The sequence below is a fragment of the Shewanella sp. JNE2 genome (genome assembly GCF_023159115.1).
GTDB lineage: Bacteria > Pseudomonadota > Gammaproteobacteria > Enterobacterales > Shewanellaceae > Shewanella > Shewanella putrefaciens.
Genome location: NZ_CP096169.1, coordinates 922,742 through 1,038,084, shown reverse-complemented (window position 1 = coordinate 1,038,084; position 115,343 = coordinate 922,742). Strand labels below are relative to the sequence as shown.

The following is a 115,343-nucleotide window of genomic DNA, read 5'->3' as shown; positions in this document are numbered from 1 at the left end:
CTCAGATAATTAACTCCGATAATTAACCCAGACAAGTAAAACCAACAGTAGACCCCAATATGCATCTTCAGCCTTCTTGCTTTACCTCTTTCACACAAGCCATTGATGCCTATGCCCTACCGCAGCGTTTTACCTTTCCTTTCTATTACGAACCGCATCCACTGTGCGTGATCGCTGCCAACGAATTACAACGCCACCTTGAGACTCAAAACAATTGGCAACATAACTTTGGCCTCACGGGTGAGTTAACCGGTGCCATAGGTAAAATGTTTGGTGTGCTTTTAGTACAAGATCCGCAGGGCGAAGTAGGCTATTTGTCGGCATTTTCGGGTAAGTTAGCCGAGCAAAACCATTGGCCACGCTTCGTCTCACCCGTGTTTGATATGCTGGCTAAGGATAATTTTTTCCACGCCGAAAATCTGCAAATCAACCAAATTAACGAGCAGCTACTTGCACTAGAAAATCACCCCGATATTCCTCGGCTATCGAGCGAACTCAACGCTGAGCAAGCTCAAGCACAAGCCAAGCTTGCCGCCCACAGGCAAGTGATGATCGATGGTCGCCAATCCCGCAAGGCGCAACGCCATCAACTCGCAGTGCAATGGGCTGCCAATCCGACGGATGAGACTTTGTGTGAGAACGCGGTAACAGAGGCTAAGCTTAGCCAAGAAAGCATAAATGAAAAGAATCAGTTAAGAGACATTAAACGCTATTGGGATGAACGTATCCATGCCATCAGCCAAGCGTTAACTCAACTGACAGATAAACGCGACGCGTTAAGACAACAGCGTAAACAGCTCTCGGCGGCGCTGCAGCAAAAGCTGTTTGAGCAGTATCGTTTTTTGAATATTCGCGGCGCAGAAAAAAGCCTTAACGGCATATTTAACGGGACGGTTGAGTTAACCCCGCCCGCAGGCTCGGGTGAATGTGCCGCGCCAAAATTATTACATTACGCCTTTAAACATGGTCTTAAACCATTGGCGATTGCCGAGTTTTGGTGGGGGGCGCCGCCAAAATCGGAAATTCGCCAACACAAACAGTTCTATCCCGCCTGTCTGCGCAAATGCCAGCCTATCTTGGGGCATATGCTCGAAGGGCTTGTTGTCGATGATAATCCTCTGCTTATCAATCCCGCCGAGGGTAAAAACGTGACAATCCTCTACCAAGACGATGCTATGGCGATTGTGAATAAACCCGCCGAGTTTTTATCCGTGCCCGGAAAAGAGATTGAAGACTCAGTGTATTCGCGCATGCGGCAAACGTTTCCCAATGCCACTGGACCACTTATCGTCCACAGGCTCGATATGTCGACCTCGGGATTAATGGTGATCGCATTGACAAAAGACGCCCATAAACAGCTGCAAAAACAGTTTATCCAGCGCACAGTGACTAAGCGTTATGTGGCACTTTTAGCAGGGATCCCTACAACAATGGCAGATCAGCAGGCAGCGGGACAAATCTCTTTACCCCTACGTGGCGATTTAGACGATAGACCGAGACAACTCGTTTGCCATGAGTTTGGCAAAGCGGCCCAAACCTATTGGGAATTAAGCCATATCGATGAAATGGCACGTACAGCCCGCGTGTATCTATTTCCTAAAACAGGCCGAACCCATCAACTCAGAGTGCACTGCGCCCACTCTGAGGGGCTAAATACGCCCATTGTGGGTGACGATCTGTACGGCACGCGTGCTAATCGGCTGCATCTGCATGCCGATTTATTGATGCTTCAACATCCCGTCACCCGTGAACAGATGCGCTTTCAAATTAATCCCGATTTTTGATTTTTACCTTACGAGAAAACCAAGCTTAAGATGTGATATCAGATGATTGAAGTTTAAGATTTAATGTTTAATGCAGGATCTTTGACCACAATGTACAAGCGGCATTTTTCAGGCATAGTAATGCCTCATTCAACATGGAATTCATAGCAGTAGCATGGAATATCTGATTAAAAAAATTAAGCAAAATCAGTGGCTATTATGTGCTTTGTTGTGCGCTTCAGTATTTGTAAGCGCCTGCCAGCCAGCATCGAACTCTAATGAAATCACGGCTAGCCCAAATACTAGTGCCGCAGCAAAAGCCGCTGCAGAAGCAACAACGCTTCGAGCGCCACTCTCGCAGGAAGTCTATATCTGGCAGCGCCAATGGCGCCCCGCCAATCAAACGGCATTAGTGCAAAGCCAAGGTGTATTCCAAGGATTACGTATTTTAGCATTGCAGGCACACCCTAAACCCAATGGCGCAGATATTTGGTTTGAAGTCGCGGTCAACCATGCTTGGCTGCAAGCCGATCCCAGGCCCAAAATCGCTGTGGTGCGTTTAGATGGCCAATTCACCCATTTAAATGATGAAGAAGTGATTAATAAAATCACCCAAGTACTCGCAAATTGGCAGGCAAAAGGTACGCACATCGCGGGCGTTGAAATCGACCACGACAGTGCCAGTAGCAAACTCCCCGCTTATCACTACTTTCTTAAAAAGCTGAAAGCGCAGCTACCCGCAGAACTCAAACTCAGTATTACCGCTTTGCCCGCTTGGCTCAGTAGTGCCGATTTCCCCGCATTATTCAGCAGTATTGATGAACTGGTGCTGCAAATTCACAGCGTAAGCGACCCTCGTTTGGGATTATTTGATGCTGAACAAGGTTGGCAATGGGTACAACAACTGTCAAACATTAGCGCTGTGCCTTACCTTATTGCACTGCCCGCCTATGGTTCTGCGGTCATCAGCACAGCTTCAGGTTATAAAGTTGAGAGTGAAACACCGCTGCGCGATCAACGCCAATCAGCCAATGCAGTACAGGAACTGATGGCCGATCCTCAAGTGTTACAAGCCTTTGTGCAAAAGCTTCAAAACCAAACAGATGAAAAGCTCAAAGGCATTATCTGGTTTCGGCTGCCGCTCGAAGGGGATAAAAGAGTCTGGCCACTTAGCACCTTAATCGCCGTTGCACAGCAAGGTGTACTTACACCTAATATTGAGCTTGAGATCAGAGGGAAAACCATGGCATCCAACTTCATGGAGCCTAACCTTAATGATGGGAACACGCCCAATAAAGACGAAGCGCAGTTATATCAACTGATCCTGATTAACAAAGGAAATATTGCGGGCTCGCTCCCTCGTATTTTGTCTCTAGCGGCGCAAGCTTGCAGCGGGTATGATGCGCAAAATGGCTACAGTGTCAGCAAGATGCAAGGACAACTCGCATGGCAGTTAACAACTGAGCTTGCAGAAACGCCTAAAAATAAAAGTTCGCCAATCGAGAGTGCTGCGCCTTCAATATCAACACAAGCCCACTCACTCTTTAAAATACCTAATACAGAAATTCAACAGTACATGCTCAATCCTGGCGGCCAAAAAGTGATCGGTTGGGCACGTTGTGAGTCATTACATTTACAGGGAATTTATGCGCCATAAGCTAAATACATCATCTAAAGTGGCAAAACAAAACCGCGCTTTTATGCTAAAAAAAACCACACTCCTGTGCTTGAGCCTGTTTTCTCCTATGCTCTTGGCCTGCGGCCCCGATTTTCCTTTGCAATTAACACAGGACAGACAGGGGAATTTAATTTATCTACCGCAAACCTCTTTTAGCCAGCAACTAACATCGCTTGCTAAGCCTTTACCTTGGCAGTATCAAGATGCCGCAGCATCGCAAGAGTATCTCTGGGATGAGGTTAATCATCGCTACCTATCTCAAACTCGCGCCTTTGAACATACCGAGTTAAGCGAGGCCCACTTAGCCCAAGTAAACACGCTACGTAATGCACAAGGTCCTGTAGAAGCGGAGCAAATGGCGACAGAGCTAGATCAAATGCTGCCTCAAGCACTCATCTGGTACACCTTAGGTGCAGTGGCATTTGATGCAAAAGATTATGATCGAGCGAGCCGTTATTTTACCAAAGTGATTGAGTTGCCGGAGCAAGAACGTGCCTCACGAAGCCTATGGGCGCTCTACTCCCTTTCACGGATAGAGCTTATCTTAAGTAAAACCTCGTCCGATCCTGAGCATTTTAATCGTGCTAACGCTTACCTGATGCAATTGCAAACCGAAGTGGCCCAAGGCGCTGCCGATCCGCTTCGTTTAAGTTTATCGAGCCTAGGTGAGCAGGCCTATATTTTACTGCATCAAGGCCAAGCCTTATCCCAAAGTGCAGATACTGATGAACCCCATACGACTCGACAAGTCACCCTTGATCCTGCGGCCTTGGATAAGGCCATTGCGCTTTATGCAACACAATCGGCGCAAGGTGATAGCAGCGGTTATGATTCATTATTGATGCTAAGCCGTACACTGATGACTAAGGAAACGGCAGAACTTAAACCACTCTTACAACAAGCTAGTATTCAGCAATTATTGATTGCCTACTGGCAAAGCAGCACCAATGAATTTGCCTACGATGGGCAATTGTCTGAGATGGGATTAAAGATAGCGAGCATCCTTAAAGTCTTTCCAACGGATGGATTACAACTGACTCAGGGTGATAAATTAGCGGCGATTTATTACCAACTAGGTGACTATGCAAGTGCCGAACGTTTATTGGCGCTTGCCCCCAAAAGTGGTCTCAGTTGGTGGCTCGCGGCAAAATTAATGCTGCAAAAAGGCGATAAAACTGAAGCGGCTAAAGCCTATGCTCAAGCTGTACACCACTTCCCAGCGCAAAACACGCCAATAGCGACGGATACCCAAGAGACTCAGCAGCAAGCCATTCATGCCGATGAAGAGCAAGCCACTTATTGCCGAATTCGTGCAGAACAAGGGGTATTATCGCTAGAGCGCGGTGAATATATCGATGCCTTACAACAACTGCTCACAAGTGGTAACGAATACTGGCAAGACATTGCCTATGTCGCCGAGCGTGTGCTGACCACGGCTGAACTTAAACAATTTATCGATAAACAAGTGCCGTCTATCGCATTCGACTATCCCAAAGATAGCGACTGGTACGACAGTATAGAGCCGATTAATAACCAACTACGTTATTTACTTGGTCGCCGCTTATTACGTGAGGGTGCACTAAAAGAAGCACCTGCTTATTTCCCAAATCCCAATATGAATGCAAGCGCGCAAGCCTATGGTAAGGCTCTTACGACGGCCCAACATGCAAAAGGGATAGAAAGAGCTAAAGCCTACTGGACAGCGGCAGAGTTCGCTCGCCACCAAGGGATGGAAATCTTAGGATTTGAATTAGCACCAGACTACGCTATTTACCAAGGTATGTTTGACTTAACAGGTTGGAATGAGGCCGCAAAACTGGCCGAGCAAGAACAACAACGCGTCAATGCCAGCCAAGCGATTCCCGATAAACGCTTCCATTATCGTTATCAGGCCGCAGAGCTGGCAAACAAAGCTGCAGACTTAGTGCCCCATAACAGCCAAGCCTATGCCGCACTGCTTTGCCAAGCCACCGGTTGGATATTGTATCGGGATAATGAACTGGCCCAGCGCTACTATCAAAAGTACGTCGCCAATGGCCCCTTTGTACCTTGGGCTGAGAACTTTGGTTTACAGTGCCAAGCGCCCGATTTCGACAGTGCCGTAAAACGAGAACAAGCGAATCAAGCCGCTAAATGGAATGCGCTGTACCACAAGCTGAAAAAGCCCGCGGCCTTTAGTTTTGCCATTATCATCGCCCTGCTCGGCACTTACGCTTGGCGCAGAAGAAAGCATCAACAGTAAGAACACAAAGCGCCTTTCTTATATTCCTAAAGAAAGGCGCTAAAGCTGAGCTGATGAATTGCTGGTGTGCAGGGGAATTGCCATTGTTTCCCCAGTGACAATCTTAACGACCATTGAACTGTTTATCTGGCTAAAAGCTTTTGCCCCAAAGTGTGTTTTGCTGTTCAAAAGGGAATCGGCCAAGTAAAGCTTTGCCTATAGAAAAGTTGATGGTTCGACTTAGAAGTTATGTGTCCCATCTTTTTCATAGTTTGAATACTTTAATCAAAATCAAAGTCGTGGGGCTTCACCCCACACCCGACCAAGGAGGACTGCTCGTCCTATCCTCCTTGGATGCTCCAAGACGCCCCCAACGGAGTTGAAAGCCCCTTGTGCTCATTGACAAATTTGCTATCGCTTCCGAAGGATGCGTCCCTGCACCTGCGGAAGCTAGCTCGCCATCCATGGCGAGACTCACGCAATTTGTCTATTCGTCCTGCGGCAACTCCGAGGGGAGGTGTATTCCTTGGAGTTTTGAGTCGTTAGATAGCGATTCATCAGCAAAAAATAAGCGCGAAAAAATGAGAAAGCTAAAACGATATCAAGTGATTACCCATCAAAAAACTGTATAAAAAACCGCTACCGCAAAAAAGCAAATTCCTATAGCATCATTTATACCAATTGACATGGATGTGGCAGCGGCCATATTTGAGATTTAGTCAACAAGCGATTTATGCCCTGCAAACAGCGCAGCGCATAAATACTAAGACGTTAACGCTTTGGGAGTTTTATGTCAGATCGCGAAGATATAGAAAAGACAAAATCTTTAATCTCTACAGGCGCAGAGATAGCTGGAGCTGCCGTTGCTGGTGCAATTGGTTTTTTTGCGGCTGGACCAGTCGGAGCTGCTAGTGCGGGCACGCTTGGAGTTGTCATTGCCAAAGCAGGAGCAAAACTGTTAGGTGATATGGCTGAACGGACTTTATCTGATCGCGAGAGAATGCGTGTTGGGGCCACTGCTGCAATAGCATTTGATAAAATCGAGAAGAATACTCAGGCAGGCAATAAACCTAGAAAGGATGGATTCTTTGAGCCTAAAGATGGCGAGCGCAGTAAAGCAGAAGAAGTCTTAGAAGGAACTTTAAGGCGGGCGCGGGAGGAATATGAAGAGAAGAAAATAACCTTTCTTGGTAACTTTTATGCAAACATGGTGTACTCGCCAGGTGTTAGCGTAGAAGAAGCAAATTATTATTTGCGACTATTTGACTCTCTTACATATCGTCAATTAAGTGTAATGTGCTTAATATTTATGAAACCTCACTACCCTGACTTTCAGAATTTGAGAGTTATAGACTACCGAACTAACAACCAAAATATGCCTGCAAGTACCGTTGCTCTACTTCAAGAGATATTTTCTATTTATAACCTCGGCCTTATTTGTTGCAAAAATCCTGGTGGTGACGGTTATTCGGCGTTGCTAGGATGGCATGATGTAATTCCAGCTGGTATGGAGTTAACTGGGCTTGGGGAGCGTTTTAGGGCGCTGTTTATGGGGGGCGGAAATCTTGTTCTTTCAGATATCACATCGGTTGCTAAGCTATTGCGCTAATCGGGTAGCCGGAGGTATCTAGCCTCCAGCCCCCACACCACCCTGCATGCGGCTCCGCACAGGGCGGTTCATGTAGAACGCCTAACTCACTTTCTGGTTAGGATAATGAACGGTAATCCATCCATCTCTCAGTGAACATAAACCTGTTTTCTTGAGATACTCATTACTCAGCGCTTGCTGTATCCCTGGTGTTTTCGAGCTTCGCCACGGCCCTTTGCTTGTAATACCCAAAGCACTTCGTGGGGTAGGCCCTCCCACAAGCAACGGCCGCTTGGATCCTGACGCCACGTTTGAGTAAGTTTTGTACCTTAGTCCGTGGCTTTCGCCATTGACGCCAGTAGCACATCCATACTCGGCGACGGATCCAGTGGTCTAAATCGACACACCCTTGGTAAACGTTAGCTATGCCAAAGTAGTTGATCCAACCTTGCATATATTGCCGCACTTTAAACAATTGATAGTTCATGCTCACGCCCCAATTGCGGTTCGTCAGTCGCCTTATCTTTTGTTTGAAAATGTGCAGCGTGTTTGCATGCCATTGGATCTTTCCGCGGTTAAAGGTAAACCCTAGGAACTTGCTTTGGCCTACCTTAATCACTTGGCTTTTCTGTTCGTTAACAACCAGTTTTAGCTAAGTGGCAAGATAGCGAGTAATACTCTTGAGGACACGTTCGCCCGCTCGTTGAGATTTTACCAAGATGATAAAATCGTCTGCGTAGCGGGTGAATTTATGCCCTCGACTTTCCAGCTCTTTATCCAGACTATCCAACATAATGTTAGAGAGTAATGGTGAGAGTGGGCCGCCCTGAGGTACGCCTTCGAAGCTTGCTTCAAATTGGTCGTTGATCATCACGCCAGCACGCAGGTATCTACCAATAAGTGCCAGCAGACGCTTATCCTGTACCTTGATCCTTAACTGAGTCATTAAGAGATCATGATTTACTCGATCAAAGAACTTGGATAGATCAACATCGACGGCAAATTTGCGTTTATGTTTGATGATATCCCTGACTTGCAAGACCGCTTGTTTGGCATTCCTGTTCGGTCTAAAGCCGAAGCTATTAGCCGAGAAGGAAGGGTCAAACAACGGTGTGAGAATTTGAGCAATTGATTGCTGTATCACACGATCAATGACGTTAGGGATACCCAGTTTGCGTTTACCGCCATCGGGTTTGTCGATCTCTACGCGTCTGACTGCTAAGGGTTGATATTCACCTAACTCAAGTTGAGATTTATACTGTTGCCAACCGCCTTGCTGCACCCAAAGCGGGAAGGCTTCGATGGTCATGCCATCGATACCAGCCGCGCCATTATTGGCTTTAATCTGACGCCAAGCTCGGTGTAGATTCTCAGGCTGAAGCAGTTGTTGGAATAAATCGCTGTTGAAGGCTGGTTGCATATCAATACGCTGCTGATAGTAATCGTCTGGCGACGTAGTGGGTATCAACAAGTTTGACAAGACTCCTCCTTCTTCTAAATGTTCAGGCCTTCACCATGTACCCACAACGCTAACGCGGGGTATGCTATCCCATCCATTACGATGGGCGTTGGGCTACTATGCCGTCTGCTGACTTCTGCTTAATCACATGCCGAGTTGCCCCGTCATGCGCTATCGGTTTTCATCTGGTTCGCTCTTTTCAGTCGATGACACTGAAAAGCCAAGGCACTTATAAACCAGAGCCTGACTGGTTAATGACCGATCGCGTGTTAAGCAGATCTCCCCAGATGAGAGCATGAACTTTCTTTGCACTGCTGCATCATTTACGGTGGCCATTAGATCACGTGGTTTCGTCGTCTTGTCCCCTTACTGCGTGGGGGAGGCCCTGCCTACTCACCTCTAGCCTACGCCTCATATGATGCTCTTGTTATCAGCTCGCAAATTTGCTAGCAGCTTCCTACAAACCAATCCTCGCGGATAAGCTCTTGCCATTCGCTAGTAGTTAACGTTTAATAACAGGATGTTATTGAACGGTGACCTTCCTACAGAGGACTTTCACCTCATTAGTTCATGCCCATGCTGGGCGTACACAAGGCCTTAAAGCCGGATTCGTAACAGTTGGCTCGGTTCCGCTTCGCTTCACATTTTAGCCAACTATTACTCACCGCTTAAGGCGGCGTTAGCCTTCAATAGGAGAGAGTCGTTGGCAAAGAGAGATCCAAACAAAATGGCCCGTAACAGGATGATTGAGGCTATTAAACTCAAACTGAGGGAAATGTTGCAGGAAGTTCTTGAGGAAACTGGGTTTAATAATGAGCAATCCTTAAATGCAACAATTGGAAGTAAGAACGATGAGTTCTTTGACCTCAAAAATGATGTGATTCACAGCCAGGAGGAATTTGTTTCCCGATGGCTAGATGGTTTGAAGACAAGTGCTTTGGAATATGGCGTTGCTTCACATTTTTCGATCTGGGATCACTTAAAACGGCATAAAAAATTCAGAGAGTATACGGTTCTATTTTTAAAGAGATCCTATCTCAAACATTTTGATGAGCTTTCTAAGAATCGTCCAGTGGTTGAGGAGGCAGAGCTTTGGATTGGTCAAGAAAATGCTAATTACGGGTTGCTTGTTAGCCCACGGTTTAGAGCCGGTGCTTGGGAAAATGACAAAAGCGAAATTAGAGCTTTTTCCAAAGCGTATTGGACCATCGGGCATGTGATGGCTACAGGACTGGTTATTCCGGGCAAAGACAAGATTTTCAAGTTCAGTGATGTCGAGCAATACCTTTTGTTCTTTCAAGATACTCTGGTTCGAAATTCTGGATCAAAGTATGAATATGAGATAGCTGGACACTATTGTGACCATGTACGGATGCAAAAAGATCCAAATCAAGTCCCTCTTCTAATTCCAGAGTTCAGATATGCAGGATTAGAGAAGAAGCACGTATACCGTTTGGATTTTCTTGTTATAAACCCGTATACCTTGGATAAGGTTGGATTCGAGCTCTCGCCTTGGTCTACACATGGGTATCTCTCGAAAGTCAAAGAGTTAACTCAGAAAAAAATTAATGAGATGGCGGCAGACAACTTTGCTAAAGAAATGAAAAAGCATCGTGCCTATTTCAAAGAGCATTCCGTTATGTGTCTGATCTACACGGATGAGGAGCTAAAGGACACGAAGAAGCTTTTTGACGAGGAGATATTGCCGCTCCTCTCGCCTGAAAGGACGCAGGTTCAACTTTCCTTTCAAATAATGGAAGAGTTCTTTGATGGCTAACAATCGCAGGCACAGGGACAAAATTTCCGCTGCGCTCCAACTTTGCCCGTGCTGCGGGCGTTATGTGAAGTCTCACCATGAACATCGAAGATATAGAACTGTATTTTGGGGCGAAGCTACCAAGGTCGTATCGTGAGTTCATATCAACTCACAAAATAGAATCTAAAGGAGACGTACACCTATATCTTCCAGAAGATATCATAGAGCGCAATGAGTGCTACGAAACAAAAAGATACGCGCCTGGATATATAAACATTGGAGACAACGGTGGAGGCGAAGCTTTCATCCTAAAGCTGAGTGAAGAGGATCCTGAGGTATCTATTATTGGCCACGGCAGCATGGATCCTGAATTAAAAGAATTTGTTTATAAGGATTTTAGTTGCTGGCTTGCTTCTGGATTAAAATACGAAATTGAGTAGTCACATAATCGGGTAGCCGGAGGTATCTAGCCTCCAACCTCCAGCCCCCACACCACCTGCATGCGGCTCCGCACAGGGCGGTTCATTTAGAACGCCTAACCTGTTTTCTGGTTCTGATAGTAACGTATATTGCTTTACCTGTTTACACAGTTAATCACTTCATCCTTTAAAAAACCGTTCACATTCGCCACGGCAATATTGAGTAGATTTTGCCGTGCTTCTTTTGTTGCCCACGCATTATGCGGACTGATGCTGATATTAGGCACATGCAACAATGGATTATCTGCGCTGGGTGGCTCAGTCGATAACACATCGACACCTGCAAATAACTTGCCTTGCATCAGTGCATTAGCCAGTGCAGGCTCATCAATTAATCCGCCGCGCGCTGTATTAATCAGCAGTGCTTTAGGTTTCATCAAGGCGAGAGTTTGCTGATTGATAAATTGCTCAGTTTGCGGCGTGAGCGGACAATGGAGCGAAACAATATCAGACTCACTAAGGACGGTATCACGTTCTGCCCACATGACACCTAAAGGTAAATCCTCACGCACCGTTCGGGTATGCACGAGCACTTTCATACCAAACGCAAGGGCAATTTCCCCAACCTGCTGACCTATATCCCCATAACCTATCAAGCCTAAGGTTTTACCCTTTAAGGATTGCAGCGGCATTAAGGTAAAGCAAAAATCCTGACAATTTGCCCACTGACCATCGACCACTGCTTGATGATGAGCCGCTACCGCTTGGGTATGGTGCAATATATGGGCAAAAACCATTTGGGCTACTGCATCAGGCCCATAGGCTGGCACGTTAGTCACCACTATGCCTTGCGCCTTTGCAGCGGCTAAATCCACTACATTTGTGCCCGTTGCCAACACTCCGATATATTTAAGCGCAGGAAGCTGCGCAAGAATATCGACATTGAGCGGGGTTTTATTCGTCAACACCACCTCGGCATCTTTAGCCCTTGCGACTATATCTTGTCTCGCTGTACGAGGAAAACATGTCAACTCACCTAATTCACTTAAGGCATGCCAGCTCAAGTCGCCAGGATTAAGGGGTTCACCATCAAGTACGACTATCTTCATAGCGCTCTCCTATTAAATCTGTTTTTAAAAACTCACTTTTATGCCCAAATTAGCTTGCACTTGCCACATTACATCCGAGGTAATGTGCCAAAGGCATTCATCTTCATTACAAAAAAGTGACGAATCACTGTCGATAAACGTCGCATAGCCACGCACATCGGCAAATAATCCCAAATGTGGTGTGACTTTATATTCAACTCCGCCGCCAATTCCCATCGAAAAACGCGTCTCAGTCGACCAACCATCAGGCATCATGCGGGTAATACCAGCACTGGCGGTAATGTAGGGCTGAACATCGCCACGGGGAAAATATAAAGTCCCCCCTAAATGGATGTAATCTAAATCGAGTGATGTTAGATAGTCAGGGCTAAATAGACCGCCACTTTTTAATTCAGAGGCTTGGCGGCTATATAAGAGATAAATATTACCAGGATCATTCGTGCCAATACCGAGCATGAGGCCGTAATGACTAGACTCTTCAATGCGAACACTCCGCTTATCTCCCGTCTGGTCTTTATTAACGTCAATTTGATTAACATCAAATTGACCACCACCGAGGCTATACCCACCATAGGGAGCAACAAACATGTCAGTATCAGCCTTAGCAGATAAAGCCATAGGTAATAAGCTTGCCAACAGCAACACACTACGAGTGTTTATCATTATGAATTCCTTATCTTTTATAAAACCGAATTCAATCAAGGCTAACGCATACCACGCTCAGTCTTGACTCTGTCATACGCTGCCTGAATATCCTGCGCCTTACGGTTTGCCAACTCCATCATCTCAGGGGGTAAACCTTTGGCTATCAACTTGTCAGGGTGATGTTCATTCATCAATTTACGATAAGCCCGTTTTACCTCTTGATCACTGGCCTCTTGGGTGATGCCAAGCAAATGATAGGCATCGGTGATAGAGGTTTTATTGCCATTTGAGGTTTGATGGAAACGATATTCCGCCTGCCAACGCTTTAATAATTCATCTAATTGCCCACGACCATAACCGAGTTCTTGGGCGAGTGTCATCAAAATCCCATGTTCTGCGGCATCCAATTCACCATCTGATAACGCAGTTTGAATTTGGATTTCCATAAACATCTGGACTAACTCTTTGCGTCCCATGGTCACAGCACGGAAAGCTTGTAGGCTGCTGCGCAGATCAAAATCGGCGGCCTTACCCTCACGAAACGATTGCTGAGCCTCCTTACGCGCTTCCCCCGTAAGACGTAATTGATCCATCAATAGTGTGGCAATACGAATATCGGTTTCAGTCACATGACCAGAAGCCTTAGCCACATGCCCCATCACCGCGAAGGTAGTATTAAAGAAGATACTTTGCCGGTTTTTGGCTTGCCCAAGGATCTGGCTAAAACTTCCCCCAGAACTGGCACGTTTATCATAAAGATGACCAAGCCATAGACCGAGCAGCGCACCGAAGAACCGACCAAACATAAATCCAATCACAAACCCAAAAAACTTACCCCAAAGACGCATCTTATTTCCTGATCTTAATAATATATTTTTGTGTCAGCCTGCACCAAAGGAGCAAAGCCTATTAATTTACTTGCTATCCAGCAAGGTTAACTCGAGGGCTTGTAAACGCGGCACAGTGCCTACATCACACCAAAATCCTTCGAACATAGCACCACTCACTCGGCCTTGGGCCATATGTGATCGCAATAACGGTCCTAAAGCAAAGGCCCCTTCTGGCGTCCCATTAAATAAGCTAGGACGATAAATACCTAGGCCAGAAAAAGTGAACTTTGTGCTCCCTTGTTCACTGACCCTATTCCCACTTAAAACAAAATCACCTTGGGGGTGCTGCTCAGGATTGGGGACTAGCCATAGGTGAGCAAAAATATCGTTCTCAAGCACTGGTAAAGGCGGTAAAGCATCGATAAATACATCACCGTTAATCACTAAAAAGGGCGCATCACTTCCGTCTTCGCACAAAAAAGGTAAAGCGCGTTTAATACCGCCTCCCGTTTCAAGTGCATGTTCTTCCGCGCTATAACGGATATTGGCGCCAAGGGCACTCCCATCCCCCAGCGCTTCAACTAATTTATGTCCGAGCCAAGCATGATTAATCACTATATCGGTAATCCCCAACGCTACCAATTTTTCAATGTGATAAACAATGAGAGGCTTACCTAATACTGGCACTAATGGTTTAGGTACAGTGTCAGTTAATGGTCTTAAGCGCTCGCCCCTTCCTGCCGCTAGGATCATGGCTTTCATTCATTGCTCTCTCTTAGAATAAGCCGCATCGAATGCAGGTAAAACTCGCGCCTGCAGCCATAGTGCAAAGGGCGTTAGTTCAGGATAAATATTTGCAATGTCAACGATGTAGGTAAGTGTTAATGGAATATCTGCCATATAAGCAGGTTTATTATCACGATAATGTAAGCGAGCAAATATTCCCACCGCTTTGATATGGCGTTGCAACCCCATCAAATCAAACCAGCGTTGGTACTGACTCAAAGGTGTACCAACAGGTATAAACCCGTGCGCTAAGGCTTGCTGATAATGCTGCACCATTAACTCTGCCACTAAGGTCTGTGGCCAGCGAATATAACAATCACGCAGGAGTGAAACAGCATCATAGGTCACAGGGCCTATAACGGCATCTTGAAAGTCGATAACAGACAATGCCTCACCTTGGAGCATTAAATTGCGGCTATGGAAATCACGGTGCATCCCCACCTTAGGTTGAGATAAAGCATTGTCCACTAGAATATCAAAGCTTTTATTGAGTAATAGAACCTCATCATCATTGAGTGAAAGCTGTAGATGAGTCCCAAATAACCATTCAGTGAAAATATGTAATTCCCGACGTACAAAAGCCTCGTCATACAGCGGTAAGGGTTGAGTTACCCCCGTATCAGAACAGGTACATTCAACCACCGTCGCAATCTTTGGTAATAAACTAAGTGCACTCTGGTAATAATCACTCACATTATCCAATGTAAGTACCGATAACAGTTGGATATCCCCAAGATCGCTCAATAACATAAACCCTTGAGTTTCATCAGCGACAATCACTTTTGGAACTGTCAATCCCACTGCACTGTAGGCCTGCGATAACGCAATAAAAGGGGCAATAGGCACAAGATTTGGTGGAGAATCGGCGGCAATAAAGCTCGCGTCTGCGGTTGTTACCCGAAAGTAACGTCGAAAACTCGCATCACCAGAAATCAACACAGGTGTGACATCATAGGAAAAATAACGATTCAGCCACTGATTAAGGGAAATAAATCTCGGATCGGATAAAGTCATTTCATGGCTCTTAAAGAAAAATTGCTTTATTATAGCTGGCATATAATTTGGAAACAGCTAAGAAATTGAGAGATTTATTTAGCCGTGTTGCACTTGTACTTTGCAACTTTCCCCATCGATACTTGTCCAGACTAAGAAATCATTATTATTGACCTAAGATGCAGATCCGTTACTTTCTGGCCCTGAGCCTGTTACCGCAATTAGTCCTGGCAGACGAATCTCCTACTACGACCGCATCCCAATGCGTCATTGAACCGCCAGTACCCAGAATTGAATCCCACACTGAGGGAATGAGTGCGGCTGAACTCAATAAAATTCGTATTATTTCTGACAGTTCCAATGCAGAAATGAACAAACAAGCCATTTTTAGTGGCAATGTCGTCTTTAGCCAAGGAGACCGACATATCGCTGCAGATGAAGCGATTCTGAACCAAGAGACTCAGCAATTTGATGCCAATGGCAATCTCGTGTTTCAAGACAGTAACTTCACTGTTACAGCACAGTCCCTACAAGCTCAGATGCGCTCTAATCGCGCCACGTTGGAAGGCGCTAAATACTGGCTACATGGACAACAAGTGAATGGTGATGCTGAAAAATTGCAAATCACCATCAACAATAATCTTATTTTAACCAATACTAATTTCACCACTTGCCCTCCTGACAATGTATCTTGGCTGCTTGAGGCCGAGAAAATCAAAATCAACAGTGAAGAAGAGTGGGGGGAAATTTGGAATGCCAAAGTAAGAATCGCGGGGGTCCCTGTATTCTACATTCCCTACATGACAATCCCTGTTTCTGATAAACGTAAATCGGGTTTTCTCTATCCTAGCTTTAGTACAAGTACGACGAGCGGTTTTGAGGTTTCAGCACCTTATTACTGGAACATTGCGCCAGAATATGATCTCACATTCACGCCTAATTATATGTCTAACAGAGGGATATTCACTAAGACTGAATTCCGCTATCTGGCCGGAGATGCTCAAAATGGCCGCTTAAACTTAGAATATTTAGGCAATGACCAATTACTCAGTAGCCGACCTAATCGTTATTTATACAACTGGCAGCACCAAGGCGCTATTGATAAGCATTGGCGGGTAATGAGTAACTTTACTGAGGTGTCAGATAACAACTATTTTAATGATTTGAAATCAGATGTTAACCGCGCGACCGATAATCAACTATCCCGAATTGGGGAAGTGAGTTACTTTGAAAACAATTGGGATTTAAGTACCCGAGTCCAAGATATTAAAGTCCTTGGTGAAGAAGAAAAGCCTTATCAAGTCATGCCACAGGTTAACTTTAACTTCAGAGCGGCTGATTTTTGGAGCAACCTAGATTTTGGTTTTAATTCTGAATTAACTAATTTTGCCCATCAGGATAATGACGTTAACACCGCGACACGTTTGCATATGGCGCCCAGTATCTCCTTACCTATCCATGGTCCCTCTGGCTCACTGACTAGCCAAGTCAAATTAATGCAAACCAATTATTGGCAAACGAATCTCGATCCAAATAAAAATCTGGATGACAGTATTAATCGAACCATTCCACAGGTACGGATTAATGGTCAGATCAACTTTGAACGTTTTACTGAGTTATTTGAGCAAAATTATCGCCAAACACTTGAACCACAATTTCAATACCTCTATGTAGGATATGAAGATCAACGAAATATCGGCATTTACGATACCGCTCAATTGCAAGACGACTACTATGGTCTATTCCGTGATCGCCGCTTCTCAGGCCTTGATCGCATTGCGGATGCCAATCAGATGACGCTCGGTGTGACCACCCGTCTCTTTGATGACCACAACCAAGAAGTCACTAAATTCAGCCTTGGGCAAATTTTTTATTTAGAAGACAGTAAACTCGGCCACGAAGATAGTATTTTTGAGCAAAATCAATCGACTTCTATACTTGCTGCCGAATTAGATACTCGTCTCACTCAAGACTGGTACTTAGGTGCTGCAATTCAGTACGATACCAATACCAGCGATAATAAAAAAACAGAGGCAACCCTAGACTTTAGGCCCGAAGCCAACAAATTACTGCAGCTTAGTTACCGCTACGTACCCGATTTGCTGAACTCAAATACCAACGATCTCGCCAATATCTCCCAAGCGGGAGTACGCGCAGCTTGGCCCATTAATGACAGTCTCTATTTTGTGGGTAACTGGTACTATGATCTCAATGAAAACCGCAGCGTCGAAACCTACACAGGTTTTCAATATGAGTCTTGCTGCTATGCACTTCGACTCAGCTACCACTATCGAATAAAAACTAATTACGACGACAATATAGGCTCATCTGCTATCGACAGTCGCGAACTGTTTGAAAGTGGTGTGTATTTTAATGTCATCATTAAAGGACTCGGAGGCTCTGGCCCACTCGGTGTCACCGATATGCTCAATGATGGCCTGTTTAACTACAGAAAACCGCTTTACCTGAGGAATTAGCAAAGAATTGTGATAGATTGCTGAACCTCAACAAGGACTGAGAGTCCAACTAGGTTACTAAGAGATAGCGACGGTATTAGTCAAGCTTGGCCTAGCGCCAATTTCAGCAGACAATGTCGCACTCTTTATCGAGTTGTCAGCAGATAAACATTTAGGCAACTCAATGTAATTTCGATATAAATGGTAAAGTTAACCCAAATAAGTTGTCGAACCTGACTTTAGAACGTGCCAAGGATTTTGTGGATGAAACCCAGTAAACATCTGATTTTTGCTTTATTTGCACTTGCGATTAGCCAACCTACATTGGCCGCACCTCAACCACTCGATCGTGTCGCAGTCCAAATTAACGATGGAATTGTGCTCGAAAGTGAAATCGTCAGCATGATTGGCACAGTAAAAGCCAATGCCAAAGCGGCAAATCAATCGTTACCTTCTGATAGTGCACTGCGTACTCAGGTTATTGAACGCTTGATTTTAACCCGTCTACAACTGCAAATGGCCGATCGTATTGGCTTACATATCGGTGACTTACAATTAGATCAAGCGATTGAAAACATCGCTCGTGAACAGAAAATGTCAGTCGCGCAAATGCAACAAAAAATTGAAAGTGAAGGCTTAAGTTTTAGTCAGTACCGTGAACAGCTGCGTGAAGAAATCACCCTAGGTGAGATTCAACGCATTCAAGTACAACGCCGTATTCAAGTATCACCGCAAGAAATATCCAGCTTAGTGAAACTGATCCAAGAACAAGGTATGAAAGATGTGGAATATCAAATTGGCCATATCCTAATTGACGTACCCAACAACCCGACAAGTGAACAACTCGAAGCATCCAGCAAACGAGCCAATATCGTCCTTGAGCGTTTGAAAAATGGGGAAGATTTTCGCCGTACCGCTATCGCATCATCATCAGGGCCTAAAGCCCTCGAAGGCGGTATCTGGGATTATATGAACATCAACGAAATGCCAACGCTTTTCGCCGAAGTCCTTAGCGGAGCGAAAACCGGTGACATTATCGGCCCAATTAAAAGTGGCGCGGGGTTTCATATCATTAAGATCATGGATTCCCGCGGTTTACAAACGAAAGAAATAGAAGAAGTCAGAGCGCGACATATTCTGCTTAAGCCATCGCCAATTTTATCCGATGACCGTGCAAAAGCGATGCTTGAACAATTCCTAAAACAAATTCGTGCTGGAGAAGCTAAATTTGAAGATCTCGCCCGCCAGTATTCAGAGGATCCGGGCTCTGCGGCTAAAGGGGGTGAATTAGGTTGGGCAGATCCCAATATCTATGTGCCAGAATTTGCTCAAACACTTAGCAGTTTAGCCATAGATCAAATCAGTGAACCTTTCCGCACAACCCACGGTTGGCATATCACTCAATTAGAAGAAAGAAGAAAAACCGATGCAACGGATCAGTTCAATAGCAACCGCGCGCACCAGTTGATCTTCCGTCGCAAATTTAATGAAGAACTGCAAAACTGGCTAGACGAAATGCGTTCAGACGCATACATTGAAGTCTTTCAGCCTGAGACCAACCGAGGTTAAGTAAAATTGACCACTAAACGCATTGCCGTTACCCCAGGAGAACCTGCAGGTATCGGCCCCGATTTAGTCGTACAACTCGCTCAACAGGCTTGGCCTGTTGAGTTAGTCGTTTGTGCCGACCCAGAATTACTCGCTAGCCGTGCAAAGCAGCTCGGTCTAACGGTCTCTTTTCGACCGTATCTACCAGATCAGGCTCCCCAACCTCAAGAAGCAGGCACATTAACCATAGCCCCATTCAAATTGGTGAGTGCTGCGGTATGTGGCAAACTTGATGAACAGAATAGTCCTTATGTAGTCGAAACCTTGCGCTATGCGGGCGAAAGAAACATGAGCGGTGAATTCGATGCCGTCGTCACAGGCCCTGTACACAAAGGGATTATCAACCAAGCGGGTATTTCCTTTAGCGGACATACGGAATTTTTTGCCCATCAAGCCAACTGCCCAGATGTCGTGATGATGCTAGCAACACCCGGGTTACAGGTGGCGCTCGTCACCACCCACATCCCACTTGCCTATGTAGCAAAAGCCATTACTCGCCAACGGTTACAACATATTATCAAGATTTTACATGCTGACCTTATCAGTAAATTTGGTATCGTTTCACCGAAAATTTATGTGTGCGGTTTAAACCCACATGCAGGTGAAGATGGACATTTAGGACGGGAAGAAATTGATGTAATCATTCCTGCACTTAACGAGTTGCGTGAAGAATATCAGATGAATATTGTCGGTCCATTACCAGCGGACACACTGTTCCAACCCAAATATTTACAGGACGCAGATGTCGTCTTGGCCATGTACCATGACCAAGGACTTCCCGTTCTCAAGTCACAAGGATTTGGCAAATCGGTAAACATTACGTTAGGTTTACCCTATATCCGTACCTCGGTTGACCATGGTACAGCGCTCGATCTCGCGGGCACAGGCAAGGCCGATATCGGCAGTTTTGTCTGCGCTCTGAATAAAGCCATTGAGTTATCCTCAAAAAACTAAACGATTATATTATTAATGAGCAACAAAGTACATTTAGGCCACACGGCCAGAAAGCGTTTTGGACAAAACTTTTTAACCGACGGCAATGTGATTAATCGTATTGTCGGCGCAATTGCACCTGATAATAACCATGTCATGGTAGAAATTGGTCCTGGTTTAGGCGCCTTAACCGAGCCCGTTGCAATGGCGGTCGATAATCTCACCGTAGTAGAACTGGATCGTGATCTGGTTGAACGCTTACATAAACACCCCGTCCTTAAAGACAAACTGACCATTCACCAGGGTGATGCCCTGCAATTTGATTTTAGTCAGCTCGTTGTTCCGAGTAAAAAGCTCAAAGTATTCGGTAATTTGCCCTATAACATTTCGACGCCATTAATGTTCCATCTGTTCGAGTTTGCCGAACAGATTGAAACGATGCACTTTATGCTACAAAAAGAAGTCGTCCTGCGTCTATCGGCAAGTCCGGGTTGCAAAGCCTATGGCCGTTTAACCGTTATGGCGCAATATTTTTGCCAAGTTGTCCCTGTACTCGAGGTTCCCCCCCATAGCTTTACGCCAGCCCCTAAAGTTGACTCTGCGGTTGTGCGTCTTTTACCCTATGCGGAAAAGCCATTCCCCTGTAAAGATGTTAATGTACTACGCCAACTCTGTACCACCGCCTTTAACATGCGCCGTAAAACGCTGCGTAACAATCTCAAGCATATGCTGAGCGATGCCGAGTTCGAACAGTTAGGGATTGATCAAAGCCAACGTCCTGAACAAATCAGTGTCGAGCAATATGTTGCAATGGCAAATATGATCTGCGATAGAAAGGCTTAGTAGTGTTATGTGTGGGCACACCCTGTGCCCAATATCATTGTAGGAATAAGAATGAGCGCATTGGACACCTCAATTCGAGTAGAAGTTAAAACTGAATATATTGAGCAGCAATCCTCCCCCGAGGATGAAAAATACTTATTTAGCTACACTATCACGATTATCAATTTGGGCGAGCAAGCGGCAAAACTCGAGACTCGTCACTGGATAATTACAGATGCAAATGGCAATACCAGCGAGGTTCAAGGTGCAGGTGTCGTTGGCGAAACGCCCACCATTCCTCCCAATACGGCTTATCAATATACCAGTGGTACCCTACTTGATACTCCTCTTGGCATCATGCACGGTACTTATGGTATGGTCAGCGAGTCAGGGGAACGCTTTGAAGCGATAATAAAACCTTTCCGCTTAGCGACTCCAGGTTTATTACATTGATTTAACTGTAGAAAGGATATTGTGGCTCATTATTTTGTTGGTGATGTTCAAGGCTGTTTTACCGAATTACAAAAGGTACTTGAAAAAGTTGATTTTAATCCATCCCAAGATGAGCTCTGGGCGGTGGGAGATCTTGTTGCCCGAGGCCCCGATTCTTTAGCCACATTAAGATTCTTCAAATCACTTGGTGATTCGGCTAAGACCGTATTGGGTAATCATGATCTGCATTTGATGGCAATTCACGGTAAGCTTAAACGTGATAAACCAAGTGACAATCTGAAAGCCCTTCTAAAAGCTGATGATATTAATGAGTTAATTGATTGGCTCAGGCAACAGCCGCTCATGCGTGAATTACCTGAGCAACAACTGATTATGACCCATGCTGGTGTGCCTCCGCAGTGGTCATTAGAAACACTGAGACAAGAATCAGCACTCGTTAGTCATGCACTCAAGCAAGATGACTATCTAGAGGCTTTAATAAGCCAAATGTACACAGATAGCGCAGAGCGTTGGGAACCAACGGCATTAGGCATAGCTCGATTACGTTTTTGCATTAATGCTCTGACTCGAATGCGTTATCTCTATGTCGATGGCCACCTCAATTTTGATTGTAAACAACCACCACAGGATTGTACTGATCCACAGTTACGCCCATGGTATGAATACACTTCTCCATTACGTCAAAGCCACACTCTAGTCTTCGGCCATTGGGCTGCACTGATGGGAAATGTCAACGATAAAAAATTAAAGGCTTTAGATACAGGCTGTTGCTGGGGCGAACACTTAACCCTATGGCATCTTGAAAAAGACCAAAAAATTACCCAAAAAAGGTTAAAAAAGAGTTAAACTAAAACGGCCTATGGTCGATAAACGATTGTGCACAGCCCTGAATTTAATCCCCTTTTCATTTGGAAAAAATATAATAATAATTGGAGTATCCTATGAAAGTTAATGTAGCCACCAGAGTTATTGGCGGATTTAGCATTGTTACACTTTTACTTTTATTGCTAGGATTTACCTCCTACTTAACGAATACCAGCCTTAAAGATAGTTCAGCGTTGATGCAAGAGTTAAGCTTACCAGCACTCAAAGCAACCAATCGTTTAACAGAAAGTTTAAGTGAGCAACAACGCCAAGTGTTAATCGCTTTTCATACTCAAAAATCAACGAACATCCCCAATATTCATAAAATCTTTGATGGTCATAGTACCCAATTTAAAAGTGAAATTAGCAATCTCACTCAATTAGTTCAAAGGCAAACCAATCTATCATCACTGATAGCTCAACTGAGTAGTAGCTTCTCAACCTTCGAACATGACAGTTTAGCGATGTTTTCTGAGCGAGAGTCAGCTCTGAGTAAACAAGAGTTGCTTATCAACCTAAAGAAAAAACTCGAAAATGCGGCAGATGACGCTTCATCGACGCTACTCGATGTGATTGACCTTGAGAGTAGCCAAAATCCAGATATGCAAAGTATTGCAGCCTCTGCCAGCGCCATAGACACTAGCCTAGGCAATATTATTACCACCATCGCAGATTTAGTCACGAATGAAGAAACAAGTAAGCATGAGCTTATAGCTAAAGAACTCGATTACATTATCAGTGAAACAAAAAATAAACTTGAATATGTTAATCGTCACGCTCAAGGCATAGTCGAAGCCGATACATTACAATCCATAAATAATGATATTGGCAAAGTCTTAGCATTAGTCGAAGGCAAAGATTCAATGGTAGATCTTAAATCTAGCCAGTTAATTCATACTCAAGAGTCAATTAATAAACTCGCGATTATTGAAAAAGATGGAAAGATCATTGATGCCAATATGGAAGACGTTAGCAATAATATCGAACTTATCGCTACCAATATGAGTCAAGCAACGATGGCAGAAATTGATGCTGCCAGCCTGCGTATTATTATCGTTGTGTTAATCGCTATAGTGGCAGCAATTATTATTAGCTTCGCTGTAGTCAATCCATTGAAACGCTCACTTCAGCAAGTTAATCATGCACTTAATGTCTTAGCCTCTGGCAATTTAACCCATAAATTGGACGATTCCGGCCACGATGAATTTGCAGAGCTGGCTAAAAACTGTAATAGACTTGTCGACAGCCTACGTAGTTTGATCATTGGTATTTTGGACCGTTCGAACCAACTTGCAGCAGCAGCGGAGCAAACATCAGCCATCACAGCGCAAACAACTTCGGGCATACAAGAACAAAAAAGTCAGGTTGATCAAGTTGCTACCGCAACTACTGAACTTAGTTCTAGTGCCCAACAAGTATCACAAAGTGCCGATGAAGCACTTGAGCAAATCAAACAGGCAGATCTAGAAACCCAACATATGCGCGCTATTGCGCAAGAGAATAAATTAACTACCTTAGCCTTAGCTGATGAGGTATCTAAAGCGGGATTAGTCATCAATAAAGTGCAATCGGATAGCGCCTCTATTGGCTCCATTCTTGATGTGATCCGTGGCATCGCAGAGCAAACCAACCTATTAGCGTTAAATGCGGCTATTGAAGCGGCAAGGGCTGGTGAACAAGGGCGCGGGTTTGCGGTTGTTGCCGACGAAGTGCGTAACCTAGCCTCTCGAACTCAAGTCTCTACCCGTGAAATTCAACAAATGATAGAAGTGTTACAACAGGGCGCAGAGCAGGCTGTAGCGGCCATGGATATGGGTCGTGCCCAAGCTAATGCTTGTGTTGAAAAAACCGAACAAGCAAATTTGGCATTAGAAACGATAAGTCAGTCTGTTCATAAAGCCTATGACTCTGGCACCCATATCGCGCATGCCGCACAGGAGCAAAATTTAGTCAGCCAACAAGTATCAGAAAAACTAGAACATATTGCTGCAATATCTGAAGAAACCGCTATCGGGGCAGATCAAACGGCTCAATCTAGCCACCAAGTCGCAAAATTAGCTGAGGAGCTTCAAGCTTCGGTGGGTGAGTTTAGAGTGTAAATAAGTCAGCCTTAATAAGGGTCGCACAAGCGACCTTTAATATTGCGACTAACATAAAGCCTCAAAAATACACTAAAACGGTTAATCCGCTACATGTTTAAGTAACAAAAATGCCGAATTGTAGTTCGGCATTTTTGCTTTAACACTCGTCAATCAGAATTCAAATTCAGCTAGTTAAGAGAATTAATCCTCTTCACCACCCGCTGAACCACCAAGACGATCTTTTACTGCAGCAGTGATAGGGCTTGCACTATGCCCATTAGCCTCTGCCCAAGCATGAATAGTCATACCGTCTGATTCTGGCACACTTAACTCAGTCACAGACAAACGCTTAGCGACAAATTCTCCTGCATCGCTTGCATTGGCGCTATAAGCCGTTCGTAACAGACTTTGACCATCACAATTAATACCGCTGTAGATCTGACGTAATTTAACGCGACTCTCTTTCAATTTCTTACGTAAGCGGTTTTTATCATTCGCTTTCACATAATCACAAATACTTGCTACAAGTGGATCTGCATCAGCCGCAGCAGCTTGTGTTGGAACAGAAACATAACTAAAACCGATTAACGCAGCCAAAGCCACAGGCATAAGACGCATCCGATACTCCTTAATACTTTCTTATAGTTTTATTATCAATTTTGTATGGGATGCAGCAATATCTAAAGGATACTAGCCACTATGGCCTTAGTTTTCGGCTAGATTTTGCAACGCCATCTGGGTTAGCTCACATCACCACTAAGTCGCCAAAATGATCAATACTTTAGACATATTGACAATCCATACGCACAGGGTACACAACAGAACAACCTAATTTAACATTTTTTTGTCAAATTGATAAAGCGATATTCCAGTCCATCGGCATTTATACAGGATAGTGATTCGGTTTCTTGCCAATCACGAGCGTCCCATTCAGGAAAATAGGTATCACCTTCAACATCAAGGTTAATTTGGGTTAAATAGAGGATATCGGCCTGAGGTAATAGTTCCCGATAAAGCTGACCACCCCCCATAATCACTAACTCTTCACACTCACCAGCAGCTTGTTTGGCTGCATCAAATGAGGTCACACAGGTCACACCTTCAATCACAAGGTCGGCTTGGCGGGATATCACAATGTTATGACGACCTGGGAGAGGGCGACCGATTGACTCAAAGGTCTTACGTCCCATCACGACTGGCTTGCCTAAAGTCATCGCCTTAAAGTGTTTAAGATCCTCAGGAAGATGCCACGGCATTTTATTATCTTTTCCGATGACTCGATTATTTGCCATCGCGGCTATCATAGCAATGCGCATGCTCACTCCAGTGTTGTAGATATAAAGAATTACCGAATAACGGGGCGGGTTCTAAAATACAATAGACTCGGCAATGCAAGCCCAACCGCTAATGCTCCAAGAATAAAGACGGTTTTTAAACCATTGCTGATCACTTGGCCGGTTAACTCTTGGCTCACCTGAGACTGAGCAGTTAACTGCACTAAAGCAATCACAGTATTAAATGCGTAAGTACCGGGTATCATCGGAATAATAGCGGCCACAGCATACATTAAAGGTGGCGCTAAATGGCGCTTCGCAAACCCTATTGTTATCATCCCCACTAAAGCTGCAGCAGCAAATGTCGCCCATTCGATAGGAAGGCCAAAGTGAAGCATCAAGGTACGCGAGCTATGCCCTATCGCGCCAGCTAAAGCGCAGTAAGGTAAAAAACGCTTGGGCACATTAAACACCATGGCAAAACCAACGGCAGGAATAGCTGAAAAAAATGCATCATGTAAAAGCATGTTCAGTAGTTCTATCATAGAAAGATACCACCAAGCTGCATGGCAATGGTTATGCCAATCACAGACGATACAGTCAACAGTGTTGCATGTCCCCAGCGTGAAATCCCCACGTTCATATGGCCTTTCACCATATCGGAAATCGCATTAATCATAGGGAAACCAGGCACCAACATGAGCACACTCGCCGCCATTGCCGACTGTGGTGTTTCACTGAGTGAAAATACGTAACCTGTTTGCGCAATCATACTAATCACAAATGCAGTCGTAGCAAAATTCACCAATAAATTAAAATGGCGTTTGGCAATCGCTAAACGAACGGACATGCCTACCGCAGAAGCAAAAAAAGTGATCACACACGCGGCTAAATCACCATTAAAGAGATGGCAAAAACTGGCACAGGACAGCCCTATCATTAACACAACTAAAGCAGGTGGATAGGTTTTAGGCTCAATACGGGCTAGACGTTTACGAACTTCATTAGGTCCATAAAGCCCTTTTTCAGCTAATAAGCAGATCCGCTGCAATTCACACACTATGGTCATATTGATGCCATGTTCACGAATTCGACGGGTAGTAGTAATACAGCGGCCATGAACCAAACTGGTCAAGACGAGGGAATTTGAGGAAATAGAAAGCTCTACGCTAGCAAGGCCTAAAGCCTGGCCTAAACGCTGACTGATTTCTTCAACGAGATCAGATTCAGCGCCATAGGCCAGTAGCAGTTGTGCAACACGCACAACCTGCCGAGTAATATCATTTTGAGTATCAGCGTACACGGGACTCTCAAAACTCAGACATTAATATTATCTTTGGTAAATGACTTCTACGTCGTAGTCATCATCATCAAAGTCGTCGTCAAAATCATCATCATAATCTTCATTGACTGAATCAAGATTAGCTTGATGATAATTGTCCCATTTGAATTCCACTTCATCGTCTGGATTAACAACATTGTCTTCTAGTGGCAGACTCGCAATGTAATCCAATAACTTCAGAGCTAATTCTTTAGTGCCTTCGCGATTATAGGCGGAGATAGTATACACATCTCCTTCCCATTCTAGCTCTTTAACAATGCGCTCAACTTTTTCTTGCAACTCTTCTTCAAGTAACAAGTCGGTTTTGTTAAAGACTAGCCAACGAGGCTTACTCGCCAATTTAGGAGAATACTTTTCAAGTTCACCAACAATAGCGCGCGCAGATTCAACTGGATCGGTTCCATCGATAGGTTCAATATCAATGATGTGCAATAAAATACGGCAACGCTCAAGATGCTTTAAGAAGCGAATACCTAAACCCGCACCTTCGGCTGCACCTTCGATCAAACCGGGAATATCGGCAATGACGAAACTCTGGCCAGGACGCGGATTGACCACACCTAAATTGGGGACCAAAGTTGTGAAGGGATAATCAGCAACTTTAGGCGTTGCGCGGGATACAGCACGAATAAAGGTCGATTTACCCGCATTTGGCATACCGAGTAAACCCACATCGGCAAGCAGTAATAGCTCAAGCTTCAGGCTACGAACTTCACCGGGCGTCCCTAGGGTTTTCTGACGTGGTGCACGGTTAGTACTGCTCTTAAAACGGGTGTTACCTAAACCATGGAAACCACCCTTAGCCACCAATAGCTTTTGACCGTGGGTTGTCAGATCACCAAGCACTTCCTCGGTATCATGATCAATCGCGCGTGTTCCAACAGGCACCTTTAAAATCAAATCCTTACCACTATGACCAGTACAGTCACGGCCACGACCATTTTCACCGCGCTCAGCCATGTGAAAACGCTCGAAGCGAAATTCAATCAAAGTGTTGAAGTTTTCGTCGGCCTGCAGATACACACTGCCGCCGTCGCCACCATCACCACCATCAGGACCACCATCAGGTACATATTTTTCGCGTCTAAAACTGACACAACCGCTACCGCCGTCGCCCGCTTCGACCCTAATTACTGCCTCATCGACAAACTTCATACTTACTCCTGGCATCACTGAATGAAGGAATTATACCGTCTAACTTCATCGGTCGCCAAAAAACTCGAGATACTTTGCTCCCAATCTTACCTGCCAACGCCCTCAATTTGGTAAAAATTTACCAAACTCATCATTGATACAGCGTAAATAGAAGCATAAAAAACAGAAAGCCCCACCAAAGGCGGGGCTTTAACAGTGTAAGCTAGATTCGAAAATTAAGCTTCGATGCTAATAAACTTGCGGTTATTAGGACCTTTAACTTCGAATTTAACTTTACCGTCAGTCAATGCAAACAGAGTGTGGTCACGACCAATACCCACGTTTACACCAGCGTGGAATTTAGTACCACGTTGACGAACGATAATGTTACCAGCTAGAACTGATTCACCGCCAAAGCGCTTAACACCTAGACGTTTACTTTCTGAATCGCGGCCGTTACGAGTAGAACCGCCAGCTTTTTTATGTGCCATGAGTTAGACTCCTATTATGCGTTGATAGCAGTAATTTTAACTTCAGTGAACCACTGACGGTGGCCCATTTTCTTGTCATGGTGCTTGCGGCGGCGGAACTTAACGATAGTTACTTTCTCGCCACGACCATGACTCACTACTTCAGCAACGACTTTACCGCCAGCTACTAAAGGAGCACCAACGTGCACTGTTTCACCATCAGCGATCAGTAAAACTTGATCGAACTCAACAGTTGAACCAGTAGCAACTTCTAATTTTTCTAAACGAACTGTGTGGCCTTCAGCTACACGGTGTTGTTTACCACCACTTTGAAAAACAGCGTACATAGCTATTTTACTCCGATATTCCTAACACGCTGGCTCGCACTTTTGGGGAGGCAGGGTGCTACAAAAACTTTATTGACAATGGGCGCGGAGTTTACGCGAAGAATCCATTTCTGACAAGCCCTAATTAGGAAAGAATAAAAAAAGGCCGGAATAACTCGCACATTAGTTGTCCGAGTGCTGTCATATGTCAGAATTTTAGGTAAAATTCATTCTATATAACACGTGAGCCTAAAATAGAGGCCGGGTACGTAATGGCCCCACAACCAGAGTCTATTATGGATTTAAACGCTATTCGTCAACTGGCTGACACTGATATGCAAGCAGTCAATCAGCTGATATATAAACAGCTTGAGTCAGATGTCGCCCTGATCAACCAGCTAGGTTTCTACATTATCAATGGTGGCGGTAAGCGTCTTCGTCCTTTACTGTCAGTGCTTGCTGCACGTACGGTAAGCTACGAAGGTGATGCACACCTCAAGCTCGCGGCTATCATTGAGTTTATCCATACCGCCTCATTACTCCATGATGATGTTGTTGATGAATCGACACTTCGCCGTGGGCGCGAAACCGCGAACGCCCTATTTGGAAACAGTGCAAGTGTGCTTGTGGGTGATTTCCTTTACACGCGCTCATTTCAGATGATGACAGAACTCGATAATATGAGAGTGTTGCGGGTCTTAGCGGATACGACCAACGTACTGGCTGAGGGTGAAGTATTGCAATTAATGAATTGCAATGATCCTGACACCACTGAAGAAAGCTATATGCGTGTCATTTACTGTAAAACAGCTAAGTTATTTGAGGCGGCGACCTTGCTTGCAGCTGTATTAGCGGGAGCAAGCCCTGAGCAGGAAACCGCTCTTGGTAATTATGGGAAATATCTCGGAACCGCTTTTCAATTAACTGATGATTTGCTCGATTACACCGCTGATACTGAAGAGTTAGGAAAGAATATTGGGGATGATCTCGCCGAGGGCAAACCGACGCTACCTTTAATCTACGCCATCGCCCACGGCACCGATGAGGAAAGGCAACTTATTCGCCAAGCCATTGAGCAAGGTGATGGTACGCAGGCAATTGATAAAATTGTGGCCGCATTACATCACTGTGGTGCATTAACCTACACTCAGCAAAAAGCGATTGAAGAATCGGAAAAAGCCATTGCAGCACTGGATGTATTGCCAGATAGCGAATTTAAAGAGGCTTTAGTGTCACTGGCTAAAATATCAGTTGATCGCAATCATTAATTGTTTGCACTCAACTTGGAATAAAAAAGGTCTTACTATGTAAGACCTTTTTTATTGAGTCATTAAACTTGCCACTGTATAGGGATTTCACCCCGCGCTGTCAGCAATTGGTTCACCTTTGAAAAATGCCCACAACCAAAAAATCCACGATAGGCGGATAAAGGGGATGGATGTGGTCCAGACAATACTTGATGCTGCGGCGCAGTAATGACTGCACCTTTCTTTATTGCATGGCTACCCCACAGCACAAAAATAATCGGCCTAGATTGCTCGTTTAACAATTTTAATACTGCGGTAGTAAATATCTCCCAGCCAGCATTGGCATGTGAGTGAGCTTGGCCTTGCTCAACTGTTAATACCGTATTGAGCATTAAGATCCCTTGTTCGGCCCAGTGGCTTAAATCACCATGGTTAGGAATATGGAAACCAGGAATATCATTAACCAGTTCTTTATACATATTAGCCAATGATGGTGGTGGCTTAATACCACGCCTAACGGAGAAGCATAATCCATGCGCCTGATTTGGGCCATGGTAAGGATCTTGTCCAATGAGTACGACTCGAACATTTTCAAGGGGAGTCATCTTGAAAGCGTTAAAAACATCCTCTTTAGGAGGATAAATGACCTTACCCAATTGTCGTTCTTTGTTCACAAATGCGATTAACTCTTGGTAGTAAGTTTGTGCACGCTGGTTATCAATAAAATCCTGCCAAGTTGAAAAAGTCACAATAATTATCCTCAAATTACAATGTGGCTAGCTTAAAAGTCATGGCTAACATTCACAAGCCAAGTGTGAGATTAATGTGCTCACTCGGCCCACAATAAAACCATTTTAAGTTAATTAGGCCGATTTTAAATGTTATAGTGCCTACACATTTTAAACTCACCTCGTCGCTTCATATTGACCATAATGAGATCAAAAGACCCACAAGCAGGTTTTACCTTAATAGAACTCGTGGTCGTAATCCTATTGCTTGGCATTCTCGCTGTCGTGGCGTTACCCAAATTCGTTAACATACAACAGGACGCACAAATAGCCAGCGTAAAAGCGAGTGCCGGAGGTTTTAAAACGGGGCTCAATTTGGCTCGTTCTGTATGGGCAGTAAAAGTAGGTTCAGGTCCAAGCGAAGATTTACCAGTATTTGGTACAGCACAGTCTGAACAAGTTGATTTCAACGCTTTTGGCTGGCCTGCCCAGCACTATATTTACGGCAATGAAGCCTCACCCGTATTGGATAACGTAGAAGACTGCGTTTCTGTATGGCAAGTGCTGTTTCAGAATGCACTACCTAGCGTTTCGCGTTTAAATATTGATGCCGATGACACCGATTATAAAGCCAGTTACATCTCCCCTAGTCAGTGTAAATATTCCTATCGAGCTAATGACAAATTGGCCGTTTACTATGACTCCCGCGATGGAACCGTTACGACCGACTTAGATCCCAATAGTTGATGTTTAACGATTCCTTCTTAAGCTAATTAGGATAGAATCGGCCATTGATTTGTTATTTTCCAGAGTGAGCACCATGACCGAAACGAGCAACACCACCATTTTTGAACTTGCCGATCAATTTATTGCTTTAGCCAATCAGCTAAGCCAGCAAGAAGGCGATGTCGGTAAAGTCGGTACAGCCCTGCGTTTTGCAGCAGCACGTTTTAATGCCTTTGAAGCAGCCATAAAATCTGCTGATTTAGGCGCAGAAAAAGATAGCGCCCTAGAATGGTTTAGTTCTGAATATCGTGAAATGCTGAATGATAATTTAGAAGATCATATCGCTAATCCCCCGGTTATTCAGGAAGAATCAGCGCCAGCAGAAGCGGATGACTCCGTACAAATATTTAAAAGCTAATTAAACCGCTATCCTAAAATCCGAATAATAACGCCATCAACTGATGGCGTTATTATTCATGCGGTTTAAAGCGTATAAATCACTCGAATAGCTAACAGTATTAAGACGATACCGGTTAATTTATCAATCAAACCCGCCTTTTCTCGAAGTTTAGGTAACACCCGCGAATGAGACAACATTAACGCAACTAAGCTATACCAGAGACCGTCCACTATTAAAGGGGTCAAAACAATCAAGGCCTGCCCTGTCATGCTATCTGCCACCATGACAAACTGGCTAAACAGCGCCAAAAAAAACAGTAGGATTTTGGGGTTAAAAAGAGAGATAGCTAATCCATCCCTCGCCGCAGTGAATGTATCAGTTGCTTCTCCGGCTGCAAGTTTTGCTTGCACACCACCATTTGAGCGCAGCGACTGAATACCAATCCAGGCTAGATATAAAGCCCCCATAATTGCAATTCCATTAAATAATAAAGGTGCTTTTTTTAGGGCTACGGCTAGACCCAATAACGTGATCAAGGCATAAAAACCGATCCCGATAGAATGCGCCCATGCACAAACAATCCCTTTACTACGTCCACCCCCTAACGTATGACGTACCACCATGGCTAAACTTAGCCCCGGAGACATAGCTCCCAAACAACAAATTGCCAATAAACCAAACCAAGTACTCAAACTCATGTATATGTCCTAAAAGGGATAAATAAACTCAACGGGTTTTCGCATAGCGACATTCTAACATCGGCAGAGTAAGGCGTTAATGTTAATACTCGGCTTTGGAACATGGAGCTGCAACTAACATGATACAAGTGGGATAAATATCCTAAATTCACGTAGTTTTAAGCTGTTAGCGACTAAGATAAATGCCAACTTGTTTTAGATATTCTCAAGCGGAAGCGTTTATGGGCACAATCACCCTCATCAGTTTTATTCTTCTTAGTTTACTAATCGGTGTCATTCTGCTTTTGTTATGGCAAAAGAGAAAAGGTAAAAACATCCCATTATCAGTGATTTTTACCTTAGGATTTTTTGCATTAGGTTTAGGCAGTATTATCGGATTTGTACACAAAGGAGAAGATTATCAGGCTTACCAAAAACTCCAATGGCATACCTTAGCACCCGCCGAAATTGCTCCTCTGGTCGCACAGGGTTATACGGTTTTTGTCGATATCACTTCAGATTGGTGCACGATTTGCCAAACGAATAAAGCCGATGTGACCCACAGAGAACAAATTGTAAATGCCCTAATGGCAGAAAATATTATTTTAATGCAAGGCAATTGGAGTGAAGCCAACAGCACAATTGAATCATATATGCGCCATGAGGGAGTACCAGGCACGCCTTACAATAAAATCTATGGGCCAAGTTTACCTAAAGGCATTGTGTTACCAGCAAAATTGAGTATCAATGATGTGCTTAATGGCCTTGCAGCGGCCCAAGGTCGTCCAGCATACTCATACTGAATTCTAATCAAAGCATCTTTAAAGGCGTTTTAATTCATACGTATCACATCGATGACTACAACAAAATATCTAACAAACTGCATCTCACGCTAAGAAAGAGCATTGAATGTAAGATACCGAATCATGCTGTAAGCCAAACATCAAAGTCACGATATATCGCCAAGATATAAAGTGTATAATCAAGCTATCTGCTTGCTACCTCGGTAATCTGTGTATGACTAAGACCCCCTCCCCTAAAGAACCATTAGACAAACATTTTCTGCCGGAAAATCAGTTGCTACTCAATGCCGTGGGTGAAGGTATTTATGGTTTTGATTTAAATGGAAATGCCGTTTTTATCAATCCAGCAGCTGAACGGATGACAGGCTGGAAAAATGCAGAGTTACTGGGCAAAAATATCCATAATTGCCACCATCATAGCCATGCGGATGGCAGCCATTATCCCCAAGAAGATTGTCCAATTTACAATACCTTAAAGGATGGTATCACCCGCGAGATCACCCACGATGTGTTTTGGCGTAAAGATGGTAGCAGCTTCCCAGTGCATTACAGCTCTACTCCTGTTTATCGAGACAATCAACTTATTGGCGTAGTCGCGATATTTCGTGACATTAGTATTCAAAAACAAACTGAGCACTCATTACGCCAAGCCTTAATCCAAGTGCAAGCACTATCCGAACGTCTTGCATCAGAAAATCACTACCTGCAAGCCGAATTAGCAGATAAAACAGGTGATGTGGATATTTCTGGTAATAGCAGTGTTATCCGCCACATGATTCAGCAACTACACATGGTTGCCAACACCGACAGTACAGTGTTGATTTGTGGTGAAAATGGCACAGGAAAAGAATTAGTTGCCCGCAACTTACACAAACTCAGTCACCGCAAAGATAAACCTATGATCAGCGTTAACTGTGCCGCCTTCTCAGCCTCTTTACTGGAAAGTGAACTCTTTGGTCACGAAAAAGGAGCATTTACCGGTGCCACCAGCCGCCGAAAAGGTCGATTTGAACTTGCACATCAGGGAACGCTGTTTCTCGATGAAGTCGCAGAACTCAGTTTGGAAGCCCAATCAAAATTACTACGAGTTATTCAAGAGCAATCCTTTGAACGTCTCGGCGGTAGTGAAACCATCCAAGTGGATATTCGCTTAGTCGCAGCCAGCCACCATGATTTACTCAAACGAGTCGAGCTGGGATTATTTCGTATGGATCTCTATTACCGTTTGAATGTATTCCCAATTAAAGTTCCGCCACTCCGATCGAGGCTGGATGATATCCCCGAACTAGTCAGCCATATACTCCATAACTTGAATCGAAAACTGGGTAAAAAAATCCGCGGGGTCAGTCAAAAAGGCCTACAAAAACTGATGGCCTACACTTGGCCCGGCAATGTACGTGAGCTACAAAATATCCTTGAGCGTGAAGCAATTCTTACCCAAGGAGATATTTTACACATCCATGCAATGCCAACCGATAACCTAAATGCGCCACATTTATCACTGCAGCATCAAACCCTAGCTGAAGCTGAGGCATGGCATATAGAACAAACACTTAAACGCTTAAATTGGCGTATATCAGGGCCTTCTGGCGCAGCTAATATCTTAGGGGTACCGCCGAGCACGCTCAGATCGCGGATGAAAAAATTGGGGATCCAACGTCAAATGAATGAAACGAATTAGCGTCCCACAATCTAAATTACACGATATATCGCCAATTCGCGATATATCGTGAGAATGCATAATCAGTTCATTAATTTTAACCATAAATATCAATACATTAAACTCACAACATATTGGCCTAACGCTTGCTAATAGGGGATAAATCTTATTAAAGCCGTTAGGACTCTCTTATGCCAAAGAGCGACATAACCCCAATTACAAACGCAAAACCTGCCTTAGCAGAGCAATTTATCCCCATTAAAAATATTTCAACCGCCCCGAAAGCAAACTCCTCGCTCGAAAATGCCACTGCCTCAAGCAAAATTCATTTTCGTGAACAAAAGGGGTATTTCCAACGCTTAAGAACCATGATGAATAGCCTGTTAATTGTGCTATTTTTCGCCCTGCCGTTTATATCTGTTAATGGCCGCCAAGCAATATTATTGGATGTCAGTCAGCAGCAATTTTTCTTTTTTGGGTTAACGCTCTGGCCGCAGGATTTTACGCTATTAGCATGGATTTTTATCGCAGCGGCTTTTGGTTTGTTTTTTGTCACCGTATTCTGGGGACGCGTTTGGTGTGGCTATCTTTGTCCGCAAACTGCATGGACCTTTATCTATGTATGGATAGAAAACCGTATCGAAGGTAATAGCAACAAACGTAAATTACTCGACAAAGCCCCTTGGACAGCAAATAAAATCGGCAAAAGAACCGTAAAACATAGCCTATGGGGACTCGCAGCCTTACTTACTGGTTGCGGTTTTATTGGCTATTTTATCCCCGCACGCGAACTCTATTTAGATATATTCACAGGTAATGCTAGCTTCTGGGTGACTTGTTGGGTCTGGTTCTTCGCCATTTGTACCTATCTCAATGCGGGTTGGATGCGCGAGCAAATGTGTCTGCATTGCTGCCCTTATTCCCGTTTCCAAGCGGTAATGTTCGATGCCAATACTAAAACAGTAACCTACGATGCACAGCGTGGTGAATCCCGCGGTCCACGTAAACGTAAGCAAGCAACGAATCTAGCTGACCCTACTTTGGGCGACTGTGTTGATTGCCATTTATGTGTCGAAGTGTGCCCAACGGGGATCGATATTCGTAACGGCTTACAATATGAGTGCATCAACTGCGGTGCCTGTGTTGATGCTTGTAACGAAACCATGTTGAAATTCGATTACAAACAAAATCTTATCGGCTATATGAGTGAAAATGATCTCAAAGGAATATCCCATTCCTATTGGCGATCCCCCCGTTTCTTAGGCTACGGTGTAGCGGTCATTATTATGTTCATCGTCATAGGCTTAGATCTAAATAACCGCAGTGAAATTCAGCTTAACGTGATACGCGATCGCCAAAGCCTGTACCGTGAAACCTCGGATAATAAAGTTGAAAATACCTATCAACTGAAGATCCGCAACAAGACACAAGACACTAAGCAATATCAACTTGCCGTTGACAGTGAAATGCCTTTTAGCTTGATTGCGGCTCCCATTATCACCTTGGCCGCGGGCGAACAAATTGACTATCCCGTAACGGTTCTTGCCGATAAAGATAATGTCCCTTCAGGGCGAAAATTGATCCGATTTTCAGTCACAGATATTAAAGAACCAAGGCAGCAAGTAAGCCAAGAAACAGGATTCTTTAGCCCTTAGAGTGATAATTTAACTTCTATATTTAAGACTTAATTGACGCTTGAAACATAACACCACGCGTCAATTTAAGTCTTACATTCATCATCGAAATGCACTGATACTAAGCACACTGGCACTCAGTAAATAAAGAGCAGCCAACCACATAATAAATACATAACACTAACAAAATCTAAATCACTTTCTTATTTACAGTTATTACGCTTTATAAATGATAGAGTAGTTAAGCTATAGTTAAGTCCTATGCTTTACAGTAAAAAGACTTTTGTTACATAAAGATACCCTTATTGACGTTGTGATGTTTTTCACGATAAGCATTGACCTCTAGTGCTCACACCCTCTAATCTAAACATATGTTTGATTTCAAAATAATAACAAATAATAAACATCATCTTTGAGGTAGTTCAGCATGGCATACGATCAAGACTCCCAACTCACACTCAGCTATTCATCATTGGTCGATCTTATTGAGAAAACCAGCTTACGTTATGGTGATAAACCCGCCTATGCTTGCTTGGGTAAAACCAGTAGTTTTAACGAGATAGAGCGAGACTCCCGTTACTTTGCCGCCTATTTGCAAAACAAGACCCAACTCAAACCTGGCGATCGTATTGCAATTCAATTACCCAATATCACGCAATTTGTTATTGCAGCCTATGGTGCTATTAGGGCTGGGCTCATTCTAGTCAACACCAATCCTCTCTATACAGAGCGCGAACTTATCCATCAGTTTAATGATTCAGGAGCCAAAGCCTTAGTTGTACTATCGGATTTGCTGCCAACCTTAGCAAAAGTGGTCGCCACTACCGAGATTGAATTAGTTATCTCAACCCATGCTCTGGATTTAATAGAGCCTCAAATTCAGCCTAAAACGGGCCTGAAAAATATCGCGTTCTACGATATTTTAAAGCAAGGCGCAGAACTGACCTTTACCCGCCTAGCGCCCACACTCGATGATCTCTGTGCATTGCAATATACAGGCGGTACAACGGGATTATCTAAAGGAGCCATGTTGACCCACGGCAATATGCTCGCCAATGCCGCGCAGGTAAAATCCCGCATTGGTAGCGTGATATCTGAAGGTGAGGATATTTTTGTTGCGCCGCTACCGATTTACCATATTTATGCGTTTATGGTGAACTTAGTGCTGTATTTTGAGTGCGGTGGTTGCTCGGTATTAATCCCAAATCCCCGGGATATCAGTGGCTTAATTAAGACTCTCACTAAATATCCTTTTACTGGTTTTGCTGGGCTCAATACCTTATTTGTCGCTCTGTGCCATCAGCCTGAATTTAAAGCACTGGACTTTAGCCATTTAAAAATTACCATCTCAGGTGGTACAGCGCTCACGGCCGCGGCGGCCAATATTTGGCAACAAACCACGGGTAATATGATCAGCGAAGGTTATGGATTATCTGAAACCTCCCCTGTCATTTCACTCAATGCGCCCGGTTATCAAAAGCTCGGCACTATTGGTAAACCTGTGATTGGTACTGAGGTCAAACTATTAGATGAAAATAACATTGAAGTACCTTTAGGGACTGCAGGAGAATTAGCTGCGCGCGGCCCGCAGGTGATGCGAGGATATTGGAATAACCCACAAGAAACCGCCAATGTGATGACACCAGAGGGCTTCTTTAAAACAGGCGATATTGCCATAGCAACGGCGGAAGGTTTCCATCAAATTGTTGATCGCAAAAAAGATATGATCATCGTGTCAGGCTTTAACGTCTACCCTAATGAAGTTGAAAATGTGCTTGCCAGTCATCCCGATATCATTGAGTGCGCGGTTGTTGGTGTACAAGATGAACACTCGGGGGAAGCGGTCAAAGCCTTTATCGTCCTCAAGGACAATAACCTCAATCATGAACAGGCTAAAAGTACAATTTTGCAGTATTGCCGCGAGCAATTAACGGGTTATAAATTACCTAAAATCATTGAGTTTATGACGCAATTACCTAAAAGCACCGTCGGTAAAATTCTGCGCCGCGAACTTAAAAATAAGGCTTAAAGTCAGGACATAAAAACCGCTTTTACAAACAAAACTTAAAAACCAACGCACCATAACATGCCCAGTAAGCTAGATTAACTAGCGACTGGGTTTTATTTCCCTAAGTGGTCTCATTGATTCCGCAGGCATTGGCCTCTTCGGTTAACAATTGCAAACTGGCAAATTCACGATATAGCGCATTAGATTGCATCAAGGCTTGATGGCGGCCGCTGGCGACAATCTCGCCCTTATCAAAGACAAAAATCCTATCCGCATTGATGACCGTCGATAGGCGATGGGCAATAATCAAGGTGGTTTTATTCGCCATCAATACATCCAGCGCTTGCTTTACTTTCTGCTCACTGACGGCATCTAAGGCGCTGGTCGCCTCATCGAGTAACAATATTGGTCTGTCAGCTAGAATCGCCCGCGCAATAGCGATCCGCTGCTTTTGCCCACCTGAAAGTCGCACTCCACGCTCGCCTAAATAGGTTTGATAACCCTCAGTAAATTCACTAATAAACTCATGGGCACGGGCTGCAATACAAGCATCTATCACTTCTTGTTCGGTGGCATCGACTCGTCCATAACGTACGTTTTCAAGCACGCTAGTGGCAAAGATCACAGAGTCCTGCGGCACTAATGCAAACTGTGCACGCAAATCCTGTGGTAAAAGATTCGCAATATCAATCCCTTCGAGCCGAATACTGCCCGCGCTAGGCACATAAAAGCGCTGTAATAACTGGAATAAGGTGCTTTTACCCGCGCCACTCGGCCCCACTAAAGCTACCCGCTCACCGGCGGTAATCGTCATATTAACGTCTTTAAGCACTAAGGTGTCCTGCTCAGGATAAGCAAAACTGAGTCCCTCAATAACTAGCTCACCACTAACATCGGCAGGTAAACTCACTGGATGAGTTGCAACGGGAATATCTACTTGCGTTTCAGCCAGTTCAATTAATCGTTCGGCGGCACCAGATGCCCGTTGAATCTCACCTATCACTTCACTGATCGTTGCCACAGCGCCCGCAACCATCACTGCGTAAAACATAAAGGCCGACAACTCACCTCCTGTCATCCTACCTGCCATCACATCATGGGCGCCAACCCAAGTCACCATAGCAATCGCTGCGATACTTAAAAACATCACGGATGAAATAAGCAGTGCACGATATCGAATTCTACCGCTGGCCGCCGACATCACATCTTCAACGCGGGTATGAAATAAACTGCGATCTTTATCCTCATGTCCATAGGCTTGCACTGTGTGGATTTCATGGAGTGTTTCATCAACATAAGCGCCAAGATCGGCAACCCTGTCTTGGCTTTCCCGCGCTAAGACTCGCACTTTCCGACCAAAAAAGATCACTGGCCCTAGCACTAAAGGCACGGCCAATAGCACCAGCAAGGTCATCTTTACGCTAGTGATACCCATCATCACTAAACCACCAAGGACTGTCACGCCAGAGCGCAGTGCCATCGAAAGGCTTGAACCTACGACAGTTTGAAGCAAGGTAGAATCGGCGGTAAAACGGGAGATCACCTCACCAGTTCGCACCTTAGCGTAAAACGCCGGAGAGAGTTTAAGCAGTTGATTATAAACGGTAAGGCGAATATCGGCGCTAACGCGTTCACCAAGCCAAGTCATTAAATAAAAACGACAAAACACCGCCGTGCCACTGATGGCGGTAATCCCAAGCACTAACAGTATGATTTCATTTAATCGCTGTGCATTATCACGCACAAAGCCCTCGTCTACCATCAAGCGCACTCCTTGGCCGAGTGACAACCAAGCGAGTGAACCTATCATCAAAAAGATAATCGCGGCGACCACTTTAAACTGATATGGCTTAAGGAAACCCGCAATCCAAGGTAATACCGATCGTTGCCGTATCTTTGAGGTTGGATTTTTAGCTATGTCAGTTTTAATGGATTCAGATGATTTAGCAGTAGGCTCATGCACGCGAGGCATCCTTCGGGTAGGGAACTGTCATTCAGGCATAATAGAAATGCTGCCTATTCGAGAAGAATTCAAGGGGGAATCTGTACTATTGCGATATTAACTTAAAAACGCAAATGCCAAATTCGCAGGAATGACGAATTTGGCATTGTTGAATGGACTTAAATTAGGTTGGCAAATAACCAGACAAAAGCCTAAGCGACTTGCATACTTTCTGGCGTTTTGGGAGTGCCATGGTGACCATCGCGCTTCCAATCCACATCTAAGAGTTCTGCACCACTTAAAGTAAATGCCTGACCAAAACCCTTCACATATAACCCTTGATGGGGCGCAAGTTTATATAAATTAAAATCCGTCAAGGCCGCAAGATTATCCGACATTTCGCCAAAACGGGCGGATAACACGGCAACACCTTTGCTAAAAGCAGGGGTATCACGGGGCACGGCCTCGGCAATTGCATCAAAGGTTAAACGCTTACGGGCAAAGACAGATTTTGCGGCAGCTTCATCTTCAACCAACATCACTGACACTTTGGTTGAATGTTTTAGATTATGGCCATGTCTGGCGAGATCACTGACCAAAATATAAAATCCATCATCGGCCAGTGCAAAGGGAGCATAACTAGCATTGGGCTGACCATGAATATCAACGGTTGCTAATTGCAGGGTTTCCTTTTGCTGCTTAAAGGCTTCAATTTCGGGTAATAATTTGTCCCTTAAACGCTGTTCTTGCTCAGTCATTTCAGTTTTCATTGACCTTGCTCCTTCTATTCAAATTTGGTTAATTTTTACGCATTCGAGCTTAAATCTGACAATACAAAACGGGCCGCTAATGCTTTAAATTGTCGCACTTGCTCAGGAAATAGCGCCCTTTGTTTATCACGGCCGAGATACACCTTAAACACAACCTCCCCCTCGCTACCGAAGAAGTTGATCGAATGGCTCTCACTCCCCCTAAACGGACGGCTAATAAGTGCAATACCACGCATGGTATCTAACTTGAGGTGCCCATGTAGCCCATCTCCCTTACTGTAGAGGTTGTAGTAACCGTGGGCATATTTGCCCTGAGGAAAGTCACCTTTAAATTCAAATACACTGCCAGAAAGCATCACAATCGTGGTTAAGTTTCCCCACTCTGGCAGCATTTGTAGCAAAGTATCGAGCTGCGTTAGTGGCACAAAAACCACTTGTTCTGGCGGTAATGCAGCTACCACTTCCATTTCGGCAATGCCTAATTCACTCGCAAGTTGCGCTGGCATTAAATCGGCTTACTGTTCAAATCGCTGTCTAAGCATGCTATGCCGCGCGACCTGTTCTGTATCGGGTTCGATACTTGCCACGATATGGGTATCAAGGGTCATCTTTATCTTGCTCCTCAAACCGGCATTTAGAACATGTAACGCGCCGATAACTTCATATTTCGCCCTGGCTGATACAAGGTTTGCCATGCCTGTTGATACTGTTCATCACCGATATTTTCAACGGCAAAATCCACTCTCACACCCGACATCCCCCCCATAGTAGGCTCCCATGCAACGTAGATATCCCACAGTTTGTAATCATCGTATTTCGCCACACTGTATCCATCAGGCGTATTTGACTGACTGGCGACATAGGTGACTCGGGTGCCCAGTTTCATATCGCCATCCATAATGCCTTGAGATAAGTCGACATTGAATTTATTGGCAGGTATTCTTTCAATATATTCCCCTGTCTTACGATCTTCGCCATGGGTTTGACCATAATTCATGGCTAAACGAGTTTGACCAATGCGATAACGGCCACTAATTTCAAAACCCGTTAAACGAGCATCTTCGACGTTATTCCATGACGTGGTTTGCTCAAATCCCGGAATACCACGCCAAGGGTTAGAAACCTGCTGCACAATAAAGTCGTCAACATCGTTACGGAAGACGTTTAAGGTCACTGCCAGTTCATCATCACCCGCCAAGTCACTAAAACGTAAGTCCGCTTTAATTTCTTTATTACGAGCGGTTTCAGGCTTTAAATTCGGATTGGTCGCAAAGGTGTTACACAGACCTTGGGGTAAAAATCCTGGGATAGGCGGAATACAATAATGCGTCCCGCTGGAATACATTTCCTCCACCGTAGGCGCGCGGAACGCTTGGTCATAGCGGGCACTTAATGTTAACCAAGGTTGAGTCTGCCAGCTCAAACCAAGAGAAGGTGATAATTCATTATCATCCGATGACATGTTGAGGTTATTACTGTCATTTTTAAAGTTGTCATAGCGCAGGGCGGCATCTAAGTTGAGGGTCTTAGTCAACTCAATATCTGCACGGGTAAAAGCTCCCCACACCGTGCTTTCACCATCAATGTTTCCGGGGCGCTGCCCGACTTGTCCGCTATCGTCACGAACGGTTTCGATGGTATCGCGGTAACCATCAACGCCATAGGTCAACTTGGTATTGCCTAAGCGCGAACTGTTATTCAGATTTACGCCTACGGTTCTAAACTCAGTGCTGTCCTTTTGCCCCTTAGTCACGCGGTCTTCGTCGTAGTCCGTACTATTCCAATACACTTGTACTTTAGTGTCCAAATAAGGGTTGTTAGTAGGGTTAAGGCTATAATTTAACGTGATATTTTGATCATCCGTTTGGCGACGAACTAAGGGAACTGAACTGCTGACCACAGTAGAGGGATTACTTGGTACTAATTCGTTGGTTTTATTAACCCTTGCTGATAATTCTAACCGTGATGCCTCGTCAGCTTGCCAACCTAGTTTAGCCAAACCACTGCCACCATCGGATGCACTATTGATCAGGGTTTCATCGTTACCAGTTTTAATATTATTTGAATCGAAATAGGAACCATTGAGTAACCAATCAATCGTGCCTTCTTGTCCATAAACGGCACCACTGGTTTTAACGCGATCGCCATTGGTTTCATATCCCTGCTGAAGATAACCACCAAATTTCTCATTTGGGGCTAAAAAATCTTTTGCGGACTTAGTATTCTGGGCGACTACACCACCTAGGGCACCACTCCCCCACAAACTACTCGCGGATCCACGCAATACCTCAACCGATTTGAGTAGTTCAGGATCCATAAAATATGTTCCCCTATGACCTGAACTGGTATTTTGCCTTGCACCATCGATCGTTTGCAGAATTCTATCGCCACTTAAACCACGGATTTCAACCCCTTGCGATGAAGCTCTTGGGCCATTAGTCAGCGAAATATTGGCCTCATGTTTAAGCGCATTTGCCACAGAAGAAGCTTGCGCAATCGCAAGCTGTTCTTCACCCACAACGGCCACGCTACGGCTAGTTTCGGAGGCTTTTTCACTGATGCGTGTCGCACTCACAAGGACTTCATCAAACTCAGTAGTAATCAGTTTTTTATCGGCACTCTCTTGAATCTCTGCCTTAGTAACGTCTTCGGCTGCTAATGTAAAACTCAGCGTCGAACTACTCAGCGCTACCGCCATCGCGATGACTAATGGCTTTTCTTTCATCTCTTTATCCTCAAGTGATATCTCGTTATGTCCATTCAATTCCCCTGACTCAACACTCAATAAAAAGTGCAAATGGGTATAATTGGCGAGATAGCTGCTTTTTTGAGCACCTATTCAAGCAATTGCTGGCACTCTACCTGAGATAATAAAATAGATCAAATGGTAATCATTATCATTTGCGATCTTATTTATATTGCAGTATCTTAATTAGCGAAAATGCTTAAACGCTGGGATGTATTTCTTTTTAGGAGGTGAGATTACTGTGACACCAAAACGATATTTGGCCTTTGGCGCGTTAACTATCGCTATCCAATCTGGGGTTATTGCCTCACAGCCGTCTATCGTCCCACAGCAATTGAATGCGATATCGATGACATCTGCCTCCACACTAAACCGTGGTGCAAATCATGTGAGCCTAAGTTTAGCGATGCCGGTGAAAAACCTTGCTAACCCTGACGTGGCGAAAACTGACGTGGCAAAAACTAAGGCTACTGAACCTATTATCACGCCACCAAAAAGCACGGAATCAAATACAGAACAAACCATCACCGCAAAAGTTGAAAACCACAGCATAAAATCAACATCAGTTGATACGCCTATGCTCAAACCTTCTTCAGCTAAAACGGCAAGCCAAGCTAAAACCGTTAATCCACCCACAGAGGCTGAACCGAGGTTAGCCGATGCCACCTTATCTCAGCTTTCTGAAATAACAACAGCAAATCATATAGAAAAAAAACAAGCCAAGACTGAAATGGCGGCCGAGTTAACTCAATCAACTCACCAAACCACCAGCATTAAAACCAATATAGTGGAATTAGAAAAACCGCTTTTTACTACGCCACCACCTCGACCCAATTATCCACGCATTGCACGTAAAAAAGGGTTAGAAGGCACAGCAATGGTAGAAGTCATGTTTAACGAATGGGGTGAGCAATTAGCACTTACCCTAGTGAAAAGTTCAGGATTTAGCTTGTTAGACAAGGCCGCACTTGAAGCCGTTGAGACTTGGCAATTTGAAGCGCCACCCCAAAAACTGGCAAGTCATTATAAGGTCAGAGTCCCAATCCGTTTTGCACTCAATTAACCATTTATGGCGACCGTTAAACAAACCGCTCAAATGATAATTATCATGATTATAGAGACTTAATGCCCATGACCGACTTTTCAACTTTACAGACACAGCTTGGCGTACTGACTTGGCCATTGCTGTTATGCGCTTTTCTCGCGTTAATGATCTGTCTTGAACGTAGTGCCTTATTTTTACATCAAACCTTGTTATCTATCCTGCCGCAAAAACAGGCATGGATAAAAAATCTTCGTCGTTCAACCTCAACGGCAACAACAGAAAACATTAATACTTTGCTCGCACAAACAAGTGTGCAAAACGATTTACTTGCCCGCGGTGCCACCTTACTGCTCAAACAAGTTCACCAACCTAAAACACTCAGGGAAGAATTACTGAGTCTGTGGCTCAATAAGCAGCAGCGTGACCTACAGGCAGGGCTAAAGGTACTACAAGTCATTGGCATTATTAGCCCTTTACTTGGATTACTTGGCACAGTTTTAGGATTAATTGATATGTTTGCAGAACTCGGTCAATCCCAAGGCCCTGTCACCCCAGCGCAACTCAGCGCCGGTTTAGGACTTGCGATGAACACCACTGCGGCCGGACTCATTATTGCCGTACCCGCCATTACTGCAGCTCATCTTTTTGGGATTTGGGCACAAGGGCAATGCCTACGCACTAGCCATATATTGAATCAACTTAATCTTTGGTTAGCAGGTATCGAAGATATCTCTATCAATGCCAATGCATATCAAGCGTTTGAGCGAGCTAATAACCCTATTAAGCCGCTCAATACCTACACAGAGCCTCAATGATGATCACCCCTGATAAATCCATCACTCCCAATGGGATATCCACACCCGATCAGCTACCAAGTATCGATTTAACGGCACTCATCGACATTATCTTTATCGTATTGGTGTTTCTGCTACTCACGGCAAATAGTCAACTACTCAGCTTGCCAGTAGACGTGCCTCAGAGCCCAAGTTCTGCCATTAGCGTGGTAGAAAACAAACCTACGATTGCCATCAATATCATGGCAATCGCCCCTTATTGGGCTATTGATGGTGAACCATTTACTGACTTAACGACTTTTAGCACCGCCTTTACCGCGCGTTTTCAGACGATGCCTGAAGCAACCGTGATTATTGCGGCCGACAAAGCCGCGCCCGTAGAACCTTTAATGCAACTACTGGCGCTTCTGCAAGCACAATCCATCAGCCAGACTCAAATCTTGATGGAACAATAATCCCGAGAACGAGCAATAGTGCACGTTAACAAGTAGCAAACCGCGCATAGCAATCGGCGGAGAATAAATGAATAAGGAGTTTATTATGTTGTACCAAACCGCGAGTGTTATCAGCACTATCACGTTAAAATGCATCACTCAATTGAGATATAACAATAGATTAAATCACCTCAATAATCGGCTACAACGTCATACACATAAATCACTATCACGTTTTGTAACCACGGCATTTTTTTCATCGACACTGTTTTTTTCCGCTATAGGTTTACCCCTTAATGCCGTGAGTGCCGAGCAAGATATCAGGTTAGTGAGTGCGGGGGCGGGTGTCACTGAACTGGTACTTGCACTTGATGCTGGTGATAAATTAGTTGCCATCGACTCCACCAGCTATATCCCTGAACAATTGAGCCATGTTGCTAAATTGGGCTACCACAGAATGCTCTCCGCTGAGGGGATTATCGCGCTTTCCCCCACACTGGTTATCGGCTCAGATGTGATGGGGCCTGACACTACGCTTAAGGTACTCAAACAGGCCAATATTAAAGTGGTGCAATTACCCGCAACAACCGATGAATCACAGTTAATGGACAATGTGGATAGATTAGGTCTGTTACTTGATCGCCAAGATAATGCGACTAAATTAAAACAGGATTTACATATACAGCTTCAAAACTTACACGCTAAAAAACAGCAAATTCACCATGCCACTACCCCGCCTAAAATTCTGTTTATGTTATTGCAAGAAGGGCGCGGCGCACGAGTTGGCGGAAAAGGTACCGCGGCAGATATCATTATTGAGTTATCCGGTGCGACGAATATCGCCGACTTTGAGGGTTATAAAACCCTGTCTCAAGAGGGAATTTTATCTTTACAACCCGACATTATCCTATTGTCAAAACGAAGCGATACCCCCGATGAAAAAACCAATGAGCAAATTACCCAAGAGTTGCTGCAAGAAATGCCCCTAATCGCTCATACACCTGCAGGTAAAAACGGACATATTCAAAATCTTGCCGCACAAGCACTGCTCGGAGGGCTCGGATTAAGTGCAATAAATGCAGCAGATACACTTGCTACGACACTCATCAATCATAGTCAACAGTCCCTATCGTTAATAACACCTTCAAAATAGGAATAGTCGCGATGCAGCTTAATCGCTGGCAAGTAACCCATTGGCTTTGGCTTGGTCTAACCATACTGTTAGGCTTAAGCTGCTTACTCTCAGTGAGCACAGGCCCCGTCAGTATCAGTTTAATCGATGCCCTGCGTGCAGTGGTCAATTGGGCGACCCAGCAAAATATCGGCAATATTGCGCCACATGAACAACTTGTCATCAATAATGTGCGTCTGCCACGGACATTACTGGCATTAGCCGTGGGAGCAATACTTGCCCAATGTGGAGCTGTGATGCAGGGGTTATTCCGTAACCCCTTGGCGGATCCCGGCATTATCGGCGTATCATCTGGCGCAGCGCTTGGTGCCGCCATTTGTATCGTGCTATTACCCAACACCCATCCATTAATGATCCCAATAAGTGCCTTTGTTGCAGGCTTAATAACAACGCTTGTTGTCTATCGCCTTGCCAGTAGCCCAACGGGAACCTCAGTCGTGCTCCTATTGCTTTCAGGTGTTGCAATAGCCGCACTGGCTGGAGCGGGGATTGGTGTGCTCACCTACCTTGCAAATGATATGGCATTGAGGGATCTCACCCTCTGGCAAATGGGCTCGATTGCAGGAGCACAATGGATATATGTCAGCCTGTGTGTGGCGACCTTAGTTTTTATCAGTTGGCGATTTTATCAAGATGCGAGGGCGCTAAATGCCTTGCTACTGGGGGAGGCTGAGGCTCGTCATCTTGGGATCGATGTTGATAGGTTCAAACTTAGGTTGATTTTACTCTGCGCACTCGGTGTGGGAGTTAGCGTCGCAGCAACAGGCATTATTGGCTTTATCGGTTTAGTGGTACCTCACTTGGTACGCATGATACTCGGCCCAGATCATAGACAACTCCTCCCACTCAGCGCACTTTTAGGCGCCACCTTACTGGCACTTGCCGATATTGGTGCCAGAGCGTTTTTAACACCAGCAGAATTACCCGTAGGGCTGGTCACAGCATTGCTTGGCGCGCCTTTCTTTATCTTTTTATTACTGCAACAACGCAGTAAGTTAACCTAAACGAGCCCTTTTATGTTGACTAGCCATCTTTCAGAGACGCGATATTCCAGCACAGTAGATGCAAAGCGTACTCAGTTGAATATTTGCCAGCTAAATGTATCCATTGGACAAAAAGCCGTATTACGGGACATAAATGTGCAATTTCAATCAGGCGCAGTTACGGCATTACTCGGCCCTAATGGTGCAGGAAAATCAACCTTGCTTAAAGCACTTTGCCAAGAAATCAGCACGCCTAGGCAATGCATACAACTAGGTCATAGCCAACTGGTGGATTGGCCAAGGAGCGATCTGGCAAAATCCTTAGCGGTACTGCCACAACACGCGAGTTTAACGTTTCCCTTTAGTGTGACTGAAGTCGTTGCTATGGGGTTATACCCCTTAACTCTCAGTAAAAAAGAAGGGGATATTCTTGTTGAACAAAAACTAGCTGAAGTCGGTTTAACTCATCTGGCTAAGCGCAGCTATCCAACCCTTTCGGGCGGTGAAAAACAGCGAGTCCAACTCGCCCGCGTGTTAACTCAGCTCAGTCAATCGCCCTTTCCTCCCATACTGTTATTAGATGAACCGACATCGGCATTAGATCTCGCCCAGCAGCACAGAGTGCTTGAGTTAGCGCAAAACTTAGCTCACCAACAAGCCTACACTGTGATAGTAGTACTGCATGACCTAAACCAAGCGGCTCGCTATAGCGACCAATTAATCGTATTAAAACAAGGAGAAATAGTAAGCCAAGGTACACCAACTGAAGCGCTATCGGTAGATATCATTCGAGAAGTATGGGACTACGAGCCTATATATGTCCCCGCCCCACAGGGGGGACATCCACTGATTTTTTAATGAAATCAGGATAATCAACTTACGTTTTTGCAGTCCAATGTGGGTATAATCGCTACGTTTACACTTTTAGCGATAACGTTTTCGCCACCGCCGCGTTAACTTAGGCAGAATCCAGATGAAACCCACTATCTCGACAGAAACCCAGCAAGAAGCAATGATTGCAGCAAAAGCCACCCAAAAACCGGGACAAACCAAAGAGCAAACAAAACTCATCGCCCAAGGGATTGAAAAAGGCATCGCCGAATATAAAAAGCTTCAAAAAGCCAAAGCTCGTGAACGGGATAAAGCACGTAAACAACAGTTGAGAGCAAAATCTCGCGCAGTGAATAACATGGATGAACAAGAGGACTCAGAGGAATTATTTGTATCTCAACGTCAATTCACCACCGCCACTTGGGTTGCCATAACACTCTTACTATTAAGTTGGGCAGGGTTTGTTTTGTATTTTTTCAGGGCTTAATTACACTCAATTAACCCTAACCACCACAGACTGATTCGGTTTAAGCTATGCCACTCGACGAAATATCAGTTCAATTGGGGTATTTTCGAGTTAGACTTTTAGCTCGAATTAGTAAGTTTCCGATTAAAATCTCTATGGGTTAATGCTTCCATCAGCCGACGCGTTAGCGGTCGGTCGGCTGCATTGATTTGTTAGAGCGTATTTCATTGAAAATGGGCTCTATTTTTGTTCCTATCCAGACCGAAGTTCCCATACCAAACAGCAAATAAAAGAAAGATACAAGCCACGCGATAGACAAAGGCAAGTAATCTCTGCTCAGTAATATTACCAGTGGAACGCTAACTAGGATTGACATCAGCAGTACCATTTTTTTAGACAACTCCATCCACAAATGTGAATTTTCCGGATTGTAAGGGCTAAAGATAATTTCAGTGAGGAAATGGTAGCAGGCACCTCCTCCAAGCAACATAAATGAAAAGACAGTAAATGATTCAAATAACTCTCCATAAGTGGGAGTGTTCGATAACCCTTTAGCCTGCGCCAAACTGAAAAGCCATAAGAATAAACATGACGAAAATGCCCATGCTACTGCACTAATAATTCTTCTATCCATGAGATTAACCCCCATTCAGCTCTAACGCCTAGCTCACAGGAAAAATGCGAGCGCAGCGAGTACTTTTTCCTGTGCAGCTATTTGTTAGCACTTTCAACAATGATCTCACGAAGGAAAACTAGTTTTGGAATTTTATTGTATTCTTTATCATGCCCAAAAATAACAGTGACATTAGCGTTTACCTTGCGCTTATCAAGCAGGTCTTCAGGATCTACTGTCGGATCTAGTTGCAAGCGCACGCGTTTTTTATGGAGATCAGGAACGACAACCGCCCAGCCCCGCTTAGTGCTATCAAGGTCTATGGCTCTAATTTCAAGCTCAATATTTTTATAGTCTTCGATAAATTCTTCATCTTCTGGCTCTTGGATAGAGCGAGGCATCGCTTTAACGGATTCATTGTTGATTCTTAACTCTTCATTCCCATTAAAAGGGCCATGAATTAGGCATGAATTAGGCATGAATTAGGCCACCCAAGTTAAAACAACAACATAATGCACTCTGGGCTTGGCTTCAAGCAACGGAAAGTCACTTAGTCGCAAAAAGACTGACAAGGTATGCTTCAAATGGATGATGATCGACTAAATCGGGCAATTTGATGGAAAAATGGTGATTTTTAGTAAGAGTCGCCCAACCCATTGTCTGGTTGGCCGTTTTAAAAGGTAAAGCCGATGAATAGGCTCGAAGTCAGCCAGCTTTGAGGTGCTGACAGCAAGACGCAAAGTGCCGTCGTCGCTTCTCTAAATGCTCACAGTAATCGGTAAGTTCTTGCAATGTTCCCACAGGGCCATGAAACAACTTGCCAAACTCTGTGGTGAGCTTGAGCCAGTTGTCTTGTTGGATATTCAACCTTGTCAGTAACTTGGCGCTATTGTCACTGATAGCACCACATCTGTCATTTCGAATAATTCGACCTGTATCCTCCACCAATTGAAGATAATCTACTAATGAAAACGCAATGCCATTGGGCTGGTTTTCGCGTTCATTACCAATAAAAGGCAGTAGATTTTTGGGCTGCTCACCTTTCAATGCAGCCCGAATACGCAGTTGAATACTGGTGTGATCTGATTGCTCCAGTGTATCGGCCATTTTAGCTCTGATAGGATTCAAATCAACATACGCCATACAGGCTAAAACTGCGGTCTCATCGAGTAAGGCCTGCGATTTAAAACGGCCTTCCCAGAAACGACCTGTACAGTTATCTTCTTGATTTGCTTGCCTTGCTATCGGCTCATTTAAGCAACGCATGAACCAACTGATGTCACATAAACGGCTTCGATACGTCGCGATGCTATGTTTTAATCTGTTGACCTCATGGGCCTCGACCAACTCACCTTTAGCGAATTTTTGCGTTAATTCATTGCCTTTAAATAACTTATGCCATTGCTCAAGCACCTCCCTATCGCTCCAGCGGTTTGCTGTCTCTACATCAATGCGTAAAACCACATGTAGATGATTGGACATCACCGCAAAGGCAACCACATCTATCGCAAAAATCGCTTCAAGTTTAAACAATAACGACTCAACCCAAGCTCGGCGATGGTCATAGTTTTTACCTGAGTAATCATCATCGCCACATAAAAAAGCACGTCGAACGACACGACTGCAACAATGGTAGAAAGGCGTGTCCTCAACACTGATCTGAGTTCTTCTTGGGCGCGGCATAGCAAATCCTCCCATCAAAACTTTTACTGAGTCTAGTAGAGGATCCTAAATCATGCGATTTACCATGGGTGGCTCGATTTTAGCTTTGGGTGGCTCGATTTTAGCTTTGGGTGGCTCGATTTTAGCTTGTGACCGTTGGTGGCATGGATGCCGCCGTCGAGCCTATAGGGATAGTTTTTTAAAATGAAAGGACAATGGATCACTGGTAAATAGTAACAATTAATCCAGCACAACAAACGACAGGCAAAAAAAAGCCTGCTCAATGAGCAGGCAAAGACATATTTCAAGCGTCCCTTTCGGGGAAGTACATTACCGCGCTAGCGGGAAAAACCTGGCATACCCATGCAAAAACACCGATATGCTACTTGAGTCTAAACACGCCAAAAAAGGCGATACAAAGGTTGATGGATGATGGAAACTTACACTTTAAGGAGGGTTAGGCCTTAAAGCTCATGGCGAATAAACCGCCACGCAAAACATCAGTGTTAAACCAAGTGTTCTGCCAATAAAAATGGTTGTTGCCTGTATAAGACATAGTCAATGCTCCTAAATTAGTTGTGATTAAGTACTCTAGTGAAGCTTGGCTCGGTTCCTTGGAACTAGAGATTCTCAAATCCGTTGAGACGACTTGTCACTCGGTTCCTTGGAGAAAAATATCCATCCTGGATAGACTAGAGAGGAAAGGCGTAGTGCCTAATCCACGAAAGTAATTATATGGTTTTGTAGTTTTATTACAACCTTTATTTGTATTTTTTTTCATTAAGGCTTTTTAATGTAATTAAATTACACAATTATACTGGGGTTAATGGCGATCTGCTTCACATAAAAACAGAAATAATCCTGTAACCACCTAATAAATAAAATATTACAGAATTATTTCTATTTGTTGCGACCCGTTATCGATTGATCACATATTGATACAGCGCCACGAGTGGACTGGCCGTCGGTTTACCATACAGCGGATCCCCTTCGGTCGCACTGCCGGCAATATCTAAGTGAGTATAAGCTAAGGGAATAGGTGCATTTATCCCGTGATCAAATAGCCCCGACGCCTTCAATAAAAACGCCGCAGGGTATTGATGTCCACGGGCTGTCACCGATGACGGCGCATTATTGGAAGATAAGATGTCAGCAGCGCCAGAGACATCGCGGATTTTGGCAAAATCTTCACGGCGTAAGGTCGACACTTCGAAGGGTTCGCCCCACTGACTCGCCTGCTGTTGTAAAGTCATGGCACATTGCTGCAAACTTGCTACTGAGTTTTCTACCGCCGCGGGATAACCGCCATAACAACGCACAACATGGCCTGTGAGTGTTGCAACCGAAAATAGTTCAGGCTGCACCGCCGACACGGCTTTAATCCGTAAATGGCTCAGTAAATCCGCCAGCACTAAACGCCCTTCGGCATCCGTATTACCAATGCGTACCCGTACGCCTGCATGGCTCGTAATAATTTCATCGGTCACAAAGGCTTCACTGCCTATGCTGTTACGCACTAAGCCCAACTCGGCAATCACTCGAATACCTTTAGGTTTAAGCATTGATAGGGTTTTAAATAGCCCCGCCACGGCAGAAGCGCCGCCTTTATCGCGACTCATGCCCGCCATAGCACCACCGACTTTCAGATCGGCACCGCCAGTATCGTAAATCACGCCCTTACCCGCAAACAAGAAAGTGCGAGTCACCTTCCCTTCTGGCTGATATTCTAATTTAACCACGCGAGGTTGATGACGACTAACGGCAAAAGAAGAACGTGCCACAGCGCTGAGCAGCGGATAATCACGCTCTAAAATATCTCTATCTTCCACTACCGAAGTTTTGATCACGCTGCCTTTAAAGGATTGCAGGCAATAATCGGCAAAGGCTTTAGCCGACATACGCTCTGGCTCAGTACCACATAAATCCCGCGCTAATACCCGCCCTGCTTCTAAGGCATTGAGTAAATTGCTGTTATGGGTTGCTGAAGATAATAGCCCTATGGCCTCAAATGCCGGCATTAAGCCCGTCGCCTCACGCAGTTCTAAGGTTTGCCATAATTCTTGACCGCAAGCTAACGCCGCGACTTCAGAGGCAAAACCAAAACGCGCGTCCTTCGATGGCACCACATAGAGCAGCGGACGTTGTGCGCCTGCCTCTTTTGCAATGGCAATCGCCGCTCTTGCAGCATCGGCGTACACTCGCACATCTACATACTCATCGATCACTTGGGTAATAGGCGCGATAATTAAGCGACCTCCCGCCAGCCCTGGGGCAAACAGTAATGTAGGGCTCTTACCGACACGTTTATCCACATGGGCACCGTGCTGAGCCAATAAGCCTATCTCATCAAAACCGATAGAATCCAGATCGGGCGTCACCACCACAACTGCATCCCAGCCTTCACCATCAAAAATGGCACTTTCTGCTTTTACATCAACGAAGTTAACTTGAAACATGACCCATCCTTTTTCATTATTGTGCCTGCATTATTCCCGCTCTATCGCCTAATTACCAATCTAAAAGTGGTACCGACACTCCCAGAAAAAGCCAAACTGGCAACTTTGGCTGCCAGCTCAGCAAAAGCCTGTGACGCTGTGATTATTTGGCTGCACAGAATGTGCTAGAATGGCCGCAAATTTGCCCTATACCCACAAGACCTTATGAGGGACACTCAAGTGACAGCCTTAAGTCAGTTATACCCACAACCATTATGGCAATGGTTTGAACAGATCTGCGCGATTCCCCACCCTTCTAAACACGAGCAAGCCTTAAGCCAGCACATCCAAGCGTGGGCTAAAGATAAGCAACTCGCCGTAGTCGAAGATGCCGTTGGCAACTTAATCATCCGTAAACCTGCGACGCCCGGTATGGAAAATCGTAAGACGGTGGTGATTCAAGCCCATATCGATATGGTGCCACAGAAGAATGCCGATAAAGTGCATGACTTTACTAAAGATCCTATCGAAGCCTATGTGGATGGCGACTGGGTTAAAGCCAAAGGCACCACCTTAGGTGCCGACAACGGTATTGGTATGGCATCGGCTTTAGCCATTTTAGGCTCAGATGATATCAAACACGGCCCATTAGAAGTGCTGCTGACGATAGATGAAGAAGCCGGTATGACAGGCGCCTTCGGTTTACAGGCGGGTATGTTAGATGCGGAGATCCTCATCAATACCGATTCAGAGCAAGAAGGTGAAATCTATATGGGCTGCGCCGGTGGCGTCGATGCTCAAATCACCCTGCCTATGGTGTGGCAAGCGTCTGAGCAAAGTTACTCGGCCTTTAGCCTACACTTATCAGGCTTAAAAGGGGGTCACTCTGGGGTGAACATTCACTTAGGTCGTGGCAATGCCAACAAACTATTGGCCCGTTTTCTGTTTGAAAATGCCGATGAGTTAGCGTTAGAACTCACCCAATTTAGCGGCGGTTCACTGCGTAATGCGATTCCACGGGAAGCCAACATCAGCTTTATGTTGCCCGCCGAAAATGTCGATACACTAAATGAAAAAGTCATCGCCTTCGAAACCTTAGTACGTACAGAACTCGCTATTGCCGATCCCGATATACGTTTAATGTTGACTGAAATCCCAACGCCAAAACGTGTAATGAGTGAAAACAGCCAAAATACCCTGATCGATTTGCTGCATGTGTGCCCAAATGGTGTGATCCGCATGAGTGATGAAGTTGAAGGTGTGGTTGAAACTTCACTCAACGTAGGTGTTATCAGTACAGACGATGAACAAGTCACTATCCTGTGCCTTATCCGCTCACTGATCGATTCTGGTCGCACTCAGGTCGAAGGTATGTTAACTGCGTTAACTAACTTAGCCGGAGCCGATATCGATTTAAGCGGTGCTTACCCAGGTTGGAAACCAGATAACAGTTCACCTGTAATGGCGATAGTGCGTGAAACCTATCAAGATATTTACCAAAAAGAGCCTGTGATTATGGTGATCCATGCGGGTCTCGAGTGTGGCCTATTCAAGAAACCGTATCCAGAGATGGATATGGTCTCGATTGGCCCCACCATTCGCTATCCACATGGCCCAGACGAAATGGTAAACATCACCACTGTCGGCCAATATTGGACATTGCTACTGGCAGTGTTAGAGCGAATCCCAGTTAAAATTTAAGTTGATACTCATACTAAAGCCGCGCTTTATAGGATAAAGCGCGGCTTTTTATTTTCGTTTTTCCAATTGAGATATATTGCTGGAACAAGTTTACCGCTCAACTAAATAGCGACTACAAACAAGTAGTAACTCACCTAAACCGACCTCAAAGCAAATTAACAACGCTTAACCACTAAGCCCCTTGTTGCACGTAGATTAACCAGCATAGGTAACATCAACGCGAGGATCACTATCGCCATACCCACCAATTGAATTTCCGTTACCGCCTGCCCCATGGCTAAAGCCGTTAATGCAGCAAAGACAGGCACGAGATTGAAAAAGACCGATGCCTTAGCAGGGCCAAGCGCCTTAACGCCATTAATCCAAAATAAATAACCCAGCACAGTCGCAAATAGACCAATGTAGAGCACGCTGGAAAAGGCTATCATCGACAGTCCCATCAACTCCTGCCAAGGATGAAATTCACCACGACCAAGCCCAACCACGGACATAGATACACTTGCCGCAATCATACTCAGCAAGGTAAATGGCAGCACTGGTAACCAATGCCCAACCCGTTGCGAACAGATAGTATAACCACTCCAAGCGAACATCCCCGCAGCAACCATCAAGTCACCTTGGTTAACACTAAAATTGAGCAATTGCTGCAAACTGCCGTTAGTGATAACCAGTAGCACGCCAGCCAAACCACCCACTAAGCTAAACACTTGTTGCCTGCTGAGCCATTCACGTTGCAATAGTGCGTTGACGATTGAAGTCACCAGCGGGCTGAGTGCCATAATCAAGGCGCCATTGGCCGCAGAGGTGTGTTGTAGACCATTAAATAAGGCGAGGTTTAAACCACCAACACCAATCACGCCCACCAACGCGATGACTGTGTATTGCCCCAAGCTCAATTTGGGCCAAGCTTGACGCGTAAAAGCGATATATAACGCCAGCGTGACCGCGGCTATGGTAAACCGCCAGAAAACGAGGGATTCTCCCGACATCTCCTCCAGCACTCGCTTAGCAATGGGAAACACACTGCCCCAGCTAAAAACACAAATCAGTAGACAAACGAATGTCAGGTAAGGGGTATGGGATTTCATATCTGCCTCTTGGGAGGGAATTGGGATTGAGCTTAGTTTATAAGTTTCATATATTATTAAAACTAGCAAGATTTAGAGGTTAAATTCCAAATATGAAACTTAATTATTCCCTAGACGATATGCGTTTATTTTGGGTTGTGGCACAGCAGGGCAGTTTTAAGCTCGCGGCTGAGCATTTAGGTATTCCACCGTCTACCTTAAGTCGTCGAATCAATCTATTAGAACAGTCTTTAGGGTTGCGCTTACTGCACCGAGACGCCCATAGGGTAAATCTTACCGCCACAGGTCAGCGTTATCTCGAACGTTGCGGCCCACTGTTTATCGAGTTAAACCAAGTATCGGGTGAGCTGCATGCCGATAAACATCAAGCGGTTGGAAAACTGCGGATCTCAGCACCCATCAACACCACCTACCTTTGGCTGGGGGAATCACTCAACGCCTTTCAATTACGCTATCCTAATATCGATATCGATTTAAGCCTGTCGAATATGAATATCGATGTCAGTGAAAACGCGATTGATATCGCCTTTCGGGTTGGCGAGCCTAAAGATCCTGATTGGATTGCAAGGCCACTCACCACCATTAGCTTTGTCCTTTGCGCCAGTAGTACGGCAACGCAATGGCATTCTCTGCAATCTATAGAGGAGCTCGAACAACATCCCGTTATTATCGCAAAACCAGCTAAAACATGGCGCTTACAGCATAATATCACTAGGCAAGATTTCGAATTTGAGCCAAGGAGTAATATCAAACTAGCCGTCGATGATATGGCTATCGCCAGTCAAGCTGTGATGGCAGGGCTCGGTATTGGACTATTACCCATTAGCATGGCGAGTGAACGAATACAAAGCGGCAAGCTTATTCAAATACTGCCCGAGTGGAAAGGTGCTCCGCGTACCGCTTACTTGATGTATCGCGATCGCGATAATCTTCCTCTACGGGTTAGGCTCTTGATTGATTTTATGCTGGAAAACCCACCCTCAGCTTATTAAGCGATTCGAGTTGGTGATGAAATTGATCGACTCAATAAGTGCCTAGAGCGCTAAATCAAGCTGAGTCTGGGTGTTTAATGTTGATGCGACATAACGTGTTGAATCGGCTAATCCTACAGAAATACCCACAAGCCGGATCCCCCGAGCATCCTGCCTAGCTAATGCCTGAGTAAGAAGATCATAAAACAGGTTCACAGAAACCTCCTCAGTGCGATGCTCTATCGTGGTTTGTTTAAAATCGCTAAATTTAAGTTTAACGACTTGCTTATGGATCTTTCGCTCCTTAGCGCTGCGGCTTAAACGCAACGCCAACTCTTGGATTAATCCCGGCATCACCTGCTGGCACTGTTCTAAGGTATAAATATCCTTGGCGAGAGTGGTCTCAACGCCAACGGACTTACGCTCACGATCGATGGAAATTCCCTGTCCGTCAATGCCATGGGCGCGCTCAATTAGCACTGCACCCAATTTACCAAAACGGGAGAGCAACTCTTGTTTTGAATAAACCTGCACATCACCACAAGTGTTTAACCCAAGGGATGTTAACTTTTCAGCGGTGACTTTACCCACTCCGGGAATTTTACGTAGCGATAAGGTCTTAACAAACTCAGGAAGCATCTCTGGTGTGATCACATATTGCCCGTTAGGCTTATTCAGATCCGAGGCAACCTTTGCCAAAAACTTCACTGGTGCTATCCCCGCCGAAGCCGTTAAACCCGTTTCGGCTAAGATATCACGGCGAATAGCCTCAGCAATTAAGGTTGCAGAACCCTTATATTGTTGGCACTCACTCACATCTAAATAGGCTTCATCTAAGGAAAGCGGTTCAATCAATGGCGTGTAGCGGGAGAAGATTTCACGAATGTGTAGCGATACTTCTTTGTAAACCTGCATCCGACCGGGAACCAAAATAAGATTGGGACACAGCTTAAAGGCATAGGAAGTCGCCATCGCCGAACGTACCCCAAATTTACGCGCCTCGTAACTACAAGTGCTGATCACACCGCGACGTTCACGACTGCCACCCACGGCTAAAGGCTTGCCACGGTACTCGGGAAAGTCACGCATTTCTACTGCTGCAAAATAGCAGTCCATATCGATGTGAATAATTTTTCGCACGTTGAATTCCTCCAACGTCAAAATACTGTATATAAAACCAGTAATCAAGTGCTCTATACACACTTATTCTCTTACCCACAGATAAAACAAAAGGAGCCGAAGCTCCTTTTATTGATGACGCGTCTACCTGAGATCAGATTTTGAATTGCCCAATATTTAAGGTGAGTTTACGGGTTACATGTTCAAAGCCCTGTAGACTTTGCGATAGATCTTGGCTGGATAACAAAGATTGATCCGATAAACCACGGACATTCTCAACGTTTTGCGCCACTTCCTCAGCCACTACCGCCTGTTGACCAATTGCCACGGTAATTTCTACGGTTTGTTGCTGAATAGACACAATGGCATTTGCGATATCATTTAATGCTTGCTCCACTTGAGTCGTCAGATCCTGACCTGCTTTTGCCTGCTCAACGCCAGACTCCATCACTTGTTCTGCCTGTAATGCACTTTGTTGTAATGTCTGAATAATGCCCTGAATATTAGCGGTAGAATCTTGGGTTCGCGATGCCAACGTACGCACTTCATCTGCCACCACAGCAAAGCCACGGCCTTGTTCACCCGCACGGGCCGCTTCGATAGCCGCATTGAGCGCCAGTAGATTAGTTTGCTCGGCAATATGACGAATAACACTCAATACCTCACCGATTTGTTCTGAGCTATTACGTAAGTGTTTAATCACTTTTGCAGCCTCAATAACTTGCAGAGATAGTACTTTCATCCCTTCTGTCGCACGTGAAACAATCTGAGTACCATCGTGGGCTTGAGTTTGTGCTTTCTGTGCAAAATCATTTGCTCTTTGGGCACTCACCGCCATCTCTTGGCTCGTCTGTGCCATTTGTGTCGCTGCGGTTGCCACAGAATCGATTTGCTGTTTCTGAGATGACACTGAAGATACGGCTAATTCACACACTTGCCGAGCATCTTCCACCCCTGTACCGACTTCCTGCGTTAGCGTGCGGGTATGCAATAACATATGCTGAACTTTTTCAGCAAAGCGGTTAAAGGCATCACCGAGTTTACCTAGTTCATCTTCTCGATCCATTAGAATACGTTGAGAAAGATCGCTATCACCTTCAGCAATATCCTCCATCGCATCCAATAGCTTAGATAACTGACGTCTAAAGGGCAGCAACATTAACCAAACCGTTATTCCGACTAACAGCATAATGCCGATAGCAACTAAACACGCATTCCAAAAGGCCGCTGTCACAGGCGCTTCTATTACCTCATGGGGTAACATAAAGGCTAAGTGCCATTTTTGCTTAGGATAATCCCCTCCGACAGATACAAAAGTGACTCTCTGTGGCACGCCATTAAACGTCACTTCAGCAAAGCCTTGCGCTTCCAGTTGCATCTGTTGTCTTAGTAAGGCGAATCCAGACGTATTTTCAAACTGACTGTCGACTTGACTAGCTAAAGAACCCGGTGGAAAACGCTCAGAAAATCCAGGGAAATAAACCAGCTTGCCGTCATCGGTCATCAGGAAAGCCTGACCAAAATTGCGATATTTGATCGGTGCTAACAGGGATTTACCAATGGTATCGATCAAAATATCCATACCACCGATACCAATCAATTCACCATTTGCCCCATAGACAGGAGTTTTAACCGTAGCAGAGATAGAGCCATCGTTAGCATCCACGGCAGGATCGCCCACAAAGAGTCCACGTTGGTCGATAGCCTCCTGCCACCAAGGTCGTTTATTAGTGTAGTAATTGGGGTCGCCATCGAAACGACCATTGAAATCAAAATATTCAAACGTATTAGCCGAACCAAAAAATACGGATTTTATATCGGGATCGCGCTCAGAAAAGGATTTGAAATAACGAATAATATTTTGATATTGGCTATCAGCGGCAAGATTGCTGCCACGGGCATGATACTGGCTAAACCAACTCACTAAACCCGGTTCAGCAAATATGGAGTGGATGACCTGACCCTTAGCAATAAAATATCCACTGATTTCATTGGCTTTTAATGCAACAAGTGCCGAAATATCCTCATCGACTTGCTTACGAGTATTATTACTTTCTTTCGTTACCAACAAAACGGCAACTAAGGTAAGGAGTACTGCTAAGGCGCTGACAATCGTCACAACCAACTGCAAACTTAGAGAACGTTTTATATATCCCATCTATATCCCCGTCAGACTGACAACATTTAACAATATAAGGCGTAAAAACAGTTTTACACGTTAACAATTTTTACGGGGCAACAACAGATGAAATTCATATAAAAAACGTAAACAACTATTTGTAAAGAAAGGACATTACACATATAACAGAATTAGCTGAATTTAATAAAGATGGCAGAGGATGAATTTGTGAGGGCGGATTTTTATAGTTAGATAGACTGTATAAAAGATTAAGTATATGTACAAAAGTAGAAATAAGATCAGCGAGGCAAACCCGCTGATCTTCATGTAGACGTTACATCTTAGTTTGCAGATAGTTTTGCAGTCCAACACGGTCAATAAGTCCAAGTTGTTTTTCGAGCCAATACATATGATCAGACTCAGTATCGTCAAGCAACACTTCAAGTATTTCTCGAGTCTGGTAATCTTGCTTCTGCTCACATAGGGCAATCACTTTGCGCAAATCGTCCGCGACCTTGTATTCGTAGGCGAGATCATTACGTAGCATTTCTTCTACATCTTTACCTATATTCAATGCCTCACGGGCAGCAACATTAGGCGTACCTTCGAGGAATAAAATACGCTGCACGAGTTTTGCTGCATGGGCTTTCTCATCATCTGACTCATGGGCGATACGCTCATAGAGTTCATTCAAGCCCCAATCTTCGTACATATGGGCATGGACAAAATACTGATCCATTGCCGAGAGTTCTCCCGTTAGGAGTCGATTTAACGCATCGATGATATCTTTATCGCCTTTCATATTTCGCTCCTATGATTCACTGATTTGTGATTGCAGATAATTTTGGATACCCGTTAACGAGATCAACTCCTGCTGTGACTCGAGCCAATCTAAATGCTCTTCTTCGTCTTCAAGAATATCTTCTAATAAATCTCGGCTCACATAGTCTTGCTCAGCTTCACACAGGGTAATGGCATCACGTAGCAGCGTTAACTGCTCTTGCACCATCGCATAATCACAATCGAGCATTTCTTGGCTGTGCTCACCGATGCGCAATTTTTCAAGTTGCTGCAGATTGGGCAATCCTTCCAGAAACAACACGCGTTCAATAAGCTTATCGGCGTGCTTCATATCCTGAATAGATTTTTTATATTCGACGTGGTTTAGCTTCTCAAAACCCCAATGCTTAAACATTCTGGCATGGAGAAAATATTGGTTGATGGCCGTCAACTCACAGGTAAGCACCCGATTCAGTTGTCCCACCACTTTTGGATGACCTTTCATAAGTTACGATCCTTGGTAAACGTGAAAAGATTGATCTAAATCAAGCTTCTAGCCTAGTACAGTTTAGCTGCAAACTCAAATTATCTTTATATTTCATCTATTTAATTATAAAAACCATTCTCATTTCCGCTTAGATTAACGTCCTATCCCACTCAAATACCAAGGATAAATCTCAAATGAGTAATAAAATATAAGCAAAAAAAATAGCCTCCGATGTAGGGAGGCTATTGTCGATTCGAGATGTTCTAAATAATCCGGTCTTTCGTTAACTTCTCACGGCGAGCTTCTTCGGCCGCCATTCGACGTTTACGTTTGTCACAGGGATCATCACAATCACAGGCTTTCTCAATCCCTAATACACCTAAACCGCCACAACTTCCCTCAACGGCTTTGCGCTTGATAAGATAACCTATCGACATCAGCAAAAAGAACAGTAATAAAATCACAAATGCCGCGATAAAAGTGCTCATGTTAACTCCAACTACTTAAGGAAAGGCTTGAAGGCGTCACTGTAGTAGACTTTAAACCCTTCGCCTTGCTTTTCTATTAGCATTATCGCCAAGTGTTCTTTCTTGGCAAGCTCCAATGATGCTTCTGTACCCAAAACAATCATTGCCGTCGCAAAACCGTCCGCGGTCATACAATCTTTATGCAAAACGGTCACAGAGGCTAGCTTATGATTGACAGGTAAACCAGTGCGGGGATCAATAATATGGGTAAAACGTTGGCCATCTTCCTCGTAGTAATTACGATAATCACCAGAGGTCGCCATTGCCATTGTGCCTGGCTCAATCACCTGTTGTACTGCCACACCATCATCGGTTGGCTGCTCTATAGCCACGCGCCAAGAGCTACCATCTCCCTTGGTTCCTTTAATACTCAGCTCGCCGCCAATTTCCACTAGATAACCGCTAGCATGATATTTATCTAAAATAGAAGCCACTTTATCAACACCAAAGCCTTTAGCTATCGATGAAAGATCAACATATAAATGGGCATTGTGCTTTCTTAAACGGTTACCTTCAACAGAGAGTTCACTAATTCCCGTTTTCGCTTTCGCTGCATCAATATCAGCTTGAGTGGGGACTTTAGTGGGGCGCTTGTCTGGCCCAAATCCCCACAGATTAACCAAAGGACCTAAGGTAATATCAAGTGCCTTATCCGTCACTTGATATAAACGTATTCCCTCTTGCACCACTTTAATGGTATCTGGTGAGACTTCAACGCTTTGCTCTAATGGCAATTGGTTGAAACGGGATAATTCTGAATGAGGTCGATACGTCGACATCTGGTCATTGACTAGCTCAAGGGCTAAATCAATTTCCGCTTGAAGTAACTGCGCCGTTGGCATCTGCTCATTCGGGACGACTTTAATATGATAAGTCGTGCCCATAGTGCTACCAGCTAACGAAATGACTTCATTTTGCTTTGAACAGGCTGAAACAAAAAAGGCCAGCCCTACGAGGACTAGCCAGTTCACTGAATACTTTAATGCTGAGGTATTGATCTTTAAGGTCTGAAACATAGTGACCTACTACTCTTATTTGTGCCCTTAAATGCAAAAGTTGCAGATGAAAGATTAACCTCAACATCTGCAACTTTTCTCATCCTAGGCTAATGAACATTAGCCGCCGAAGTCATCCAACAGGATATTTTCGTCTTCGACACCAAGATTTTTCAACATACCAATGACGGCAGCGTTCATCATTGGAGGTCCACACATGTAGAACTCACAATCTTCAGGCGCTTCGTGGTCTTTCAGATAGTTTTCATACAGTACGTTATGGATGAAACCAGTATAACCATCCCAGTTATCCTCAGGTTGAGGATCGGACAGCGCCACATGCCATACGAAGTTATCATTCTCAGCCGCGAGACCATCGAAATCTTCAACATAGAACATTTCACGCTTAGAACGCGCACCGTACCAGAAGCTCATCTTACGCTTAGATTTAAGACGCTTAAGTTGGTCGAAAATGTGCGAACGCATTGGTGCCATACCCGCGCCACCACCGATAAACACCATTTCTGCATCGGTATCTTTCGCGAAGAACTCACCAAATGGACCAGAAATCGTCACTTTATCACCCGCTTTTAAGCTCCATATGTAAGATGACATCTTACCGCAAGGCAGTGTCAAGTTACGTGGTGGAGGCGTAGCAATACGCACGTTCAGCATGATAATACCGAACTCTTCTGGGTAGTTAGCCATTGAGTATGCACGAATCGTTTCTTCATCAACCTTAGATTCAAGATTGAAGAAACCAAAGTGCTCCCAGTCACCACGGTATTGTGCAGGTACGTCGAAATCTGCATATTTAATGTGATGAGCTGGCGCTTCGATTTGGATATAGCCACCCGCACGGAATGGTACAGACTCGCCATCAGGAATTTGTAGCTTCAGTTCTTTAATGAAAGTGGCTTTATTATCATTAGAGATAACAGTACATTCCCATTTTTTGATACCGAAGATTTCTTCGTCAAGCTCGATTTCCATATCGTTTTTGACGTTAACCTGACAAGAAAGACGACAACCTTTACGGGCATCACCTTTGCTGATGTGGTCAAGTTCAGTCGGCAGAATATCACCGCCGCCAGACTTAATCACTACGCGGCATTGGCCGCAAGAACCACCACCACCACATGCACTCGATACGAAAATACCGTTATTGGCAAGAGCGCCTAATAACTTGCCGCCCGCACCGGTTTTTATTGCTTTTTCAGGATCGTCATTAATACCGATCGTGATGTCACCGCTCGCCACTAACTTAGATTTAGCGAATAAAATCACTAATACCAAGATCAGGACGATAGCAGTAAACATACTCACACCGAGGTAAACCTCAAGTGGAGTAGATTTAAAAATACCAAGAATATCCATTAACTTATCCTTAGAAGGTCCAATTCAAGAAGCCGTTGAGTGTCTCTTACAGGGACACACCTGAAAACGACATGAAACCTAAGGCCATTAAACCAGCGGTAATAAAGGTAATCCCTAAACCACGCAGGCCATTAGGCACATCGGCATACTTCAGCTTCTCACGGATACCGGCCATCAATACGATAGCTAATGCCCAACCTATTCCAGAGCCGAAACCAAATACCACACTTTCGCCCAGTTTGTAGTCACGCTCAACCATGAATGATACCGCACCGAAAATCGCACAGTTCACAGTGATCAAAGGTAAGAAAATACCTAACGCGTTGTACAAAGGTGGAAAATATTTATCCAGTGCCATTTCTAGTATTTGAACTAAAGCAGCAATCACACCGATAAAGGTAATGAATTTCAAGAAGCTTAAGTCAGCTTCAGGTGCGCCAGCCCAAGCAAGTGCACCAGGAGCTAACAACCCTTGATAGATAACTTGGTTCGCAGGAACAGAGATAGTTAACACTACAACTACCGCAATCCCTAGGCCCATGGCAGTAGTCACTTTCTTAGAAACGGCCAAGAAAGTACACATACCAAGGAAGAAGGCCAGTGCCATGTTTTCAATGAAAACAGAGCGAATTAACAGGCTAATATAATGTTCCATCGCACTTACCCTTTTGCTTCAACTTGCTCTGGCTTATAGGTACGAATAATCCAAATTAGAATACCAATTAGGAAGAACGCACTCGGAGGCAGTAATAACATACCGTTAGGTTGATACCAGCCACCCTCAGAGATCTTGTGCAGGATTTGGACACCGAATAGCGAACCGTTACCAAACAGTTCACGTACGAAGCCAACGGCTAATAGAATCACACCGTAACCTAAACCGTTGCCGATACCATCCATAAAGCTCATCATTGGCGGTGTTTTCATCGCATAGGCTTCAGCGCGGCCCATTACGATACAGTTGGTAATAATTAAACCAACAAATACCGACAATTGCTTAGAGATCTGGTAAGCATAAGCTTGCAGCAATTGGTCAACCACGATAACCAAAGAGGCAATAATGGTCATCTGTACGATAATACGCACACTGCTTGGAATGTGATTACGAATTAACGAGATAAACAGGTTCGAAAACGCAGTTACCGCAGTTAATGCCAACGCCATTACCAGTGCAGTCTCGAGTTTACTCGTTACTGCTAGCGCACTACATACACCAAGAATTTGGAGTGCAATTGGGTTGTTGTTGACTATAGGTCCAGTCAGAACCTGTTTCAGTTCTTTAGCGTCAGACATTAGCTGAGACCTCCATTGCGTGCTTTTTCAATGAAACTCGCAAAACCTTCTTTACCCAACCAGAATGTCAGTGAATGTTGCACACCGTTACTGGTTAATGTCGCGCCAGACAATGCGTCTACACCAAACTCAGTGCTGGCCACTGCGGGATTTTTGGTTATGCTGATAGCGAGTTTACCTTGCTCATCAAATAACTTCTTACCCTGCCACTTAGCTTTCCACTGTGCATTTTGCACTTCGCCACCTAAGCCCGGTGTTTCACCGTGCTCGTAGTAGACTAAGCTTTGCACTGTATTTAAGTCTGCATCCATCGCAAGGAAGGCATACATAGTCGACCATAGGCCATAACCATGAACGGGCAGGATCACGCTCGTTAATTTACCTTGATCATCACGCACCAGATAAACCACAGCATTCTCAGCAACACGTTTGATAGAAGCAATATCGTGCTCAGGTACAAATGAAGTTTTCACATCACGAGACGCTTTGCGTTGATCAAATTTATCAGCGTCAACACCATCAACCCAATCACCGGTTTTCAAGTTAACGAGTTTAGCTTCGATATGTTTGCTATAAGTTTCCAAAATTTGCGCTTTGGTCACTTTGCCCGCTTTAGTATCGATAAGACCAGCGGCTTCCAGAATGTACTTTTGCTTATCAAGCAGTTTATTTTCTGCTTGAGTCGGGCGCAGTAACACTGCTGCAGTAGACACAAATATCGCACAAATTAGACATAAGCCAACGACGATAAATAACGTTCTGCCGAACGAATCTTTATTACTAGCCACGGGCAATCCTCCGCTTGATATTTGCCTGAACCACAAAGTGGTCGAACAATGGCGCGAACAAGTTAGCAAACAAAATTGCCAACATCATGCCTTCTGGGAATGCAGGGTTAATCACGCGGATAAACACAGCCATTGCACCAATCAAGATACCGTATGCCCATTTAGCTTGGTTAGTAAATGACGCTGACACTGGGTCTGTCGCCATAAACATCATGCCAAATGCAAAGCCACCTAACACTAAGTGCCAGTACCAAGGCATTGCAAACATTTGATTAGTATCGCTACCAATCAGGTTCAGCAAGGTTGAAATGGCAATCATACCGACCATCACACCGCCAACGATGCGCCATGAAGCAATACGGGTATAGATGATGACCAAACCACCTAATAGAATCGCTAATGTAGACACTTCACCGACAGAACCTGGGATGAAACCGAAGAAGGCATCCCACCAGTTTTGGTTGAAGGCATAATCTAAACTGCCCGCAGCTGCTTGGCTCAGCGCTGTCGCACCTGAATAACCATCTGCCACAACCCATGTAGTGTCACCTGACATGTTCAGCGGATAAGCAAAGAACAGAAAAGCACGACCAGCAAGGGCAGGGTTTAAGAAGTTACGCCCCGTGCCACCGAACACTTCCTTAGCCACGACCACACCAAAGGTGATACCTAGTGCCACCATCCATAATGGAATCGTCGCTGGTAGCGTTAAGGCGAACAGGATAGAGGTTACGAAGAAACCTTCGTTAACTTCATGGCCACGGATAGCGGCAAACAACACTTCCCAAATACCACCGATGGCGAATGTCACCGCATAGATAGGCAGGAAGAAACAGGCGCCATACCACATTAATGCTGGCCAGCCAGAATTTGCCGTCAGTTCAGTACCGAACATGCCAAACAAACTCACTTGCCATACATCTGGGGTCGCAAAACCAGCGATTAACGCTAATTGTGCTTGTAAACCTACGTTGTACATACCCACAAACATCGCGGGGAATGCACAGGCCCAAACAGTAATCATCATACGTTTTAGGTCGAGGTTATCGCGAACATGGGTTTTACCTTTGTTCACTTTACCTGGCGTATAAAAAATCGTGTATGCCGCTTCGAATAGGGCATAAAACTTTTCGTATTTACCGCCTTTTTCAAAGTCGGGTTCAATACGTTCGAAAAAATCTTTCAAGCTCATTAGCCTTCCCTCTCGATCGTATCTAGACAGTCACGCAGATATGAACCGTAGTCATATTTGCCTGGACATACGAACGTACACAGTGCGAGATCTTCTTCATCCAACTCTAACGCGCCTAACGTAGCAGCGCCGTCAAAATCACCTGAAACTAAGTCACGCAGCAACATAGTAGGAAGAATATCCAATGGCATCACACGCTCGTAGTTACCAATTGGCACCATAGCGCGATCTGAACCGCCCGTGCTCGTTGTCATACTGAACAAACGAGAAGGTGTCAGATGCCCAAGGAATGCACGAGTAATAGAGAATTTGTTTGAGCCTGGTAATACCCAACCTAAAAACTCTTTCTCAGTACCTTCTTCTAGCAAACTCACTTGAACATGGTAGCGGCCTAAGTATCCTTGAGGACCCACAGCAGTACGACCGTTCAGTACAGAGCCTGAAATCAGACGCACATTACCCGCTAAGGTTTCACCTGCAGTTAATTCCGCCATGCTCGCACCCAAAACTGTACGTACCAATCTTGGTTTAGCCGCTTTAGGACCCGCTATAGCAACCACACGTTCAGTATTGAGTTCACCCGTCGTAAATAGCTGACCAATTGCTATTACATCTTGGTAACCAATATGCCAAACGGTACGTTTTGCAGATGCAGGTAATAAGAAATGGATATGAGTACCCACTAAACCCGCAGGGTGAACGCCAGCAAATTCTTCAACTTGGGCGTTTGCGGCAGGAATATCGGCGCCTGGTGCTTTACAAAGGTAAACTTTACCTTCGGTGAGTCGTGCTAAGATCTTAAGACCATTAGCAAAATCTTCTTTATGCTCACGGATCACTACAACAGGATCAGCGGCAAGAGGTTGAGTATCAATTGCGGTTACAAAAATACCAGCGGCAGATGAATCTACAGCAGGAACTTTGCTGAAAGGACGTGTACGCAAAGCAGTCCATAAACCTGATTCAATCAGATTATCACGGACCAGTTGCGAGTCGAGCGTATCGAGATCTGTGGCGTCATACTTAGCAAAGGAAACGCTGTCGTTTCCTTCCACTTGAATAACAACAGACTGCAACACACGCTGGGCGCCCCGGTTAATGTCTAATATAGTACCACTGGCTAAAGCCGTATATTTAACGCCTAAATTCTTCTTATCTTCAAAAAGAACCTGGCCTTTTTGTACTTTATCGCCCACTTTAATCTTCATTGTAGGACGTAAGCCAATATACTCTTCACCCAAAGTAGCTACATGTTTAATGGCTGGGCCATTATGGATAACTTGCTCTGGTCCGCCTGCTATAGGCAGTTCCAATCCTTTCTTAATTGTAATCATATCCACAAGCACTACGTTTTGAAGGAAAGACAATGCGCCGCGTTCCTGCTAAATACTGAGGTTTTAAACAAAACCCACTGCATTGAGCTAGCGCAGATTTATCACGGAAATGCGATCGCAATCACGCTGGTCGCGCGCATTTTACCCCAATTGACTTGGCATCGCCACGAAAATTATAGGTGTTTTCAAACCTAAAATACGGATTTAAAAGAATCATGCGCTACGGCGTTCACCTTCCGGCCGAGTGAATGGCCAGAAAGAGACAATATTCCGGTCGGGAGGTACTATAACATTAATTTTTAAAGAGTTAATTTAGCGAAAGGTCGATGTTAGTCAAAAACACCCACTAAGGAGTGTTATCGTGATCACGCTGCATTATCCCAGACAAGATATCCTGTAGCTTAGAAACGCCATTGATACCCCAAATAGCTGATACGTCCATTTTCAACTCGAATTCCGCTATTTGATGCTGTTGTTACCAAAGACTCATCCAACAGATTTTCGACTCTAAAATAAAATCGATGATGGCGATCAAATTGATAACTTGCAGCTAAATCTACCCTTAGCTGCCCAGCAATGGGGGTTAATTCAGCACCAAACTGACTCAACTCCCTTTCCGATTGGTAAAACGCATTGACATTAACTTCATACGCTTCGTATTTCATTCCTGCGCTAAATTGCAGTTGCTGTTCGGGTAGCCACGCCATTTTATCACCCGCGAACACACAACCTTGGATCTCGGTACAAGTATTGGTTTGGTATTCTGAATTGATATATTGGTAATTCAGTGAGAGGGGAAACGTCAGATGTTCAACATTCCACAAATAGCCCAGACTCACTTCAATGCCATAGGTCTGCACATCAGGAATATTCTCTTGGGTGAATAAACGCGCATCAGCACATAAAGAATAAGCGTTGCAATCCACATGCAGATTATCAAACTCCTGCATGTAGGCTTTAAGATTGGCATTAAACCCCTCAAGGGCATATTGCATACTCACTTGGTAATGGAGTGAGACCTGTGCTTCCTGTTCAAGATTTCCCGCACTCGCGGCCGTCCAAGCCCGTCGAATATCCGTGCTAAAACGCCAATTCCCCGCATCGTAGAAAACCCCCAACTGCGGCATCCAATCACTGTCAGAAAAATCAACAGCATCGAGTCCGGTATAGGCTGAATGCACCTCACGATTAACATCAACATGCTCATAGGTAACGCCCAGCTTAAACTGTAATCCTTCCCATTTAAGTAATGAATCAACTGATGAAGTCAATGCCGTTGCATCATCTGTATAGGCCAATATCGAAGATGATGCAGCCTTGACAATACTTCTATCTGGCAGCCACATTGATTGCTGCTCTGCAAATCGCATTTCAGCTTTATCCGTATGATAACGAGCGCTGTAAATAATTTGATGTTCACCATACTGATTTACAGATTGGGTCTGCGCGCCAAAAGCGCTGTAATCATTATTCTGCTCAAGGGCGGCAAGTTCAGCACCACTATTCCAAGGCTGGCGATCAAATGCGGCGATCTCGGCAAGACTTTGCCTATCTATCACGAGCCCATTGAATTGGTTCACTTGGCTTAACTGTTGGGCATAGGAGTGATAATAAAAGTCCGTGATAAATTGGCTATTACCGAGGTTAACCTGATGGGAAAGTTGATATTTATGGTATCGACCTATGGCTTGGTCTTCCGCGCTAGCGGAATACTGCATCATGGGATTTTTCAACCAGTCGGCGCCAGTCACCCCCAAGAGTGAGCGATAACTATCAACATCGAGAAACTGATAGGTAAACTCGGTCATCTGAGGGTTTCTAGCCCCTAATAGACTCGATGCATTAATCTTAAAAAGAATGTCAGTGCTTGTTCTATCCGTGTCGCGGCCAGTGAAAAAATCACCCTCACCTTTATTCTTTTCATAGTTAACCGCCAATATCGTGCCATATTCTTTCTGCTTAACCCCCCAATTCATTTCAGCACTCATATCGGAGTCAGTCGAACCTTCAACTGTGATTTTGCTCTCTTGTGCTTGCTCTAGCATCGCAAGGCTCTGATAGCTGATCACCCCAAATGCCCCCTGCCCACCAACAGTCATCTCCGATAATGGCGTAACTGTCACACTTTGCTGTTGCAGTAGATTAGGCAATAACTGTAATTGTGGTGCTGAATAAGGTGCCGGTGAGAAGTAAACGCGGTCCTGCAACACGGCCACACCTTGGCTAACTGAACGCATACTGATATTTGCAGGATTGCCACTGTGATCGGCTGGTAATATTGTCAAGGTTTTCAAGCGACTCAGCGCTATCACATCATCGCTACTGTGGTAAATATCATTCACTTCATAAAGATTGATGGTTTGAGAGTCGAGAGGATTCGCAAAAAGATGACTTGAATAGTGAACAGAAACCGCAACGGCACAAAACGATAGGATAAAGTAACGACTAGACATGCCAAGCTCCCAAAATAATGTTGGTTAGCGCACCATTTGTTATTAAGTTGTAAAATAACTGAATTTATTTGAAAAAAAAAGCGACTACGGTCGCTTTCTTCATATCACTAGGACATTGTGAGTCGTTAAGCCCGTTAAGGATGGCTTTCCCCTACGAATGATGGCTTATAGCTTACCTAATATCTCATCACTTAATTTTAAATCATCATTACGATTCACACTCACACCTGCTGCGATGATATTACGGGCGATCTCTTGCGCCTGCTCTAATGAATGCATCTCATAGGTTCCGCACTGGTACTCATTGAGCTCTGGAATTTCGGATTGCTCAACGACTTTTAATACATCTTCCATCGCCGCTAACCATGCCACAGCAACTTGATGCTCGGTTGGCTCTCCAATTAAGCTCATATAAAAGCCTGTACGGCATCCCATTGGAGAAATATCAATAATTTCAACATTGCTGCTGTTTAAGTGATCACGCATAAAGCCTGCAAATAAATGTTCCAGCGTATGAATGCCACGCTCGCTCAGGATTTCTTTATTCGGCGTACAAAAACGTAGGTCAAATACGGTAATGGCATCACCCTTTGGTGTACTCATATGTTTCGCAACACGTACCGCAGGAGCATTCATTCGAGTATGGTCAACGGTAAAGCTATCAAGTAATGGCATGGGGATCTCCAAATTCTCAGGGCGACATCAACGCCACTGCAACAGTCTATTTATAGACGGCAAGCATAACACTAAATAAATTAGGCCGATAATAAGTTAATTAAAGATAAAATCACAAATCAAATACTAATGCTGACGATGCTGACTATAGGCATCTTCCGATATTTTGTGATATTGGCGCACACCTCTCTCATAGGTTCGGTATGCATCATGGACAATCTTCATCAAAGGATCTTGATTTGCTTGGTCCTCAATAACTTGACTTGAAATTCTCTCAAGCTCGGACAACACCGCAGGGGGAAATTCTTTCAATACCACCCCTTTATCTTTGACCAATGTATCAAGTGCTAACACATTGCGGGAAGTATATTCATCGAGCATATCTTGATTAATGGCTCGGGCAGCAACCTTGACTATAGCCTTAAGATCGGCGGGCAAACTCTCAAATGCCGCTTTATTAATCAAAAATTCCATATTTGAACCAGGTTCATGCCAGCCGGGGTAATAGTAAAACTTAGCCACTTTATGCAAGCCAAAAGCAAGATCATTGACGGGTCCAACCCATTCTGCCGCATCGATTGAACCTGTTTGCAACGCTGTATAGATCTCACGCCCCGCCATATTAACAGGTACAGCGCCAACACGTTTTAAGACTTCCCCACCCAATCCCGGCATACGGACCCTCAATCCTTTAAAATCGGCAATGGTATTAATGGGCTTATTAAACCAACCGCCCATTTGCATCCCCGTATTGCCCCCAGCCAGCGGAATAACCCCAAAGGGTCGATAGACCTCTTCCCACAGTGCCATACCGCCACCATAGTGAAGCCAACCATTCATTTCTTGTGCAGTCATACCAAAGGGAATCGATGAAAAAAACTGCGCCGCAGGAGATTTACCTTTCCAGTAGAAGGAAGTCGCGTGGGCCATTTGAATTTTGCCCTGACTCACGCCATCAAAAACAGCAAAAGCGGGCATAAGCTCACCCGCACCATAGACAGTGATTTTTAAACGGCCATTGGACATCTCATCAACTAAACGTGCAAATCGTTCGGGAGCCATACCTAAGCCTGGAAAGTTTTTAGGCCAAGAGGTCGCGAGTTTCCATTCAATAATCTGCACATCGGCTCTAAGTGCAATGTCTGGTGTTGCCTTTTCTGTATTGCTGGATGGTGGCTTACAACCACCTAATCCTAAAAGTAATACCGCTAAAAGCAGGCTACCAAACTTATGCATCGAGTTTCTCCCACACTGCGCATCGAGTCTTATCAAATACTCACATTTACGCGATCGCAAAGTGCTTAACGCCTTTAAAAATAAAACATATTGTTAACACAGAAAATTCGACAGGGAAACTAAAGAATGCCCTTCATTTGACCTAAAACAAAAAGCCACTCCCATGGAGTGGCTCAAGATGCGCAGCAGGTTAATAGCTTAACCACGACAATTAGGCGTCTTTGGCACTTCGACGTTAGCATCCCATTCGCTCTGGGTGAACGTATGTATAGATAAAGCATGCACTCCCGTTGCCAATTCATGGGCTAAGCAGCTATTGACTAAACGATGGCGAGCCAATAAGCGTAACCCATCAAACAGTTCACTGACCAACACCACTTTAAAGTGGGTTTCGGAATTGGGTGGCACATGGTGGCGATAGCTTTCGTTAAGGACTTCTAAGTGGGTCGGTGAGAAGTTTTCTGTTAACTTATGGGTGATAATATTAGCCACTGTGACTGGCTCTTGGGTATTGGACATATTCGAGTCTCAGAATGGGAAAATCCAGTGGGCGCAGAGTACTGCTTCAAGTGCAAAAGATCAAATTCACTCATCAAGATTGCTTACTTTATTTTATTACCATTGCCACATTTCGATTACAGATCTTAGCCATGATAATTTACAACTAATTGCCTAAAGGTGTAGTTCCAACGTGGCTCTTTTACTTTCAACCGTTTAGGGAGGCTATGCAGCCAATCACTTTGCATGGGCCAATGCATGATCAGTAGATCGCCACTGTTCAAACTGATGCTGTACTTGGTTTGGCTGTGCTTATGCTTAAGCACAAAATCCCGCGTGGCGCCTAAGGTAATAGAAGCAATATGACTCCCCTGAGCAATTTCAGGTTCATCATCACTGTGGGCGCCCATACAATCTTTACCATCGGCGTAGCGATTCACTAATACCCCGTTGCTCTCCAAGCCATAATCCCGCGCTAGCTTATCCCTCAACTTGTGAGCATATTTAGGCCAAGGTAGGGCGCGGATAAACAGTCCTGAATATAAATAGTCGCAGCCCAGATCGCCAAACCACACTTGCTGGCGAGGGATCGCGTGAAACTGACCGAAGACTTGGATTTCGGGGCGGCTAAAGGGATAGGTCTGCGCTTCTTTCATTAGCGCCGCTTGCTGCTCAGTATTAAGATAACCCCGCACTAAGGTGATGGGCGGTTTAATTTGAGCCTCACCCTCTGTATCAAACCCTAACTTACCTTGCTGCATTGATGACCTCCATGCGAGCCGTCGCACTCAACCATGAAATCTGCGATAATCTGCGCCTTAAATTTATTGGCGCAGTGTGGCACATGACAACACAATTTTCAGTAGCGGGTGTTGAACTCGAACTCTTACGGTATCCAGCTCAGCAGGAATCCAATCTTCAAGCTTGGGATGCCGCCGATGAACACTTACTCAAAAGCCTTATTGAGTCAGAGCAAGCCGCCGTGCCAACCGCCATAATCAACGACAGTTTCGGCGCCTTAAGCTGCGGTTTATCTAAATTGCATCCAAGTTGGCCGCTATTTGTTGAAACCGATGCCAGAACCAGCTTTTTAGGCACCGAACAAAACCATGGCCGCAATCAGTTGCCTATGGATAATCTGCAGAGGTTTACCAGCCGCGATACCTTGCCGGAAAACTTAGCCTTAGTATTGATGAAGTTGCCTAAGAACTTAAGCTACTTTGCCCACCAGCTAACGCGCTTGTCGCAAGTGTTACCTACAGGCACTCGTGTATTAGTGGCCGCCAAAGCCAAATCGATCAATAGCGCCTTACTCGACATCTTTGCTAAGCATTTAGGCCCCGCAAGCGCCAGTTTAGCGTGGAAAAACACGCGAGTGATCACCTGTGTCAGCGATGGCAAACCAAGACCATTAGCCAAAGAAGTGACTTGGGCCGTACCCGAATATAAACTTGAGATCAGCAATTTAAGTAATGTGTTTGCCGCCAACAAACTCGATATTGGTGCACGCATCATGCTAGAGAATCTGCCCAAAGGGGATTTTAAGTCGATTGTTGATCTCGGCTGTGGCAATGGCGTGCTGGGGTTACGCACCGCCCAGTTATTCCCAGAGGCTGACATTCACTTTATCGACGATTCTGAAATGGCAGTCGCATCAGCCAAGGCAAACTGGGCACGCAACCAATTGCCCACAGACAAAGGCCACTTCTATTGGGACGATTGCATGACACATCTACCCGATGATGTGCAGCCAGATCTAGTACTGTGTAACCCACCCTTTCATCAAGGTGAAGCCATTACCGATCATATCGCCTGGCAGATGTTTTTAGATGCCCGCCGCCGCTTAAAAGAAGGGGGGATCTTACATATCGTCGGCAACCGTCATCTGGCTTACCATGTAAAATTACAGCGCTTATTTAAGAACTGCACCACAGTCGCCTCCAACGGTAAATTTGTGATCCTGCAAGCGCAAAAGAAATAATCCTACCGCTATTCGCGCTTTAATGAGAGCCAGCAATGTCTGGCTCTTTTTTATACAGGGCTCTTTTTATGCTGAGCAATGACATGTTGGAAAAGTCGCAGTCGGAGATTTCCTAAAAATCAACAACAACTAGCCGAAAAATACACATACAAGTACAATTCTTGCCGACAAAGGTTTATGAGTTAAGCACTTAAACACTTAGGAATGAGATATGCCGTTAAAGGATGACGTTGCCCAATTAAAAGCTGAGCTGGCACAGCTACAATCGCTGCATTTATCGCAGCAATCTTCGCTCAGTCGTCAATTAGCAGAATTCTCCACTAAGCTCGAGACCTTAAGTCAGCAAATTGCGACTGAAGACGCCACTGAAACCACTCTGAATATGGCAGCGAGTGCTTCATCGATTGCATCTGTGCTCGCCGCCGATAACGCGCCTACATTAACCTATGCGGCACAAACACCAACCCTTGAACCTGCTTCCGTAGCGCCAGCCCCAGCAGAACCCAACCCATGGCAGCAAAACGCTTTGCAAGGAGACCCTTGGCAAAGAAAAACAAAAAATACCCCAGCAGAACAAACCGCTAAAACCGAACACCAAGCGCAAGATCAACAACTGAGTGATGAAGTCAAATTGCAGGCAAGTGTGCAAGCAGCGAGTCAATTTGATGAGTTGTTATCCCAAGGACTCGCGGCCGTCATGGCACCCTTTGCGGCAGTCAACGAGCAAGTCAAATCTTTCTACCATCATTATCAGGCTAAGGGATTAGGACCTGTCTTTTTGATGACTGTCGCAGGGATCATCACCCTGACCTTAGGCTTTGGTTATTTACTGCAATATTCAATCAACCATTGGTTTTCAGAACTTGGCAAAGCACTACTCGGGTTTGCCAGCGCGAACGCTATCATAGTGGGCGGGATTTTTATTCGCCAAAAACGCGCGGGCATGGCGGATTTTGGCTCAGGTATTGTCGGACTCGGACTCATACTTAATTATCTCTGCGCGTACTTTATTGGGCCGTATTTTGAGTTAATACCCAATAGCGCGAGTTTTATTTTACTGTTATTGATCACTTTGGCAGGTTATGGCCTGTCGATGCGCTTAGATGCCAAAGTGATCGCCGTGATCGCCTTAGTCGGTGGTTCGACCGCACCTATGATGCTGTTATCCCAAAGCTATGCGCCGCTTTTGTATCTGCCTTATTTACTGCTTATTGGTGCCGGCGCCCTTGCCCAGAGTCGCAAACTTAAGTGGCCGCTATTACTGGAAATCACCGCCCTGTTGCACATAGGCTGCATCGAAGCCTTTAGCTATTTCATTGAATTGCCACTCAGGGATTTTGGCGGCATCAGTCTGCTGGCGCTTATCAGTATTAATGCAACCTTTTATCTCTACGGCATCACCAGCCTACTATTTACCAAGCCGTTTACCCATCATAATGAAAAACATAATGCACTGAGCCATCGCATACTCGCCCTACCGATAGTATTGCTCGCCTTTGTGTTATTAGAGTTAACGCAATTTACTGAGTTCGCAGGGGAAATTTTTGCAATCAACGCTCTGATTTGCGCAGCCCTCTATTGGAAACTAACTTGGAAGCGCACAGGCAACCTAGAAAAAGCCCGCAACGGCTTATTGTTAGTCTTTGCAGGCAGTTTTGCGGGATTTGCCGCACTGTATTTACTCAGCCACGATTTCCTTGGATTAGTATTACTGCTGGAAGCCTTATTACTCTTGTGGATTGGCACCAAAGAAGAACTGATATCCGTTCGCGCCGAAGCCTATGTATTGCTACTGATGGGATTAGGGCTCAATGCGTCTAGTGTACTGACGGGCATTAGCCTTTTAGAATCAAGCTTTATCGATGGGGCGCCAATTTCTCCCTTGTCAGCTTTTGGCTTTCCACTGTTAGCACTGGCCTTAAGTTGCGCCGCCTTAGTCTTTGTTATTCGGCTTTTAACACTCCACCATGCATTGCTTTCGCCCCTAGAAAGTCAGCTAAACAGAGTGTTAAAAGAGCTATTAAGCGGTTTTTATGTGGCGACAATTATCCTCGCGGCTTACCTTTTAAGCAGCGATTACTACCTCGCCATCTTGCCACTCGTCAGCCTATTACTGCTGTATTTGAGCGCAAAGGACAGACTCGTTATCAGCGAGTTTGCTGCTTGGCTCTTACTATTGCCGCTGCTGTTTAAGGTTGTTGAAGGCATAATGCTCACAGGCAGTTTTAGCTTTAGTGCCCAACCGCTCATGGCAAAACTGGCACGGATTGAGTTATTTATCGCCCTACTCTTGGCCCATTATTGGTATCGTCGCCACTATAAAGATGCCTTATTTGCCAAAGCCGCTTATACGATGCAAATCTTCTGCTATTTGCTGCTACCGCTTATTCTGCTGCCCAAAGTCATCCGCAACCATTGGGAATATACCGCTATTGCACTCTGGCTGAGCACCTTTATGAGCCTAGGTTTAGCCTACTTTGTTAAACATAAGAGTTTGAACATAGAAGCCAAAATCCTCACTTGGTTAGCGGTTCTGATGACAGCCTCGCTATGCCTTATTCACGCTTGGCAAGGACTCGCGGCGCTGGCCGTTGGCGCCCTCTTTATGGGCTTCACACTGCTCCGCTACCGCCAGTTACCCGAGCATTGGCGCCCCTTGCTGCAACTACAATGGCAATTAAGCCCTTATTACTTTGCACTGGTATTGGCCGTGATCGTTTATGGCTTTAATCATTCAGAGCTAGTAGGAATAGCGATGACGGCGTTAGCCTTAAGTGGTTATTTTGCCTTGCTAATCCAAAGAGGTTTAAGCCTGAGAAATGTAAGCCAAGCCTCACATAGCATGAAGTTAACCCTCGCCGCTGAAATCCAAGCCGCAATAAAGGAAAGCTACCATCTCGCCTATGGCCTCACTTTAGGCTTAGCCCTGTTGCCCATCATGTTGCATTTTGAGCTAACACTCGGGCTTAATCGTGATAATGCCTCGTTTGTGTTAATCGAGTTTTTATCACTGGCACTCCTAGCAAGGCTTATCTTGCAGCACGGCGCAGCAATACGCTTGCATAGACGCATCTTACCTTTACAAGGACTTAAGTGGAGTTGGCATCTGTTACTCGCCTTGAGTTACTTTATGTGGAGTTATAGCTTCGATAACATTATTGCCGCACCGCTCAGCGCGATTTTATTGGTTATCCATGGCAGTGTGTTGATGTTTATCAGCTTAAAACCACAAAATGCCGATATGATCCGCCTCGCCGCAGGGCTATTTACCTTATCGACACTTAAGGTGCTATTACTGGATATGGCTTCATTCGAGCTAGTGCAAAAGGTGATTGCCTTTATGCTGATCGGAGTCATTTTGCTGACTGTATCTTACTTCTATCAAAAGGCGAGAAATCGACTGCAGCAAGATTAACATCGTTTTAAAGCACTAAAAAAGCCGCCATCAAATTGAATCGATGGCGGCTTTTTACTGTTAACGATTTAATAAAGCGATGAGGTATCGGCTATTTAATATGGGCTATTCGATACGAGCTATTTGCTCGCCAGTGCCTTATCGAGCGCCTGCGACACATCGGCAATAATATCGTCTATATGCTCAATCCCAACCGAGATACGGATAAGATCCTCAGACACGCCCGCCCGTGCCAGTTCATCGGCATCGAGCTGTCTGTGCGTAGTGCTCGCAGGGTGGCAGGCCAAGGATTTCGCATCCCCAATGTTCACTAAACGCAGGATCATCTGCAGTGCATCGATAAAACGTCCGCCAGCAAGCTTACCTTCTTCTGCTGTGGCAGCTTTAATCCCAAAGCTGATGATCCCAGAAGCTTTTCCGCCAGTGATCTTGTGGCAATTATCCTGATAAGGGCTGCTCGGCAAGGCGCCATAGTTCACCCAACTGACCGCCGGATGCAACACCAGATATTCAGCTAATGCCAAGGCATTCGAGCAATGGCGCTCCATTCGAAGGCTTAAGGTTTCAAGGCCTTGCAACAGTAAAAATGCACTGTGCGGTGACAGTGCGGCGCCGGTATTACGCAGCGGTACCACACGGCAACGACCAATAAATGCAGCAGGACCAAAGGCTTCTGTGTAGACCACGCCGTGATAAGAAGGATCGGCTTGGTTGAGTAAGGCAAATCTTTCCTTATTTGCCACCCAATCGAACTTGCCTGAATCAATAATCACTCCACCGATTGTCGTGCCATGGCCACCAATGTATTTAGTTAAAGAATGAATAACGATATCGGCGCCATGCTCAAAGGGGCGACATAACACTGGAGTCGCGACCGTATTATCGACAATTAAAGGCACGCCATGCTTATGGGCAATCTCGGCTAAACGTTGTAAATCGACAATATTACCCGCCGGATTACCAATCGATTCGCAGAATAAGGCCTTAGTTTTGTCATCGATCAGCTCATCGAGGCCTTCAAAATCATCGAAGGCCGCCATGCGCACCTCAACGCCTTGGCGCGGCAGCGTATGGGCAAACAGATTATAGGTGCCACCATAGAGCTGACTGGTACTGACGATGTTATCGCCAACTTGAGTCAGGGCTTGAATCGCATAGGTAATCGCCGCCATACCCGATGCCACGGCCAGCGCACCTATGCCGCCTTCAATGGCCGCCAGACGTTGCTCTAGCACGCTAGTGGTAGGATTCATTATCCGTGTATAAATATTACCAGCGACTTTTAAGTCAAATAAATCAGCACCATGCTGGGTATCATCGAAGGTATAAGAGGTCGTTTGATAGATAGGTACTGCGGCCGCCTTCGTGGTCGCTTCTGACTCATAACCATGGTGTAATGCCAGTGACTCTAATTTCATTTTCCCTTCCTTATCCGTAGCAGCCCAGTATTCAATCGACATAGAGAATTGCACAAGATTTGTGCATGCTCAACAAGCTAACAGATAGACATCTAGAAGTCTAAAACTTTTTAGCCACAGCCTTTAACTTCGGCTCGAAGAGTTGCGGATAAGTTCGGCCAGTACCACGACCGCTGAGACTATCTCTGGCGAGCACTCGTATGAGGCATTCAAACGCATAAAATGGCGGAATTCGACCTGATTACTAAAGAGATTTCCGGGTGCAATACTGATCCCACGTTCAATCGCCTGATAATAAATTTGTGTGGCGTCCATATGTGATGGCAGCGCTAACCAGAGAAAATAGCCGCCCTGCGCAAAGTTGACCCCCACAGATTCGGGCAGATGCGCGCACAATAATTGATACATGGCCAATTTACGGCTGGCTAACTTTTTACGTAACTGTTTCAAATGGCGTTCATATTGCGCCGACTGAATAAAATCGGCGATGGCGAGCTGCATCGGCGCACTGGTCGATAACGTCGACATGACTTGTAAGCGTTGTAACTGCGGTGCATGGCATCCCGCCGCCACCCAGCCGACACGATAACCAGCAATCAAAGACTTAGAAAATGAGCCGCAGTGCAACACCCGTCCTTCGGTATCGAAGGCTTTTACTGGCCTTGGCGCGCTGGAGTCGACATAGAGTTCTTGATAAACATCATCCTCAATCAGACTAACCTTATGCTCGTTTAGTAGCTGATAAAGCGCCTGTTTTTTAGCATCCGATAAGCTGCAACCTAAGGGATTTTGATGTTGGCTCATCAACCAGCAGGCTTTCACTGGATAGGTTTTTAACACTTCCGCCAGCGCCTCGAGATCAATCCCCTGTTGTGGATCGGTCGCGACCGCAATGGCCCTGAGTTTAAGCCGTTCAATGGCTTGCATCGCACCATAAAAGGTCGGTGATTCAATGACAACCCAATCACCCGCTTGAGTCAGGGTCGCTAAACTCAAGTTGAGCGCCTCCATGGCACCCGAGGTAATGATGATTTCGTCGGGCGAAATGCTCATGCCTAATTTGGCATAACGTTGGGAGATCGCCTTACGCAATCCCGCATTGCCTGGTGGTAAATTATCGGCGGCAAAAGAAGGTGACATGTGCCGAGTGACCTTAACCAAAGATCGCGCCAGTGCTTGTTGCGGGAATAAACTAGGATCAGGAAATCCTGAGCCAAAGGGCACTATGTCCGCCTGCTTCGAAGCCTGCAGAACATTGAATACAAACTCATTAATATCCACGCTATCGGAAAGATAAATCGGCTTTTGTCGCTCGGGATAACGAAAAGCTTCTCCCTGGCGCGCGATTAATTCCGGCTTTGGCGCCACTAAATAGCCAGACTTAGCCTGCGCCGAGATCACGCCTTGGCTTTCCAATAACTGATAGGCATTGAGCACTGTCATCAGACTCAAGCCCGAATCGGCCACAGTTTGGCGCAGCGATGGCAATTTGTCCCCCGCCTGCCAGACACCTTGGGCTATTCGTGTCTTTAATTCCTGCGCTAACTGTTCGTACTTCGCCATCTGTTATAGCCCAATCAATATATTCTGTGTCTGTTATAGCCAGCTTATCCCATGGTCTAATAGCACACAAGCTTTCACCGTTGAGCCAATTTAGGGCTCAGTGTACGCGACTAGATCAATGCCTTTGTAACGAGAAATGCCTATCGCTCGAGGAAATTATGTTTGATTTTGATGCCACTGTACTCGCTAGGATCCAATTTGCTTTTACCATCTCTTTTCACATTATTTTCCCTGCCATCACTATCGGCCTCGCCACCTATCTGGCGGTATTAGAAGGCTTATGGCTGAAAACTGCGAATGAGGTTTACCAACAACTCTATCAATTTTGGTCGAAGATTTTTGCCATAAACTTTGGCATGGGCGTGGTCTCAGGCATAGTGATGGCCTATCAATTTGGTACCCATTGGAGCGCGTTTTCCGCCTTCGCGGGCAGCGTAACTGGGCCGCTACTCACCTATGAAGTGCTCACCGCTTTCTTCCTCGAAGCGGGGTTTCTGGGGGTCATGCTATTTGGTCAGCAGAAGGTAGGCAAAAACCTGCACTTCTTCGCCACTTGTATGGTCGCCACGGGCACGATTATCTCAACTTTCTGGATCTTAGCTTCAAACAGCTGGATGCAGACGCCCCAAGGTTTTGAAATCGTGAACAATCGCGTTATTCCTGTGGATTGGTTTCAGATAGTGTTTAACCCTTCATTTCCCTATCGTTTAGCCCATATGACAGTGGCGGCCTTTATTTCATCGGCTTTCTTTGTGGGCGCATCGGCGGCTTGGCATTTACTCAAAGGTAACGACACGCCCGCGATCCGCAAGATGTTGTCTATGGCGATGTGGATGGCGTTAATCGTCGCGCCGCTGCAAGCTGTAATTGGTGATTTTCACGGCTTAAATACCCTTGAATATCAACCTGTAAAAGTCGCGGCGATGGAAGGCCATTGGCGTAATGAGGGTGACAAACCCACTCCGCTTATTTTGTTTGCGATTCCCGATATGGACGCAGAGAAAAACCACTTCAGCCTCGAAATCCCAGGGCTCGCGAGCCTGATCTTAAAGCATGATTTAAGCAAACAAGTGCCAGCCTTGACTGAGTATCCCGCCGAGGACAGACCCAATGTGTTGTTAGTGTTCTGGAGTTTTAGGCTCATGGTCGGCTTAGGTCTATTGATGATTGTTGCCGGACTTTGGAGTGCTTATCTCAGGCGCAAAGGCAGCCTCTACAGCAACAAACACTTTCTGCGATTTGTACTCGTGCTCGGCCCCGACGGATTGCTCGCCACACTAGCGGGTTGGTTTACCACCGAGCTTGGCCGTCAACCTTGGGTGATCCAAGGATTGATGCGCACTCAGGATGCCGTGTCTTCCCACAGCGTTACCCACCTGAGTATCAGCCTAGGGATTTTCATCGTCAGTTACTGTGGCATCTTCGGCGTTGGTTATCGCTATATGATGCGACTCATCCGCAAAGGGCCAGATATCGCGGCAACAAGCCATTAATTTTAAAGTAAATGAATCTAGTTTGACTTATTCAATCTTAAACATATTTAAGGGCTCACCATGGAATTCGATCTACCCTTGATTTGGTTCGGGATCATCATTTTTGCCACCTTAATGTATATCGTGATGGATGGCTTCGATCTCGGCATCGGCATACTGTTTCCCTTTATTCACGATGAGGACGACAGGGATATTATGGTCAATACCGTCGCCCCCGTTTGGGATGGAAACGAAACTTGGTTAGTGCTCGGCGGCGCTAGTCTGCTCGGTGCCTTTCCCCTCGCCTATGCCATAGTGCTCGAAGCGCTAACCATACCGCTGCTTATCATGCTGCTGGCATTGATTTTTCGCGGCGTGGCATTTGAGTTTAGATTTAAGTCGGGCGCAGAAGCTAAACCATTCTGGGATAAAGCGTTTATGTTCGGTTCTATCACGGCCACCTTTTCACAGGGCGTAGTACTGGGGGCGTTTATCTCTGGCATTTCGGTGAGTAACCAACAATTTAGCGGCGGTAGTTTCGATTGGTTAACGCCCTTCTCACTTTTCTGCGGTTTTGGCCTTATGCTGGCCTATGCTCTGCTCGGCGCAACTTGGTTGGTGAAAAAATGCCAAGGCGAGCTTAAAACAACCATGCAGCAACTCGGCAGAGTCCTGACTTTATGCCTGCTGATGACCATAGGTTTAGTCAGTTTATGGACGCCTTTTGTGCAACCCAATATTGCCCTGCGCTGGTTTAGTTTACCGAATTTATTCTACTTCGCCCCAGTGCCAATACTGGTATTAGCCTGCAGTTGGGCCTTGATAAAATCCCTAAATCGTGATGATAACTATCAGCCATTCCTACTCACTCTAGGGCTGATTTTCTTAGGCTTCAGTGGCTTAGGGATCAGCATCTGGCCGCACATTATTCCACCCAACATCAGCCTTTGGCAGGCGGCAGCCCCCGACAGCAGCCTAAGCTTTATGCTCGTCGGCGCCCTGATGATCATCCCGCTGATTTTGGTTTATACCTTTTGGAGCTATTACGTGTTCCGCGGCAAAGTAACCAAGGATGCAGGCTATCACTAGCCATGACTTAGATGAGAGTTCCCAAAACGCGACCCAAGCTAATTTGGCTTAGGTCGCTGATTCACTTTAGATGACTTTACATATGCAGGAGATCAACATGACAACCCAAACGAAATCCCTCGCCTATCGACTCGGCTGGTTAGTGCTGATTTGGTGTACGAGCATAAGCTGTCTGTTCCTCGTTTCTATGTGTATTAAGATTTTATTGACAGGAGCAGGACTGACAACTTGAATGTTACAAATCAAGATATACACACTTTTGTATTAACTCACTTCAGTGAAAGATGCTTGCCCCATAATGTAGATAATAATATAAAAAATAGTAAACCAAATAAGTTAGCAAGTAGGCTTGATTTATTTTTTCACTTGTCCTATGGTAGAGGTAATTATTTATTAGGCATTAATCAACTCCGTGTGGTGATGCTTTTTATATATAAACATTATTGATTTACCATTTCGATTAACTAATGACTGGAGATGTAAAACCTATGTTTAGCAATGCATTTTCATCACAATTTTTTTCGACACTCGTCCCTCATAACGACTTTACTACATTAGTGCGCCCAGCCCCTAAATGCCCAGTCTAAGCCGAGCGCAACTAGCGCTCGGCAGAATATTAAAATAAATATGAAAACATAGAGTAATCTTTTTTGGACTATTCTATCTATATTTTGTCTTAGTCACTTAGAGGCGGTCATGGCTTATTCTTTTTTTGGCGACATTTTTCAGTCTTTTGTGCTAAAAACCAAGTCATACTATTTACAAAATAGCTTTAATTCCTCACTACGCCCAACGGCATTAGCAGGGATTATCGCTAAGCTCGAATACTTAAAGAATGATACTTCAAGTAATAAAATTACTGTAGGACGCCAGATTTGCTTGATTAATTTACAGGATCAACAGGAATACCAAGTAGAACTGGTCTACCCGCAAAAACACAAACCGAGTGCGGGTCGCTTCTCAGTCATATCAGACTTGGGATCTAGCCTACTTGGACGAACGAAAGGTGAACTGGCACAGGTTAATATTCTAGGTAAACCTGTACTTTTTATGATTAAGGATGTCAGTTGCATCGTAAAAAAAACAAGTCAATCTGTGCAGTAATTACGTATTGATAGCATTTTATTTTTAGCATCCAGTATGTTCAATTCAGTGGCAACATACTATTCATTCACTTTTAGCTCCGCTAATAGTGGTATAGCTTAATATGAAAATAAAAGGAGATATTATTTTGAAGTTCTCAACTGGCCGCGACATTTACTCAAGGTAATTAATTTTTTATTTAACCGTTTTTACCCATACTTTACTCTCAAAAGTCATGGCAGCGCTTTAGTGTAAAGAGGTAAAAATTGCTAAAGAGTATATTTTAAGCATCTTGTGTTAAATAGATCATTTACCTTGCTAAATGGAACATATCAATTTAAGCCTGAAATAAAAATTGAGCCCAACTATTGAAACCGAATTGCGGCGCGGATTTAAATAGTTACTTCACTTTGGAGTCAAAAACCATGAGTAAAGAAAAAGCAAAAAAACCGCCAATGAAAACCTTAAAAGAGAAGCGTCAAGATAAACGGAACCGCCAAAAAGCATCCGACTAATTTATCTCACAATGTAAAAACCCTTAAATCCTCTCTTTAAATAGGCCAAAAAGAGGGTACCAATTAAATTGGTATCCTCTTTTATTTCACATTACAGGTACAACCTTAAATCTTCTTTTTTATGCTAACCCACGCGGCGGCGATACTGTTCAGGTGAGCACTGGGCATATTTTTTAAACATAACAATATAAGGTGAAGTTTGGTTGTAGCCAAGCGTTAACGCCACCTCTTTGATCGCAAGTCCCTGACGCAAGAGTTGTAATGAATAGATAAACTTATGCCTTTGTCTTAGCTCGGTAAAACTCATGCCCAGAATCTCATGGCAGCGGCGAGCTAAGGTGCGCTCAGTGGTATGTAACTCACTCGCCCAAGTTTTGAAAGTCTTTGGATTTGCGGGATCGGCTTCAAGCGCCTGCAAGAGTGGCAGTAATAACTTATCGGTGGCCGTAGGAATAAATTGCGGTAACACTTGCGCTAAGGTCAGTTGATCGAGCAAGACCTCAACTAAGCGCTGATCGGTTAGCGTTTCTACTACTTTGATTTGCCGCTCACGAAAGTCATTGACTATCGATTGAGCTATCGGTGTTAAAGCTAAAAGACAAGGCTCAAGTGGAAGGTTTTGTGACCTTTTCGCCGTGATATTCATCGAACAATAGTGGATACTGCGGCGAGTGTAACTCTCATGCTCAATCTCCGCGGGTACCCAAATCGCATATTGCGAAGGAGACAAAAATCGTTGCCCTGCGGCATATAACTCCATAATACCTCCGCTAATTAACTGTAGTTGCCCCCATGAATGTTGATGTTTAGGTGTGACTGTATTTGGCACAAATGCTTCATAGTTAAAGAAAATATCAGCAAGCGGCTCTTGCTCAAGTTGTTGCGGATGAAAAACCGTTTGCATCTTATTTTTACCTCAAGCGATAACCACAAACCAATATGAGACAATAACGCACTGCAATGGTAAATCTGTCCGTATTGGAACTGACCTTGTCTTATAAGCGATATTTATATCACAACAGACCGTAGATAATAGCAATCACTTTGATTTTGTCGACCCTGACATCGATACACTAAGGTAAGACCATGTTGTATTTATTTCCTCTGCTAGCAGTATTCATTTGGGCTGGTAACTCTATCGTTAACAAACTTTCGTTTGGGACAATAGATCCAGAGGCAATCGCTTTTTACCGCTGGTTTTTTGCGATGCTATTATTAACACCCTTTATGGCGACGTCTGTATGGCAAAAACGCCAACAAATAACGCCCTTATTACCCAAGCTTGCTGCCTTGGCACTACTTGGTATGGTACTCAATCAGAGTTTGGCCTATTTTGCTGCGGCCACCACAACTGCAACCAATATGGCGTTAATTACCTCACTCGTACCTATGATTAGCCTGTTTTTAGCCGTGCCACTCCTAAAGCAAAAGCTCTCGCCAATGGCATTTAGTGGAATGTTAGTCTCACTGTTTGGATTAATTTTTATGCTCAGCCACGGCAATATCGTCGAGATTGCCATCGGAATAACCGAAGGGGATTTATTGCTGCTTTTTAGTGCCTTTGTTTATGCACTCTATGGTGTGTTACTTAAACGCTGGCAACTCCCATTATCAACTTGGGAATCGGTTTATATTCAAGGAATTATCGCGGTAATAATGCTAACACCGCTACTCTTTTGTAGTCCGAATATGGCAATTACCAGCCAATCGGCACCACTGATACTTTACGCTGCTGTCGCAGCATCGCTTCTAGCACCTTGGGCTTGGATCAATGGCATAAGTAAACTCGGTGCAGACCGTACTAGCGTATTTTTTAACTTAATGCCCATTTTGGCAGCCATACTTGCAGCTATCATCCTCAATGAAACTTTAGCTGTGTATCACTATATTGGCGGCTCTATGGTCATTTTTGGCGTCATGCTAGTGCAGATAAAACCTAAGCCTAAAGTCACCCCTACCCTAGCTTGTCCTGAATAATCCAAAGTAATGCGTCAACGCCTTGCTAACAGTGACCAAGGCGGTTTCGCTTATTTCAATGTGTACAAAATCCCATCGCAATCTGCTGCATGCAAAGGCAATTCTATAAATAACGGCTAAGCTATTTATTAAGTTATTAATGGAGATCGTCCTATGTTTAACAGTATTCGCGTTAAATTTTCCCTTATGTTTATCATTATGGCCGTGGTGCTCATTGTTATAGCCGTCACAGGAGCAATGCAAAATAGATCAACACTCAAGCAGATGCAGGAGTTTAGCCAATTGTTTAATCCTGCCATTTCAGCCATTTTGAATGCGGATCGCGATCTTTACCAAGCTCAACTCAGTCAAGAGGTTCTACTTCAAGAGGAATTAAGTGCTGAAAAACGTAAAAGTGAAATAGACAATTGGCAGGAAAATGTCGACCAAGCAAGGGATAGAATGGGTGAATTCAAACAAATTCTCAAAAACCACCCACAAGTACTGCAATCAACCAACGGCTTTGAAGCCCAATTCTCACTCTGGCATCAAGCCTCATCAGAGGTCATTAATGCTGTTAAAAATAATGATTTTGAAAAGGCCAAACAGCTCCATACCACGAAAGCCAATAAAGAATTTAAATCATTAAGGAGTATTTATAATGCTGCAGGTGAGGCGGCAGATGATCGAGTCAAAGAACTCGATTTACTGGCCTCAGAGCAAGCGACAACGCAAACTAAAGTCTCCATTACCATTGCCTCTTTGGTCGCCATGATTGCCCTTGTACTCGCTTATTTCGGTCCGAAGATCATAGTGAACGCTATCCAAGATATTACCGATAGGATCAACGATATTGTTGATGGCGATGGTAACCTCACCCAAAGGATCCCCATCAAACGTCAGGATGAAATCGGTGAACTTGCCACTGCGTTTAACCAGTTTGTTGCTCAGCTACAAGAAATGGTTATCGCCATTATCAGCCAAACCAAAGATGTAAGCCAAACAGTTGAAAGCCTAGCGACTAAATCAACAACAACGATAAACATCAGCCATGAACAAGAGCAATTTGTTGATACCATTGTCACCGCCGTCAATGAAATGAGCGCCGCCGTAAGAGAAGTCGCCAGTAATGCACTGCATACTGCCACCGAGATCACTAAGGTCAATGATCAGACAATTGAAGGAAAAAATATCCTAGCGCAATCGGTTAATCATATTCAGCAACTTTCTGAATCCGTTAAAAATGCAGTCGCGGTTATTGAAAAACTGTCAGTCAATTCTGCCAATATCGCTTCCGTACTTGATGTTATCCGCTCTATTGCAGAACAAACCAACCTACTTGCGCTTAATGCTGCCATTGAAGCTGCTCGCGCTGGCGAACAGGGGCGTGGCTTTGCTGTCGTCGCCGATGAAGTACGGACGCTGGCGAGTCGCACTGAAACATCTACCCAAGATATTCAGCGCATGATTGAAGAGTTACAACGTGGGGTTAATGATGCGGTTAAAAGCATTGAATCGGGCGCGACGCTTACAACATCAACGGTGACGCTTGCCAGTCAAACGCAAGATGCCTTGGATGAAATCCTTAACTCCACCTCCAAAGTCAGTGAGATGTCCACTCAAACAGCCACCGCGACGGAAGAGCAAACTCATGTGACTGAAGAAATTAACCACAACTTAACTGAATTATCTGATAAAACAAGATACTGTAACTTGGTGATCCAAGAAACTCAGCAAATTGTGGTTAACACTAAAGCCATTTGCAGCAATCTACAAAAAGAAGTCGCTCGATTTAAAGTGGCTTAAATCCGCTAAAGTGTCCTTGGGGATTTTCCCCTTGGACACATATGTAAAAGCACAAAACCCATACTCCACTGTATTTACTTATGGCATTCCAGTATCTTCAAACAGTAAAGCAATCCTCAAGTTAACGTCCCAAAAGCCAATTCAATGACTTTAGACAACCGACTAATAACCAATAATTCACAACGGAAGTAAAAACATCTAGACGTCTAAATTGACAGGCTCGCAGGGATCAAATATGCTTCGCTCCAAGTTGCTAGGATATGATGCCGACGCGACACTAAATTTAAGCGAGTTTGACTGCCAAGGATCCCGCGGGTAAAACTCTGAAAAAAAGAGAGACAACATTGAGCCATTCAGCACAAACATCTTCAACAAATAGCCCTGCATCTTTTATTGCTTTGCTGCCACTATTTGTTTTTCTAGGTCTTTTTATTGGCGCAGGCGTCTATTTTCAACGTCAGGGCGTTGATTTTGCCTTCTATCAATTACCCAGTGTTATCGCCATTTTACCCGCCATCATTCTGGCGTTGATTTTATCAAAACAGAAATTAAATCAATCAATTGATACTTTTATTTCGGGCATTGGCCACAGCAATATCATTGCCATGTGTTTGATTTATCTTTTAGCAGGTGGCTTTGCCGCCGTGGCCAAAGCCACTGGCGGTGTCGATGCCACAGTCGCTTTGGGTTTATCCTTTATTCCATCAAACCTGTTATTACCCGGTTTCTTTGTGATTGCAGCCTTTATTGCCACCGCAATGGGCACCTCTATGGGAACCATTGCGGCCGTCGCCCCGATTGCATTGGGCGTTGCTGACCAAGCACAAATTGACTATGCCATCATGGCGGGTGCAGTCATGTCTGGTGCTTTATTTGGTGATAATTTATCGATTATTTCTGATACGACGATTGCCGCGACTCGCACCCAAGGCTGTGATATGAAAGATAAATTCCGCGAGAATTTAATTTTTGCAATCCCCGCATCCTTACTGACCTTAATCGCCTTTATCTTTGCAGGCCAAGGCCAAGCAGAGTTAGCAACACAAGATATCGATTTGATTAAAGTGCTTCCTTATCTGACCATTTTGATTTTAGCTGTCGCAGGATTAAATGTGTTTGTCGTCTTAACCCTTGGCATTTTACTCGCGGGAGTAACAGGCTTATTAACGATGGATTATGGCTTAATCCAGTTTGGTAAGGATATTTACGCAGGTTTTAGTAATATGCAGGAGATCTTTATCCTGTCTATGCTTGTGGGTGGTTTAGCGGCACTGATGCAACAACAAGGCGGCCTTGCCTTTGTGAGTAAACAAATTGAAAAGCTGATCACTCGTTTCTCTAAAGCACAGGGTGAAGCCTCATGCCGTGCTGCGGAACTGGGGATGGCAGGTATAGTCGCAGTGACTAACTCTTGTGTGGCTAACAACACGGTTTCTATCGTAGTGACGGGTGATATTGCCAAGGATTTGGCCGAAAAACATGGTGTCAGTCCAAAACGTGCAGCCAGTGTACTCGATATTTTTGCTTGTATTATCCAAGGGTTAATCCCCTATGGCGCTCAGGCGTTACTTATCGCATCGACATTTAGTATCACGCCGCTAGCAGCCGTTTCACACGCTTGGTACTGCATGATTTTAGCTGTAGTTGCCGTCGTTATTGTGATTTTCCGCAAACGACACTAAATGACACTAAGAGTACTGCAGCATTCCATCGAGTAGATGAAAACTGAACCAAGGAACGCTAAGCGTTCCTTGGTTATTTTGGGGGCTATTTTATGTCAAACAGCACTTGCCTTCATTAAACAATTCAGGCAAGTTACCGCACTCCGTCCAGTCATAGCAGTATATTGTTAGTATCCATGAATCCTCTACATCACCAAGAGCCGAGTTATTACGATTTACATCGCCTGATCACTTGGTTAATTGTAGGCGCAGCCTTTCTCAGTGCCTCTGGAGTTTTAGTTGCGATTTATGCTGAATATCAACATGTTGGAATGAGAGTATTCCAAATGCGAGCCGATTTTCTAGGTGACTATATCAACTCCACACTCGCCTATGTGTTTAATTTAAGTTTATTGGCAGCAGGAATATCTATGCTGATTTCAATGATAGGACTCTACCTGCTCAAACTCGACACTTTTAGCCAATATGTCGCACTAACAGGTGCTTGGGTGGGAACATCCGTAGTGCTAATGGGCATATTTCCCATTAATTTTTTGAGCATACACAGACTGGTTTCAACGAGTTATTTACTCAGCACCCTCACACTACATGCCCTAGTGATCATCGCAGGTTTGGCGCCTCGATTTATATGCCCAAAGCCGCTGTTTTATTTAAGTATTATCAGTTTTTGTAGTGCGATGAGTTTAAGCCTGCAATTAGATTGGTCGATATTGGATTTTCCCCCCTGCGAGCCTCAAACACATTTTTGCGCAGTATCGGCCAATATGTGGATCCAAACTAACCTCAATATTATTTGGTGCTTAAGCCTTGCCTTTGCCATGCGGCGTCTCTCGAAAATACTGTATCATCGCGCTCAACTACGCCAATTACTCTAAGATTATCCATGCGCTTAGCAAAATACCTTGCCCAATGCGGCATTGGCTCTCGCCGTGAAGCCTGCCGTTTGATTAATGCTGGGCGTATTACACTTAATGGCAAGATAGCCAAACATACCGACCTAGTTCAACGCGATGCTCAAGGTCTATGCCTTGATAGCATTTGCTTAGATGCAGAGCCCATAGTTGAAACAGAAGCACTCGCTTATTGGATATTCAATAAAGCTGTCGGCACCGATTGCCGTTTGCTTGAGCAAGATAAAACGAGCTTATTGCATCTGCTTCCCAAAGCGCCAAGACTCTACCCCGTCGGCAGGCTAGATAAAGATTCCCGCGGCCTGTTGCTGTTAACTAACGATGGTGATCTGACCCATAAACTGATGCACCCCAGCTTTGCCCACAGTAAAACCTACCATGTGCGCCTCGATAAGCCATTCACTGATGATTTTGTAGAACAAATGGCAAGTGGAGTGCGTTATAAAGATCTGCAAACCCTGCCCTGCCAAGTACGCCGCCTCAGTTTGGACAGCTTTGAAATCGTGCTGACTCAAGGATTAAATCGACAAATTCGGCATATGTCCAAGGCACTCGGGTATCGCGTTATCGATCTTGAGCGCGTCACTATAATGGCGCTGAATTTACGCGAATTAGCATCTGGTGAGTTACCAGAAGGGCAAATGCGGCCACTGACAAAATCGGAAATTGCAGAGCTAAAAGCAGTGCTGGCGACAAAATAAATAGATATAAGCCCAGATATTAGTCTTAGCGAGAGCCATATTTCCCCTTTAAACAATATCAAGATACAAGCTCCAGCAGGTATTGCGCAAAAGCGTTTGACTTGTAACCGGAGTGAAAACAACCTTACCTAGCTTAAGAAGCAAGGTTATGAGAGTGAACAGCGTTCACGAAAGCTTTACTAAACATTGATAAACAATATATTAGAGACATATTTGCAAACTTTAAAAGCCACCTCCCTTACTAGCGTCGCGCTCAAAACCATCTATTACTTATAACCAGCTTAATAACCAAATCAAAATTATATTAGAGTGCGCAGAGTTATACCGTTAATTAGTAAGAAATCCTTCTTTTGTGTTATAGCCATCTGCAATACATCACCTTATAAAGGGAAATAATTTTTTCCGAAAGCCTTATCTTTATATGTTGATGAAATTACAGATAGAAAATGTTTGCTCATTCAGCAAACACGGGTGACGTTAACGGATACAAAGACGATGCCGAAAACGAGTCGTCAATAACAAAGAAATAATCAAACTAAGGCTATAGCTTTATTTGATTTTTTCCGTTTCTGGCTAGCTAAATTCATGCTCAAAGGACTTTGCAAAAATGCGATTCAGAATAATGTTATCTCACGTAAAACTTTTACTTTGTATATCACTGATCAGCGCTACACCTACTTCTATAGCGGAAGTAAAAGTGCTAACGGTGCAAAGCATCCTTGCTAATGCACCAAAACCCCATGAGGTTGAATTTGCCCGTCAAGGTGTGGCTGAAACAAGCATAGAGAATGCTTGGGAGCGGCCATGTCCATATAACAGTTCTCGTTTGCTCTTTGACGATTCGGGCGATATTGACTTAGACGAAATTCATCTCCGTTGTCGCCGCTGGCAAGACTGTAAGACGATGGGAGCTTCAGCAAGTCAGTTTACTGAAGGTTTTTTCAAGCACCATAAAACGGGGGAGAAAATTCCTCAGCAGTGGAAAGACGATGGCGAAGACTTGGCCAAGAATGATGCAGAATTTGGTGGCGGTTCGGGACATTCGTATAACCATGCCTTGAAATTTGCTGAAAAAAACTGGCGATTGTTTGAAGGGCGCAGTGCTAGCGAAGCTGACAAACTCGTTAAAAAGCAATTCTGGCAATGGTGCGCGGTCGAACCTTTGTCTATTTGGAAAAGTAAACTAGATGATTAGGATTAGTATGTATTTCAAATTCTTATCAACAGTGACTTAGGTGTAAAAATGCGATTTAGAATAAGGTTATTTCAAGCAAAAATTTTACTTTGTGTCTCGCTGCTCAGCGCCGTCTCTATTTCCATTGCAGAGGAAAAATCCGGCTATGACTTGTTATTGGAGATGTTTCCTAAGCCTTATGAGATTGAACTGGCGCGCAAAGGTATAGCCGAAACCAATATCGATAAGGCTTGGGAACGAGCTTGCCCCTATCGAGAGCTAACAGGAACGACTGAGGCGGAGGACGAGTATTTCTTTCGCTGCAAACGTTGGGACGACTGTGTGTCGGCAGGCAGTTCGGCCAGCATCTACAGCGAGGCGTTCTTCCAGAATCATCAACGACAACCTAACGATCAGGTGCCCTGGGAGTATTACAGGGATGGCAGCATGTTTCTTCTTGAGCCATCCGATTTCGAGACTGTCTCTGGTCACTTGAGACAGTATGCCCTGAAATCTGCAGAGGAAAATTGGCGCTTGTTTGAGGGGAGGGATGCTGCCGAGGCAAGTGACTTGGTTGAGAAGAAATTCTGGCAATGGTGCTCTATCCAGCCGTTGTCGATTTGGGAAAATGAGTAACTGCTCGGATAAAGATTAATTTGTATTTCAACCTTGTGCCGACAGTGATATTACGCCGCAGATATGAAAATGATCGCAATAGCCAAGCAACCGAGAAAGCAAATTACGTAATCTTTTCAGTCCACAGGTGCCGCTAATGCTAAAAAGGTGAGCTAATACCATGGCGCACCTATCAATACTGCTATCTCAACAGCTATCAGTAGTCATTGTACAAAAAAATAGCGATAACCTCAGTGAGTTTATCGCTATTTTTGTGTTGTTATTGCAGTATTTTTAAAGCGCTACATCACGCTTAAATGCTGATAATCCAGCCATTATAGGCCGCACCATTGCTGGTGCGGTAATGGATTACTTAACGATTTCCATCTCGGCTAATAGATTGTCGGCATGATCTAAATACTTCATTACCCACAGCATATAACGGCTATCAACTTGGATTGAGCGGTTGATATTATCGTCATAGGCCCAGTCACCGATAATGCTTTCATAGACGCCATCGAACAGCAGGCCTACTAATTCGGCGCGGCCGTTTAAGGTAGGTGAGCCTGAGTTACCGCCAGTAGTATCGAGCGTCGATAAAAAGTTCACTGGTACAGAGTCAATTGATTTCACATAGAAATCACCGTATTGCTTCTGTTTGATCAGATCTAACTGCTTTTTAGGGGCATCGAAGGGATCAATACCAGTGTCTTTTTGCACTATTCCCTCTAAACGCGTGAATGGCAGTGCGACCAAACCATCTTTTGGTGCATAACCTTTCACATGTCCCACAGTGACACGTAGGCTTGAGTTCGCATCGGCATAAACAGGCTTACCTTGCTCAAGGTTGTAGGCAATAATGGCATCCATATATTGCGGACGCACTTTCATCAGCTCACCGGCTAATTCTTTTTCTTTCTTCTCTTCGCTCATGTCTGTGTCATACAGAGCGACAGCAAATTGAATAAAAGGATCTTTAGACGCTTTAAAATCAGCAACCGATTTATCCATCCATGCTAAACGTACATCTTTGTTGCCTAGCTCGGTTTTGGCGTACATTTTATCGAGTGTTTTAGCTAACTTAGCTTCGCTGAATTTGCTGTCGATACCAAAGGCTTTATCCAATGCGGGTAAGCGCTTGTTCTCGGGAAGGGCGGCATAGCGTTTAAGCATATCGAGCAACACGGCTTTATCGACGCTTGGCGCATAGCGGCGATCGATTCGCTCCATACTCGCTTTAAAGCGCGTCATATCACGCTCTTGGAAACCAGGCTCACGTTCCATATCGGGCAGTTGCTTCTCATTGGCTAAACGGTATAAATCACGCGCCGTAGGCACCATAGTCGTATTGCCAATATAACTTAAGATCATGTCACGCTCTTGATGCTCATTACCTTTAGCAATTAGCGTATCTAACTCTGCTAAAGTTTTGCCGTATTTAGCTTCACGACTGCTGTCTTTAGCTATCCACGCTGCAAGTTCAGCCTCGCGAGCTTGACGGTCGGCCAGCATGGTCGATTTACCGTAAAACTCAATCATAGACGTGAAATTTTTCGCGTAATTAGCAAGGCCTGCAATTTGGCTTTCGTACTTGATACGCTCGTCACTGCCCTCTGGGGCGGTATCTTTAATGATCTCAATAAAACGCTCGCGCAGGATCTTACCTTGAGGATAAGCCCACTCGAATTGATTTTGCACTTCGTTGGCGGTGCGATATCTATTGGTACGGCCGGGGTAACCTGCGACCATCACAAAGTCACCATCACTCACGCCTTTAGCCGATACTTTTAGGAAGCTTTTGGGTTCATAGGGCACGTTATCCGCGCTAAATTCCGCCGGTTTTCCCGCTTTAGAGACATAAGCACGATAGAAAGAAAAATCGCCAGTGTGACGTGGCCACATCCAGTTGTCCAAATTCCCGCCGTACTTACCCACGCTCGCGGCGGGGTTATAAACTAAGCGAACATCACGGATTTCTAGTTGTTTTACTAGGTAATATTCGAGGCCACCGTGGAAGCTATAAACTTGACAACGGTAGCCATCTTCTTTTTCACATTCAGCGACTAACGCTTTTTCTTGTACCTCAATGCCTTGGTAAAACTCACTGCCCACTTTTGACTCAAGCCCTGCTTTTACCGTGTCGGTTACATTAGTCACTTCTTCGGTCACATAGATGCGTGAACCTGGCGTGGCAGGTAATTCATCAGCGAAGGTTTTAGCTAAAAAGCCATCTTGCAGTAGGTTTTTTTCTGGGGTTGAGTTGTATTGAATCGCACCATAGGCACAGTGATGGTTAGTGACAACCAAGCCTTTTGGCGATACGAATGATGCCGTACAACCGCCAAGGCTTATCACTGCATTCATAGGGAATTCTGTCAGCTTTGAAATCGATTTCGCATCAATTTCTAAACCCTTGGCTTTTAGCTCATCGGCCATTGCAGGTAACTGATGTGGCTGCCACATACCTTCGTCTGCCTGAACGCCAAAGCTGGCTGCAACTACGGTGGCGAGTAACCATTTTTTCATTGTGTTAAGTCCATTTGGTTCAAATTGAGTCGCTTAAAAACGCTAACATCACGATTAAGCAAAAGCCTAAGACGCTTACAGAGCATTTTTAAGATGGATTCAAGCCGTCTACACGCGCTTGTTTGGATAAAACAAAACGAGCTTTTGCTAAGATAAACCACTTAACATTGTGCTCGTGCTGGCATGGCTTTTTCTTTACAAAATGCCTTAGTTCCAAGGGTGAATAAGGAACGAAGATTGTTATCACACAGCTAAAGATAAAAAGTCAGGCACAGAACCTGACTTTATCACATTGCGGGTAGACTCTAACAGTAACTGACAAACTCGCTTACAAAGCAGATACATTCAACTTTTGGCTTACTGCACTTATCCAATAAATCATTGTTAGTCGCAGACTTTAAAGTGAATGATGCAACAATTTATCCGTTAACATACTTCGGTTGTGAAGGTCGCTGGTATTGGTTGTATGATTTCCAATAGCATTAAACTCATGGAACAAGGCAGTTGTTAAAGCCAAATCAAACCTACTATCTATGCCTTACAACCAATGCAAAGTATAAGTATTATGACCCTAGTTATTAATGGATATGAATTATGGTTGCCCTTCAAGTATTCAGCTTAGATAGCTATTCACGTCCAACATAAACTTCGCAGTCGATAAAAACTCTATTGAACAACCTATTACTTCTTTTATCTAAAAAAATTGTTGGCTGTTGATAACTCTTAAGGATAGTAAGCGTACTATTATCTTTTAGTTTAAACTTCATATTTTTAGGAAAATGTTCTTCAATTAAGGTCGATATCATTTCATTGAAAATAATACCATTCTCAGGCACTGTCTTTATCCAAGCCACATACTGATATAACTTCAATTCCAGTCCTGCCGTTATAAAAGTTCCTGGCGACTTCACAAGAAAATACTCAACCCATGCTTTATCTTTTGGCATTTTACTTATAGCACCAGTCTCTCCAGCAGATAAATAAATTGGGGCACAATCAAATTCAGAGTTAAATCCCATCAAATTAAGATTCTTATTTAACTCATCTGATTCAACCTCACCAATTTTTAAAATATGGTTATCTAAAACCCTTCTAACTTCAAAATCTATAGACATAGTCATTAAATCCTACATTTATTAAAAATATTAAAAAAACCACAAACCTCTACTTAAGCAATGTAACAAAGTACAATAATTAAATGGAAACACCTCACTGTGATGCATAGAATAATTATGAGTTATCACTTTTATCATCATACTGTTCATAACCATTTAAGAACCTTCATTTTTAAAAATATATGGTTCTGCCTTCAAGTTCCACGACTTTGAGTCAAGACCGCATTTATATAATTTAATTTTTAGATCCGTAGCCCACTGCACGGCCTTCATCTTATTTTCTTGGTTCACACGAAGCCCTAAATAAGCTGAAACAATAGATTCTGGCCGAATATTTAGACAATCCAAGGGTCTTTCTTGATCCTTACTTCCTATATTTGTGCGATTAAATACATCTGACCCCACATTATATTCACCAAAAACGTGATCTCCATCAGGGTATCCGCAAATACTTTTTACAACTCTAACTTCCTCTTCATATGCCCAATCTAAAGATTTATGTAGAAAAGCTAATTTGTAAAACTCATAACAATCATGAGAGAATTTTATAGCCGTTAAATAATTACGTAAATCATTTGAATAAGACAGGCTTATCTCTTCAATAGGCTTATTAGACGTGTAAATTACATCACCATACTGAGCAGGTATAAGACATGTATCTGTATTACATAAACCCGCTTTCTCTGCATCTATCTCAAGCACAACACCTTGATGTGAGTCACCGTAATGAGCCCACATTAAAGAGTTTAAGGGTTGCCGAGTAAAAGAAAGCACTGCATATTTTGAGTGTAGCCTTGAACGCAAACGTTCGTCTGCATTAATATAACCACCTTCGAATGGGTCATTAAGAAAACGCAGTCCACTAAAACCTATTGAGGATTGGCTTATAATTTTCTCAGCAGAATCAAAAGGGACATATTTATATACTATCAAAGCTAAACCCTCATAAAAAATCTTAAATATGCTTTCAATTCATCAAATTCAATAAGTTATGTAACTCGATCATTTTAGATATATCTTTCTTATCTATTTCGCTCAAAATCTTATCTGAATTACGTTTTCCATAAAATCTGATTGCCGAGCTAGTTGAATTTGACACTTTCAACGCCAAATCCCAAGACTCTGAATTCATAGGGGAAATAGTCTGCTCAAAAACATTACGACCAAAATTATCACGGTTAAATATTGCAACTACTGTATCAGTCTTAAAGCTGTCAATTGCCATTTTATAACTTTCAGCAAAAATCCAGTTATCACCAAAATATCGTATTTCGTAGTAAAAAGAGACGTTATTACTGACTCCATTAACAACTGCTCTAATTTTATATGGTGAAGATAGATTCTCCCCTCTAGCTGAGATTATATAATTACCTTCAAAAGTATCTTTAGTTATTACCATTTCTGAAAGCAAAGGTAAAAGATCGGCGTTATCATTTAATTTTTTTAGGAGTTCTTTTAGCATGTTCAGTTGATTTTCGCTAAGTTCCTTCCCATTACTTAATATATATTTCGGTGCAGTGTCATGTTTTTTATAACCAACAATTTTCACATCGGAATCTTCTAATATAGACTCCGCCGTATAAGAAACATCCCCAACATCACCATATCGAGCAATCTCAAAACTTTTATCAAAACGATCATTTGTTGTTACATAATAATATGACTCACCATTTTCTAAGGTAACTGGCCAAAAGGAGTAGCCTTGTTTTTTTAAAATTGGTTTCGTAGTTATAAAATACCCTTTCATATCATGATACTTATCATAACTAAGCACATTTTTATAACACATGGCTGTTGATGTATCTGGGCAGAAGTTCGCGTAACCGAATTTTCTAAGTCCTTCTTTTTTAGTTATAAATACGAATTGCTCTTGATTAGCAGGAGAATATTGATTACCAGAACTTAATGGTGTCGGCGTCGAATTGCAACCGATTAAAATAAAAAGCACAATAACTGACATTTTTTTAAACATATAAAATTCCTTTTATTAATTATCTTAAAAACTTATATTGGTAAAATTTATATTATCCACAAACAGGTATTTCCAGTAGTGAATAAATTCAATGACGACCTCCACCCAATATCACTACTATCAGTGGCAAGATAAGATCGACAAGAAATTCACCCTAGCAAGTTTGTAGATCTTTAACCTTAAAATTTACTCGTCACCAGAGAAAAGCGCACTACCACTAAAGTAAATTCCACTTTGATCAGTGTTATTTCCATTTCCAAATGGGTAGCGAATACCTACCCCTAAATAATCTGAATTGATTGATAAATGAAAAAAATCGTAACCTAACTGAAAACTCTTAGATGTTGATACATAGCCAGCGTACAACCCATTTTGATGCTTAATCCCTAAATTAGCACCTAAAGATGTTTCTCCATCATGTTCACTACTACCCAAAGAAACACCTAAATATGGAATTATACTGGTCTTATCAAACTGATATTGATATCCAGAATTTATATCCCATGCTCCCATACTTATTGCAGATGATTTTTCACCATTATGGCAATGATATGGCTCACTTCCAGCATGACATCCATTGCTATCCGTCCCCCCTGAGTGAGCAAAAGCAGTCATAGGGACAGTGCAAAGTAAGCATGTAAGTAAGATTTTCATGTAATTCCTTTTTAGGTTAAGCTTTGTATAGAACTTATACGTTTCCAATCTTACTTTATTTAGCAAGCAAATAACATTAACACCCTCTATTTAATAACAAATAAATTATATTATTAGTTCGAGTATGGAATGATACCTCGCCACAATCCATAAGCTAAAATGTAAAAACAGTCATAGCGACCAAATAATCTCGCTATCCCTAAATCGTTATATCGTGCTGATCTCCATTTAGTTAAAGATAACTGTAATGGTTTAACCTGCTTCACTTTCTTCGCAGTTTTATGCTTTGCTGTTGATTTTCTTTCTAACAGACGCTTTGCCTTACTTCTACAGCAAAAAATGGAGCCTCATCAGTTTGAGATATTAAAGACTTTAGGGACTCTTGCTGATGCCCCCAACCATGACGGCTTAACTTGCATAGATGTGCTATAAATCATGTAATCTTACATCTTCAATCCCAATTTCTTTCCGCGACCTCTGTCACAGCGACTCTAACAATGAAATCGAAGCACCTTGTTTCATAGGAAAGAGTTCTGTATTAGCCATACATTGATAGCGACTTAATAATACCGAATACCTAAGGTATACAAACGAATAAAAAATGCGGGGGGATTTTTATACTTAATTTTTAGTAGCTTACAAGAGGGGCTGATGATTTGAGGAGGATTAAATTTCAGTACATGAAGTGGAACAAAAACACCGTAAAACTAACACATCCTCTTATCGACATCGCCGCCGTATTTACCCACACTTCCGGCTGGGTTATAAACTAAGCGCACGTCACGAATTTCGAGTTGTTTGACAAGATAATATTCGAGGCCACCGTGAAAGCTATAAACCTGACAGCGATAGCCATCTTCCTTTTCACATTCAGCGACTAAGGCTTTTTCTTGTTGCTCAACACCTTGATAAAACTCATTACCTACTTTGGACTCAAGCCCTGCCTTAATACGCTCGGTCACATTGGTGACATCTTCAGTCACATAAATGCGAGAACCGGGGGTTGCAGGTAATTCATCGGCAAATGTCTTAGCTAAAAAGCCATCTTGGAGCAGGTTTTTGTCAGGGGTAGAATTATATTGAATCGCACCATAGGCACAGTGATGATTCGTGACTACCAAGCCCTTTGGCGATACGAATGATGCAGTGCAACCGCCAAGGCTTATCACGGCATTCATCGGGAATTCGGTCAGTTTAGAAATTGATTTGGCATCAATTTCTAATCCCTTTGCTTTTAGCTCATCGGCCATCGCGGGTAACTGGTGGGGCTGCCACATACCTTCGTCCGCTTGAGCGCCAAAACTAGCGGCAACGGCAACTGTAAGTAACCATTTTTTCATTGTGTTAAGTCCGTTTTATGTGAATAAAGCCGCGCGCAAGCTAGGCTATTTTGTTGTCATTAATCGTCTATTGAAGGGCGAAAGACCCTCAACCTGATTGCCTTAAAACCTGTAAAAGCAAAAAGTCAGGCACAGGGCCTGACTTTATCACATGATACACAGCTTCCAACAGACTTTGACAAACTCGCTTACAAAGCAAATACATCTGAGTAATAGTACAGGCTCAACTTGCTTTTAAAACGGCTCAGATAATCACGCTCAATTAGAGCGCCACAAATAGCTGTGCACCAATAATAACTGCCCCTAAAAGGCCTGCTAACGCCAATGCCATCGAGCCACCAGCAACTTGATAACCTAATGCCTGAGGTTGACGCTGACGAAGGGCCATAGCGATCGGCAAAAAGACAATCATCACAACTAAAGGGACGGCCGCAAACCCCAGTACCGCCACAAAACCTTCGGGCACATATAGCGCGCACAATAAGGGTGGCACGAAGGTTAATAACCAAGTTTGAATACGGCCAAAAACCGTATTTTTGGCACGGGTCAGCTCGGCGACAAAGTCATACAAACTTAAGGTTACGCCAAGGAAAGAAGTAATTAAGGCTAAATCAGCAAATAATGAAATACATTTACTTATCCAAGGCGTGTGTGCAATTTCTTGCAAAGCGGTGACAAGGGCCGGTAACGATCCGTTAAAACCGCTAATCTCTGCGCCTCCCACTGTACCTAAGGTCACCAACAACCAAAACACATAGCAAGCCAATGGAATTGTCGAACCGATTAACAACACCTTGCGCAGTGAAACCACATCCCCATCTAAGTAGCGCACTAAGGTTGCAATACACACATGGAAGCCAAAAGAGGTGAATACCACAGGAATGGCCGCCATCCAACTGCTGGTCATAGACTCCGCAATCGCCCCCGTTGCCATACTAGCAAGACTCACTTCGGGTAATAAAAACAGCACCACAACCACGAGCAATAAAATCATCAAAGAAAATAGTAAGCGTGAAATCTTATCAACCCAAGCCACACCTAGCGCCGCAAATCCACCGAGAACCAATGTAAACAACAGTACTGCAACTTGGTTATCCAGCACTATACCGAACATATTTTGCGCTTTTAATACTAACAGGGACGAGCCCCCCGTCAGATAAGCTGCTGTTAGTGCGAACAATAAACTTAAAAATGATGCACCTTGGATAATCTGGCCCTTTTTACCGAGTAGCTTACCCGTAATGGCGTGCACATTGTCACCCACACCAGAGCGCAAATTGATTTCGAGCATTAACAACGAGGTATAAGCGGAAATGCCCCAAATAACCACCAGTAATAAAATTGCCGGAATAATCCCTAAAGCTGCAGTAGCTAAAGGCAAAGCTAACATGCCTGCGCCAATTGCCGTACCAGCAACAATGGCAATTGAACCGAGTATTTTTAAATTCACACAATCATCCTATTCAAGTTTTACTTATTATTTTTATCAATATTGTTGCATCGATTTGAAGGATAAAGCCCTGCGTCACTATGTCGTCATTAGATTAAAAGCGTCATAAAACTTAAAGCATCCAATCAGATCTTGATTAAACAGATCAATTGGCCCCAATAGCTTTTGAATATTTCAACTCAGTCGCCATTGAGGCTAACTAAATCGTTTGAAGAAAAGTGACGTGACTTTCAATGGTGTGACCCTAATAAAGTACCGATTAAATACATCGATAAAGAGATAACTTGGGACATTAACAGAGCCAAACCCAGTGGGCAAGCCAGTTATCAATAAAGCTGAATGGAATTTTGTATCGCAACAACTTAATCGCGATTGAGCAAACAAAAAATACAAAGTTATCAAATCCTCTTCATTATTCATGCTCATAGCGCCATAAATCACACTAAAGAGGAACTCAGGCGCCATTTACATCCCGCCCTTGAAACTCTGCTTCACTTCGCTATAATGCACGCCTCGCTTCGGGGGAGTAGCTAACTGGATTTCGAGCCATCGTTATCTAGGGTGAATATCAACATACTTGGCAACAGGCCATGGTATTCACAGCAAGTCATTGATTTGCCAAGCAAGACCTGAGCACAATAACCGCACCTAGGGGTGGACGGTCTATTGTGCTTATGTCTAAACCACCCCTAAAGGATCACACTTGGAAGCACTACTTGCCTCAACCTTTACGGTTGCTATCGCCGAAATTGGTGATAAAACTCAATTGCTTGCACTATTACTCGCCGCAAGATTTCAAAATAAAACCGCGATAATTTTAGGTATTTTGCTATCAACCTTGTTTAACCATTTTGCCGCAGCTTGGGTTGGTCAATGGGCCATCACTTGGGTAAACCCCGATCTTGCTCGCTATTTAGTTGCCGCCTCCTTCTTTGGCATTGCACTCTGGGTATTAATTCCTGACAAAGTGGACGCGGAGGAAAGTCGTTTTTATAAAATGGGGCCATTTTTAGCCACATTTATCTTATTTTTCATTGCAGAGATGGGAGATAAAACTCAGATAGCCACAGTGGTATTAGCCGCAAAATACGATGCCCTCGCCATGGTGGTTGCTGGTACAACTTTAGGCATGTTGATCGCCAATGTTCCTGTTGTGATTGCAGGGCACTTTAGCGCAGAAAAATTACCTATGCACTGGATCCATCGTGGCTGTGCTGTATTATTCGCTCTATTAGGCGTAGCAACACTGCTGTTTTAATGCTCGAACCATTCTATGGGATAACCCATCTGGTTTATCCCATAGAATGTCTCCCCCCACGACGCCACCTTGATTAACGCAAAGATATTTTTCTGACGGGTATCTAATTTATTCCCCTGAGATATTTTTGTGTATAATGCCATCAATTCATAAATTAATAATCTTACATTTCAACAACATAAGTTGCAGATGGAGTTCTAATGGCTATAAGGATATGCAGGGTAATTTGTACCACTATCACGATCACGCTTGGGTTAACGGCTTGCGATAATTCGCTTTCAAGCAAGTCAGCTAGCATCCCCACTCAAAGTGAATATCAGATTATTTCCACCGTCAGCCTCGATGATGGCTTTGAAACCCGCAAAGTGATGCAGGCGCGATTGCTGCTGGATTACCAATTACAAGATGAAGCAGGTAAAGCGGCCAGCTTAACGACGCCATTAACCCATAACGCCCGCTTTTTTCTCCAACCTAACCTGTTGCAAATAAGCGACTATGGCTTGCCTATTCCGGTGAGTAATATCGACCCTAAAAGCAAGTCCAATGAAATCGTGCAATTGGTTAAAGACGGCTTTAATGTGGAGTTCAGCAAGGGTGAAGTCCGTCAACTGACGCCCATCGCGAAGGCGGATCAAAAAGAGGTTATCGAGCTATTTGAGCACTGGACTAATCTTAAGTCACTGTTTGAACAGGCTCCAACTTTGCCCGTGGCGCTAGAGCCTAAGGTCGGCTATAGCATTAGCGCCCCCATGGACGCGCGCTTAACTTGGACGGTTGAGAGAGTGACCGAAGATAAGTTATTTGCGGTAGTACAAGGTGAAAAAGACAACTTTAAGGCCTATGGCAAGTTCGAGCTTAACCGCAAAACCGGTTGGTTAGAAAGCATGGCGTTTTTTCAACAGGAAGTGCAGCAAGGCAGTACTCTCACCCGCCGCATCGCCATGGCGCCCAAGGATAGCCCTTATATCATGAGCATGCTTTGGCATGCCGACGCTAGGTACGATGCCGAGCGTGATATAGATGATCTGCAAAAAGAGCTCTACCCGATTAGCGATGTTCCGCGGGAATATAAAGCCCATGATAAGGACTTTATAAAATCCTTATTAGCTGATCAGCAAGGTATTCTTGATAATATTGGCCCATGGGGCGCTGACACGCCAGAAGTGCTGCAATTGCGCTTTGTGCATAATATGAGCCCGCGATATGTGGTTGCTAATGTGAATTATGAAGACTTAGCCGCCTTTGATGCCAGCGGAAATCCGATAGATATTCACTTCTGGCAGCACAGCAAAGGTATGGCGATGAATTTCAACCGCTCGATTGAGTCTTCGGTGGATCTTATCGCCACAGGCTGGGACAACACCGCCAATAAACTTAAACAGATAGACCATATCACCGCCAAGCTGACCCTTATCCCTGAAAGCAATAAGATAGTCGAAAAATCGTGGGATGAACTGGTCGCCACTCCCTATACCTTTGGCGATGCGAGCCTCACGATTCAGGTGCTCAACGCCGAGGCAAAGCTATTTAAAGTCGTAACAAAGCAGAGTAAGACTAAAAACATTAATCTTCCTTTTCAGCAATTTAAAGGAAAGATGGCCGAAGCTCGTCGCGATGGTGATTATCCTAAATGGTTAACGGTGACAGATAAGGAACTGCTGGGGGAATTAATCGGTGTCGATGATCCTCATCACCTTAGCACCCGCGCCCTGCTACTTAAGCTAGATGAAATCCCTAAAACCGTTGTAATACTGGAGAGCCAACCACAGCCGGAGTTAAGCCAAACCAAGAACATCCGCTTTGTGACCTTTACCGACTACAACCAAAATCTGGCCAATCCCTTAAGCGAGTTTGGCGATTCGAGCCTCAATAACTTCCTCTATCAAAATCTTGAGCCATCAAACGCCGAAATCAGTGCGATCCAAGGGATAAAACCTGAGACTGAAAATGGCCATAATCTGTATATTCCTATGTCAGCCGCATTAGCGAGTGCCTGTAAACCTGAAATAGAACAAGGTTTTAAAGAGGGGAAACACGAAGTCACTTGGCTGTTTGAGCATAATGCCCCAAACGGACCAGCCTATACCCTGATGACGCCCGACCGCGAGCGGCAGTTTTTCTACGATAAACACATCCAAGGAAAAATCCATTGCCAAGGTGATATCAGTTGGCAACCCTTAGAGCAGGCAGCTAACCCACGTCCTTGGTTAATCGATTTACAAGCTTGGCTAACAAAAACCGGTTATGGTGACGAGCCGAGTAAAGATCTTAAGAACTACTTTAAAGTCGAGGATGCCCAAGGCAAATCCCTAACGATTCGACTGCCCGAAACCACCGAACTGCGGATTAAAGAGGTGCTGGTCGATGGCCGCTATTTGAGTGTTGCCGGCCCTGCCGCGAAGGTGAGTTATATGACGCTCTCTGAAAACTCCGTCGATATCCCCTATGAATTCACCTTTAAACCTTTGCCTTAAGGAGCGGTTATGCGTCTATTTACAGTAAAACGGCTCCTTGGAGCACTGGTACTTGTCAGTATCACTATCAGTACCAATGCCAATGCAGAAAACGTGCTACTCGATGAACATTGGAAGATCATCAAAAATAAAAAGTTAGCTCGCTATTATTTAAAGCAATCGACTGAAGTGATTGACGGAAATTATAAGGCCGAGATTTATTACAAAGACAACGATATGCTTTTCTGCGCCAGTTCCCTCGCCGATAACAATATCGGTAAAACACTCACCAGTGAACAATTCCGCGGTGCTTATCAATGTTACTTTGAGGATGGTAAGCCGTACGAGCAAGGCTTTCGCAATGGGCAAGGCCAACTTCATGGCTTGCTCAAAAAATATATAGCAACGGGCCAATTGTATGTTGAATCCCACTATGAAAATGGTGTGAAACAAGGCCCAGAAACAGGTTATTGGGAAGGTGGAAAGATCCGTTACAAAACCACCTATCAAGATGGTAAAGAGGTCGGCATAAGCGAGCTCTTTGATAGCGAGGGAAAGCTTAGGGGCAAGGTCTGTAATAGCGGCACTTGTGTTACTCAGTACTATGATAATGGCAACTTGCACCTCGAAACCCCAATGGTGGACGGGCTCACACATGGCAACGAAACAAACTGGGCGTTTGGTAAAATCATCTCGACCCAAGCTTATGTCAAAGGTAAGAAACACGGGGATTACTTCGAATATTTCGCTGATGGCAAGGTAAAGCGCCACTACCGCTACCACAATGACTATAAAGTCGGTGAACAGCTGGATTACTATGAAAATGGCCAGATAGCACAAAAGGAAATCATAGAAGCACCATGGAATGTGACCTTATCGATTAAATACGATGAAAAGGGTGACATGCTCAGTTCAACCGAAGAAAAACACCAAAACAACAGCTGGGTTTACCGTAAGCATCAACGCTTTAGTGACGGTCAACTTACCTCTAACATCGAAGAAGACAAGCTTAAAAAATGGGTTCTCAACGAAATATTTGAGCAAGGTGAGTTAATTAGCCGCAGCGAGCATATCGATAACCAATTGACCGGTTTATATCTGCAAACCCTAAACCGTAGTCAAACTGTAAAAGTGATTACCCGGGAATATTTTAAAGAGGGTAAGCGCGAAGGCCCCTACGAAATGCTGAAAATTAAGCATGAAACAGGGGAACAATGGCTGGCCGAGCAAGGCCAATATGCCAACGACAAGCCCTCAGGCAAATGGAAAAAACAACAAGAGGATGCCACCCTCACCTTTAGTTATGATACCCAAGGGGAACTCCATGGCGAGTTCCGCAATCAGACAAGTTCAGGGCAATTGCTTGAATTAATAAACTTTAACCATGGCAAACCCGAAGGATTAGTCCAACGCTATGCCACTGACGGCCAATTGTATGAAAAGGGCGAATACCGCAATGGGCAGCAGGATGGCGACTGGGTGTATACCCATGGAGAGTTCGGTTTCAACCCAAGGCCAAATCCTGAGAGACGTTATTGGTACGGTCGCTTCGACCAAGGTAAACAAGTCGGCCATTGGGAACTGCGTAATACCGAAGACTATTTGCTTGAAATTGCTAATTATGACGAGCAGAGCAGGTTTCATGGTAAACAATACGAGTTCAGGGATAATGGCTGGATACAAGTGATTAATAGCTACCATCATGGCAAGTTTTTAAATCAGGAAATACCGCCCCCGGTGATTACCTCGGACCATGTCTTCCCCATCTTTTAGTCTACGGTTTTTGAGTGTGCGACTTTTAGCTTAAGCCGCAGAGTTAATCCATTAATAAAAACCAAACCGCTGTGCACTGTATTGAGTGCACAGCACAGTAGGCAGCTCTACTACCATATCAATATTTTAAACATTGCTAAAATGACGAATACAGAAAGCAATCCCAGCCAGCCGATACAACGAGTCACCACTTCTGGTGACTTGGTATTGAAATGCGGAAAGAGGATAGCGCCAACGGATAACATAGGCACCAAACCGTATAATTTACCTATATGGGATGATGTAACACTCGGGAAAGGTGGGACAAACTCATATATAAGTATATAAACCCCATAGAGCAGTATCGCCATATAGGCTTGTCGATCTCGGTGTTGTTCAAATCCAAAATACAAAATCACAATCACAATCACACAAAAAATAACTATATTAATCAAATCACTACCTTCATAAATCGGTTTTTAGTTAAGGCTAGAAGATGAATCACTTCAGCATAATCATATTTATACCACCCTTAACGATAACCGTCGTAGGCAGACTTAGTTAAAATAAAAAACCTTAGCATCAACACCTCAACTGTAAAATCTAAAAGAAGTTTAATGCAAAGTGTGCCATAACCAGTGTCTATACTAACGGCCTTTTTTTCGTTTAGGACACATTGCCTATGAAGACATTTATGAAAGACGAGTTAGCCCTACTACTGGGAATACTGACCTTAGTATTCTTTAAAAACGGTGGCGATAGCTTACTCGCCGATGGCACCGCCCTCTCGACCTATATCCCCGTTTCGCTCGCCCTATTGGGTATTGTAACTTGGGCTATTTTCTCTGTGGTACGCCACTCAGATGCGCTAGCGATTAAACTTGGCGATCCCTATGGCACCTTAATCTTAACTTTATCGGTCATTTCACTCGAAGTGGTGATGATCTCCTCCGTGATGCTGACCGGAGAACCCAATCCTGTCATGGCGCGCGACACTATGTTCGCCGTCGTCATGTTAATCATCAATGGTTTAGTGGGCTTTACATTATTACTGGGCGGCTGGCGTTACCATACCCAGCATTTCAATTTAGATGGCGTAAAATCCTATCTCGTGGCGATTATTCCCCTCGCCCTACTCTGTTTAGTGCTGCCCAATTTTACCGAAGGTGGCACTATCGGTGGCATGTCTAAAGCCATGTCTTGGATGCTGATCATTATTTCGATTCTGCTCTATGGCGTCTTTTTAGTGGTACAGACAAAGAGCCATAGCCATTTCTTTGTCGATGCCGATCATGAAGACCATGAGGAACACCACGGCATACTGCGCAGTAATGCTTACCATACGATTCTATTAATTGGCTATTTGTTGGTGGTCATCTTGCTGGCAAAAACCTTAGCTATGCCCATCAATTACAGCGTAGCAACCCTAGGCGCTCCACAGGCATTAGGGGGCTTTATTGTCGCCTGCTTGATTTTATCACCCGAAGCGGTAGGAGGCTTTAAGGCCGCGTTAAACAATCAATTACAGCGGGCGATGAATCTGTATTTTGGCTCAGTGCTCGCGACGATTGCACTCACAGTCCCCGCGGTATTAATTATTGGCAGCGTGATAGATCAAGAAGTCCATTTAGGCCTGTCACCCGCCGACATGGTGCTGTTAATCACCAGTTTAATGGTCTGTAAGGTCAGCTTTAGTAGCGGTCGTACCAATGCACTGCACGGCGCGACTCATATAGTGCTGTTTATCGTGTATTTGTTCTTAATGTTTGAACATGCCTAAACATTAACAGAAAACATCCTTCAACGGCCGAGAAGTATTTATTTTCTTCTCGGCTTTTGTTTTTTAGTGGGCTGAGGTTTTCGAATATACGGCAGTAAAAGAAACCCAAGCAGTAAACCACTAACTAATCCGCCAATATGAGCCGCATTGTCAACGCCACCCAAAAAACCAGAAACTACACTTGCAGTGACAAATATCGCTACATTGATACTTAAGATAAAATGAATTTCTTTAGCAAAAACCCGCTTCCAAACCCAAATCACTAATATCCCGAAAAGTCCCATAATGGCGCCCGATGCTCCCACACTTATAGTGGCATCATACCAACAGAGACTCGCAACACTCGCCAGAATCCCCGAGACTAAATACACCAACAACAATCGCCATTTACCCAGCAAAGGCTCAATAAAGGTACCGACGAAAAACAATCCGTAAAGATTCAGCACTAAGTGCGCTAAGCCGCCGTGGATAAAGCTACTCGTGACTAAGCGCCACCACTCACCCGCAAGTGCGTTAGGCCGAAAATTAGCCCCCCACTCAAGCAACAAATGGCTCTGAAAATGAATAACATGCGAGCTTGACCATGCCATAAAGATAAACACGAATGCATTGAGAGACATCAGTACTGGCGTGACCATAAAACCGGCTTTAGGGCGGATGAACTCAAGCCATGACTGTAATTCAGAGGTGGTATTCCGATGATCCAATTGTTTTGCTAATGCCCCTGAGTTCAACGCCACTTCATCCAGTTTGACCCGTCGCAACATCACATACCACACCAATGCTCCAACCAACAGCCAGCCGATAATCCACGCTAGTTTATGAACATTTCGCGCCTCAAAGGGAGTGAATGCTGGCATAAAAATAGTCCGATATTCAGCTTGGTAGCTGGGGCTGTTTTGTGCGGCAGAGAGCAAATCCGAATAAAGTGAAGAGGGGCCGAGACGATCTAGATAATTAAACGCATGGGGATCAAACTCGTCAAACTCGGTTTGTATACGTGTTAAGAACGCTTGAAATTGCGCTTCTTTTTCATCAGGTTCGAGTCGATTACTGATCTCTTCTTGGTATATTTTGCCATACCATGCCAGAGCGGGAGCGCGGTGGCTATCTGCCTCGCTCGCAAAAATGGGGATGGCGATATACAGCTTGATCGTTAGTCTGTTATTACTCCTACCTGTTACTTCAAAGCTACGCTGTAAACCGATTTGCGTTTTATCGATATAAGACCGTTTTAATTGATAAAACTGCGTCGGAGGGTGCAGCATGATTTCCTGTATCGAATCAAGCTGAGTTAACTTGCCCGTTACCGTCTTTAGGTATGCCTGAGCAATGATGGTAGGAACTGCAATATAAATTGAAGCAATTAGAAGATATATAAAGCGTGAATGACTGCCCGTAAAGTTAAGCAGTTTAAGCCTAGGCCGAAGGAAAAAAAACAACAATCCACCGGGAAGCAACAGAGGTAACCAAAAATACCCAAGGTCTTCATCTACATTAAATAATTGCAGTAAAAACCAATGGATAAGGCTATAGCCTAAAATAAATAATCCACTGAGATATAAAACAGGAAAATAAAGTAGTTGGCGTTTTTTAAACTCTAGATCCACACGCAATCATCCTTGAACACATCTTAAGTAAAGTAGTCACAAATCAGGAAAATAAACTAGGAAAATGCATTACCATTGACATGCATAATGGTAAACGTCCACACCACAAACGCTAATGGAATATGCACTAACGCATAGAAAAACTGATCGAGCCTTCCCATCCCTTTCGCCAACCAAATTAAGTACATATGTAATGCAATAATCAGAGGAAACAGCGCAAATAATGGGTATAACGCTACTGGGCTAGCATCCGCCAACACGCTATGACTGAGCAGCGCCCAACCCACCATAATGGCTGTCGTTATCGGTGGAGTGGCAATGCGGTATTGCTCTGGATAGGGAAACATCCTGCGGCCTCTACTTTTACTTTGTGCATGGATAGATTTAGGATCGGACAGGATAGCATACTACCACTTTTGAGCGATTATCTGTGCTTTAAAGCTCATACGATCCGAATGAGATTCACTCAATTGTCCTTCAAAGTAATGCAAAGGTTGCCAGTTGGCAAATGCTGATTTGAGTTCATGTTCAATCAATAAAAAATCCGGGTTACGTGGCCGCCCTATTTCAGCTTGGCGCCATGTAAAAGTTTCATAAACAACAAACCCTTTGG

99 protein-coding genes and 2 pseudogenes (1 of these 101 cut by a window edge) are annotated in these 115,343 nt (G+C 44.3%); 46 read left to right on the top strand and 55 right to left on the bottom strand.

Annotated features, from left to right (window positions below; genetic code table 11):
• Window positions 1-59: 59 nt before the first annotated feature.
• The 4 genes from MZ182_RS04710 (at window position 60) to MZ182_RS04695 (ending at window position 7,271) form a co-directional block, all read left to right on the top strand.
• Window positions 60-1,784, top strand: a complete 1,725-nt coding sequence (locus MZ182_RS04710) for an RluA family pseudouridine synthase (RefSeq protein WP_248067358.1) — start codon at window positions 60-62, stop codon at window positions 1,782-1,784.
• A 154-nt stretch (window positions 1,785-1,938) separates the two neighbouring features.
• Window positions 1,939-3,420 (top strand): DUF3142 domain-containing protein, encoded by a 1,482-nt coding sequence (locus MZ182_RS04705; RefSeq protein WP_248067361.1) that lies wholly within the window; start codon window positions 1,939-1,941, stop codon window positions 3,418-3,420.
• Window positions 3,410-5,683 carry a tetratricopeptide repeat protein gene (locus MZ182_RS04700; protein WP_248067364.1) on the top strand — a complete coding sequence of 758 codons (2,274 nt, stop codon included), beginning with the start codon at window positions 3,410-3,412 and terminating at the stop codon, window positions 5,681-5,683. The genes MZ182_RS04705 and MZ182_RS04700 overlap by 11 nt, the downstream gene beginning before the upstream one ends.
• Before the next feature lie 769 nt (window positions 5,684-6,452).
• Window positions 6,453-7,271 carry a hypothetical protein gene (locus MZ182_RS04695; RefSeq protein ID WP_248067367.1) on the top strand — a complete coding sequence of 273 codons (819 nt, stop codon included), beginning with the start codon at window positions 6,453-6,455 and terminating at the stop codon, window positions 7,269-7,271.
• Window positions 7,272-7,352: 81 nt separating this feature from the next.
• On the opposite strand, the pseudogene ltrA reads toward MZ182_RS04695, so the two are convergent.
• Window positions 7,353-8,730 (bottom strand): annotated as a pseudogene (ltrA, locus tag MZ182_RS04690) (group II intron reverse transcriptase/maturase).
• 682 nt (window positions 8,731-9,412) lie between these two features.
• Here ltrA and MZ182_RS04685 point away from each other — a divergent pair.
• Window positions 9,413-10,486, top strand: coding sequence for a hypothetical protein (locus tag MZ182_RS04685; RefSeq protein WP_248067370.1), 1,074 nt, complete (start codon window positions 9,413-9,415; stop codon window positions 10,484-10,486).
• 77 nt (window positions 10,487-10,563) lie between these two features.
• Window positions 10,564-10,905 (top strand): SMI1/KNR4 family protein, encoded by a 342-nt coding sequence (locus MZ182_RS04680; protein WP_248067373.1) that lies wholly within the window; start codon window positions 10,564-10,566, stop codon window positions 10,903-10,905.
• A gap of 134 nt (window positions 10,906-11,039) precedes the next feature.
• On the opposite strand, the gene MZ182_RS04675 is transcribed toward MZ182_RS04680, so the two are convergent.
• The 5 genes from MZ182_RS04675 to MZ182_RS04655 form a co-directional block, all read right to left on the bottom strand.
• Window positions 11,040-11,993: a D-2-hydroxyacid dehydrogenase gene (locus MZ182_RS04675; RefSeq protein ID WP_248067376.1), complete on the bottom strand. Its 954-nt coding sequence runs from the start codon at window positions 11,991-11,993 to the stop codon at window positions 11,040-11,042.
• A 24-nt stretch (window positions 11,994-12,017) separates the two neighbouring features.
• A complete protein-coding gene (locus MZ182_RS04670) occupies window positions 12,018-12,656 on the bottom strand; it encodes an outer membrane beta-barrel protein (RefSeq protein ID WP_248067380.1) in 639 nt (212 codons plus the stop codon).
• 41 nt (window positions 12,657-12,697) lie between these two features.
• Entirely contained in the window at window positions 12,698-13,486 is a 789-nt protein-coding gene (djlA, locus tag MZ182_RS04665) for a co-chaperone DjlA (RefSeq protein ID WP_011790437.1), read from the bottom strand.
• 66 nt (window positions 13,487-13,552) lie between these two features.
• Window positions 13,553-14,230, bottom strand: a complete 678-nt coding sequence (murU, locus tag MZ182_RS04660) for an N-acetylmuramate alpha-1-phosphate uridylyltransferase MurU (RefSeq protein WP_248067383.1) — start codon at window positions 14,228-14,230, stop codon at window positions 13,553-13,555.
• Window positions 14,231-15,310, bottom strand: a complete 1,080-nt coding sequence (locus tag MZ182_RS04655; RefSeq protein ID WP_248067385.1) for an aminoglycoside phosphotransferase family protein — start codon at window positions 15,308-15,310, stop codon at window positions 14,231-14,233. It abuts the gene before it with no gap.
• A gap of 116 nt (window positions 15,311-15,426) precedes the next feature.
• On the opposite strand from MZ182_RS04655, the gene lptD reads away from it, so the two are divergent.
• From lptD to MZ182_RS04620, 7 genes are all read left to right on the top strand, one after another.
• Complete coding sequence (lptD, locus tag MZ182_RS04650) at window positions 15,427-17,724, top strand: LPS assembly protein LptD (protein WP_248067390.1); 2,298 nt, start codon at window positions 15,427-15,429, stop codon at window positions 17,722-17,724.
• A gap of 243 nt (window positions 17,725-17,967) precedes the next feature.
• On the top strand, window positions 17,968-19,272 hold the full coding sequence (gene surA / locus MZ182_RS04645) for a peptidylprolyl isomerase SurA (RefSeq protein ID WP_011790441.1): 1,305 nt from the start codon (window positions 17,968-17,970) through the stop codon (window positions 19,270-19,272).
• Window positions 19,273-19,278: 6 nt separating this feature from the next.
• Window positions 19,279-20,265 (top strand): 4-hydroxythreonine-4-phosphate dehydrogenase PdxA, encoded by a 987-nt coding sequence (gene pdxA / locus MZ182_RS04640; RefSeq protein WP_011790442.1) that lies wholly within the window; start codon window positions 19,279-19,281, stop codon window positions 20,263-20,265.
• A gap of 15 nt (window positions 20,266-20,280) precedes the next feature.
• Window positions 20,281-21,087 carry a 16S rRNA (adenine(1518)-N(6)/adenine(1519)-N(6))-dimethyltransferase RsmA gene (gene rsmA, locus MZ182_RS04635; protein ID WP_248067392.1) on the top strand — a complete coding sequence of 269 codons (807 nt, stop codon included), beginning with the start codon at window positions 20,281-20,283 and terminating at the stop codon, window positions 21,085-21,087.
• Between the two features lie 51 nt (window positions 21,088-21,138).
• On the top strand, window positions 21,139-21,519 hold the full coding sequence (apaG, locus tag MZ182_RS04630; protein ID WP_011790444.1) for a Co2+/Mg2+ efflux protein ApaG: 381 nt from the start codon (window positions 21,139-21,141) through the stop codon (window positions 21,517-21,519).
• Window positions 21,520-21,540: 21 nt separating this feature from the next.
• On the top strand, window positions 21,541-22,365 hold the full coding sequence (locus MZ182_RS04625) for a symmetrical bis(5'-nucleosyl)-tetraphosphatase (protein ID WP_011918815.1): 825 nt from the start codon (window positions 21,541-21,543) through the stop codon (window positions 22,363-22,365).
• A gap of 95 nt (window positions 22,366-22,460) precedes the next feature.
• Window positions 22,461-24,482 (top strand): methyl-accepting chemotaxis protein, encoded by a 2,022-nt coding sequence (locus tag MZ182_RS04620; protein WP_248067395.1) that lies wholly within the window; start codon window positions 22,461-22,463, stop codon window positions 24,480-24,482.
• A gap of 183 nt (window positions 24,483-24,665) precedes the next feature.
• Here MZ182_RS04620 and MZ182_RS04615 read toward each other — a convergent pair whose 3' ends face one another.
• The 7 genes from MZ182_RS04615 to rplU all read right to left on the bottom strand — a co-directional run bounded on the left by MZ182_RS04615 (window position 24,666) and on the right by rplU (window position 29,031).
• Entirely contained in the window at window positions 24,666-25,082 is a 417-nt protein-coding gene (locus MZ182_RS04615) for a DUF3718 domain-containing protein (protein WP_011790447.1), read from the bottom strand.
• 215 nt (window positions 25,083-25,297) lie between these two features.
• Window positions 25,298-25,780: a type 3 dihydrofolate reductase gene (gene folA / locus MZ182_RS04610; protein WP_248067398.1), complete on the bottom strand. Its 483-nt coding sequence runs from the start codon at window positions 25,778-25,780 to the stop codon at window positions 25,298-25,300.
• Between the two features lie 29 nt (window positions 25,781-25,809).
• Window positions 25,810-26,283 (bottom strand): threonine/serine exporter family protein, encoded by a 474-nt coding sequence (locus tag MZ182_RS04605; RefSeq protein ID WP_011790449.1) that lies wholly within the window; start codon window positions 26,281-26,283, stop codon window positions 25,810-25,812.
• Entirely contained in the window at window positions 26,280-27,041 is a 762-nt protein-coding gene (locus MZ182_RS04600; protein WP_011790450.1) for a threonine/serine exporter family protein, read from the bottom strand. The genes MZ182_RS04605 and MZ182_RS04600 overlap by 4 nt, the downstream gene beginning before the upstream one ends.
• A gap of 27 nt (window positions 27,042-27,068) precedes the next feature.
• Window positions 27,069-28,235 (bottom strand): Obg family GTPase CgtA, encoded by a 1,167-nt coding sequence (gene cgtA / locus MZ182_RS04595; RefSeq protein WP_115015975.1) that lies wholly within the window; start codon window positions 28,233-28,235, stop codon window positions 27,069-27,071.
• 215 nt (window positions 28,236-28,450) lie between these two features.
• Window positions 28,451-28,705, bottom strand: coding sequence for a 50S ribosomal protein L27 (gene rpmA / locus MZ182_RS04590; RefSeq protein ID WP_007650346.1), 255 nt, complete (start codon window positions 28,703-28,705; stop codon window positions 28,451-28,453).
• A gap of 14 nt (window positions 28,706-28,719) precedes the next feature.
• The gene (rplU, locus tag MZ182_RS04585; protein WP_011790452.1) at window positions 28,720-29,031 is read right to left on the bottom strand and encodes a 50S ribosomal protein L21; all 312 of its coding nucleotides are present in this window, start codon (window positions 29,029-29,031) and stop codon (window positions 28,720-28,722) included.
• A 275-nt stretch (window positions 29,032-29,306) separates the two neighbouring features.
• On the opposite strand from rplU, the gene ispB reads away from it, so the two are divergent.
• Window positions 29,307-30,278: an octaprenyl diphosphate synthase gene (gene ispB / locus MZ182_RS04580; RefSeq protein ID WP_248067401.1), complete on the top strand. Its 972-nt coding sequence runs from the start codon at window positions 29,307-29,309 to the stop codon at window positions 30,276-30,278.
• Between the two features lie 62 nt (window positions 30,279-30,340).
• Here the strand turns inward: ispB and ung are convergent, their stop codons facing one another.
• A complete protein-coding gene (gene ung, locus MZ182_RS04575) occupies window positions 30,341-31,006 on the bottom strand; it encodes a uracil-DNA glycosylase (RefSeq protein WP_248067404.1) in 666 nt (221 codons plus the stop codon).
• Between the two features lie 183 nt (window positions 31,007-31,189).
• On the opposite strand from ung, the gene MZ182_RS04570 reads away from it, so the two are divergent.
• Together MZ182_RS04570 and MZ182_RS04565 are read left to right on the top strand one after the other, a co-directional pair.
• Window positions 31,190-31,732 carry a Tfp pilus assembly protein FimT/FimU gene (locus MZ182_RS04570; RefSeq protein WP_248067406.1) on the top strand — a complete coding sequence of 181 codons (543 nt, stop codon included), beginning with the start codon at window positions 31,190-31,192 and terminating at the stop codon, window positions 31,730-31,732.
• Window positions 31,733-31,805: 73 nt separating this feature from the next.
• Window positions 31,806-32,129, top strand: a complete 324-nt coding sequence (locus tag MZ182_RS04565) for a DUF3144 domain-containing protein (RefSeq protein WP_011790456.1) — start codon at window positions 31,806-31,808, stop codon at window positions 32,127-32,129.
• Between the two features lie 65 nt (window positions 32,130-32,194).
• On the opposite strand, the gene MZ182_RS04560 is transcribed toward MZ182_RS04565, so the two are convergent.
• Window positions 32,195-32,809: a LysE family translocator gene (locus MZ182_RS04560; protein ID WP_011790457.1), complete on the bottom strand. Its 615-nt coding sequence runs from the start codon at window positions 32,807-32,809 to the stop codon at window positions 32,195-32,197.
• Between the two features lie 221 nt (window positions 32,810-33,030).
• Between MZ182_RS04560 and MZ182_RS04555 the strand changes: the two genes are divergently transcribed.
• The 4 genes from MZ182_RS04555 to MZ182_RS04540 all read left to right on the top strand — a co-directional run bounded on the left by MZ182_RS04555 (window position 33,031) and on the right by MZ182_RS04540 (window position 38,914).
• A complete protein-coding gene (locus MZ182_RS04555) occupies window positions 33,031-33,591 on the top strand; it encodes a thioredoxin family protein (protein WP_025008563.1) in 561 nt (186 codons plus the stop codon).
• A 214-nt stretch (window positions 33,592-33,805) separates the two neighbouring features.
• Entirely contained in the window at window positions 33,806-35,272 is a 1,467-nt protein-coding gene (locus MZ182_RS04550; RefSeq protein ID WP_011790459.1) for a sigma-54 interaction domain-containing protein, read from the top strand.
• A gap of 170 nt (window positions 35,273-35,442) precedes the next feature.
• Window positions 35,443-36,906 (top strand): cytochrome c oxidase accessory protein CcoG, encoded by a 1,464-nt coding sequence (ccoG, locus tag MZ182_RS04545; protein ID WP_248067409.1) that lies wholly within the window; start codon window positions 35,443-35,445, stop codon window positions 36,904-36,906.
• Between the two features lie 406 nt (window positions 36,907-37,312).
• On the top strand, window positions 37,313-38,914 hold the full coding sequence (locus tag MZ182_RS04540) for an AMP-binding protein (protein ID WP_248067411.1): 1,602 nt from the start codon (window positions 37,313-37,315) through the stop codon (window positions 38,912-38,914).
• Between the two features lie 100 nt (window positions 38,915-39,014).
• Here MZ182_RS04540 and MZ182_RS04535 read toward each other — a convergent pair whose 3' ends face one another.
• The 4 genes from MZ182_RS04535 to MZ182_RS04520 all read right to left on the bottom strand — a co-directional run bounded on the left by MZ182_RS04535 (window position 39,015) and on the right by MZ182_RS04520 (window position 44,330).
• On the bottom strand, window positions 39,015-40,856 hold the full coding sequence (locus MZ182_RS04535) for an ABC transporter transmembrane domain-containing protein (RefSeq protein ID WP_248114740.1): 1,842 nt from the start codon (window positions 40,854-40,856) through the stop codon (window positions 39,015-39,017).
• Between the two features lie 191 nt (window positions 40,857-41,047).
• Window positions 41,048-41,605, bottom strand: a complete 558-nt coding sequence (gene hutZ / locus MZ182_RS04530; RefSeq protein ID WP_011790463.1) for a heme utilization protein HutZ — start codon at window positions 41,603-41,605, stop codon at window positions 41,048-41,050.
• Window positions 41,606-41,640: 35 nt separating this feature from the next.
• Complete coding sequence (hutX, locus tag MZ182_RS04525; RefSeq protein ID WP_317246814.1) at window positions 41,641-42,111, bottom strand: heme utilization cystosolic carrier protein HutX; 471 nt, start codon at window positions 42,109-42,111, stop codon at window positions 41,641-41,643.
• Window positions 42,112-42,239: 128 nt separating this feature from the next.
• Entirely contained in the window at window positions 42,240-44,330 is a 2,091-nt protein-coding gene (locus MZ182_RS04520) for a TonB-dependent hemoglobin/transferrin/lactoferrin family receptor (protein WP_248067413.1), read from the bottom strand.
• Between the two features lie 232 nt (window positions 44,331-44,562).
• Between MZ182_RS04520 and MZ182_RS04515 the strand changes: the two genes are divergently transcribed.
• The 7 genes from MZ182_RS04515 (at window position 44,563) to MZ182_RS04485 (ending at window position 50,117) form a co-directional block, all read left to right on the top strand.
• Window positions 44,563-45,414, top strand: coding sequence for an energy transducer TonB (locus MZ182_RS04515; RefSeq protein ID WP_011790466.1), 852 nt, complete (start codon window positions 44,563-44,565; stop codon window positions 45,412-45,414).
• A gap of 62 nt (window positions 45,415-45,476) precedes the next feature.
• Entirely contained in the window at window positions 45,477-46,211 is a 735-nt protein-coding gene (locus tag MZ182_RS04510; protein WP_248067416.1) for a MotA/TolQ/ExbB proton channel family protein, read from the top strand.
• Complete coding sequence (locus tag MZ182_RS04505) at window positions 46,211-46,645, top strand: ExbD/TolR family protein (RefSeq protein WP_041412310.1); 435 nt, start codon at window positions 46,211-46,213, stop codon at window positions 46,643-46,645. The genes MZ182_RS04510 and MZ182_RS04505 overlap by 1 nt, the downstream gene beginning before the upstream one ends.
• An 85-nt stretch (window positions 46,646-46,730) precedes the next feature.
• Complete coding sequence (locus tag MZ182_RS04500) at window positions 46,731-47,777, top strand: hemin ABC transporter substrate-binding protein (protein ID WP_248067418.1); 1,047 nt, start codon at window positions 46,731-46,733, stop codon at window positions 47,775-47,777.
• A gap of 11 nt (window positions 47,778-47,788) precedes the next feature.
• The gene (locus MZ182_RS04495) at window positions 47,789-48,820 is read left to right on the top strand and encodes a FecCD family ABC transporter permease (protein ID WP_248067420.1); all 1,032 of its coding nucleotides are present in this window, start codon (window positions 47,789-47,791) and stop codon (window positions 48,818-48,820) included.
• A 12-nt stretch (window positions 48,821-48,832) separates the two neighbouring features.
• A complete protein-coding gene (locus tag MZ182_RS04490; RefSeq protein WP_248067423.1) occupies window positions 48,833-49,657 on the top strand; it encodes a heme ABC transporter ATP-binding protein in 825 nt (274 codons plus the stop codon).
• Between the two features lie 115 nt (window positions 49,658-49,772).
• Window positions 49,773-50,117 (top strand): DUF2956 domain-containing protein, encoded by a 345-nt coding sequence (locus MZ182_RS04485; protein WP_011918800.1) that lies wholly within the window; start codon window positions 49,773-49,775, stop codon window positions 50,115-50,117.
• A 163-nt stretch (window positions 50,118-50,280) separates the two neighbouring features.
• Here the strand turns inward: MZ182_RS04485 and MZ182_RS04480 are convergent, their stop codons facing one another.
• From MZ182_RS04480 to MZ182_RS04465, 4 genes are all read right to left on the bottom strand, one after another.
• Window positions 50,281-50,730, bottom strand: coding sequence for a hypothetical protein (locus MZ182_RS04480; RefSeq protein ID WP_248067426.1), 450 nt, complete (start codon window positions 50,728-50,730; stop codon window positions 50,281-50,283).
• 77 nt (window positions 50,731-50,807) lie between these two features.
• On the bottom strand, window positions 50,808-51,188 hold the full coding sequence (locus tag MZ182_RS04475; protein ID WP_248067428.1) for a hypothetical protein: 381 nt from the start codon (window positions 51,186-51,188) through the stop codon (window positions 50,808-50,810).
• A gap of 226 nt (window positions 51,189-51,414) precedes the next feature.
• Window positions 51,415-52,392 (bottom strand): hypothetical protein, encoded by a 978-nt coding sequence (locus MZ182_RS04470; protein ID WP_011790483.1) that lies wholly within the window; start codon window positions 52,390-52,392, stop codon window positions 51,415-51,417.
• Between the two features lie 896 nt (window positions 52,393-53,288).
• Window positions 53,289-54,827 (bottom strand): leucyl aminopeptidase family protein, encoded by a 1,539-nt coding sequence (locus MZ182_RS04465; RefSeq protein WP_248067430.1) that lies wholly within the window; start codon window positions 54,825-54,827, stop codon window positions 53,289-53,291.
• A 219-nt stretch (window positions 54,828-55,046) separates the two neighbouring features.
• Between MZ182_RS04465 and MZ182_RS04460 the strand changes: the two genes are divergently transcribed.
• Window positions 55,047-56,507 (top strand): aminoacyl-histidine dipeptidase, encoded by a 1,461-nt coding sequence (locus MZ182_RS04460; RefSeq protein ID WP_248067432.1) that lies wholly within the window; start codon window positions 55,047-55,049, stop codon window positions 56,505-56,507.
• Between the two features lie 155 nt (window positions 56,508-56,662).
• Here the strand turns inward: MZ182_RS04460 and MZ182_RS04455 are convergent, their stop codons facing one another.
• Complete coding sequence (locus MZ182_RS04455) at window positions 56,663-57,595, bottom strand: DMT family transporter (RefSeq protein WP_011790487.1); 933 nt, start codon at window positions 57,593-57,595, stop codon at window positions 56,663-56,665.
• A 92-nt stretch (window positions 57,596-57,687) separates the two neighbouring features.
• Between MZ182_RS04455 and MZ182_RS04450 the strand changes: the two genes are divergently transcribed.
• The gene (locus MZ182_RS04450) at window positions 57,688-58,587 is read left to right on the top strand and encodes a LysR family transcriptional regulator (RefSeq protein ID WP_248067434.1); all 900 of its coding nucleotides are present in this window, start codon (window positions 57,688-57,690) and stop codon (window positions 58,585-58,587) included.
• 42 nt (window positions 58,588-58,629) lie between these two features.
• On the opposite strand, the gene dinB is transcribed toward MZ182_RS04450, so the two are convergent.
• The 17 genes from dinB to MZ182_RS04365 all read right to left on the bottom strand — a co-directional run bounded on the left by dinB (window position 58,630) and on the right by MZ182_RS04365 (window position 76,200).
• A complete protein-coding gene (dinB, locus tag MZ182_RS04445) occupies window positions 58,630-59,706 on the bottom strand; it encodes a DNA polymerase IV (protein WP_248067436.1) in 1,077 nt (358 codons plus the stop codon).
• 133 nt (window positions 59,707-59,839) lie between these two features.
• Complete coding sequence (locus MZ182_RS04440) at window positions 59,840-61,843, bottom strand: methyl-accepting chemotaxis protein (protein ID WP_248067438.1); 2,004 nt, start codon at window positions 61,841-61,843, stop codon at window positions 59,840-59,842.
• Between the two features lie 295 nt (window positions 61,844-62,138).
• Window positions 62,139-62,606, bottom strand: a complete 468-nt coding sequence (gene bfr, locus MZ182_RS04435) for a bacterioferritin (RefSeq protein ID WP_011790491.1) — start codon at window positions 62,604-62,606, stop codon at window positions 62,139-62,141.
• Window positions 62,607-62,615: 9 nt separating this feature from the next.
• A complete protein-coding gene (gene bfr / locus MZ182_RS04430; protein ID WP_011790492.1) occupies window positions 62,616-63,089 on the bottom strand; it encodes a bacterioferritin in 474 nt (157 codons plus the stop codon).
• 245 nt (window positions 63,090-63,334) lie between these two features.
• The gene (gene nqrM / locus MZ182_RS04425; protein ID WP_007645837.1) at window positions 63,335-63,559 is read right to left on the bottom strand and encodes a (Na+)-NQR maturation NqrM; all 225 of its coding nucleotides are present in this window, start codon (window positions 63,557-63,559) and stop codon (window positions 63,335-63,337) included.
• 11 nt (window positions 63,560-63,570) lie between these two features.
• Window positions 63,571-64,614: an FAD:protein FMN transferase gene (locus tag MZ182_RS04420; RefSeq protein ID WP_115016024.1), complete on the bottom strand. Its 1,044-nt coding sequence runs from the start codon at window positions 64,612-64,614 to the stop codon at window positions 63,571-63,573.
• A gap of 99 nt (window positions 64,615-64,713) precedes the next feature.
• Window positions 64,714-65,970: an NADH:ubiquinone reductase (Na(+)-transporting) subunit F gene (gene nqrF, locus MZ182_RS04415; protein ID WP_011790494.1), complete on the bottom strand. Its 1,257-nt coding sequence runs from the start codon at window positions 65,968-65,970 to the stop codon at window positions 64,714-64,716.
• Window positions 65,971-66,016: 46 nt separating this feature from the next.
• Window positions 66,017-66,625, bottom strand: coding sequence for an NADH:ubiquinone reductase (Na(+)-transporting) subunit E (gene nqrE, locus MZ182_RS04410; RefSeq protein WP_011790495.1), 609 nt, complete (start codon window positions 66,623-66,625; stop codon window positions 66,017-66,019).
• Window positions 66,626-66,630: 5 nt separating this feature from the next.
• A complete protein-coding gene (locus MZ182_RS04405) occupies window positions 66,631-67,263 on the bottom strand; it encodes an NADH:ubiquinone reductase (Na(+)-transporting) subunit D (protein ID WP_011790496.1) in 633 nt (210 codons plus the stop codon).
• A complete protein-coding gene (locus tag MZ182_RS04400; protein ID WP_011790497.1) occupies window positions 67,263-68,051 on the bottom strand; it encodes a Na(+)-translocating NADH-quinone reductase subunit C in 789 nt (262 codons plus the stop codon). Before MZ182_RS04400 ends, MZ182_RS04405 begins: the two co-directional genes overlap by 1 nt.
• Window positions 68,044-69,243 carry an NADH:ubiquinone reductase (Na(+)-transporting) subunit B gene (locus MZ182_RS04395; protein WP_011790498.1) on the bottom strand — a complete coding sequence of 400 codons (1,200 nt, stop codon included), beginning with the start codon at window positions 69,241-69,243 and terminating at the stop codon, window positions 68,044-68,046. The genes MZ182_RS04400 and MZ182_RS04395 overlap by 8 nt, the downstream gene beginning before the upstream one ends.
• A complete protein-coding gene (locus MZ182_RS04390; RefSeq protein WP_248067440.1) occupies window positions 69,243-70,577 on the bottom strand; it encodes a Na(+)-translocating NADH-quinone reductase subunit A in 1,335 nt (444 codons plus the stop codon). The genes MZ182_RS04395 and MZ182_RS04390 overlap by 1 nt, the downstream gene beginning before the upstream one ends.
• 401 nt (window positions 70,578-70,978) lie before the next feature.
• Window positions 70,979-73,030 carry a TonB-dependent receptor gene (locus MZ182_RS04385; protein ID WP_248067443.1) on the bottom strand — a complete coding sequence of 684 codons (2,052 nt, stop codon included), beginning with the start codon at window positions 73,028-73,030 and terminating at the stop codon, window positions 70,979-70,981.
• A gap of 165 nt (window positions 73,031-73,195) precedes the next feature.
• The gene (luxS, locus tag MZ182_RS04380; RefSeq protein ID WP_011790501.1) at window positions 73,196-73,705 is read right to left on the bottom strand and encodes an S-ribosylhomocysteine lyase; all 510 of its coding nucleotides are present in this window, start codon (window positions 73,703-73,705) and stop codon (window positions 73,196-73,198) included.
• Between the two features lie 126 nt (window positions 73,706-73,831).
• Window positions 73,832-74,941, bottom strand: coding sequence for a TRAP transporter substrate-binding protein (locus MZ182_RS04375; protein ID WP_248067445.1), 1,110 nt, complete (start codon window positions 74,939-74,941; stop codon window positions 73,832-73,834).
• Window positions 74,942-75,139: 198 nt separating this feature from the next.
• Window positions 75,140-75,460, bottom strand: a complete 321-nt coding sequence (locus MZ182_RS04370; RefSeq protein ID WP_011790503.1) for a BolA family protein — start codon at window positions 75,458-75,460, stop codon at window positions 75,140-75,142.
• 125 nt (window positions 75,461-75,585) lie between these two features.
• Window positions 75,586-76,200, bottom strand: coding sequence for an alpha-ketoglutarate-dependent dioxygenase AlkB family protein (locus MZ182_RS04365; RefSeq protein ID WP_248067447.1), 615 nt, complete (start codon window positions 76,198-76,200; stop codon window positions 75,586-75,588).
• A gap of 83 nt (window positions 76,201-76,283) precedes the next feature.
• Here MZ182_RS04365 and MZ182_RS04360 point away from each other — a divergent pair, with 83 nt between their 5' ends.
• Entirely contained in the window at window positions 76,284-77,420 is a 1,137-nt protein-coding gene (locus tag MZ182_RS04360) for a methyltransferase (protein ID WP_248067483.1), read from the top strand.
• A gap of 211 nt (window positions 77,421-77,631) precedes the next feature.
• Window positions 77,632-80,835, top strand: a complete 3,204-nt coding sequence (locus MZ182_RS04355; RefSeq protein WP_248067450.1) for a DUF2339 domain-containing protein — start codon at window positions 77,632-77,634, stop codon at window positions 80,833-80,835.
• Window positions 80,836-80,954: 119 nt separating this feature from the next.
• On the opposite strand, the gene MZ182_RS04350 is transcribed toward MZ182_RS04355, so the two are convergent.
• Together MZ182_RS04350 and MZ182_RS04345 are read right to left on the bottom strand one after the other, a co-directional pair.
• Entirely contained in the window at window positions 80,955-82,253 is a 1,299-nt protein-coding gene (locus MZ182_RS04350; RefSeq protein ID WP_011790507.1) for an O-acetylhomoserine aminocarboxypropyltransferase/cysteine synthase family protein, read from the bottom strand.
• Window positions 82,254-82,376: 123 nt separating this feature from the next.
• Window positions 82,377-83,816, bottom strand: a complete 1,440-nt coding sequence (locus MZ182_RS04345) for a PLP-dependent aminotransferase family protein (protein ID WP_248067452.1) — start codon at window positions 83,814-83,816, stop codon at window positions 82,377-82,379.
• A 158-nt stretch (window positions 83,817-83,974) separates the two neighbouring features.
• Between MZ182_RS04345 and MZ182_RS04340 the strand changes: the two genes are divergently transcribed.
• The 4 genes from MZ182_RS04340 to MZ182_RS04325 all read left to right on the top strand — a co-directional run bounded on the left by MZ182_RS04340 (window position 83,975) and on the right by MZ182_RS04325 (window position 87,481).
• Window positions 83,975-85,309 (top strand): cytochrome ubiquinol oxidase subunit I, encoded by a 1,335-nt coding sequence (locus MZ182_RS04340; RefSeq protein ID WP_248067455.1) that lies wholly within the window; start codon window positions 83,975-83,977, stop codon window positions 85,307-85,309.
• A gap of 60 nt (window positions 85,310-85,369) precedes the next feature.
• The gene (gene cydB, locus MZ182_RS04335) at window positions 85,370-86,377 is read left to right on the top strand and encodes a cytochrome d ubiquinol oxidase subunit II (protein WP_248067457.1); all 1,008 of its coding nucleotides are present in this window, start codon (window positions 85,370-85,372) and stop codon (window positions 86,375-86,377) included.
• Between the two features lie 97 nt (window positions 86,378-86,474).
• Window positions 86,475-86,609, top strand: a complete 135-nt coding sequence (locus MZ182_RS04330) for a DUF2474 domain-containing protein (protein WP_248067460.1) — start codon at window positions 86,475-86,477, stop codon at window positions 86,607-86,609.
• Window positions 86,610-87,073: 464 nt separating this feature from the next.
• Window positions 87,074-87,481, top strand: coding sequence for a GreA/GreB family elongation factor (locus tag MZ182_RS04325; protein WP_011790511.1), 408 nt, complete (start codon window positions 87,074-87,076; stop codon window positions 87,479-87,481).
• A gap of 618 nt (window positions 87,482-88,099) precedes the next feature.
• Here the strand turns inward: MZ182_RS04325 and MZ182_RS04320 are convergent.
• Window positions 88,100-88,879: an AraC family transcriptional regulator gene (locus tag MZ182_RS04320; protein WP_248067464.1), complete on the bottom strand. Its 780-nt coding sequence runs from the start codon at window positions 88,877-88,879 to the stop codon at window positions 88,100-88,102.
• Between the two features lie 182 nt (window positions 88,880-89,061).
• Here MZ182_RS04320 and MZ182_RS04315 point away from each other — a divergent pair, with 182 nt between their 5' ends.
• The 7 genes from MZ182_RS04315 to MZ182_RS04285 all read left to right on the top strand — a co-directional run bounded on the left by MZ182_RS04315 (window position 89,062) and on the right by MZ182_RS04285 (window position 96,841).
• Complete coding sequence (locus MZ182_RS04315) at window positions 89,062-89,952, top strand: DMT family transporter (RefSeq protein WP_248067467.1); 891 nt, start codon at window positions 89,062-89,064, stop codon at window positions 89,950-89,952.
• Window positions 89,953-90,105: 153 nt separating this feature from the next.
• Window positions 90,106-91,737 carry a methyl-accepting chemotaxis protein gene (locus MZ182_RS04310; RefSeq protein WP_248067470.1) on the top strand — a complete coding sequence of 544 codons (1,632 nt, stop codon included), beginning with the start codon at window positions 90,106-90,108 and terminating at the stop codon, window positions 91,735-91,737.
• A gap of 344 nt (window positions 91,738-92,081) precedes the next feature.
• Window positions 92,082-93,419, top strand: a complete 1,338-nt coding sequence (locus tag MZ182_RS04305) for a Na+/H+ antiporter NhaC family protein (protein WP_011918776.1) — start codon at window positions 92,082-92,084, stop codon at window positions 93,417-93,419.
• 176 nt (window positions 93,420-93,595) lie between these two features.
• The gene (locus tag MZ182_RS04300) at window positions 93,596-94,294 is read left to right on the top strand and encodes a hypothetical protein (RefSeq protein ID WP_248067472.1); all 699 of its coding nucleotides are present in this window, start codon (window positions 93,596-93,598) and stop codon (window positions 94,292-94,294) included.
• 8 nt (window positions 94,295-94,302) lie between these two features.
• Window positions 94,303-95,031: a 23S rRNA pseudouridine(2604) synthase RluF gene (locus MZ182_RS04295; RefSeq protein ID WP_248067475.1), complete on the top strand. Its 729-nt coding sequence runs from the start codon at window positions 94,303-94,305 to the stop codon at window positions 95,029-95,031.
• 697 nt (window positions 95,032-95,728) lie between these two features.
• Window positions 95,729-96,226 (top strand): hypothetical protein, encoded by a 498-nt coding sequence (locus tag MZ182_RS04290; RefSeq protein ID WP_248114739.1) that lies wholly within the window; start codon window positions 95,729-95,731, stop codon window positions 96,224-96,226.
• A 48-nt stretch (window positions 96,227-96,274) separates the two neighbouring features.
• A complete protein-coding gene (locus MZ182_RS04285; protein WP_248114738.1) occupies window positions 96,275-96,841 on the top strand; it encodes a hypothetical protein in 567 nt (188 codons plus the stop codon).
• 348 nt (window positions 96,842-97,189) lie between these two features.
• Here the strand turns inward: MZ182_RS04285 and MZ182_RS04280 are convergent, their stop codons facing one another.
• From MZ182_RS04280 to MZ182_RS04250, 7 genes and pseudogenes are all read right to left on the bottom strand, one after another.
• Complete coding sequence (locus tag MZ182_RS04280) at window positions 97,190-99,346, bottom strand: S46 family peptidase (protein WP_248066378.1); 2,157 nt, start codon at window positions 99,344-99,346, stop codon at window positions 97,190-97,192.
• A 626-nt stretch (window positions 99,347-99,972) separates the two neighbouring features.
• The gene (locus tag MZ182_RS04275; protein WP_248066374.1) at window positions 99,973-100,461 is read right to left on the bottom strand and encodes a hypothetical protein; all 489 of its coding nucleotides are present in this window, start codon (window positions 100,459-100,461) and stop codon (window positions 99,973-99,975) included.
• 156 nt (window positions 100,462-100,617) lie between these two features.
• Window positions 100,618-101,394: a DUF2971 domain-containing protein gene (locus tag MZ182_RS04270; protein ID WP_248066371.1), complete on the bottom strand. Its 777-nt coding sequence runs from the start codon at window positions 101,392-101,394 to the stop codon at window positions 100,618-100,620.
• Between the two features lie 34 nt (window positions 101,395-101,428).
• Entirely contained in the window at window positions 101,429-102,433 is a 1,005-nt protein-coding gene (locus MZ182_RS04265) for a hypothetical protein (RefSeq protein ID WP_248066368.1), read from the bottom strand.
• Window positions 102,434-102,619: 186 nt separating this feature from the next.
• The gene (locus tag MZ182_RS04260; protein ID WP_248066365.1) at window positions 102,620-103,087 is read right to left on the bottom strand and encodes a YHYH domain-containing protein; all 468 of its coding nucleotides are present in this window, start codon (window positions 103,085-103,087) and stop codon (window positions 102,620-102,622) included.
• A gap of 713 nt (window positions 103,088-103,800) precedes the next feature.
• Window positions 103,801-104,427 (bottom strand): annotated as a pseudogene (locus tag MZ182_RS04255) (S46 family peptidase); the annotation flags it as partial.
• A gap of 262 nt (window positions 104,428-104,689) precedes the next feature.
• On the bottom strand, window positions 104,690-105,877 hold the full coding sequence (locus tag MZ182_RS04250) for an aromatic amino acid transport family protein (protein ID WP_011918770.1): 1,188 nt from the start codon (window positions 105,875-105,877) through the stop codon (window positions 104,690-104,692).
• Between the two features lie 703 nt (window positions 105,878-106,580).
• Between MZ182_RS04250 and MZ182_RS04245 the strand changes: the two genes are divergently transcribed.
• The 3 genes from MZ182_RS04245 to MZ182_RS04235 all read left to right on the top strand — a co-directional run bounded on the left by MZ182_RS04245 (window position 106,581) and on the right by MZ182_RS04235 (window position 111,361).
• On the top strand, window positions 106,581-107,135 hold the full coding sequence (locus MZ182_RS04245; RefSeq protein ID WP_011790521.1) for a TMEM165/GDT1 family protein: 555 nt from the start codon (window positions 106,581-106,583) through the stop codon (window positions 107,133-107,135).
• A 200-nt stretch (window positions 107,136-107,335) separates the two neighbouring features.
• Window positions 107,336-109,609: a hypothetical protein gene (locus MZ182_RS04240; RefSeq protein WP_248066363.1), complete on the top strand. Its 2,274-nt coding sequence runs from the start codon at window positions 107,336-107,338 to the stop codon at window positions 109,607-109,609.
• A 9-nt stretch (window positions 109,610-109,618) separates the two neighbouring features.
• Entirely contained in the window at window positions 109,619-111,361 is a 1,743-nt protein-coding gene (locus MZ182_RS04235) for a toxin-antitoxin system YwqK family antitoxin (RefSeq protein ID WP_248066360.1), read from the top strand.
• 110 nt (window positions 111,362-111,471) lie between these two features.
• Here MZ182_RS04235 and MZ182_RS04230 read toward each other — a convergent pair whose 3' ends face one another.
• Window positions 111,472-111,795 carry a hypothetical protein gene (locus tag MZ182_RS04230; RefSeq protein WP_248066358.1) on the bottom strand — a complete coding sequence of 108 codons (324 nt, stop codon included), beginning with the start codon at window positions 111,793-111,795 and terminating at the stop codon, window positions 111,472-111,474.
• Window positions 111,796-112,022: 227 nt separating this feature from the next.
• Between MZ182_RS04230 and MZ182_RS04225 the strand changes: the two genes are divergently transcribed.
• On the top strand, window positions 112,023-113,120 hold the full coding sequence (locus MZ182_RS04225; protein ID WP_248066356.1) for a calcium:proton antiporter: 1,098 nt from the start codon (window positions 112,023-112,025) through the stop codon (window positions 113,118-113,120).
• A gap of 38 nt (window positions 113,121-113,158) precedes the next feature.
• Here the strand turns inward: MZ182_RS04225 and MZ182_RS04220 are convergent, their stop codons facing one another.
• The 3 genes in view from MZ182_RS04220 to MZ182_RS04210 are tightly spaced (at most 60 nt apart) and all read right to left on the bottom strand, a layout consistent with a single transcriptional unit that may run on beyond the window.
• Complete coding sequence (locus tag MZ182_RS04220) at window positions 113,159-114,730, bottom strand: rhomboid family intramembrane serine protease (protein ID WP_248066354.1); 1,572 nt, start codon at window positions 114,728-114,730, stop codon at window positions 113,159-113,161.
• 56 nt (window positions 114,731-114,786) lie between these two features.
• Entirely contained in the window at window positions 114,787-115,077 is a 291-nt protein-coding gene (locus MZ182_RS04215; RefSeq protein WP_011790526.1) for a hypothetical protein, read from the bottom strand.
• Between the two features lie 60 nt (window positions 115,078-115,137).
• Window positions 115,138-115,343, bottom strand: partial view of a class I SAM-dependent methyltransferase gene (locus MZ182_RS04210; protein WP_025008443.1) — the 3' end only. 325 nt of this gene lie beyond the right edge of the window; only the last 206 of its 531 coding nucleotides appear in the window; the start codon falls outside the window, past its right edge; its stop codon occupies window positions 115,138-115,140.

Bases quoted from the DNA above. Each gene is read 5' to 3' on its own strand.
- MZ182_RS04340 (WP_248067455.1), top strand. From the start codon at position 83,975: ATGTTTGATTTTGATGCCACTGTACTCGCTAGGATCCAATTTGCTTTT.
- MZ182_RS04375 (WP_248067445.1), bottom strand. From the start codon at position 74,941: ATGCATAAGTTTGGTAGCCTGCTTTTAGCGGTATTACTTTTAGGATTA.
- MZ182_RS04365 (WP_248067447.1), bottom strand. From the start codon at position 76,200: ATGCAGCAAGGTAAGTTAGGGTTTGATACAGAGGGTGAGGCTCAAATT.
- MZ182_RS04235 (WP_248066360.1), top strand. From the start codon at position 109,619: ATGCGTCTATTTACAGTAAAACGGCTCCTTGGAGCACTGGTACTTGTC.
- MZ182_RS04680 (WP_248067373.1), top strand. From the start codon at position 10,564: ATGAACATCGAAGATATAGAACTGTATTTTGGGGCGAAGCTACCAAGG.
- MZ182_RS04705 (WP_248067361.1), top strand. From the start codon at position 1,939: ATGGAATATCTGATTAAAAAAATTAAGCAAAATCAGTGGCTATTATGT.
- ispB (WP_248067401.1), top strand. From the start codon at position 29,307: ATGGATTTAAACGCTATTCGTCAACTGGCTGACACTGATATGCAAGCA.
- MZ182_RS04480 (WP_248067426.1), bottom strand. From the start codon at position 50,730: ATGGATAGAAGAATTATTAGTGCAGTAGCATGGGCATTTTCGTCATGT.
- MZ182_RS04325 (WP_011790511.1), top strand. From the start codon at position 87,074: ATGGCTTATTCTTTTTTTGGCGACATTTTTCAGTCTTTTGTGCTAAAA.
- MZ182_RS04275 (WP_248066374.1), bottom strand. From the start codon at position 100,461: ATGTCTATAGATTTTGAAGTTAGAAGGGTTTTAGATAACCATATTTTA.
- folA (WP_248067398.1), bottom strand. From the start codon at position 25,780: ATGCGCATTGCTATGATAGCCGCGATGGCAAATAATCGAGTCATCGGA.
- MZ182_RS04315 (WP_248067467.1), top strand. From the start codon at position 89,062: ATGTTGTATTTATTTCCTCTGCTAGCAGTATTCATTTGGGCTGGTAAC.
- MZ182_RS04295 (WP_248067475.1), top strand. From the start codon at position 94,303: ATGCGCTTAGCAAAATACCTTGCCCAATGCGGCATTGGCTCTCGCCGT.
- MZ182_RS04320 (WP_248067464.1), bottom strand. From the start codon at position 88,879: ATGCAAACGGTTTTTCATCCGCAACAACTTGAGCAAGAGCCGCTTGCT.
- MZ182_RS04450 (WP_248067434.1), top strand. From the start codon at position 57,688: ATGAAACTTAATTATTCCCTAGACGATATGCGTTTATTTTGGGTTGTG.
- MZ182_RS04505 (WP_041412310.1), top strand. From the start codon at position 46,211: ATGATCACCCCTGATAAATCCATCACTCCCAATGGGATATCCACACCC.
- MZ182_RS04440 (WP_248067438.1), bottom strand. From the start codon at position 61,843: ATGGGATATATAAAACGTTCTCTAAGTTTGCAGTTGGTTGTGACGATT.
- bfr (WP_011790492.1), bottom strand. From the start codon at position 63,089: ATGAAAGGTCATCCAAAAGTGGTGGGACAACTGAATCGGGTGCTTACC.
- MZ182_RS04520 (WP_248067413.1), bottom strand. From the start codon at position 44,330: ATGAAAGAAAAGCCATTAGTCATCGCGATGGCGGTAGCGCTGAGTAGT.
- MZ182_RS04385 (WP_248067443.1), bottom strand. From the start codon at position 73,030: ATGTCTAGTCGTTACTTTATCCTATCGTTTTGTGCCGTTGCGGTTTCT.
- MZ182_RS04215 (WP_011790526.1), bottom strand. From the start codon at position 115,077: ATGTTTCCCTATCCAGAGCAATACCGCATTGCCACTCCACCGATAACG.
- MZ182_RS04485 (WP_011918800.1), top strand. From the start codon at position 49,773: ATGAAACCCACTATCTCGACAGAAACCCAGCAAGAAGCAATGATTGCA.
- MZ182_RS04560 (WP_011790457.1), bottom strand. From the start codon at position 32,809: ATGAGTTTGAGTACTTGGTTTGGTTTATTGGCAATTTGTTGTTTGGGA.
- MZ182_RS04490 (WP_248067423.1), top strand. From the start codon at position 48,833: ATGTTGACTAGCCATCTTTCAGAGACGCGATATTCCAGCACAGTAGAT.
- MZ182_RS04225 (WP_248066356.1), top strand. From the start codon at position 112,023: ATGAAGACATTTATGAAAGACGAGTTAGCCCTACTACTGGGAATACTG.
- MZ182_RS04550 (WP_011790459.1), top strand. From the start codon at position 33,806: ATGACTAAGACCCCCTCCCCTAAAGAACCATTAGACAAACATTTTCTG.
- MZ182_RS04265 (WP_248066368.1), bottom strand. From the start codon at position 102,433: ATGTTTAAAAAAATGTCAGTTATTGTGCTTTTTATTTTAATCGGTTGC.
- cydB (WP_248067457.1), top strand. From the start codon at position 85,370: ATGGAATTCGATCTACCCTTGATTTGGTTCGGGATCATCATTTTTGCC.
- rpmA (WP_007650346.1), bottom strand. From the start codon at position 28,705: ATGGCACATAAAAAAGCTGGCGGTTCTACTCGTAACGGCCGCGATTCA.
- MZ182_RS04300 (WP_248067472.1), top strand. From the start codon at position 93,596: ATGAATCCTCTACATCACCAAGAGCCGAGTTATTACGATTTACATCGC.
- MZ182_RS04540 (WP_248067411.1), top strand. From the start codon at position 37,313: ATGGCATACGATCAAGACTCCCAACTCACACTCAGCTATTCATCATTG.
- MZ182_RS04500 (WP_248067418.1), top strand. From the start codon at position 46,731: ATGTTGTACCAAACCGCGAGTGTTATCAGCACTATCACGTTAAAATGC.
- ccoG (WP_248067409.1), top strand. From the start codon at position 35,443: ATGCCAAAGAGCGACATAACCCCAATTACAAACGCAAAACCTGCCTTA.
- rsmA (WP_248067392.1), top strand. From the start codon at position 20,281: ATGAGCAACAAAGTACATTTAGGCCACACGGCCAGAAAGCGTTTTGGA.
- MZ182_RS04495 (WP_248067420.1), top strand. From the start codon at position 47,789: ATGCAGCTTAATCGCTGGCAAGTAACCCATTGGCTTTGGCTTGGTCTA.
- MZ182_RS04280 (WP_248066378.1), bottom strand. From the start codon at position 99,346: ATGAAAAAATGGTTACTCGCCACCGTAGTTGCAGCCAGCTTTGGCGTT.
- MZ182_RS04475 (WP_248067428.1), bottom strand. From the start codon at position 51,188: ATGCCTAATTCATGCCTAATTCATGGCCCTTTTAATGGGAATGAAGAG.
- MZ182_RS04465 (WP_248067430.1), bottom strand. From the start codon at position 54,827: ATGTTTCAAGTTAACTTCGTTGATGTAAAAGCAGAAAGTGCCATTTTT.
- surA (WP_011790441.1), top strand. From the start codon at position 17,968: ATGAAACCCAGTAAACATCTGATTTTTGCTTTATTTGCACTTGCGATT.
- MZ182_RS04260 (WP_248066365.1), bottom strand. From the start codon at position 103,087: ATGAAAATCTTACTTACATGCTTACTTTGCACTGTCCCTATGACTGCT.
- MZ182_RS04455 (WP_011790487.1), bottom strand. From the start codon at position 57,595: ATGAAATCCCATACCCCTTACCTGACATTCGTTTGTCTACTGATTTGT.
- MZ182_RS04350 (WP_011790507.1), bottom strand. From the start codon at position 82,253: ATGAAATTAGAGTCACTGGCATTACACCATGGTTATGAGTCAGAAGCG.
- hutZ (WP_011790463.1), bottom strand. From the start codon at position 41,605: ATGAAAACTGAAATGACTGAGCAAGAACAGCGTTTAAGGGACAAATTA.
- MZ182_RS04620 (WP_248067395.1), top strand. From the start codon at position 22,461: ATGAAAGTTAATGTAGCCACCAGAGTTATTGGCGGATTTAGCATTGTT.
- MZ182_RS04470 (WP_011790483.1), bottom strand. From the start codon at position 52,392: ATGCCGCGCCCAAGAAGAACTCAGATCAGTGTTGAGGACACGCCTTTC.
- MZ182_RS04565 (WP_011790456.1), top strand. From the start codon at position 31,806: ATGACCGAAACGAGCAACACCACCATTTTTGAACTTGCCGATCAATTT.
- MZ182_RS04670 (WP_248067380.1), bottom strand. From the start codon at position 12,656: ATGATAAACACTCGTAGTGTGTTGCTGTTGGCAAGCTTATTACCTATG.
- MZ182_RS04710 (WP_248067358.1), top strand. From the start codon at position 60: ATGCATCTTCAGCCTTCTTGCTTTACCTCTTTCACACAAGCCATTGAT.
- MZ182_RS04515 (WP_011790466.1), top strand. From the start codon at position 44,563: ATGTATTTCTTTTTAGGAGGTGAGATTACTGTGACACCAAAACGATAT.
- MZ182_RS04355 (WP_248067450.1), top strand. From the start codon at position 77,632: ATGCCGTTAAAGGATGACGTTGCCCAATTAAAAGCTGAGCTGGCACAG.
- MZ182_RS04655 (WP_248067385.1), bottom strand. From the start codon at position 15,310: ATGCCAGCTATAATAAAGCAATTTTTCTTTAAGAGCCATGAAATGACT.
- luxS (WP_011790501.1), bottom strand. From the start codon at position 73,705: ATGCCATTACTTGATAGCTTTACCGTTGACCATACTCGAATGAATGCT.
- MZ182_RS04675 (WP_248067376.1), bottom strand. From the start codon at position 11,993: ATGAAGATAGTCGTACTTGATGGTGAACCCCTTAATCCTGGCGACTTG.
- MZ182_RS04360 (WP_248067483.1), top strand. From the start codon at position 76,284: ATGACAACACAATTTTCAGTAGCGGGTGTTGAACTCGAACTCTTACGG.
- MZ182_RS04240 (WP_248066363.1), top strand. From the start codon at position 107,336: ATGGCTATAAGGATATGCAGGGTAATTTGTACCACTATCACGATCACG.
- MZ182_RS04615 (WP_011790447.1), bottom strand. From the start codon at position 25,082: ATGCGTCTTATGCCTGTGGCTTTGGCTGCGTTAATCGGTTTTAGTTAT.
- MZ182_RS04510 (WP_248067416.1), top strand. From the start codon at position 45,477: ATGCCCATGACCGACTTTTCAACTTTACAGACACAGCTTGGCGTACTG.
- hutX (WP_317246814.1), bottom strand. From the start codon at position 42,111: ATGCCAGCGCAACTTGCGAGTGAATTAGGCATTGCCGAAATGGAAGTG.
- MZ182_RS04695 (WP_248067367.1), top strand. From the start codon at position 6,453: ATGTCAGATCGCGAAGATATAGAAAAGACAAAATCTTTAATCTCTACA.
- MZ182_RS04370 (WP_011790503.1), bottom strand. From the start codon at position 75,460: ATGTCCAATACCCAAGAGCCAGTCACAGTGGCTAATATTATCACCCAT.
- MZ182_RS04570 (WP_248067406.1), top strand. From the start codon at position 31,190: ATGAGATCAAAAGACCCACAAGCAGGTTTTACCTTAATAGAACTCGTG.
- cgtA (WP_115015975.1), bottom strand. From the start codon at position 28,235: ATGAAGTTTGTCGATGAGGCAGTAATTAGGGTCGAAGCGGGCGACGGC.
- MZ182_RS04310 (WP_248067470.1), top strand. From the start codon at position 90,106: ATGTTTAACAGTATTCGCGTTAAATTTTCCCTTATGTTTATCATTATG.
- murU (WP_248067383.1), bottom strand. From the start codon at position 14,230: ATGAAAGCCATGATCCTAGCGGCAGGAAGGGGCGAGCGCTTAAGACCA.
- MZ182_RS04390 (WP_248067440.1), bottom strand. From the start codon at position 70,577: ATGATTACAATTAAGAAAGGATTGGAACTGCCTATAGCAGGCGGACCA.
- nqrM (WP_007645837.1), bottom strand. From the start codon at position 63,559: ATGAGCACTTTTATCGCGGCATTTGTGATTTTATTACTGTTCTTTTTG.
- bfr (WP_011790491.1), bottom strand. From the start codon at position 62,606: ATGAAAGGCGATAAAGATATCATCGATGCGTTAAATCGACTCCTAACG.
- nqrE (WP_011790495.1), bottom strand. From the start codon at position 66,625: ATGGAACATTATATTAGCCTGTTAATTCGCTCTGTTTTCATTGAAAAC.
- MZ182_RS04330 (WP_248067460.1), top strand. From the start codon at position 86,475: ATGACAACCCAAACGAAATCCCTCGCCTATCGACTCGGCTGGTTAGTG.
- rplU (WP_011790452.1), bottom strand. From the start codon at position 29,031: ATGTACGCTGTTTTTCAAAGTGGTGGTAAACAACACCGTGTAGCTGAA.
- MZ182_RS04405 (WP_011790496.1), bottom strand. From the start codon at position 67,263: ATGTCTGACGCTAAAGAACTGAAACAGGTTCTGACTGGACCTATAGTC.
- MZ182_RS04420 (WP_115016024.1), bottom strand. From the start codon at position 64,614: ATGTTTCAGACCTTAAAGATCAATACCTCAGCATTAAAGTATTCAGTG.
- MZ182_RS04395 (WP_011790498.1), bottom strand. From the start codon at position 69,243: ATGAGCTTGAAAGATTTTTTCGAACGTATTGAACCCGACTTTGAAAAA.
- apaG (WP_011790444.1), top strand. From the start codon at position 21,139: ATGAGCGCATTGGACACCTCAATTCGAGTAGAAGTTAAAACTGAATAT.
- lptD (WP_248067390.1), top strand. From the start codon at position 15,427: ATGCAGATCCGTTACTTTCTGGCCCTGAGCCTGTTACCGCAATTAGTC.
- MZ182_RS04605 (WP_011790449.1), bottom strand. From the start codon at position 26,283: ATGATAGAACTACTGAACATGCTTTTACATGATGCATTTTTTTCAGCT.
- MZ182_RS04555 (WP_025008563.1), top strand. From the start codon at position 33,031: ATGGGCACAATCACCCTCATCAGTTTTATTCTTCTTAGTTTACTAATC.
- nqrF (WP_011790494.1), bottom strand. From the start codon at position 65,970: ATGGATATTCTTGGTATTTTTAAATCTACTCCACTTGAGGTTTACCTC.
- djlA (WP_011790437.1), bottom strand. From the start codon at position 13,486: ATGCGTCTTTGGGGTAAGTTTTTTGGGTTTGTGATTGGATTTATGTTT.
- MZ182_RS04285 (WP_248114738.1), top strand. From the start codon at position 96,275: ATGCGATTTAGAATAAGGTTATTTCAAGCAAAAATTTTACTTTGTGTC.
- MZ182_RS04345 (WP_248067452.1), bottom strand. From the start codon at position 83,816: ATGGCGAAGTACGAACAGTTAGCGCAGGAATTAAAGACACGAATAGCC.
- MZ182_RS04700 (WP_248067364.1), top strand. From the start codon at position 3,410: ATGCGCCATAAGCTAAATACATCATCTAAAGTGGCAAAACAAAACCGC.